The organism is Pseudoxanthomonas sp. z9 (assembly GCF_006542425.1).
Classification (GTDB): Bacteria; Pseudomonadota; Gammaproteobacteria; order Xanthomonadales; family Xanthomonadaceae; genus Pseudoxanthomonas_A.
Genome location: NZ_VFID01000016.1, coordinates 168,139 through 277,926, shown reverse-complemented (window position 1 = coordinate 277,926; position 109,788 = coordinate 168,139). Strand labels below are relative to the sequence as shown.

Below are 109,788 nucleotides of genomic sequence, written 5' to 3'. Positions count from 1 at the left end.
CGGCGAACCGCCGGCCTGGGTCACCCGTCCGTCGCACCGCCACCGTTCCCCGGCCTCGCGCCGCAACGGACAGCTCCAATGAACGTCGTGCCAGCGATAGCCCAGATCGTCCGCGCGCAGGCCGCGTGCCCGCAGGGACAGCTCGCCGGTGTCGGCGGCCGCCGGCCAGGCCAGGCGCACGTGCACGTCCTCCAGCACCGCCACGGGCGTGCTCACCCGTGCGATATGCGCACTCGCCACACGGGCCTGCGCCGGAACCAGCGGCGTCAACCCGATCAGCATCAGCAGCGTTAACATGCGAACGCACATGGAGGCAGCATAACGATGTCCGGGGACGAAGGAATGAAGCCACGCCTGTTGCTGGTCGAGGACGACCCGATCAGCCACGCCTTCATGCTGGCCGCGCTGCAGGCGCTGCCCGCCCAGGTCGACAGCGCCGATTCGGTCGCCGATGCGCTGCGGCGGGAAGACCAGCACGACCTCTGGCTCATCGACGCGAACCTGCCCGACGGCAGCGGCGCGCAACTGCTTGGTGGCCTGCGTCGCCTGCGCACGCGCACGGCGGCATTGGCCCACACTGCCGACCCTTCGTCAGAGCGGCGCGAATCCCTGCTTGCGGCCGGCTTCGCGGCGGTGCTGGTCAAGCCGCTGTCCGCGGCGGAACTGCAAGCGGCCGTGCGCCGGCACCTGCCTCCGGGCGTGGCGGCCACGCACGACTGGGACGAATCGGCCGCGCTGAAGGCGCTCAATGGCAACCGGGAACACGTGGCGACCTTGCGTCGACTGTTCCTGGACGAGTTGCCTGCCAGCGTCGGCGTGGTCGAACAGTCCTTTCGCGACGGCGACCAGGAAGCGCTGCGCGCCGTCCTGCACAAGCTGCGCGCCAGCTGCGGGTTCGTCGGCGCCAGCCGGCTGGCGACGGCCGCGCAGCGACTGCATCACGCACCCGGTTCGCTGGAAGCGCTGATGGACTTCCGCGCCGCGGCCGATGCGCTTCGCGATTGATGCAGGCGCTTCGCGCCTCAGGCGCGCGGCTTCAACCGGCCCAGTTCACTGATCAGTTCCCAGGACTTGAGCCCGCGCGGCCCCAGGTGGTGCGCCAGGACCCCGCGCAGGGCCAGGCGCAGGCTGACCAGATCCTCGGCCGGGGGCGCCTGGCTGGCCGCCAGCGCCAGCAGCGCGCGTCCGGTGGCGGCGGCGCTGCGATCGCTGTGGCCACGATCGCTGAGCAGGCGACGCGGTCCCTGTTCCGGATCCAGTTGGTAGCGCGCCGCCGGATCGATCGCGCGGCCATCGCTGTCGTGTTCCAGGGAGAAGCCGAACCCCAGTGCCTCCAGCAGATCCCGTTCGAACCGCCGCAACGTCCACGCCAGCGGCTGGCCATCGCGAATCCGTTCGCGCGCGGCGGCATAGGCATGGAAGAGATCCGGCAGCGGATCGTGGCGGGGCGCCAGCCGCAGCACCAGTTCATTGAGATAGAAGCCCGCCAGCATCGCGTCGCCGCCCAGCCGCGGTGCGGTGTCCAGCGCCTCGGCGGCCACCAGCCGGGCCAGTTCGCCACGCAATTCGGCATCCAGGCGGATGTACTGCAACGGTTGCAACGCGGCGCGCAGCGCCTGCTTCTTCGGCCCGGTCACGCCGCGCGCCACCAATCCCAGCCGGCCGCGATCCTCGCTCAGCACTTCCACCAGCAGGCTGGTCTCGCGCCAGGGTCGCGCATGCAGGACGAACGCGTGTTCGCCGGTGAGCTGCATTTCAGCGGGAATCGGGAATGGGGAATCGGGAATCGAAAGCCGTGTCGCATCGTCTGCCGACATCTGCGGCATCCGAGGTAACAGCGAGAAGGGAAACCGGATGGAGCCGGACGATTCCCGACTCCCCATTCCCCATTCCCGGCTTACTCATAACCGAACGCCTTGAGGGCGGTTTCGTCGTCGGACCAGCCTTCGCGCACGCGCACCCAGGTTTCCAGGAAGACCTTGCGGCCGAACAGGTGTTCCATCTGCATGCGCGCCTTGCTGCCGATTTCCTTCAGCCGCGCGCCGCCCTTGCCGATGACGATCGCCTTCTGGCTTTCGCGTTCCACCCACACCACCGCGCCGATGCGCAGCAGTTCGCCCTGCTTGGGCGAGGTTTCCTCGGTGAAGCGTTCGATTTCCACGGTGGTGGCGTACGGCAGTTCCGCGCCGAGCTGGCGCATCAACTGCTCGCGGATCAGTTCGCCGGCCAGGAAGCGTTCGCTGCGATCGGTGATCTCGTCCTCGCCGAACATCGGCGGGGCCTCGGGCAGCAACGCCAGCACGTCCTTCACCAGTGCTTCCAGGCCATTGCGCTTGAGCGCGGAGATCGGATGCACGGCGGCGAACTTGCGCCCCTCGGAAACCTGCGCCAGGAAAGGCAGCAGCGCGCTCTTCTCGCGCAGCCGATCCACCTTGTTGATCACCAGCACCACCGGGATGCCGGCGTCGCTGAGCACGTTGTAGGCCAGGGTGTCCTCGTCTTCCCAGCGGCCGGCCTCGATCACCAGCAGGCCCGCGTCCACGCCTTCCAGCGCGCCACGCGCCGCGCGGTTCATCACCCGGCTCATCGCCGACGCGGAGAACTTGCCCTGCTGCTTGTGCAAACCGGGCGTGTCGACCAGCACGATCTGGCCGGCCGGGAACGTCGCGATGCCCAGCAGGCGATGGCGGGTGGTCTGTGGCCGGCTGGACACGATGCTGACCTTGGCGCCCACCAGCGCGTTGGTCAGGGTGGACTTGCCCACGTTGGGGCGGCCAATCACGGCAACGCTGCCGCTGTGCGTTTGGGGGGTGTCGCTCATTCGACGGTGTTCCGTTTGGTCTCTGCCAGTTGATCCAGCAGGGCCGCGGCGGCGGCCTGCTCGGCGATGCGCCGTGAGGTGCCCTCGCCCTCGGCCGACAGCGGTGGTTCCTGGATGCTGCAACGGGCCACGAACTGCTTGGCGTGATCGTCGCCGCTCTCGGACACCAGCTCGTACAGCGGCAACGGCCGCTGGCGCGCCTGCAGCCATTCCTGCAGGCGGGTCTTGGCGTCCTTTTCGGGCTTGCCGACCGGCAGCGCGGCCAGCGAGTCCTCGAACCACGGCAACACCACCGCCCGGCACGCCTCGAAGCCGGCGTCCAGATAGATGGCGGCCACCAGCGCTTCCAGCGCGTCGGCGAGGATCGAGTCGCGACGATGTCCGCCGGACTTCATTTCTCCCGGCCCCATCGTCAGCCGCGCGCCCAGTTCCATGCGCCGGGCGATGGTGGCCAGCGACGCCTCGCGCACCAGTTCGGCGCGCGCGCGGGTCAACGCGCCTTCGTCGGCCTTGGGCCAGCGCTGGAACAGCGCCTCGGCGACCAGCAGGTTGACGATGCCGTCGCCGAGGAATTCCAGCCGTTCGTTGTGCGGCGCCCCGGCGCTGCGATGGGTCAGGGCCTGCCCCAGCAAACCCTGATTGACGAACTCATGCGTGAGCCGGAGTACGCTCAAACCTTATTCCGAACCGCCGCGGCGGGTCAGTTCCTCGGTGGTGTCGAACTTGCCGACCACGTCGAGGTTGCCGACCATCGAGCGGCGCACTTCGTAATTGACCTTCATCAGCCAACCACCGTCGGTGCGTTCGAAGTTGACGTTGGCCGGCTTGACGTTCTCGGTGTAGTCGATCGCCAGGTGGCGGAAGAACTTGTCCTGGATGCGCTGCGGATCCATGTCGGCGATGCCCGGCTCAGCCGCCAGGCCACGCATCGCGGTGCGGACCGAGTAGTACTCCTGGTACATCGGGAACAGTTTCATGGCGATGAACGCGGCGAACCCCACCACCGCGAGCACGACCAGGAAGCCAATCAAGGTGATGCCACTCTGATGCTTGTGATTCATTGCCAGTCCCCCGTTGAACACGCCCTGGATGATGTTGCCGTCACTGGATGCGGTTGCCGATCCGGGACGGTTCGAAGCTCCCCTTGCAGAACCAGTCCTCGCAGTTCAGCCAGATCAGGAAGGCCTTGCCGCGCAGGTTCTCTTCCGGCAGGAAGTGGGTCTGGGTCCACAGCCGGCCGTCCTCGCTATTATCACGATTGTCGCCCATCACGAAATAGTGGCCCGGCGGCACGATCCACTCGCCCTCGCCGGTGGCCCGCTCCAGCACTTCCAGCACCTTGTGCGGACGGCCCGGGAGCTGTTCCTCCAGCAGGGTCGCGCTCTCCGCGCCCATCGGCAGGCCACGGCCGGCGTAGGTGCCCAGGGTCTGGTAGGCCAGCGGCTGGCCGTTGATGGAAACCGTATTGCCCTGGAAGCCGATGCGGTCGCCCGGCAGGCCGATCACGCGCTTGATCCAGTTGTTCTCCGGGTCGTGCGGCGGCTTGAACACCACCACGTCGCCACGCTTGGGTTCGCCGATGGCGACGAACTTGCGGTTGTTGATCGGCAGGCGCAGGCCGTAGGCGAACTTGTTGACCAGGATGAAGTCGCCGATCAGCAGGTTCGGCATCATCGAGCTGGACGGGATCTTGTACGGCTCGGCGACGAAGCTGCGCAGCACCAGCACGATTGCCAGCACCGGGAAAAACGCCCGCGAGTAGTCCACCAGCACCGGTTCCTCGTCCAGCAACCCGCCGCGCGCGGAACGGCGCTTGGCGAAGAACAGCTTGTCGAGCAGCCAGATAACGCCGGTGAGCAGCGTCAACACGACCAGGATAGTTTCGAACCAGACCATACGTTTTCCTAAAACCGGGAATGGAGAATCGGGAGTCGAGAATGGAGTTTCCGGCCAACGGCCAAGCGCTTCGCAGTCGCCTTGCCGATTCCCGATTCCCGATTCCCCATTCCCACCATCATTTGTTGTCGACCTGCAGCACTGCCAGGAAAGCTTCCTGCGGGATTTCCACCCGGCCGACCTGCTTCATCCGCTTCTTGCCTTCCTTCTGCTTCTCCAGCAGCTTCTTCTTGCGGGTGATGTCGCCACCATAGCATTTGGCCAGCACGTTCTTGCGCATGGCCTTGACCGTGCTGCGGGCGATGATCTGCGAGCCGACCGCGGCCTGGATGGCCACGTCGAACATCTGCCGCGGAATCAGCTCGCGCATCTTCTCGGTCAGCTCGCGACCGCGGCGATCGGCTTGGCCGCGGTGGACGATCAGCGACAGCGCATCGACCTTGTCGCCATTGATCAGGGTGTCCACCCGCACGAACGGGCCGGCCTGGAAGCGCAGGAAGTGGTAGTCCAGCGAAGCGTAACCGCGACTCACCGACTTGAGCTTGTCGAAGAAATCCAGCACGACTTCGGCCATGGGCAGCTCATAGCTGATCTGCACCTGGCTACCCATGTAGGTGATGCCGATCTGGCTGCCGCGCTTCTCCTCGCACAGCGTGATCACGCTGCCCACGTAGTCCGGCGGGGTCAGGATGTTGGCGCGGATGATCGGCTCGCGAATTTCCTCGATCTGGTTCACCGGCGGCAGCTTGGCCGGGTTGTCCAGCGGCATCACCGTGTCATCGGTCTTCAGGATTTCATACACCACCGTCGGCGCGGTGCTGATCAGGTTCAGGTCGTACTCGCGCTCCAGGCGCTCCTGCACGATTTCCATGTGCAGCATGCCCAGGAAGCCGCAACGGAAACCGAAGCCCATCGCCTCGGAGCTTTCCGGCTCGAAGCGCAGCGCCGCGTCGTTCAGGCGCAGCTTCTCCAGCGCCTCGCGCAGCGACGGGTAGTCCTCGGCATCCACCGGGAACAGGCCGGCGAACACGCGCGGCTGCATTTCCTGGAAGCCGGGCAGCGGCTTGGGTGCCGGGTCGCCGGCCAGGGTCAGGGTGTCGCCGACCGGCGCGCCGTGCACGTCCTTGATGGACGCGGTGATCCAGCCCACCTCGCCCGCGCCCAGCTTCGACAGCACCTTGCGCTTGGGGGTGAACACGCCGACGCTGTCGACCTGGTGGGTACGGCCGGTCGACATCACCAGGATCTTGCTGCCCGGAACGATGTCGCCCTGCATGACCCGCACCAGCGAGACCACGCCCAGGTAGTTGTCGAACCAGGAATCAATGATTAGCGCCTGCAGCTTGTCGGTGTCGCGCGGCTGCGGCGGCGGGATGCGCTGGACGATGGCTTCCAGCACCAGATCCACGTTCAGGCCGGTCTTGGCGCTGACCGGTACCGCGTCCTCGGCGTCGATGCCGATGACCGCCTCGATCTCGCTCTTGGCACGCTCGATGTCGGCGGTGGGCAGGTCAATCTTGTTCAGCACCGGCACCACTTCCAGCCCCTGCTCCACCGCGGTGTAGCAATTGGCGACCGACTGCGCTTCCACGCCCTGGGCGGCATCGACCACCAGCAGCGCGCCCTCGCAGGCCGCCAGCGAACGCGAGACTTCATAGCTGAAGTCGACATGGCCGGGAGTGTCGATGAAGTTCAGGAAATAGGTCTGCCCGTCCTTGGCCTTGTACGGCAGGGATACGGATTGTGCCTTGATGGTGATGCCGCGCTCGCGCTCAATCGGATTGGAGTCGAGCACCTGCGCTTCCATTTCGCGGGCCTGGAGGCCGCCGCAAAGCTGGATGATGCGATCGGCCAGGGTCGACTTGCCGTGGTCGACGTGCGCGATGATGGAGAAATTGCGGATGTTCCGCATGGAATCAGAGGACATGTGGGGGCGGCGGCCACGGCCGTCGTCAGGATAACGGGGCATTATCGCATGGCCGGGGCCCGGGACCGAGGCATCCTGCGCCATGACTAACTTTGAAGCTCCAGCCGTTGACTTCCTCCCAGCCGGTCTGTAATTGGACTTACTCGGGCAAATGATGCCCGTATACAGCATCGTTCACACACTGGCAATCAGGGGAAATCATGAAGAAAATCAGCTGGATTCTGCTCGTTCTAGTCGTGGCCGGGGTTGCGCCTGTCAATCTCTCGGCCAGGGAGGTCAGCTGTATATCCCTCGGTAACGGCGGATATCTCTGCTGTTCCCTCTGGGAAAATGGCGAGGTCACATGCGCTATGTCGCTATATGCATGAAAGCAAGGAGGCTGCCTCAGAGGCAGCCTCCTTATTTCTCCGCCCCAAATTCTGCAGTTGGCTATTGAGAAGTACCCTTGTCCGCTGTCACGGCAAAGAAACTGGTGGCGCCTCCCCGGCGGGCCAGGAACATGACCGTCTGGCCAGGCTTCACGCCCTTAAGCTGCTCATTTAGCGAGGAAACGGAACCCACAGGCGTGCGCCCCACTTGCAAGATCACCATGCCAGGAGCCAATCCGGCTTCACGCGCAGCAACACCGGTAATGCGTGAGATCAAAACCCCCTCACCCGTCTTCAACCCCATCTGCTTGCGGGTATTTGCGTCCAGATCCTGAGCGACAATGCCCAATGAATTGGTGACTGCCGCCTGTGCGGATTTGCCAGGCACGGCGGGCAAGCCACCGGCGGAGGCCACGTTCTCGTTGAGCTCGGTCAGGGTGACCCCCAGGTCACGCGGCTTGCCTTCCCGCAGGACCGTGATGGTGGCCTTGGTACCCGGCGTCAGCGCGCCCACCAGCGGTGGAAGGTCACTGGACTCATTGATGGGCGCGCCGTTGAACGCCTTGATGATATCGCCCGGGGCGAGCCCTGCCCTGGCGGCCGGGCTGTCTTCCAGCACTTCGGTGACCAACGCGCCACGGGTGTCGGGTGCGCCAAGGCCGCGAGCCTTGTCGGTATCCAAGGGTTGCACCACCACGCCCAACTGGCCACGGCTGACCTTGCCGGTCGCCTTCAGCTGGTCCACCGCGCCCATCGCCAGATCGATCGGAATCGCGAAGCTGATGCCCATATAGCCGCCGGAGGCGGAGAAGATCTGCGAGTTGATGCCGACCACTTCACCGCGGGTGTTGAGCAGCGGGCCACCGGAGTTGCCCTGGTTGATCGCCACGTCGGTCTGGATGAAGGGCACGTAGCGTTGTTCCTGGCCGCCGGTGCTGCGACCGACCGCGCTGACCACGCCGGCGGTGACCGAATGGTCCAGGCCGAACGGCGAACCGATCGCCACCACCCACTGGCCCGGCTTGAGCGTCCTGGAGTCACCCAGGCGCACCACCGGCAGGCCCTTGGCCTCGATCTTCAGCAATGCCACGTCGTACTGCTGGTCGCTGCCGATCACCTTGGCGGTGAACTCGCGGCGATCCGGCAACTTCACCTTCACCTCGTCGGCGCCGTCGATCACGTGGTGGTTGGTCAGCACGTAGCCGTCGGCGGAAATGATGAAGCCCGAACCGGCGGAGACGCCGCGCGGGCCACGGCCACGATCCCCCGGGCCCGGCATCTGGAAGCCGGGCGGCAGCATGCGGCGGAAGAATTCGGGAATCTCGTCCTCGCCCATCGCTTCGCCGGCATCGGCGGTCCGGCGGCTGCCGATCTGGGCTTCGATATTGACCACGCCGGGACCGACCTGTTCGACCAGGTTGGTGAAATCCGGCAGGCCGCTCACCAGTTGCGGCGCGGACGACTGCGCCACCGCGGGAACGGACGCGGCGACCGAGGTCGCCGGCGCGGGATCGGCCGGGCGCGCGCAGGCGGCCAGCGGCACGGTGAGGATCAGCAGGGACAACACGTTGGAACGGGCACTCAGACTCATCGAATGCGGGCCTCGATTACGGATGGCGGTTCTTGGGGTGGGAAACCCGGCGCGGTCCCGCGCCGGGGAATGACGATGCGGCCGCGCTCAGCGCTGCGGCACGCGGGCCGGTTCGACCGGCGGTACCGATGGGGCCTCGGTGGAGGGCTCGAACGGGTAGAACGTACGGGCACCCGCATCACTGGAGAAGCCGGCGTTGAAGGCGCCGCTGGCCGGGTACTGCGACAGCGTCGAGCGCGGCCACGGCCGGGCCTGCGGGGCGGCCGGCGCCGGCGAGAACGGATTGCCGTTGCGGGCGATCGCACTCGCCGGGGATACGGACGCCGGCAGGATGGGAGCGTTGTTGGCGACAGCGGGCACCGCGACCGGCGGCGTGGCGCGGGCCACGGCCCGGACCGGCTCGCGCATCACCCGGCCCGCGGCGCTGCGGGCCGCCTGCTGGGTGCGGGTGGCGCTGCGACGGGAAGCGGCATCGGCACGGCGCGGCACGCTGGCCACGGCCACTGCGGCGGTGGCCGCCGAGGCCAGGGCCTGTTCGGCCGCTCCGGCGCCATCGGCCAGCGTGCCGGTATCGGCGGCGGTGGCGGGAATACCCGCGCCGTCAGCCGGTGCGGTCGGCACCGCAGCCACCGATGGGGCGGCGGAAGCGGCGTCATCCTGCGGGGCCTGCTGGCGAACCATGAACAAGGCGACCAGGGCGACCGAGGCGGCCAATGCACCGCCGCCCCAGCGGGCCAGGCGGCCACGCGGCGCGCCGGTCGTTTCCTGGTTGGCGGCCGGCTGGCGGGCCTCGGCGGCCACGGCCAGCGCCACCCGCGCGGCAAAGCCTTCCGGCGCGGGCGCCTGGGCCTGGCCACGCAGCACGTCGCCGCACAGCTGCCAGCGTTCCCAGCAGGCGTTCAGTTCGCCGTCGTGCTGCAGGCGGCGCAGCAGGAAACGGGCTTCATCGGGCGACAACTCGCCGTCCATCAACGCCGAAAGCTGCTGGCGGTTGTGGATGTCCAGTTTGTCGAGTTCTACGGTCATGGGCGGCTACGCTCCCGGGTGGCACTTTCTGTATCGAGCAAGGGTCGCAACTCGGCATCGATGGCTTCACGCGCACGGAAAATGCGGGAACGCACGGTGCCGATGGGGCAATCCATCTTCTGCGCGATTTCCTCATAGCTCAGACCTTCCACCTCGCGCAGGGTGATGGCGGTCCTCAATTCCTCGGGCAGCGCGTCCACGGCCTTCATCACCGTGCGCTCCAGTTCCTGGCGCATCAATTCGCGTTCGGGGGTATCCGTGTCGCGAAGACGGCTGCCGGCGTCGTACTGCTCGGCGTCGGCGGCGTCGACGTCATCCGTCGGCGGCCTGCGGTTGTGCGCTACGAGGTGGTTCTTGGCGGTATTCACTGCAATCCGATGAAGCCACGTATAGAACTGGGCATCGCCGCGGAAGTTCCCCAGCGCGCGATAAGCGCGCAGGAAGGTTTCCTGGGCCACGTCCTGGCATTCGCTCCAGTCATGGATGTAGCGCCCGATCAGGGCCACCACCCGATGCTGGTACTTGCGCACCAGCAGATCGAAGGCCGCGCTGTCGCCGCGCTGCACCCGCTTGACCAGTTCGAGGTCCAACTCCTGTGTTGAATCGGTTCCGGCCATGCCGGGCTGCACTCCTGTGAGCTCGGCCATCAGCCGGGCAATGTGACCGCATCCGCGGAAAAAAGTTCACGGGTGGGTCTCGGGCCCGACCGGCCCCGTTTCCCATCCCGCCGGCGCTCCGGGCCTGGCCATCGCGCGGCTACGGGCAACGACGCCCGGAACCTGCGTGCCAGCCGGAAAAAACCGGCGGTATATCAAGAATTTAACCGCCGGCACGGGATCATTTCCCCGGCCGTCGATCAACCCCTCTCCCGGATATGCGGATTTGACGCGGGTTAAACAACCTCGGGATGATAGCGGTCTTGTCCATACGTAAACGGATGGTCCGATCATGGCCGCAAACTTCGATGGGCTTCGATTCAGTCACTGGCAGACCGAACTGCGCAGCGACGGCATCGTCGTCCTCAGCTTCGACCGCCAGGGTGCCAGCGTCAACGCGTTCTCCCAGGACGCGCTGATCGAGCTGTCCGACCTGCTCGAACGCCTCGCCATCGACCCACCCAAGGGATTGGTACTGCGCTCGGCCAAGAGCTCCGGTTTCATCGCCGGCGCGGACCTGAAGGAGTTCCAGGAATTCGATCGCCGCGGCACCGTCAGCGACGCCATCCGTCGCGGCCAGAGCGTGTTCCAGAAGCTGGCCGAACTGCCCTGCCCGACCGTCTCGGCCATCCACGGCTTCTGCATGGGCGGCGGCACCGAGATTTCGCTGGCCTGCCGCTACCGCGTGGCCTCCAGCGACGCGTCCACCCGCATCGGCCTGCCCGAGGTGAAGCTAGGCATCTTCCCGGGCTGGGGTGGCAGCGCGCGCCTGCCGCGGCTGATCGGCTCGCCCAAGGCGATGGACATGATGCTCACCGGCCGCACGCTGTCGGCCAGCGCCGCGCGCGCGATGGGGCTGGTCGACAAGGTGGTGGAACCGGCGATATTGCTGGACACCGCCATCGGCCTGCTCCAGAACGGCGTGCAGCGTCCGTTCCAGCAGCGCTTCCTGGGCTGGATCAGCAACACCTGGATCGCGCGCCGGATCCTGGCGCCGCAGATGACCAAGCAGGTCGCGCGCAAGGCGCCGCGCGCGCACTACCCCGCGCCCTACGCGCTCATCAACACCTGGCAGCAATCCGGCGGCAAGGGCATCCAGGGCCGTCTGGACGCCGAGCGCAAGGCGGTGGTCAAGCTGGCGTCCACCCCGACCGCGCGCAACCTGGTGCGGATCTTCTTCCTGACCGAGCGGCTCAAGGGCCTGGGCGGCAAGGATCACGGCATCCAGCGCGTGCACGTGGTCGGCGCCGGCGTGATGGGCGGCGACATCGCCGCCTGGTCGGCCTACAAGGGTTTCGAAGTCACCCTGCAGGATCGCGAGCAGCGTTTCATCGACGGCGCGATGAGCCGCGCGCAGGAACTGTTCGCCAAGCGGGTGAAGGACGAGGCCAAGCGTCCGGCCGTTGCCGCGCGGCTGAAGAGCGATCTGGCCGGCGACGGCGTGCCGGAAGCGGATCTGGTGATCGAGGCGATCATCGAGAACCCGGAAGCCAAGCGCGATCTGTACCAGTCGGTCGAGCCGCGCCTGAAGCCCGACGCGCTGCTGACCACCAACACCTCGTCCATTCCGCTGACCGAACTGCGTGAACACATCCAGCGCCCGGCGCAGTTCGCCGGCCTGCACTACTTCAATCCGGTCGCGCTGATGCCGCTGGTGGAAATCATCCGCCACGACGCGATGGCGCCGGAGACCGAAAAGCGCCTGGCCGCGTTCTGCAAGGCCATCGACAAGCTGCCGGTGCCGGTCGCCGGCACGCCCGGCTTCCTGGTCAACCGCGTGCTGTTCCCGTACATGCTGGAAGCGGCCAACGCGTATGCCGAAGGCATTCCCGGCCCGGTCATCGACAAGGCGGCGGTGAAGTTCGGCATGCCGATGGGGCCGATCGAGCTGATCGACACCGTCGGCCTGGACGTGGCCGCCGGTGTGGGCATGGAACTGGCCCCATTCCTCGGCCTCACGGTTCCCGCCGCGCTCGGCAACGTGGAAGCGGGCAAGCGCGGCAAGAAGGACGGCCAGGGCCTGTACAAGTGGGAGAACGGCAAGCCGGTCAAGCCGGAGGTGCCGCAGGACTACAAAGCACCGGAAGATCTGGAAGACCGCCTGATCCTGCCGCTGCTCAATGAAGCGGTGGCCTGCCTGTACGACGGCGTGGTGTCCGACGGCGATCTGCTGGATGCCGGCGTGATCTTCGGCACCGGTTTCGCCCCGTTTCGCGGCGGCCCCATCCAGTACATCCGCAGCACCGGCGCCGACACGCTGCTGGCCAGGCTCAAGGCCCTGCAAGCGCGCCACGGCGACCGCTTCGCCCCGCGTCCCGGCTGGGATTCGGAAGCGCTGCGGCAACCGGCTGCATGAGTCAAAAGAAAAGGCCGCGATGCGGCCTTTTCTTTTGAGCCTCCTCTTGTGGGAGCGACGTCAGTCGCGATTCGCGATACCGAACGCGTCCTGACGAACGTCGATCCGGATTCACAGGTTCGCGACTGACGTCGCTCCCACAAGGATGCCGGCCCAGGATCCGATAATGTCGACGAGGTTGGCTATGATCCGCCCGCATGAACCCACCCTCCTTCAATTGGCAGCCCCTGCTCGAACAATGGCAGCTCACCGTGGATGGCGACGCCTTCGCCACGCCCGGCAGCCAATTGCTGCCGGTGCGCTGGCAGGACCGCCCCGCCATGCTCAAGCGCGCACTGACTCCGGAGGAAGAGTCCGGGGGTGTATTGATGTGCTGGTGGAACGGCGATGGCGCCGCGCATGTGTATGCGCATGAAGCCGACACCCTGCTGATGGAACGCGCCACCGGCACGCGCGATCTGCTCGCGATGGCGCTCAACGGCCAGGACGACGAGGCCAGCCGCATCCTCTGCGCCACCCTCGCCCGCCTGCATGCGCCACGCGCCACTCCGCCGCCTGCGCACCTGGTGCCGCTGCGTCCGTGGTTTCGTTCGCTGGAAGCGGCGTCGGGAGAAAACGCGCGCTTCGCCCGCTCCTGGGCTGCCGCCCGGGCACTGCTGGAACACCCGCAGGATCCGGTGGTCCTGCATGGCGACATGCACCATCGCAACGTGCTGGACTTCGGCGAACGCGGCTGGCTCGCCATCGATCCGAAATGCGTCACTGGCGAACGCGGCTTCGACTACGCCAACCTGCTGACCAATCCGGACCTGCCCACCGTCGCCCGGCCCGATCGTTTCCACCGCCAGTTCGACGTGATTGCCGGGGTCGCGCAGTTGGAGCCGCAACGCCTGCTGCGCTGGGTGGTCGCCTTCGCCGGCCTGTCGGCGGCGTGGTTCCTGGAGGATGAGGACGAACAGGGCATCGCTTCGGATTTCGCTGTCGCCGATCTTGCGCAGGCGATGCTGGACGGTTGAAAGGCATCTGTCTGCTGATTTCGCGGGACGGGTGAAGTATCCGCGGCCTGCCGGGTCATGTCAGTCCGTGCTCGGCTTTCACAGGGTGGCGAGCGAGCCAGGACGGCATGGCGAAGGAGCGCCCCCATCCGCCCTTCGGGCACCTTCCCCCGCAGCGCGGGGGAAGGGACTTTGACGGGCATCAGTGGCCTGCGCATCAGACCACTATCAACAGAAAAAACGCATGCAGAAAACGGAGGCCAGCCCCCGCCCGGCGCTCCGATTCGGGTACGCTTGCGCCGGTCGTTCCCGTCCCCGCTTCCGGGAGTTCGCATGTTCGATACCATCAGGCACCGTCGCATCGCCGCTGTCGTCGCTTTGATCTACGTCGCGGTGCAGTCGTTCCAGTGGTACGTGTTCGCGCAACTGCCCGAGGCGGGAGAGCCGGTCCAGCAGCTGTTGCAGGGTCCGCATCCGCTCAATGTAGCGAGGGCGACCAGCATGCTGCTGTCCTTCTTCGGACTGGCCTATCTGTTCCTGGTTTCTTGCGGTATCGCCTGGCGGCGCAATCCGACACTGGCGATGCTGGCCTTCCTCGGCTTCTTCGTGTTCTGCCTGCTGGAGGTCCAGTTGCGCGCGGTGGAGCTGTTCCATGTCTACCTGGCCCTGCCAGCCCAGTACCAGGCCACCGCCAACCCGGTCGAACATGCGCGCATCCTGGCCGCGCAAGGCAGCTTCCAATCGGTGCAATACGCGCTGTATTTCCCGCTGGGCCTGTCGTGGCTGCTGGGCAGCGTGCTGATATGCCTCGCGCTGGGCCGCGACCGCATGCACTGGCTGGCGCTGTGGGCCTTCGGCCTCAATGCCGTGCGACTGTTCCTGCGGATGATCGACAGCTACCTCATCGGACCGAAGTTCGACGCGCTCTATGGCACGCTCTACCTACCGCTGGTCTACCTGAGCTTCGTGCCGCTGGCGATCTGGCTGTGGCGCCAGAAGACCCCGCCGTCCTCATAGGGTGGGTCAAAGCGCACCCAGGTCATGCCTGCGCGATTGTCAGCCACATCCGGAAGAACAGAAACAACGACAGTGGGGGACCCAGCGCCGCCGCACAGGTCATCGCCCATCGGCGTACACCGCGCACCGCGTGCGCCCTACCCAGTTTCCAGGCTACGACAAGATTGATGCCCCAGGCCAGGAGGATGGAGAATCCGGGTTCATGCCCATTTCTTTCCAGGACCACCGCGATTGCGCCCGCAGTGGCGAACGCAATCAGAAACCACCTTCCTGCATCCCAGAAGTGGTGTGGTGACTCAATCCGCATTCTTCCTCCTTGTTCGCTTCATAATCGTGGTTTGCCTGAGGTCATTGACGCTTGTTCCAACATGCCATTCCACAGTAAGCCAGTCCTCCGCAAATGACTCCCAGCACCGGCGCGACAAAAATGCCTATCCACATGGCGACGTAGGCAGGCCCATCGCAGGGTGATTGGCAATCGCCGTCCGGGATGAGCAGGCGCATCAACACAGCCAAGGATCCCAAAGCCCCCAGGACGAAGCCCACGACACCGGCGAGCAGCGCCAAGCCTTCTCTCAGGAATCGCATCGAACACCTCCTTGCCATGGACCGGTCCCAGTCCGCCAATTCTTTGCCCGTCGAAGGTGGGCGTCTGTTCTCCGGTCACCTCTCCGCTTCCGGTCCAAAGATGATGGTGGGGCGGGCTCACACTCCTACGCGTGTTCGTGAAATGGTGGAACAAGTCCGTGTTCACCCAGCACTGTCTTGTAGTGATCCAGATAGGCCAGCAAGGTATCGCGCAAGTCGGTGAGTTCATCCTGTGCTTCCGATGGAAGCACGCCGCGCGCAGCCTCACAGGCCGCGTCGGCACACTGGAACATCATGAACAATGCATCGCCCTGCACCAGCACGCCCGGATGCTTGCGGCCGTGATGGCGCAACACGACTGCGTTGGTGCGGTCAGAATAGATTTCCACGCGTTCTTCGTACATTCCCCCTCCCAAGGTCCTGTCGTTCCGGACGCCCGTGTTGCGCCATTCAACATCCCATCGGCACCGCGAACACCAGCCGCGTCACCGGTTTCCAACGACCGTCCACACGCGCTTCCACCTGGATGCGGATTTCGCTGATGGTGGAATACATCGGCGAGTCGGCCGGTGACTGGATGTCCTTGATGAGGCCCAGCCAATGCTCCGTGGTCTCCTGCGTGTCGCTCCAACCGGCCAATGCCTTGCGGGCGGCGACGCGGATTTCATCGGGAGTGGCCCGGGGAACGCATCCGGATTCCTCGTCGGTCGGTGTTGGCACGGTGAAACGGCGCCCGTCGGCGCTGCTGGCGATATGCCATTCCGATACGCAATGGCGGAAGTCGATCAGGTCCACATGCGGACCTTCTCCGCTGATGCCCAGGCTGGTTTCAAACTGCACACGCACGCGGTACTCGCCACCCGGTCCGCCCCCGGGCGTCAGATTCAGGGTACCGCCGTAGATTTCATCGCCCGGATCCAGGCTTTCTTCGATGCGAGCGCCGGGTGCGTCCCAGGTATAGGCGCCGGCGGACAACTCGGGCGCGTTGAGGGTGATGCGGTCCAGCGACTGCGCCGAAGCCGTGCCGCACAGGCCGGCCAGCAACCAGGCCACTCCCATGATCCGTTGGTCCAACTTCCCTGTCATCGCCCGTCCCCCGCCGGTCGCGGCACTTTAGCCGAGCTGGAACGGGCGGACAATCCGCAGCGGTGGCGAACTTTTCCGGGTGAACCGCCTTGGCCGGCGATGCTTCAACGCCAGCTGTTCTTCCGGCTCGGCGGCGGCGGCTGGCTTTCGTCCAGGACGGGCACCAGCTTGCCCAGACCGACGCGGCTGAAATCCCCGTTGCCGTGGAAGTCGAGCTGGCCGAAGCTCTTCGCGTTCAATGCATCGCTCCCCAGGAAGACTTCCTCGCCAACGACCAGCGGCCGGATCGTGCTGCACACCGCCTGCGGAATCCGCAGCACGCTGATACCGGCCTGCTTCCATGCCACGTCGGGGAGAATCCGGCGGACCACGGAACTGTCCACCCACACATCCACCGTATCGTCCGTGATCGAACGGCACTTCCCGATTCCAATATCGAACGCCATGCAACCTCCTACTGGGCCGTACTTCTGAGAGTAAACAAATAGCCGCGCGCCATGAGCAGTTCCCGCATTCGGGTTTCCGCGCCATGCCGGTCGAACGCCTCGCCCACCCAGAGTCCGTAGCTCGGGCGTCCCGGATGATCGCCGCCGCGCGCCTGCCGCGTCACGTTGATGTCCAGCGAGCCGCAGGCTGTCGCCCACATGACCCGCAACTCGTCCGGACCCACGGACTGCGCGGCGCCCACATGCAGGACAAACACCTGACGACGACCTCGGGACACGATGCATCCTTGGCCAGCAGGCCATGAGTGTGTGCCGAAAGGAAGTGTGGTCGCCTTGGATGGATGGCGAGAATGAGCTGCCGCTCAGCAAGTCCTACACATATACGCCCTTGGGGCGGCTCCTGCAAGAATCGGGGATTCGAACTCACTCCTCCTTAACAAACAGCATCCTAGTTTTCAGGCATGGGGCCACGAGGTATACGCATGCTCAGACTCAGCCAACCCAAGACGCTGGAGGACGAATCCCGGCAGTTGCCGCTGCTGATCAAGAGCGTCACGGACTACGCCATCTACATGCTCGATCCCGAAGGCTACATCTGCTCCTGGAACCCCGGCGGCCAACGCATCAAGGGCTATTCCGCGCAGGAAATCATCGGCGAACATTTCTCCCGCTTCTACACGCCCGAGGATGTCGCCGCCGGGATTCCCCGCAACAATCTCCGTGCCGCCGCCGAACACGGCGGCCTCTCCGCCGAAGGCTGGCGCGTGCGCAAGGACGGCAGCCGGTTCCTGGCCAGCATCGTCATCGAGCCCATCTGGGAAGAAGGCGACCTGATCGGATTCGCCAAGGTCACCCGCGACATCACCGAGCGGTACGCAGCGCAGCAACGGCTGGAGGAAGCGCGCGAAGCCCTGCTCCAGGCGCAGAAGATGGAGGCCATCGGCAAACTGACCCTGGGGCTGGCGCACGATTTCAACAATCTGCTCACGGTCATCCTCAACAGCCTGGACGTGATTGCCGCCAGGACGGCGGGCAACGACAACATCGCCTCGCCGCTGAAAGCCGCCATCCGCGCCTGCGATCGCGGAGCCCTGCTCACCCGCCAGTTGCTGACCTTCGGTCGCGGACAGGACCTGCTTTCACAACCTACCCACCTGAGCGAACTCATTCGCAAGTCGGCCGACCTGTTCGAACGCGCCTGCGCGGATCAGGTCAACCTGCGCTTCGAGCTGTCCGACAATCTGCCGTTCGTGCTGGTGGACCGGGCCCAGTTGGAAGCGGCCATCCTCAATCTCGTCTGCAACAGCCGGGATGCCTTGTCCGGAAGCGGCCAAATCATCGTGCGGACGTCCGCCGGCCTGATGAACAATCCCTTGCGGCCCGACAGCGAGCCCTCGCTCCATGCCTGCGCCGAGGTCAGCGATGACGGGCCCGGCATCCCCGCTGAACTGCAGGCCAAGGTATTCGACCCGTTCTTCACGACCAAGGAAGTAGGAAAGGGAAGCGGCCTCGGACTCAGCCAGGTGTTCGGCCTGGCCACCCAGTCCGGTGGGTTTGTCCAACTCGTTAGCAGTCCCGGTCAAGGCGCCACGTTCCGCATCTGGTTGCCGGCAGGCATGGAGAAAGACGATGGAGAAGGTTCGCAGGATACTGTTCGTTGAAGACGAACCCGACATCGCGGAAGTCGTGGCGGACGCCCTTTCTTCTGAAGGGTTCGAGGTCTGCGTGGCCGCCAACGGCCGTGACGCACTGGAATTGCTTCACACCGGCATTCCATTCGATTCGGTCATCACCGATGTGAGCATGCCGGACGGCGTCTCAGGCATCGACGTGGCCCACGAGGCCGCGCGGCTCAATCCCGCGGCGAAAATCATCGTCGCCTCCGGCCATCAGCTGGGGCATCTGCCGCAGCTGCCGGAACGCTTCGAGTTCATTCCCAAGCCGTATCGGTTGCTGGGATTGTTGAATGCGATCAGCTGACGATATGTAGCGTCGGCGTCTCAGGGCGGGGTCGGCGCTCGTGGCGACTGGATGGCCGGCGCGTGCCGCGCCATCAGTTCCACCACCCAGTCGATGAACACGCGCAGCTTGCGGCTGACGTGCCGGCTGGGCGGGAACGCCAGATACAACGGCATCGCGTCGAGTTGCCAGTCTTCGAACAGCCGCACCAGTTCGCCGCGCGCCACCGGTCCGTTTGCCATGTACTGCGGTAGCCATATCACCCCCAGGCCGGCCACGCCCGCGGCGAGATAGGCATTGCCGTCATCCACCGACAACACATGACGCCCCTGCACGTGCACTTCTTCTCCCTCCTGGCGCAGCGGGGACATCAGGGCGCTGCGGATGCGGGAGCCGCGGTAACCGACGATGCGGTGCCCGCCGTCTTCCAGCGCCTGCGGATGCGCCGGCGTGCCGTTGCGCGCGAGGTAGGCCGGGGCAGCATAGACACCGAGGGGCAGATCGGCGACATGGCGGGCGCGCAGGGACGGATCGGCAAGTTCGCCGCCGCGCACCACGCAGTCCACGTTCTCGTCGATCAAATCCACCTTGCGATCGCTTGCACCCACATCGAGCTGGATATCCGGATAGCGCGCGTGGAAATCGGGAAGCGCGGGCACCAGCACCAGGCTGGCCAGCGGTGCTGGCACGTCCACGCGCAGCCGTCCGCGCGGCGACGTGGAGCCGGCCGACAGGCTGGTCTCGGCGTCGTCCAGATCGCCCAGCAGGCGCACCACCCGTTCGTAGTACGCGGCGCCATCCGCGGTGACGTTGACCTTGCGCGTGGTGCGGTTCAGCAGTTTCACCCGCAGATGCGTTTCCAGTTGCTGAACCAGTTGGGTGACGCGGGTCTTGCTGGACTGCAGGGTTTCGGCCGCGCGGGTGAAGCTGCCGGTTTCCACCACGCGGACGAAGGCCTGCATCGCATCGAGACGGTCCATGGGGGTTCCGGACATTGGGATTGTTTGAATTCTACAAACAGTGATCCCGCGTTCGGCGTGTTTATCGCCCCGGCGCGGCTGCCTAGAGTGTCCGGCAGATTCCGGGGCCGTCCGTCCCGAGAGGAAAATCCCATGAATACCCGTGATGTCGTTTTTCCCCCGGGCCGCCGCGCCCTGTACGAGCGCAACCGCTATTCCCCGGCCGCGCGCTGCAATGGTTTCCTGTTCGTGTCCGGGCAGGTCGGCAGCCGCGAGGACGGCTCGCCGGAGCCGGATTTCGAGGCGCAAGTCCGGCTGGCGTTCGCCAATCTCGAAGCAACCCTGAAAGCCGGCGGATGCGGGCTGGACGACATCGTCGACGTGATCACCTTCCATACCGATCCGGAGCACCAGTTCGACACCATCATGCAGATCAAGGACGAAGTCTTTCCGGAAACGCCCTATCCCAACTGGACCGCGGTCGGCGTCAACTGGTTGGCGGGCTTCGACTTCGAGATCAAGGTGATTGCGCGGATTCCTGGCTGAGTTCGGCTGTCCCCTGATGGTAGACCATGCGCCACTGATTCTGGTCGAGGCGCCAGATTGAGCAGCGCCGGGATACAGCGACCGAGTCGCTCGTAGTACGCGTTACCGAGTAAGTGACTAGACCGACCGTGGGCGCGATCAGGCACACCGTGAGATTTTCTGCGCGGAACAAAATGCCCGTCTCCGAAGGAAGCCGAGCGAGCACCTCGTCTTTTCCAAACGACCTGCCGCTCGCTGCCACTTCAATGAAGTCGTCCGCGATGAGCCTGTCCAGAAGAACGGCATCGGAACGGCCTGCGGGATCGAGCAGAGCCAATTCCAGTTGTTTCAACAGCTTGGATTCATCTGTCATGACTATTGACTACCTGGTTGCGCATACCCGGAATCGGGTTATTCGTACATCTACGGAACACCTGATGGGATGCCGGTCCCGGCCCATCCGATATAGCCGCTCAGCCAAGCGAGCAAATAGACGCAAAAGTGGCACTTCCGATTTCCTCGCGGCTTCCGCCTGTGTGTTCCCGGACAGATCAGCTGCCCGCAAAAAACCAACTGGTTACTTTGGCAGACTGGACCGGATCAGGGCCGCCGTTTCGGCCAGTTGCCCAGCGGAAACCCGCACCCTGGCCAGACGTTGCGCATCTCCGCTGGGGTCGTGGCTTGTCCCCCTTTGGCGTCCGGCGCCATCGAAGGTCGCGAGCTGTGGCGGGCCGATGCCCCAATCGCTGCCCTTCTGCCGGGGCACGACATGGAAATGGAAGTGCGGCGTTTCCTGCCCGCTGTAGACCCCGTTGTTCTGGAACGTCAGTATTCCGAGAGGCTGGTAGGCGTTGACGAGCGCCTCGGCGACCCGCTTGGCCGAGCCCATGATCTCCTCGCATTCCCGGGGCGAAAGATCGAGCAGCGTGGCGACATGCCGACGCGTGACCACGCAGCACTGGCCGATCTCGAACTGCCAGGGATTGATCAGGGTGAGCGTGTGTTCGCTTTCATCGATGACCGCCCACCGGTCTTCGCGGCCCGCCGTCTCGCAAATGTCGCAGGGATCTCTTATGGGAAGTTCGATCAATTGTTCTCTCCTGTTCGGTCGGCAGGTCGGCACACAGGCGCTGGGCGTGCACCGGGTTCAAGAGCTGGAGCAGTTCGGCAGTCACGGCCTTGGCCCCCAACTTGCCGGCCATCGGATTCTTGGCCCGGGCACTCGAATGGTCGGCAGCCATCCGGAGGATGGGGCATCCCGTTGGGACGCTGGATCCTAGGCGTGCCGGGTCCGGCCAACAAGCCGGTGTGCCCGCGATAGCGGTCTGCCCTGGCCTGCCCGATGCCTGCATTCCGTTGACAGGACGAGTCCGGGGCCCCTGTCCGGACAGTCCCCGCCGCCCCCGATGAACCTGTTCGAACGCGAATCGCAGCTCGATGCCCTGGCGGACTTGCTCCAGAAAGCGCAGGGCGGCGCCGGCAGCGTCGTGCTCATCGGCGGCGAGGCGGGCATTGGCAAGACCAGCCTGGTGACCGCCCTGCGCCAGCGGCGGGACGCCATGAACCTCTGGTGGGGCGCCTGCGATGCACTGCAAACGCCGCATCCGCTCGCCCCCCTGCACGACATCATCCGCAACAACCCGGTCTCTTTCGGCGCCCGTGTCGACCAGTTGGAGCGCATGCAGCTCTTCAGCGTCGTCCTGTCCGAGCTCCGGGCGGCGCCCACGCTTTTCGTGGTCGAGGATGCGCACTGGGCGGACGAGGCGACACTGGATTTGCTCCGTTTCCTGGGCAGGCGCCTGGAGCAGGTGCCTTGCCTGCTGGTGGTGACCTACCGCGACGATGAAGTGTCGGCGCAGCATCCCTTGCGCCGGTTGATGGGCGATCTGCCCCGGGTATCCGTCACCCGCATGCAGGTGCCCCGCCTGACCGCGCCGGCCGTGGAAGCCATGGCCCGGGGTTCGTTGCATTCGCACGAGGGGCTGTACGAAGTCACCCAGGGCAATCCCTTCTTTGTCAGCGAAATGCTGCGCCGGGGCACCGAAACCGTGCCGCACGGCGTGGAGGACCTGGTGCTGGCGCGTTTCGCCCGGCTCGGCCCCGCCGCACAGGAACTGGCGCAACTGGCGGCGATCGTGCCGCGGCACATCCAGGGCTGGTTGCTGGAGGCGGTACTCGCGCCGGCGGTCGATACGATCGAGGAATGCCTGGATACCGGACTGCTGGTCGCCCATGGCGAAGCCTTCGCCTACCGGCATGAACTGGCACGCGTGGCGATTGAAAACTCGCTGTCCGGCCCACGTGCACAGCGGTTGCACGCACGCGTGCTGGCGGCGCTGGAGGGCGTGCCCGCGCACCGTGCGCCACTGGCGTGGCAGGTGCATCATGCCGCCCGCGCCCGCGACACGGAAGCGGTGCTGCGCCTGGCGCCGGCCGCCGCCGAAGAGGCACAGCGCAGCGGTGCCCATCGCGAAGCCGCCGCGCATTTCCGCACCGCATTGGCATTCGCCGACCTGCAGCCGGATGCGATCCGGGCCATCCTGCTGGAGCGGCTCTCCTACGAGTGCTACCTGACCGAACAGATTGGCGAAGCCCTGGCCACGCGCGGCGCGGCACGCGACCTCTGGCGCGACCTGGGTGAAACCCTCCGGCAGGGTGATGCCACCCGCTGGCTCTCACGCCTGAGCTGGTACAACGGCCAGACCGCGCCCGCGCAGGCCTATGCGGACGAAGCCATCCAACTGCTGGGCGACCCGCCGGCGGGTCGCGAACGGGCGATGGCCTACAGCAATCGCGCGCAGCTGCACATGTTGCAGGGCGAGAATGGCGACGCCATCCAGTGGGGCCAACGTGCGCTGCAATTGGCGCGCGAGCTCGGCGACAGGGAAATCGAGGCGCATGCGCTGAACAACATCGGCACGGCGCAGCTCGACGGCGACGATGATGCCGGTGCCATCACCCTGGAGCAGAGCCTGCGGACCTCGCTGGAGCACGGTTTCGAGGAACACGCCGCGCGCGCCTATGTGAACCTGGCGTACGACGCCGTCATGCGCAAGCGCCTGCCCGCCGCGCAGGACTGGCTCGATCACGGCCTGGCCTACTGCGAAGCACGCGATCTGGACGCATGGGCGGGCTATCTGGCGGCGATGCAGGCCAGCGCCCGGTTCGCCGCCGGCCAGTGGGAAACCGCCGCCAGCCAGGCGGCGCAGTTGCTGCGCGCGCCCAACCTCGCCCCCATCAGCCGCGTCATCGTGCTCACGGTGCTGGGGCACGTGCGTGTGCGCCGTGGCGATCCGGATGCCCTGCCGGTGCTGGAGGAAGCGCTGCAACTGGCGTTGCCCATGCAATCCTTCCTCCGCATCGCGCCGGTGGTGGCCGCGCGGGTCGAAGCGGCCTGGCTGCAGGGCGATGAGCCGGGCGCCACCGCCGCCATGGCCGCACTGGTGTCGACCCACGCCCGATCGCGCTACCACCATGGGCTGATGGACGAAATTTCGTACTACCGGAATCCAGGCGGCCATCCGGGCGAGACTTCCACGCATACGCCCGCCTTCACCCTGCAACGCACCGGCCAGTGGCGCGAGGCTGCCGAGGCGTGGCGGGACCTCGGCTGTCCTTACGAGCAGGCGCGCGCCCTGGCCGAGGGGGACGAAGCAGCCCGGCGCGCCGCGCTGGCCATTTTCGAAGAGCTTGGTGCAAGCCCCATGGTGGCGCGCCTGCGCCGCGTATTGCGCGAGGCCGGCGTGCGTGGCGTCCCGCGCGGACAGCGTGCTTCCACCCAGGCCAATCCCTGCGCCCTGACCTCGCGCGAAGTCGAAGTCCTGCAACTGCTGTGCGGCGGCCTGCGCAACGCCCAGATCGCACAGCGCCTGTCGCGTTCCGTACGCACGGTGGACCACCACGTCGCCGCCGCATTCGCCAAGCTGGGCGTCGGCACCCGCACCGAGGCCGTGGCGGCCGCGCTGGCGATGGGCATCCGCGCCAGAAAATAGGCAATCGCCCCGCGCAATCTGGGCAGCCTCGCCGACGCGGCGCGGAAAGCGGCTCCGTAACCTTTTCAGCACAGCAATCCGCTGTGTCCCTTACGGAATCCCGCCATGAAAACCTCCCTCAATCCCCTGCGCGCATTGGCCGTCACGGCCCTGTGCGCCCTGGCCCTGACCGGCTTCGCGGTGGCGAACGCCACCAGTGCCAAAAGCGGCGCGGCCAGCGCCAACCACCGCTACCTCATCCAGCGTTCCTTCCCCCAGGGCGCGCTCGACGGCCTGGATGCCGCCACCAAGGCCAAGGTCAACCAGACCAACGCCAAGTTCGGCGTGAAGTGGCTGATGTCCTTCGCCAATGGCGACAAGACCAAGACCTTCTGCATCTACGAAGGCCCGACCGAAGCCGCCATCCGCCAGGCGGCGCAGGCCAACCACCTGCCCGTCGACACCATCACCGAAGTGCCCGTCACCCTCGAAGCCCGCTGAATCCGTCGGGTGCGCGGCCGCATGGTCGCGCGCCCTTCGCCTTCCTCTTTCCGGAGAAACTCCCATGCCCCGTTATGTCATCGAACGCAACTTCCCCACCGGCCTCAACATTCCCATGACCGAGGCGGGCGCCAGCGCCTGCCTGGGCGTGGTCGCCACCAACGCCAAGGAAGGCGTGACCTGGGTGCACTCCTACGTGAGTGCCGACAAGAGCAAGACCTTCTGCATCTACGACGGTCCGGATCCCGAGGCCATCCGCCGGGCCGCGGGCGACAACCACCTGCCGCTGGAACGCATCACCCAGGTGAACGTCCTGGCCCCTTACTTCTACCGCTAGGAGGACGCCGACCATGTCCCGTTCACTGGCCGTGTTGTACGGCGGCGTCTGCTACGCGGCATTCCTGGTGACGTTCCTGTACGCCATCGCCTTTGTCGCCGGCATGGGCGTGCCGAAGCACATCGACAATGGGGTGGCCACGCCCCAGGTGGCCGCGCTGATGATCGATATTGCCCTGCTGGCCCTGTTCGCCGTCCAGCACAGCGGCATGGCACGGCCCGCGTTCAAGCGGTGGTGGACACGCTTCGTGCCGCAATCGATTGAACGCAGCACCTTCGTGCTGGTGAGCAGCGGGGTGCTGGCGCTGCTGTTCTGGCAGTGGCGTCCCCTGCCGCAGGTGATCTGGCAGGTGGACAACGGCCTGGCAAGCGGCCTGCTATGGGCCGTATCCCTGCTGGGCTGGCTGCTGGTGCTGACCAGTTCGTTCGCGATCAATCACTTCGAATTGTTCGGTCTGCGGCAGGTGTGGCTGCATGCGCGGCGGCGTTCGCCGAAGGACGAGCCCTTCGTCCTCCGTGCCATGTACCGGATCGTGCGCCATCCGCTGATGCTGGGGTTCCTGATCGCGTTCTGGGCCACCCCCGCCATGAGCCTGGGACACCTGCTGTTCGCGGTCGTGGTCACCGGCTACATCGTGGTGGCGGTCAGGTTCCTGGAGGAACGCGATCTGGTGGCCGTCCACGGCGATGCCTATCGCGACTACCAGCGCAGGGTTCCCATGTTGTTGCCCCTGCGCAAGCGTGTTTGAGCTTGCGGATACCAACGTTGTTCCGGCGTGGCGGGAATTTCCCGCCACGCCTCGTTCCGGACGCGACCGCCCACGACTTCGGCGATTCGGGTATCCACCCTCCACGTGCCCACCACATGACCACCGATGGCATACGTGACAATGAAGAGGTGTGTACTGTCGACAATGCCAGGCGCGAAAGGACGTTTGGCCGACCAGGTCCGCTCTTCCGTGTCATGCCACCATTGATCCGCCTCATCCATCTTCCTGACCTCGTCCGCCCGATGTTGCATGACAAGGCGAATCGCTTCTGCATGAGGCGATGCTTCCGCTCCCGCCATATCCGCCGCATGCAAATGGGGCACCACCAACATGCAGACAAGAAAGAACAAGGTTCGCGCAGCTCTCATGATCGCCCCCGCGACACGATTTCCATGAACAAATCACCGTCCATGCGCTCCAACAGCCGCTTCAGGGCGGCAAGCTCCGGCTCCAGCCGTTGAACGAACGAATCGGCGTCCATGAGTGAATCCACAAGGGAATGCCGGTCATTGTGCCATCAACCGCCTCGCGAAGCCGCAAGGCATCGCTTCGGCCCGGCCTCAATGCAGCAACAGCTTCACCACGTTCTCGAAGTCATAACCAAAGGTTCCATCCTCCTTGGCGATCAGGCGGGCCTTCGAGGCGGCATCGAGGAAACGATCGGTAATCTCGAAACCCCCGCCCGCCTGGACGACATCGAGGCTGGCCCTCTCATCCCTGACGGCGTGCTCCAGCAATTCGGTGAATGCAAGAACACGGAACATCAGCGATATCTGCTGCTCCTGCGAAAGCCCATGCCCCTCTATTTCCTTCTGGAGGGCCTGGATTCCCAATTGGGCAAGCTCACCGCCTGCCTCGACTTCATGTTCGGTCTGCAGGTCTCCGTTGAGCGCGGCCTGGTAGATGCCGATGCCGAAGTTCAACAGTTCCGGGGCGATGGGGGGAGTGTTCTCCTGGAGGATGTCCTGCGCATTCATTGAGACCACCTCGACAAGTCCTGCTTCACACGATCGATTCCGGCCCAGGGGTGCTTCCTGAGACGGGAGATGCGCGCCACCGCCGAGGCGATGTCGAACGCGGCGCTGCTTTTTATCTTGCCCAGTTCTTCCCAGCGCAACGGCATCGCCACCGGCGCACCTGGCCGGGCGCGCAGGGAAAAGGAGGCGACGCTGGTCGCACCCCGGCCGTTGCGGAGATAGTCCACGAAGATCTTGTTGTTGCGGAAGCGCTTGCTGGAGGTCGACACGTACTTCAGCGGATCGACCTTGGCCATGCCTTCGGCGAAGGCATGCGCGAACGGCTTCACCAGATCCCAGTCGCACCCGGGCTTGAGCGGCACCACCACGTGCAGGCCCTTGCCTCCCGAGGTCCGGACGAAGGATTCCAGGCCGACGCTTTCCAGCAACTTGCGCACATGCCGGGCGGCGGTCACCACGTCCGGCCAGGCCACGCCGGGGCCGGGATCCAGATCGAACACCACCCGGTTGGCCAGGTCCGGGTTGTCGGCTTGCGCGCCCCAGGGATGGAATTCCAGCGCATTGAACTGGACCAGTTCCATGACGCCCGCCGCGTCGTTCACCACCAGGTAGTCGGCGTTGTTCCCGGCCTCCTCCTTCAGCCGGACAAAGGACACCAGTTCCATCCCGGGGGTGTGGTGTTTCTGGAAAAAGCAGGGTTTTTCCGTGCCGCTGGGACAACGGATGATGGATAGCGGACGCCCCGCGATTTCGGGAAGCAGGAAGTCCATCACCCGCTGGTAGTAATCGGCCACGTCCTGTTTGGTGGCGTGGATGTCCGGATAGAGCACCTTGGTCGGGCTGCTCAATTCCGGCGCTTCCCGCGCCTTTTTCGCAGAACGGGCAGTGCCGGCGCCCTTGCGCCTGGCCGGCGACGGTGTCGTCGTACCGCGATCGCTGTCGGACAGGTCCGCCACATCCTTGTCCGGTCTCACCGCCTTGAGCGAGGCTTGCCGCAGCAGGCTGCTGCCGCCGGTGCCGCGATAGAAAACCTCCACCACGAAGCGCGGCTTGAACCACCGGGCCTTGCGCAGATCAGTGTCGTTCTCGGGAACGAAGACCGTGGGCCTGGCGCCTCCGGCCTCGCCGATGCCCTTGGCTACTTCCCGCAGCATTTCGTCGCTGAAGCCGGTCCCTACCCGTCCGGCGTAGCGCCAGCCATGCTCGGCGTCCGGCCTGGCCAACAGCAGCGAGCCGAAACCGCTCCGGGCGCCCTTGGGCGGGGTCCAGCCCACCACGGCGAATTCGTCCGACGCCAGTTGCTTGGTCTTGCGCCAATCATCGCTTCGTCCCGGGTGGTAACCGCGATCTCCGCGCTTGGAGATGATGCCCTCGAAATGCTGCTGGCCCGCCATGGCGTAAGCGTCCTCGCCGTTGCCCTCCACGTGGGAACTGTAGGCCAGGTGCGTGGGCGGGTTGCCCAGCACGTCCTCCAGCAGCGCCTTGCGCGCCTTGAGCGGCGCTTCGGAAATATCCACGCCATCGATGTGCAGCAGATCGAACAGGACCAGCGACAGCGCGCCCTGTTTCTCGCCGGACAAGGTGGCCTGCAGGAGATTGAAATCCTGCTTGGTGCCGCCGCCGGCAATCAGTTCGCCGTCGAGCGCGGCCGACGTCAGGCCCAGTTCGCCCAGGGCATCGGCCACCTCCGGCACCTTGCCGGTCCATTCCAGCGCGTTGCGCGACCACAGGCGGACCTCGCCGTCGGCGATGGTCACCAGGATTCGATAACCGTCCCATTTGATTTCGTGCAGCCACTGCTCACCCTGCGGCGGCGCGTCGCCCAGGCGCGCCAGCTGCGCCTGGAACGGTCCATCCGGGACTTTGCCTTTCCGGGCCCCGGGCAGCTTGCCGGCCCGCTTTGCCCAATCCCGCGCACGGCGCTTGCGGGGAGCCTTGACCGCGGTCTTGCCCTGCTTGGCCCGTTTGCCGGTTCCGGCCCGCCTGGCGTCGGCCGGCGGCGGCGGGGTGACATCGCCCAACAGATCGTCGGCCTCCAACTTGCCGGCGTATTCGTCATCGTCCTTGAACAACAGCCACTGCGGCTGTTTTGCGGGCTTGCCGGATCGGACCAGGTGCCAGCCACCACGCAACTTCCTGCCGAACAGTTCGAAGCGCAGATGCCCTTTGGCGAGTTGGGCCTCCGGGTCGCCCTCGCTGGCCCACACGCCGTGGTCGAACTGCGCCACGTGGCCGCCGCCATATTCGCCCCTGGGGATTTCGCCCTCGAACGTGGCGTAGTCCACCGGGTGATCCTCCACCTCGACCGCCATGCGCTTGACCTTGGGGTCGTAGCTGGGCCCCTTGGGCACGGCCCAGCTCTTCAGCGCATCGCCCACCTGCAGCCGGAAGTCGTAGTGCCGGCGACTGGCGTGGTGCAACTGGACGACGAAGATCGACCGCCTGCCCCGCGGCAGGGCCTTGCCCGGCTCGGGTTCGCGGGTCTTGTCGAAGCTGCGCTTGCGACGGTATTCGGTCAGGGACATGCCGGTGAACTACGTATTGCCCTTCAGCCATTCACCGACATCGTCGGCCGAATTGCCCACCGACTTGACCGCCTCGCGCAGTCGTCCCTCCGACACACCGAAGCGTTCGGTCCAGTAGCGGATCTCGTGATCCTCGTTCAATGCGATGCGGCTGCGGTCGGGCTCGCCGCGTTGGGTGAGGTCGTCGGACATGGCGCTGCTCCTGTGAGGGTGGTCCTTTCAGATAGCCCCGTGCATGTCGAAGGGGCGTCAATGCGGAGTTGGCACGCGCTCGCTACCCGGTCTTCATCCGGCCCGCCGGGAAGTGGGCGAATGCCGGTTACCCGTCGACAGCCCGCCACCTGGATGCCGATGAACATCCTCTTCATCACGAACGTTCGAACGTCAGATGCTCATGCAACAGGAGTGGGCAGATGACCGATTCCCCGCGTCCACGCGATCCCCTGGAAAAAACCCGCGCGCCTGCCGAACCGGGGCGTCGTGGCGAACAGCCCGGAAAACGCACCAACGAAGAGCGCAATGACCCGGTATCGGAACCCGGGGCGCGCGAAGGAAATCCGGCGCGGAAGAAGCGCGTCAATCCCGATTGATCCGCCTCCACGCGCGGGCGGAGTCAACATCAACCGGGCGTCAGCACGACCTTGCGGCAATCCTCCCGCTTCTGGTCGAACACCTCGTAACCGCGCGCGGCGTCGCCCAGCGGCAGCCGGTGGGTGATGATGGCTTCCGGGGCGAGCCGTCCCTCCTGGATCATCTGCAACAACTCCGGCATGAAGCGCTGCACGTGGGTCTGGCCCATGCGGAAGGTCAGCCCCTTGTCGAAGGCGTCTCCAATCAGGAATGCGTGGATGAAGCCGGCATAGACGCCGGGAATGCTCACCACCCCGCCGCGGCGCGTGGCCGCGATGCACTGGCGCAGGGCGTGGCCGCTGCTGCCTTCCAGCTTCATCGTCGTCAGCACGGTCTCGGTCGTGGAGCCCTTGGCCTCGAAACCGACCGCCTCGATGCTGGCATCGACGCCGCGTCCGCCGGTGGCCTGGACAATCTGCTCGGCGGGATCGTCCTGTTCGTCGAAGTCGATGGGGTGCACGCCATAGGTCGTGCGGGCAAACTCGAGCCGATACGGATGATGATCCACCATGAAGATGCGGTCGGCCCCCAGCATGCGGCAACACGCCGCACTCATCTGTCCCACCGGCCCCGCGCCGAATATCGCCACCGTGCTGCCGGGCTTGATGTTCGCGTTGACCGCCGCCTGGTAGCCGGTGGGCAGGATGTCCGACAGGAACAGCACCTGCTCGTCCGCCAGTCCTTCCGGTATCACCAGCGGCCCGACGTTGGCCTTGGGCACGCGCACATACTCGGCCTGGCCGCCCGCCACGCCGCCATACAGGGCGCTGTAGCCGAACAGCGCGGCCGGCGGCGTCAGCTGCTTGCGGTTGAGCGCGGCGCCGCCGCCCGGATTGGTGTTCTGGCACGACGCATATTCCGACAACAGGCAGAAGAAGCAGGTGCCGCAGGCGATCACGAACGGCACCACCACCCGATCTCCCCGGGCGATGCGCACCACGTCCGGCCCGGCGTCCTCGACCACGCCCATGAATTCGTGGCCCAGGATGTCGCCGTCCTCCATGCCCGGCATCTTGCCGCGATACAGGTGCAGATCCGAACCGCAGATGGCCGTGGCCGTCACCCGCAGGATGATGTCGTCGCTGTCCTGCACCACCGGATCCGGCACGGTTTCGACGCGGACATCCCGGGTTCCGTGGTAAGTGAGCGCGCGCATGGATCCTCCTCTCATTCGATGACCGGATGCGGGGACTGCTCATTAGGCGACACGCCGCATCGGGCGTCGCCGCCGTGCTTCAGGTCAACCATCCCGGACCGTCCAGCCGAAGCACGGGTTCGATCAGCAGCCAAAGGACGACGAGCACGATTGCCACGCCAATGGCGATCGTCAGGGCAATCCAGCCACCACCCGATGTCAGCTTCACCGAAGCGCCTCCATGGGTTCGAGCCTGCGCGCGGGACGGTGAAAGGAGAATGATTTTGGAAACCGGGCCGTGCGGCCACCCGACCCTGCCGTGGCGTGCTTTCAAGACCGCATCGCGGGCTTGTCCGACCCACGCAACAACATGATCTGTGAGCCGGCACGACCGTCGAGCCGGTCAACATCCACGGCCGTGTCGATGCGGCCATGGATGGCCAGGACGTCTTTCACCACCCGATCCACATCGTCCCGGTTGGAGACATCCGCCGTCATCGCATGCGCCCGACCGCCATCGGCCGCGATGGCATGGACAATCTCGTTGAGGGTGTCGGAACTCCTCGATACCAGCACCACCTCGGCCCCACGCTCGGCCGCCAGCAGTGCCGTGCACAGGCCGATGCCACTGGACGCGCCGGTTATCACGACGACCTGCTCGTTGATGGGTTTGTGCTTCATGTTGTTCTCCTGGGCGAGGCCTCAAGCAAGACCCCGGCCGATAGGTGGGGATGAGACGCGCACCGGCTTCATTCGCGCGGGTTCATTTGCGCTTCGTGTCGGGCCGGACCACATGCCATTGCCCCCACTTGTCCTTGACGCCGTCTCCCGAGGTGCGGCCCGGCCCCTGATCGCCCGCATAGCGATAGATGGCATAGCCGCCATAGGTGACATGTTGCCCGCCCTTCGCGCGCGGAGCGGAAGAGACCAGCGCGCCGTCTATGCCGGTTCCCGCCTGCGCCTTGCCGTTGCTCGCCACGACCGGTGGCCAGGCACGCTCGCAGGTTTCATCGCATTGGCTGCCGTCGTAGTTGCCTTCCATGAAATAGACGGCCGCGCCGCTGGCATCCGTCAGATAGCCCGCCGGACCGCCCGCCAGCGACAATCGGGGTGCCTGCTCGTCCGGTCCGGCACTTTCCACAGCCGTTCCCTCGGTGGGATCCGGCTGGCCGGGCGCGGTTGCCGATGCGGGTGCTGATGCAGGCGCCGCGGGGGGTGCCGGCGTGTCGGCGACGTTTTTCCGCGCTTCTTCTGGCGGGGGCTGGCACGCCGCCAAGAGCACGACGAGTCCCGCAATCAGGATTCTCATGTCGATTCTCCTTCCGGTTTTCTCGTCCCCAGTCTCGGTCCTGCGTTGTGAAGAAGATGATGAGCAGAATGCGCAAGCGACCTCTGCAAGACCGCCGGAACATTCACCCTCTCTTGTCCTTTCCGGGCGGATAAGTCGCGCATCCACCCCACCGGGAGCAGACCATGAAACGCGCGCTTGTCAGCATCTCCGCCATCGCACTCATCAGCGTCCTGGCTGGCTGCAAGGAACCCGACGCGCCCGCCAGCGAGACCGCCTCGACGCAGCCGGAGCCGGCGGCGGCCACCCCGTCCGCAGATACGGCGTCCGCGCCCCCGGCGCCGGATACGGCCACCACGGCGGATGCCGCCATGCCCGCCGACGCCGGCAACGTCGCCGCCACGCCAGATGAGCGCGGTGCGCTGGGCGTGCTGAATGCCATCAACGAGCACGAGATTGCCGTCGGCAACCAGGCCATCGAAAAAGGCGTGACCGGCGACGTCGCGGACTACGCCAAACTGATGATCCAGGCGCACACCGAGAACCGCGACCAGACCGCTGCGTTTGGTCCCGATGCGCAGAACAAGGACGCGATGGCCCAGAAGGACAAGGGCTCGGCGGAACTGGCATCGCTGGACAAGCTGACGGGCGACACCTACGCCAAGGCCTATGTCGACGCGATGGTCAAAGGGCATACCGAGGCGCTGGCCGCGCTGGACGACAAGCTCATCCCCAAGGCGACCACGCAAGCCATCAAGGACCACCTGGCGACGACCCGCGAGCATGTCGCCAACCATCTTGAGCGCGCGAAGGCGCTCAAGAAGTAAACCGGCTGGCACGGGATGGCGACGGGCCGCCTTGAATGACGCATGCGCACGCAGGCGATACGGCACCGGCATATCCAGCTTGAAGGCCACGACCTCTTCCTTCGCGAGGCCGGGCCGCCCGGCGCGCCGGTGCTGCTCCTGCCCCATGGCTATCCCTGCTCGTCCTTCCAGTTCCGGCGGCTGATGCCGGCGCTGGCCGACCGCTGGCGGACGGTGGCGTTCGACTGGCCAGGCTTCGGTTACAGCGATACGCCGGATCCGGGGGAGTTCGGTTACGACTTCGACGCCTACGAATCCGTGCTGACGGCGGTGGCCGACCATCTGGGTCTGCAGCGCTACGCCTTGTGGCTGCACGACTATGGTTCGCAGATCGGGTTGCGCCATGCCATCGCCCATCCGGATCGCATCGCGGCCCTGATCATCCAGAACGGGGACATCTACGAGGACGTGCTCGGTCCCAAGTACGAAACCATCCAGGCGTACTGGCGGAACAAGACGACCGAGGCGCATCGACCGCTGGAGGAAGCCGTCAGCGAGGAAGGCTTCCGGCACGAGTTCGTCGGCGAAGTGAACGGGACCGTCGCCCAGCGCGTGCCGCCGGACCTATGGAAACTGCATTGGCCGCTAATGGACACACCGGTGCGCCGGCAGGTCGCCGTCGGCCTGATGGAAAAGCTGGAGGTCAATCTGGCGTGGTTCCCCCGCTACCAGGCCTACCTGCGCGAGCAACAGCCCCCTGCCCTGATCGTCTGGGGCCCGGAGGATGGCTACATGCCGGCCGAATCCGCGCGGGCCTATCTACGCGACCTGCCGCGGGCCGAACTGCATCTCATCGAAGACGCCGGCCATTGGCTGCTGGAAACCCATTTTGACGAAGCGCTGCCGCTGGTGCGGGATTTTCTGACGCGTTGTCATGCATGATCCGGAACATCCGGCGCTGGGGCTGAGCCGCGTCGCGACGGATCCATCTGCCATGCCCATGCGATATACCCGTCAGCCCTGTCCCGGATAACGCTTTGTCAGCTCGTTGAGAATCCGCTTGCGCAGGGCTTCCGGGAGCGGCTCGCCAAAGGCGGGCAAGAGCATGAAGCGGGGATTCACCGGATTGCAGACCACGACATCCTCCCGCCCTCCCCGTCCTTCCACGAACCAGCCCGGCAGCGACAGCACGGGCACGACCTTCACCGGTTCCCCCAGCGCGTCCGTCAATGCCTTCTGCAGCCATCTCGCCTGACCCTTGGCCTGGTCCAGGGGCTTGGTCTCCACGTGTTCCGGGAACCGCAGGGTCTTGCCGTCGTAGCGCACCCTGGCGTTCTCCTTTCCGCCCTGTTCCGGCTTCATCCGTGACTTGGATTCCACCGCAAACACCGCGTGAGGCGAGATGACCACGTGATCGATGTTGAACTTGTCGGCCGGAATGTCGTGCAGGACGTAGCAGCCCTCGCCGATCAGCGGGGTCAGGCACTGTGCGGTGGCCAGCTCGGCTTCGAGTCCTTGCCGCAGCCTGCGGACCGTTTGCCCGTTGACGATCACCTTGCGGATGATCCACGCCAGCATCGCCACGGCCGCCAGCGCCAGGATGGCGTCGCCCCCGCCGAAGCGGATTTTCGACCAATCGAGCTTGTCCAGCCTTGCCAGCATCCAGCCGGACAGGAAGAGGGGTCCAAGCGCAACCGCCATGCCCATGGCTTCGTAGAAATCATCCGTGGCCTTGTCCAGTGACCGGCGCAATTGCTCTCCGGCCTGATGATGCAGGGAGATGGTGAGCGGAGAGCGACGGTTGTCGCGCGCCAGCACACGACGCCACAACAGGACCGTGCCCAGTACCAGAAACACCGGCAACGCCACCGCAATCAGCAATAACCATATGTGCATCCTTTCCCCCTTGTGTTACTTCCCGACGCCGATGGTGGCGAACTTGTTCCGTGGTTGCAACCGAACCAAATCCAGAATCATTGATGCAACCGATGCCATGTTTCGTTTTTTTCGCCGCACAGGACGTTACTTGTAATAGACATTGATCTCGGCGCCGGTGTTGAATGGACCGAGGACGGGCTTGTCGGTCAGCCATTTGAGTTGGGCGTTGAATTTTCTCTCCACCACCTTGTCCCTGCTGTGGGGAACCAGTGAAAATTCCTTGTTGAAAGGAACCACAGCTCCGTCTTCCGCGCTCAGCAGGGTGATGCCCACTGACTGATTGTCCTTGGGCACCAGCACGTGATTGTCCTGAACGGTGCCGTTGGTGGGCGTCATCACGGCGCCCAGCGCGTATGCGTTGTCGCAGTCTTTTTTGGCGGTGATGCTGAAAGGCAGCTCCTTGATGACCTTGTTCCGCCCGGCCTGCAACGAACTGATGCTGCCGAAGCGGACGGTATCAGGCTGGATGCTCAGTGTGGACGCGCAGGCGACGTAACGCAGCTGGTTGAGGCCGCGCAGCGTCATGCGGAAGTTGTTTCTCTGGACGGTGTTGTTGATACCGCCCTTACCATCCAGCTGAAAGATGACATAGCTTTCCACGCCTGCGATGCTCCCTTCCTTCGCCACGCTGGACGCCGGGGACAACTTCGAGATGAAGAAATTGTAGGAGATCTTGAAAGTCCGGGCCTCTTTTTCGCAATGCCCCAGAGGCGCGCTTCGCGGGCATGCTTCGATCCAGAAGTCCTCGAGCACGACCCCGCAACCATGTTGCAGCTTGCTGCTGGAACAGCGGTAGTCCGTGCCATTCACGTTTACGCCGACCTCCAGTTCGCCGCTCAACCCGGTCAGACCCGGGTCAAGAGGGCTCAGCCAGAAATGAACCTGTTCGCGATCCGTGGGCGTGCGGTCCGCCCAGCACGTGATGGTCGCTTCCTGCTGCGGCGAACGCCAGAGCACGCTGTCCTTGGCCAATTGCGCCGGCACTGCGATCGTTTCGCTGATCGTGATATCGCCATCGATCTCCCCTCTGGCACCGACGAAGCCGGGCTTGTCCTTGTGACAGGCCAAGGCAAGGCTTTCCTGCGCCAGCACGAGCAGCAGCATCCCCAAGAGGGTTCGGACAACGGTGTTCATGGTGTTTCAACAACCTCGCAATAAGGGAGTGCATCCGCGCTCGAATGACGATGGTGGTGCACGAAACATGACCGACCATCGCCGTGGTGACGGCCCCCCTCCCCTCGCATGGAGGGAAAGGTTCCGGTCTGTCAGGGACGATTCGTACACGCGGGCGGCAGCGCCGGGAACCGGCAAGCCCAGGTGAGGCGAGGCGAGATTCTCAGGGACGTCGACCCGTCGTTGCCGTAGGAATCTTCCTAAAAGCACTGGGGATTGATCGGCCCATGCATTCGCGCGGCCGGTTCAAGACGGTGGGGTCGTCGTTGACGCCCCCGCGTTGGGGGAACCAGAATCCAGCCGGCATGTCGTATGCCGGTGCATCGAACTCAGCCTGCACGCAAGGGTTTCGCCTCTGGCGCCCCGCCCCCTGGAGAATGGAAGATGTCGCGAAAACTCACCGTCTTCCGCTTCGCCTGGGCGCTCCTGCTGGCAGCGGTCGCACCGGCATGGGCTCAAGCACCGCAAGGCGCGTCCACGGCCGCCAAGGCGACGCCCCGTGCGACCGATGAAAGCACCTGGGCCCCCGGCCCCTGGCAACCGCCGGAAGGGTTGAAGCAAATCCCGGTATGGCCCGGCGCCGCGCCCGACATGAAGCCGGGCGTCCCCGCGCCGGAGCGCATCGAGATTGCCCGGACACCCGACGCGCTCCACGGCACTACCTCCGAAGCGGCATGGGATGTCTCCCGCCCCACCCTCACCGTTTTTCCGCCCAAGGGAAAGAACACCGGCGTTGGCGTCATCGTGTTTCCCGGCGGCGGCTTCCGGGCGGTGGTCGTCACCAAGCAGGGCACCGAGATCTGCGACTGGCTGACCTCGCAGGGCATCGCCTGCTTCCTGCTGAAGTACCGCGTGCCCGCCCGCGACAACCATCACTGGCCAGCAGAGTGCCCCTGCTTCCGCTCCAGGATGCGCAACGCGCGATCCGGCTGGTGCGCGCCCAGGCGGAGGACCTGCATCTCGACCCGGCCAAAATCGGCGTCATGGGATTCTCCGCCGGTGGATTCCTGGTGGCCCAGACCAGCAACATCGTCGCTCCCGCCTACAAACCCATCGACGCGACGGACACGCTGAGCAGTCGCCCGGACTTCGCCATCGCCTTCTATCCCGGCCACCTGTGCCGGCAAGGCGACACCCTGGAAGCCAGCATCAACGTCACGAAGGACACGCCGCCGACGTTCCTGCTACAGGCCTGGGACGACGACGTCGACCCGGTCTGCAACAGCACCCTGTACGCCCGTGCCCTGAATGCCGCAGGCGTTCCCGCCGAAGTGCATCTGTTCGCCCGGGGCGGCCACGCGTTTGGCTTGCGGCGCATGGACCATCCCGTGGTCGGGATGTGGCCCGGCCTGCTCAAGGCATGGCTGGTGGAGATGGGTGTTCTGGCGCCCGTGGTGGCGGGAGCGGCGACGGACAGCGGATCGTAGCGGCCGCAAGCCTCGGGGATGCCGGCCTAGCGCACCTGTCGCCTGAGCCCGCTCCCCCGAAACAGGTCCCGTCAGAATGAATCGCCGGATCGCTTACTGGTCCGCACTCAAATAAGCAAATCTAGATACCAGCGCCCGAGAACGGTGCCGCGAATATCAAGAACAGATGCGCCGCGATTAATAGCAGGCCGCCCGCCTGAGTCCATGAGCGCACATGCGGATACCGGAAAAAGGCAAACAGGCAGGCTGGAAGGATGACCACTTCCGCGAATAGCGTGGAGCCCCAAAGGACGCCGAGCAGCGGGGTGAGAACGGCATTCCTGGAGAACGTAATCAAGCCATAAAGCGCGAGCATGGATAGTGGCGGCAAAGCGAATAGCACCACCGATGGAAGACTCGCTGCGCGTTCTGTGGTCATCAGCGTACCTGACCATGGTGGCTCGGCTGGTCAGCGTACATGCTGCGCTGCTCGGGGTCGATAGCGGGCATTTGAGCCAAGAAATCTGCTCCCAGCAAGGAACGGCCCCTGTTCCCCCCTCCTGGCGCCTGAATCAAGCCGGGTCCGGAAGCTGCCTCAGCTCGAATGAAGACTCAGCCGGCAAGCTCCGTGGAGAACGTAAGCCGGTTGCCATCCGGGTCGACAATCTGGAGTTCGCGCGTCTTCCAGGCGGTGTTGTGGGGCGGGTTGGCTTTGACACGCCCCGTCGCCTGAAACGCCCGATAGCACTCGTCCACCGCTGGCACCATGAAGTAAACGGCGCCACCAACCTGGCAGTCACCCGCGTGTTCCGTCAGGAAGATCGACTGCCCGTCCCGCGTGAGTTGCGCAAAGACGGGGAAGCCCGGCTCGTGCCGATACTCCCAGTCGACGGTGAAGCCGAGGCCTTCGGTATAGAACGGGAAGCTGATGGCCGCGTTGGTCACGCGAAGAACCGGAACAACGGTCTGGGTCATGACATCCCTCTCTGCGAGCCCATGGCGCGCGCCCCAAAGTGGGGGTGCACGGGGGATTCTGGGCACGCGCTCGTCGGCCCGTCAATCACGTGCTTCCTGTCAGGATCCGGGACCTGGCTATTCGCCAACGGCACCAAACCGGAGATGCCGATGTTGGGATAACAGGGAGCAGCGGCCAGTCTCAGCCTGCTCTGCTTTGCCTCGTATTGCTGGCTTGAGCAGGCTCTGCCCCAGACGGCATTCGGCTATCGCTTTCGCCCGCAGTCTTTCGCAGGGACTTTCCTGGTTTGGCCTCTTTTTCCAATGACTTCAGCATGTCAATGGCGGGCTGATGGCCCAACTCCGCGGATCGGCGCAGATAGCGCGTGGCGCGCTCCGGATCTTTTTTTGGCGAAAGGCCATTCGCATCCATCAGGTAAAGCATGAACAAAGCGTGCTTGTGGTCCTGGTCGGCGGCTTCCAGATACCAGTGGTAGGCGCGTTCCGGCTTGGCCGGGCCTCCCTTTCCCAGTAAGAACAACTCCGCCAGCAATGTTTGGGAACTGGCTCCTCCCCTGACCGCCCCCTGCGCACACCAGTTGTGGGCTTCGGCATAGTCCAAGGGCGCTTTATCTCCATAGATGTAGCGATAGCAAAGCGCGTGGATGGCCCCAAGGTCTCCCTTGATTGCGTACGGCCTTACTTTCTCCACCGGCAGCTTGTTGTAGTCCTCGCGTTCGCCCGAGTCATCCGCTGCGTACGCCGTCCCACAAACCAGCATCCATAGTCCGAGCGCTATGCGAATCCCTGCCACCATCGTTGTTCTCCTGTTTCCACATTCATTGAAAAAGTGCAGCACGCCACGCCATCAAATCTTCGGGTCCGAGGCGCTTCCCCGGGATCCGCCCAGCACTTCCCTTCCCCCGGTTGCCGGTGGCGGCACTCTAGCCGAGACGCACGGGCCGGACAAACCAGTAAGGGTTCAATGAAGGGCATCGACGGGCCTATAAACCTTTGACGCCACCACGGCATCCAACACCTGTCTTCTTTACCTTGCCGCGCCCATGCCCGCTTCCGTCACTGGTCTTGCACCTCGCGCTCTGACAGGTCTGGCGGTTGCCCTGCTCACCCTGCTCCTGCCCGGCCAGGTGCGTGCCGAATGTGGAAAGTGCAAGGAAATCGCGGAGAAATTCGCTCGCGAGGAAGGTTTCAATGGCACCGTGCTGGTCACGCGGAATGGCCGGGAGATTTATAGCGGCGCCTTTGGCACAGCGGACGCGGAAGCCGGGACGCCGATGACGCCGCGGACGCGCTTCGAGGCCGGTTCGATTTCCAAGTGGGTGGCGGCCATCGTGACGATGCGGCTGGTGGAACAGGGCCGGCTGGCGCTGGACGCGCCGATTACCACCTATCTGCAGGACTACCGGGCCGATACCGGCCACAAGCTCACGCTGCGCTGGCTGATGAGCCATTCCAGCGGCGTGCCCAACCAGTGGGACGCCGCGGCCAAGGCCGACCCGACGCCCAAGCAGCAGTCGCTGGACAACGCCACGGCGGTACGCACCTACGCCAGCGGCGATCTGGCGTTTGAACCCGGGACCGACTGGGACTACTCGCATTCGAACTGGCTGATCGTCAAGGCGATTGTCGAACGCGTCAGCGGACAACCTTATGCCGCGCTGGTGCGCACCGTGCTGACCTTCCCGTTGGGACTGCGCGACAGCGGCATCTTCGTCGGCGACTCGGTCCACGTCACCGGCATGGCCGCGGGCTATGCCGCGTTGCAACCGGTCGTGACACCCCGGCAAAACCCGGTGCCCGACTTCATGATGCTGGCCGGCGGTTATTACACCAGCGTGGGTGACCTGCAGCGGCTGATGGACGGGGTCTTCAACCATCGCGTCCTGTCGCCCGCCAGCGTCGCCACGTTGATGGACGTGGTTCGCCCCGCGCAAAACTACGCACTGGGTGGCCGGGTCAAGACGTTGCCGGTGGCGGGAAAGCCGCGCCCGGTGGCGTGGGAGTACGGCTCCAACGGCGCGTTCCGTGTCCTCGCCTGGCGGGTGCTGGAAGACGGTCACAGCGTGATCCTGGCCAACAACACCAGCTTCGACCATATGCGCATCGGGGATTTGGCGACTGCGTTGCTGGATGCCAGTTATGGGGAACCGGCGTCGCCGTGAGGGCAGGTTCGACCCCGCGTTAGCACTGCCAAGCCGGAACGCTCAGGGGCAGTATCGCGCCTGTCGTGCCATCTCTTGCGCCAGTCGCTCGCGGCCACTGGCGCTACCGTCCGTCTTCAATTCATCGATATTGCGGCGGATCCGAGGACAGGGATCGGTGGTGTAGCCCGGCGGCCAGAAGCCGAGTATCTGGGAAGCGCCTTCAATGACGTCCTTGCCGGTGAGGGGTTTGCGCATGGGGATGCGCTCAGTGGGAGCGGCGAAGCGGTCGAGACGGGTGTCCCCCTTTAGAACCTGTCTGGAGAAGTCAGGGGAATGGAGATCAGTCAGGTCCAGATTGAGCGGCCGTGCGCCACCATGGCCTGCCGCTCCGAGACCGTCCCATTTCGGAGTCGGCACGCGAGAATAAATCCTCGCTTGGACAGATTGAGTCCGTTTGGAAGTCGGAGCCACCACCGACTCAGCGCCGAGCTCAGGAGTCGAAGGCCTCCCAGGCACTTCACGTTCGATGAACATCAAACGGGTCACCGGTACGTCAACCTCAAATTTCTCGTTTTTCAGGCTGACCGAAACGAGAGCCCTGAAAATAATCAAGTTAACAAGTACAGCTGCGATAGCGCCAAGCCACCAATCATGTCTGGCGCTCATCGCCGTTCCATCTGCCAAACTTCATATCGAGCATCAGCCTAGGATCAGACAGAATTGCCTTGGCAAATTCATTGAGTTTCTCACCGGAAAGCGGCCCGAATACCGGACGCCCACGAAATCCTCTTTGAATGTACTGCCACTGGTGAATTCGGCCTCGCATCAATACTTCCAATTGTGAAAATACCTTTACGGTTGTTCCGTACTCATCCAGCAGGCCATGCAGTACATGACGCGAATCCGTTTCACTCACTATCCCGTCACAGGGTCGGATCAATTCCCCAATCCGGATACGGAATCCGTCAAGCCTATCTGAAACTTCCGAAACCATCGGAAGGACGGCGGATCTAGTTCTCGACGAAAGACCACCAACTCCGAGCGCCACATTGAATGGCCGCCCCAGAAATGGAACCAGAAAGGTGTCATCCACGCTGCGAAATACATCTGGCATTATGATGACCACCGCGCCAGATCTCAGCGCCTTGAAAGCTCTTGCGATCCCGGAGCGCGTGTTATGCAGGATGCTCACGCCAGACTCAGGGCCTCCGAATACCCTTTTGTAGACGTCATCGAACGTCTTGTTCCCACTCAGGTTCTCGGGCGATTCATAGAATATGTAGACCTCGCGCGCCCCTCTCGCTCTGCCTGCAATGGCGAGAATGGAGAGAACGAAAAGACCGCAATGAGGGATGGCGACAATCAGCCCTGTCTTTTCCTTAAAAACCTCATCAACTTCTTGATAGACCGTACCATCCATCTTCTCGATAAGGCGTATCAGACCTGCCCCTCCCACGCGGTCGATCACCAAGAAATACGCCATTTGCATCAACTTCCAGGCGTAAAAATCCCCTATCTTTGAGCCACTCTCAGTACACGCCATACGAATAGCTGACACTTCATTCGTGGTCATTCGCCCACAAATTATCCTTTCGATCCACACTGACCTTCTTTCAAAACGGCGCAAGCATGCCGCCGCCTTTCTGGCGAACGACAAAAACGCAGAAACAGCAATCATGCCAACCTCCTGCGATGCTCCGTCAGTTGCTCCAAGACAGACTCAAGCAATTCATTACTCCCCGCATCCAGTCGGGAAAGAAGGAGAACTGATTGATAGAGCCGAGTCATTTGTTTGGCTTGCTCACGCCTGAACTTGATACTCCTGCGCTCTTGAACGGACGCCATGATCCAGTCCTCAGCCTTAGAACAGGCGGCGTAGTAGGCATCAAGAGCGTCCCGAATCTCTTGCCGCTTTCCACTTCGATGGCGAACCGACTCAAATCCATGCCCGCTCCAATAGCGAACAGAAAAGTGATACTTGACGGTTAGAGCCAGCTCCAGGGCTGGGTAGAAAGAAGCTTCCTCACCACTCCCCATCAGCAGGCAAGCATGACTTGCCTCAACAAGTTGATCCGTAAACACCCCAATTCGGAATTTTCCAGATCCGCCAAACCCAGACATCCGAGACAGAATTTCCGACGGCTCGATGAGCATCGAATAGTCAAGACCAAACTCTTTGCAAACTTCCTTATCCCCAACGAACCACCAACCACCAAGAGCGCCCAACTCCCATGCGACATCCAAGAATTTAAATGTGGAGGGCAGAAGTAGAAGCTCCATTTGCCCACAAGACTCCATCATCCCCATGATGGACTTCGCTTCGGCATCGCTCATGCGCAGCACATGACGTCGTCGGTCCAGGGAGCCCTGCCCCCTGGACCGCGCGACGTCTACCAGGTGCACTTGCTCACTTGGCAGCTAATCGGTGGATTCTCCGGCTCAGGATGCACCTGAAGGAGTTGATTGATCTGCTCGATCGCAGACGAACCGGCCCTCATCGTCATTTCCAATACATCAAGACCTACATTCATCAGATCCATGAATTACTCCAACTAGTTTGTGATAGCACCCCTAATAGCGCAGGCGCGCCTCGATAGTGCAGAGCGAACTCGACGTGTTCAATAACCACACATCCAAAATTAGGCACGTCACATGTACGTGATTTCATTTGGATTGAATGACCCCGTGTTGGCGCGGTCAGTCCACGGGCTGTGTCAGCTGCTTGCAGTCGACGAAGACGCGGTGGGTGGCGCTGAGGATTTCGTGCAGTAGTACGGATGAACCGAGAAAGCGAGTGAGTGCCCGGCATCAGAGGCGATAGCCGCGGAATCGCCGAAGGCCGCATAAGGCAACGTGCCATGCACTTCCTGACCGGGTTCCAGGCGCACCTCACCGCATCCGCCGGGGCAGTACGCGCTACCGGTGGGCAGCAAGGCTTTCTCTCCGCTGGACGTAGTCAGCACGGCACCGTCAAATCCAGACGGCAGGCCGTCCTCGTCCGGCCAGGCTTCCTTCGATAAGCAAAGTGCCGCCACCGCCCGGGACGTCCAGGTAATGTCGAAACGACGTTGTGCCGCGTTATCGACAATGGTCAGATCGTAGTCGGATGGTGAAGCCCAACGAATGGGAACCGTAGTCGCGCAAGCCGTGATGACCGCCAACACCAGCACGGCAAGATGCCGATTCACTGTGCATGATCCTTCAAATGGTCCGGGTTCATCAGGCGCTGCTGACCAAGCGACGTCTTGGCGCTTTGCCACCTTCGGCACCTTACCCAATCTTCCGGACTGACCGGCCCACGCGTTGGCGCGGCCAGTCCGGGGGTGCGTTAGCGCTGTTTGCCGTCCAGGAAGATGTGGTGGGCGGTGTTGAGGATGCGTCGCAGGTGGCGGGCGTGGTCGTAGAGGAGTTCGGTGACCGGGAGGACGTGGACGGGGATGCGGATGGTGTCGTCCTGGGCGCTGCGGGGGGCGATGAGGACGGCGGCCAGTTGGAATTGCTCGGCCATGCGCCGGAGCTGGCGTTGGCTGTCCTCGGTGATCAGGTAGCCGCGATCGGGCCTGGGGGTGGCGGGCTTCTTTCCGTTCATGCAAACACTCCTTCTGCTCTCCACGCACGGGATGTGCGTGGTTGTCGGGAGGTTCAAAGCCGCTTAGAGACGGTGGGCGTATTTCCCTGACGGGTGTTGTATTAGCCACCCTCCCGACGCAGAGCTTGCGTCGGTCCGTATTGTGACACGCAATACGGAAAAGCCACCGCGTTTCGGTGGTGGCTTCCGCTCTAAGAGGAGCTTTGAAACTCCGGAGATGGAGTCTGCTACAGGGTGGGGTTGGAGTCGACTAACATTGAATGAAGCCAAGTGTCATGATTCACTGAAACTTATTTCTCTGCTGCGGCGCAACCCCTCCCTTTCGCAAAATTCCTGCATTAACTCGAAAAATATCAGGAATATTGAATTTTCCGTTAGTCCGCTGCTCCAACACTCCCACCTCACTCAGCAAGATAGCGAGCATCGAGTAGACTTCATGCTTATGAAGACCCTCAGTTACTACGAGCTCAATAGGTGCGCTAGCGCCACTATATCTGCTCTTAATAACGTCCACCGTATCGTCGTGCTTCCATTTTCCATACACCTCTGCCGGCTCACAGGGAACTAGCAATCCTCGCAACGGTTTTAAGGCGGTGGAAATCCATGGATAGTCTTCCTCCAGCTCCCGTAGCCGATCCCCGGACGCCTCGCGAACCCCCTGAATTATCCCCAGATGGTTCATTGCGGTTCTTGGGTTATCCAGATCGTTTTCCGATGCAGCAGTCCGCATAACCTTCAAAAATGTTCTTGGTGATATTTCGCCTTTTGCGTCTGAGAGGTGAGTTGGAATCCAAGTATAGGGCCTTCCCCTCTTAGCTCCCCCTCCCATCATTGCACCAGCGATTAGATCGAAGAGTTTTCCCTGACTATTTGGATTAGAAACAAGACCAGTTGGTATTCCCAGTCTCGAGTGTACGTCCACAGGATTTACACCAACTCTCTTACAATATCTACTTAAAGCCGCTTTACCTTCCTGCCTGCGGAAAACCTCGAAGAAGAAGAGACCGTATAGATCAGAGACCTTCCAAGCTAATCTTTTGGCACTACCCGAAATTTTTGACGCGTCTGGAAAGCGGAAAAGTCCTCTGTTCTCAGCCTGGTCAGGCCGCATAAAAATTTTAAGTCGAATTGACTTATAGCTTCGCATTGCGAGAGCTGTTTTTAGCAAGCCCTGGGTAAGCTCCTGGATTCTGGTCCATTCTGTTGCCAGTTGATCTAGCTGATCAAAAATGAACAGAATTCTCTTTCCATTCTTAGACAATTCAAGATCTGCAGAGCGAAACACAGAAACCTGATTATCCGGATTAGATCTCAACCATTCGACCAGCTTAGAAAATTCTTGCGGCACTTTAATTTTGCCAATTTCAGCGAGATCTTTTACAAGAACCGCTCTCCAGATGATGTCTGTTGGGACGCGCTTTGCTATTTTTTCCAAATGCGCCCTGGATATAGTTCCCTTGGAACCTTCAGCATCAGAGAATCCAAATTTGACGATTACGTCGCTCAGTCCCCATGCCTTACCGACGCTGTAGCGAGCGGAAATTGCGGCCCTCGTATCGTCATTAGCTAGTGCTAATGACCAAAAAGTCTTACCCATCCCTCTATTGCCAATAACGAGAGCAACATCAGGATCAAGCGCCTCCATATGGGATTCAGGAAAGTACATCTCTTCCAGCGTTGGCTCCGCACCACTGGACGAAGCGGCCAACGCAGGTAGCTCTAGGACGACATCCCTAATTACTGAAGCTGTTTTCACTAGTTATTCCTTTCAAGCTCTAGGAGTTGCCAAGCTCTGGAGAGGAAGTCCCCAAATGGTCCCCGATAAACTTCTTCATCGAGATGAGTGGAATCTCCTACTGGATCAAAAGCTTCATAGTCCGGGTTGTTAAGCACATACCAGGCATCGTGGGGCGTATGAATCCCTTCTTCACTAGGAGATGGATTGAAATCACTAACAATCACGTCTCCATTGTCATCAAAAGCTTCGTTCTCATATAAATAGTCAGAACAAAGCTCATAGACGCTGTCTCGAAAAGCCTCTCGCTTGGAATTTGCGGATGGGGCCTTCGCTTGAACGAAATGGACTCGCTCACGCCACTCTGCAAAATCAGACGGTGAACGCGAATTAATGCTCTTTGCGATATGCGAGAGCATGAAAGAGTAACCCCTATATGTTTGAGGTTGGGCCACTCCAAAAAGAAGCAACTCTGCTCCCAGTGATAGCAGTGGTCCTGCAGTGATCTCCGCCAACCCTGCGCGGGCATCTATCAAGACTGCGTCATATCTTGCATATGACGTGAATCTATTAATCATCTCGTCAATTTGCATTGCTACTGATGATGTTGCTCCACTTCCTGTGGAATCCTCCAGCAAGGCTCTCGACAACTTAGAAATCATCATCTCGGGATGATCGTCTGTCGTGCGCCCAACTGCTGGCACCACATCAACCGAACCGGTTCCAAAACGACTTACGCCGACGAAATCATAAAGTTCCTCTTCACGGATTCCGTCCAATGAGTTCTCTACCAAGTAGTCGACCACGCCAAAATTAGGACGCCTGTCATTCTCCACGTCCTTAGATGCTGGCAAAAACATGTACCCTATCCCCGGTGCCTCTACATCCAAGTCAATTGCAAGCACCCGCTTCCCATTTACTGCAAGATCTGCAGCCAAGACTGCCAGCGCAGTAGAACGACCTACGCCGCCTTTCAACGATCCAAAGACTAGTCGCTTCGGATTCTTCCTCTCCTTTTGCGGTGCACTCAGCCAATCAGCGCCCACAATTCGCCTATCGATATAAGAGAAAAAAATCCTCTTGCCATCTACATCTTTCTCGATGCGGGCAATAGATGATTCCTTCATTAGTGCCGAAAGTATCGAATTTGCTATGACGGGCGATTCTGGCGCATAAGCGCCTAACACGTCTTTCATTTTTGAAGCGATTTCATCTCCCTTCTTTATTCTTTTGTCGCCAACCATCAGACGCCCTTTGACGTCCCTGACGATAAGCGTTGAGAGCTCAGGCGTTAAGCCGGACTCAATCAATATACTCAGCAAGGATCTCAAGCTTTCATGGTATTTCATACGACGATCCTTAATTAGAAAACTAAATTCTGCACTAGATACTCGGCATCATTGCGCCATTCCAGTACTTGCTCTTCCCTTAGGGGACAATGCCTCTCGTCTGCATACCTGATGTTGATATCCCAGCCAGCAAACCGCGTTTGCAACGAAGCATCCAACAACACGGCAGCGATCGGAGAAGACATTCGACCGCGAGCATGTGTGGAAATGAGAATTTCAGCACTTTTAATCAATTGCTTAATGCTAGGGAGATGCGCCCTTAGGGGATTGTTTCTATTTAATGCCACCAGCTGACGTGAGAGACCTGCTTGAGTAAGTGCAAACTTGATGGCGGTCTCACCAGAAATTCCATAGTGATAACCAGCGTCATCTAGCTTGGTCTCATCCAGCAAAGTGGTCGCAGTCTCAAGATGGCGCTTAGCGGCGACGTCGTACTTTTCTGCCATCCCTGCACTCCATATCCTTATTTCCAATCACTACATTGTATGCGTCGGCTTATCCGCGTTCAGCGTGCCGGCCAGGATGGTCTCGATGCGGTTCTTGATGGCTTCGCCATCGCTGTTGTCGGGGAATTGCACGCCGATGCCGGCGGTGCGGGCGCCCTGGGCGCCGGCGGGGGTCACCCACACCACCTTGCCGGCGACGGGCAGGCGTTCGGTGGATTCGGGGAGGGTGAGCAGGAGGAAGACTTCGTCGCCCAGGAAGTAGCGCTTGGGGGTGGGGACGAAGATGCCGCCACCCTTCATGAAGGGCATGTAGGCGTTGTAGAGGGCGGCCTTGTCCTTGACGGCGAGCGACAGGATGCCCTGGCGACCGGTGGCGGCGGGTGTGTTCATCGGTGTCCCCTTGCTCCTTGTGACGTCAGCCGCGTGCGGCGCGGGTGGGGCGCGGTTCGCCCATCTGTCGCGTCCACAGCAGCAGCAGTTCGGCCACCGCCAGATCCCCCCGGACGGTGGTACGCAGCAAATCCCTTGTCCGGTTGGCGGCGTCGAACCACGCGGCCAGCTTGGTCAATCGGGCGGTGTCGGTCAAGCCGGCGTCGCTGGCGCGGGCCAGGGCCAGATCGGCGGCGTGGCGCAGGCGGGCGTCGGCCAGTTCGTCGTTGGCCCACTTCTGCGCGGTTTCCACCACGCCCAGCTGGCCGCGGGCGAGCTTGTCCAGGTCGCTGGCGACCTGCTTGCGCAGGGCCAGGCCGTCCTCGCGCAGCCACTGGTCGGCCAGGCCGGGATGGCCGCGGGCGGCGTCCAGGGCTTCCTGCGCGGCGGCGGCGGTGTGGCCCTGCCCTTGCAGCCACTCCAGTGCCTCGGCGCGTGGCGGCAGGCGGAATTCCAGCCGCTGGCAGCGGCTGCGGATGGTGGCCGGCAGGCGCGCGGGTTGGGCGCTGAGCAGCCACAGGTAGCGGCCGGGCGCGGGTTCTTCCAGGGTCTTGAGCAGGGCGTTGCAGGCCGAGCGGTTGATGGCGTCGGCCGGGTCGATGAGGGCGACCTGGGCGCTGCCGTATTGCGGGGTGAGCGCGAGCTTCTGCGAGAGGTCGCGAATCTGGTCGATGACAATCTCGGTGCGCAGCTTGGTGCCATCCTTGGTCAAGCCAAAGGACACCACCTGCAAATCCGGATGGGTGCCGGCGGCCATCAGCGCGGCGGCGCGTTGGGCCTGCGCGGCATTGCCACCGGACAACACATGCAAGGCCAGCCGTTCGGCGACGGCGCGCTTGCCCAGTCCGGCCGGTCCGCAGATGAGCAGGCCGTGGCCCATGCGGCCACCGTCCAGGGCGGCGACGGCGTGGTCGTAGGCGCGTTGCTGCCAGGGCGAGAACTCGGTCATTCCGGGGTCACTTCCACATCATTCCAGGGTTTCGAGGGTTTCCAGCCATTGCCAGAGGGCGTCGCGCACGGCGGCGCCGACCTGGGCCGGGGTCTGGCTGGCGTCGATCAGGCGGAAGCGCTGCGGTTCCTCGGCGGCGCGCTGGCGGAAGCCCTGGCGCACGCGTTCGAAGAAGTCGTCCTGTTCGCTTTCGATGCGATCGGGCCAGAGGTCGCGACCGGCGGCGCGGGCGCGGCCTTCGCGCACGTCCAGATCCAGCAGCAGGGTCAGGCCGGGCTTGATGCCGACGGCCTGGCGTTCCAGTTCGGCAATCCAGCGCGCGTCCAGGCCGCGGCCGGCGCCCTGGTAGGCGTAGCTGGAATCGGTGAAGCGATCGCTGACGACGAAGGCGCCGCGTTGCAGCGCCGGACGGATGACCTGGCGCACGTGCTGGGCGCGGGCGGCGAACACGAGCAACAGTTCGGTGTCGGCATGCAGCGGTTCGTCGCGCGGGTTGAGGACGAGCTCGCGGATGCGTTCGGCCAGCGGGGTGCCGCCGGGTTCGCGGGTGAGTACGACTTCGTGGCCGCGCGCCTGCAACAGATCGCGCAGGGCGGTGATGGCGCTGGTCTTGCCGGCGCCCTCGCCGCCTTCCAGGCTGATGAAGTGCGGATGGCTGAGGACGGATTGCGTCATGGTTGCGCCGCCTTGTCGAGGGTCTCCCGGCGGGTGACGAGGTAACGGGCGACGGCGGCGTTGTGCTGGTCCAGCGAAGCGGAGAACACGTGCTTGCCGCTGCCGTCGCCGACGGCGACGAAGTACAGCGCGTCGCCGGCTTCGGGTTTGACCGCCGCGCGCAGGGCGTCCACGCCGGGCATGGCGATGGGCGTGGGCGGCAGGCCGGTGCGGGTGTAGGTGTTGTAGGGCGTGTCGGCCAGCAGGTCGCGCTTGCGGATGTTGCCGTCATAGCCGCTGCCCAGGCCGTAGATGACGGTGGGATCGGTCTGCAGGCGCATGCCGATTTTCAGGCGACGGGCGAATACACCGGCGATGGCCGGGCGCTCGGAGGCGATGCCGGTTTCCTTTTCGACGATGGAGGCGAGGATGAGCGCTTCCTCCGGCGAGGCCAGCGGCGCCTGCGGGTCGCGTTCGGCCCAAGCGCTGGCGAGCGCCTTGTCCATGGCGTCGTAGGCGCGCTTGAGCACGTCGAGGTCGGTTTCGCGGCGGGTGTAGACGTAGGTCTCGGGCAGGAAGCGGCCTTCGGGATGCTGGCCGGCGTGGCCGAGCGCCTTCATCAGCGCGGCATCGTCGAGCTGGGCGGTTTCCTGCTTGAGCGGGGTGGCGGCTTTCAGCGCGTTGCGCAGTTGGCGGATGTTCCAGCCTTCGACGATGGTGAAACGGTATTGCACGGTCTTGCCGTCGCGCATGCGGGTGAGCAGGTCGCGCGGGGTGGTGCCGGGTTGCAGGGCGTATTCGCCGACCTTGAGCTTGCCGGCGGCGTCGAGTTCGCGGGCGAGCAGTTGCCATTCGATGTTCTGGCCGTCGGTCACGCCCTGGTCGCGCAGCTTGCGCAGGACGGTGCCGAAGGCGTCGCCGCTGGCGACTTCGATGACCTGATCGCCCTTGAGGCCGGTGAGCGGTTCATCGGCGAAGCCATGGTAGCGCTGGTACAGCCAGGCGCCGCCGGCGGCCGCGGCCAGCAGCAGCAGAATCAGGACGATGACGATGTTGCGGCAGCCGCTTTTGCAACCTGAAGCCACGTAGGTCTCGGAGTGGGACGGAAGCTGGGGAGGATAACCGCTCGGTGTTAAGGGGGCGATGGGTTGACAGGTGGGGTTGGGGGTGTGGGGAAAAGCGTGCCCCCATCCGCCCTTCGGGCACCTTCCCCCGCTTTGCGGGGGAAGGGACTTGCGTTGGGGTTTTGGTTGTTATTTCGGTGGGGGCTGGAATGCATTTGGGCGAGGTGCGCGGAGATGGGTCCGGGCGTTCGTCGGGATGACGAAAGGGGCTGTGGGTGAGTCGCGGAAAGGCTGCCCCCATCCGCCCTTCGGGCACCTTCCCCCGCGTTGCGGGGGAAGGGACTTTCGTTGGGGTTTTGGGTTGTTATTTCGGTGGGGGCCGGAATGCATTTGGGCGAGGTGCGCGGAGATGGGTCCGGGCGTTCGCCGGGATGACGAAAGGGGGCTGTGGGTGAGTCGCGGGAAGGCTGCCCCCATCCGCCCCGTTGGGGCACCTTCCCCCGCGTTGCGGGGGAAGGGCCGTTTTCTTTGCGGATATGCGGGGGCGGCATGCCTCGAAAATCGCGAGGCGAGTCCCTTCCCCCGCAGAGCGGGGGAAGGTGCCCGGAGGGCGGATGGGGGCACGCTCCGCGCCCACCCCACCTACCGGCTTGCGCCGTAATGACGGCCCAAAAATCCCTACGCAAATCTCTTCCCTGCAAACCGGGATAAGAGAGTCGGTCAGGCTTCCAGGGCTTTCAGGACGCCGCGGGCTTTGGCGCGGGTTTCGTCGAGTTCGCGGTCGGGGATGGAGTCGGCGACGATGCCAGCGCCGGTGCGGAAGCGGACTTCGGTGCCGCCGTCGCGCGGGAGGACTTCGGCGCTGCGGATGAGGATGTTGAGGTCCAGGTCGCCGTCGCGGTTGAGCCAGCCGAAGGCGCCGGTGTAGGCGCCGCGGGCGACCTGTTCCAGTTCGGCGATGATCTGCATGCAGCGCACCTTGGGGCAGCCGGTGATGGTGCCGCCGGGGAAGGTGGCGCGGATGACCTGGCCGGGCGTGGCGTCGGGTTTTAGGTGGCCGCGCACGTTGCTGACGATGTGGTGGACGTGGGCGTAGCTTTCGACGGTCATCAGTTCGTCGACCTGCACGCTGCCGGGCAGGCAGACGCGGCCCAGGTCGTTGCGTTCCAGATCGATGAGCATGACGTGCTCGGCGCGTTCCTTGGGATGGCCGACGAGTTCGCGGATGCGGGCGGCGTCATCGTCGCCGGGAAAGCGCGGGCGGGTACCGGCGATGGGGCGGGTTTCGACCACGTCGCCGCGCACGGAGACGAGGCGTTCGGGCGAGGAGCTGACCACGGCCCAGCCCTGCCCCGCGAACAGGCCGGCGAACGGTGCGGGATTGGCGGTGCGCAGGCGCGCGTACAGCGTTGAAGGTTCCAGGGTGCCGTCGAACCACGCCTTCCAGGCGCGCGAGAGGTTGACCTGGAAGACGTCGCCGGCGGCGAGGTAGTCGAGGATGCGGACGACGCCGTCGGTGAAGCGTTCGGGGGCGTCCTCGTCGATGCGCAGTGGCGGATGCCAGGCAGGCAACGCCGGTGCGGGTGCAGCGAGGTCGGCGGCGATGCGGTCGAGCAATGCGGCATGGCCCCGTTCGGCGATGGCCACGCAGTCGCCGGTGCCGCGGTCGCGCAGGATGGCGGCGGGACAGCGCAGGGCGACGGCGATGGGCATGCGCGCGTCGTCATCGCGCGGGGGCAGTTGCAGGACGGGTTCGACTTCGCCGGCCAGTTCGTAGGCCAGCAGCAAGGCCCAGCCGCCGCGAAACGGCCAGCGCGGTTCCTCGCGATCGATGCGCGCGGCGTGCCAGTGGGCGTCGAGGGTGTCGAGGAAGTTGGTGTCCTGTTGCATGCCGTGCAGATCGCGCACGCGGCCGTCGTGATGCAGGGTGAAGCCCTCGCCTTCGGCGGCCATCAGCAGCAGGTCCCAGCGTCCCTGCACGGTGCCGGAGGCGACCGATTCCAGCAGCACCGGATAGCGCGCTGGATCGCGCCGGTGCAGAGCCAGCAGATCGGTGTCGGGGGACAGCGCGCGGGTTTCGATCATGGTCTTGCGGGGGCGCGGGGAAGCAGGGTGCATTGTGCCGGATGTGGTGGGTGGAGACATCGCGGCGTGCCCCCATCCGCCCTTCGGGCACCTTCCCCCGCAACGCGGGGGAAGGGCGATGTATCAACCTTCCCGTGAACTGCAACGAAAGTCTCTTCCCCCGCCTGCGGGGGAAGGTGCCCGACAGGGCGGATGGGGGCGCTTTTCCCATGAGCAAACAAAAAACCCCTCGCCTTCCAGCGAGGGGTTTCGTATATCGCGCGATGTCGCCCGAGCCTCAGATCCGCTTGAACACCAGCGTGCCGTTCGTTCCGCCGAAGCCGAAACCATTGGACACCGCGATGTCGATCTTCTTTTCGCGCGCGGTGTGCGGGACGTAGTCCAGGTCGCAGCCTTCGCTCGGGTTGTCCAGGTTGATGGTCGGCGGAATGATGCCGTGGTGGATCGCCAGCACGGAGAAGATGGCTTCCGCGCCGCCGGCCGCGCCCAGCAGGTGGCCGGTCATCGACTTGGTGGAGCTGACCATGATCTTGTACGCGTGGTCGCCCAGCGCGCGCTTGATGGCCAGGGTTTCGGCGAGGTCGCCCTGCGGGGTGGAGGTGCCGTGCGCGTTGAGGTATTCGACCTGTTCGGCGGTGATGCCGGCGTCCTTCATGGCCGCGACCAGGCAGCGGGCCGGGCCTTCGCCGTTTTCGCTGGGGGCGGTCATGTGGTGGGCGTCGGAGCTGGCGCCGAAGCCGGCCAGTTCCGCATAGATGCGCGCGCCGCGCGCCTTGGCGTGTTCGTACTCTTCCAGGATCAGCACGCCCGCGCCGTCGCCCAGCACGAAGCCGTCGCGATCGCGATCCCACGGGCGCGAGGCGCGGGTGGGATCGTCGTTGCGGGTGGACATGGCCTTCATGGTGCAGAAGCCGGCCATGGAGGTCGGCGAGGAGCCGAGTTCGGCGCCGCCGGCGACCATCACGTCGGCATCGCCGTACTGGATGGCGCGCATGGCCACGCCGATGGAATGGTTGGAGGTGGCACAGGCCGAGACGACCGAGAAACTCGGGCCCTTGATGCCCTTCAGGATCGACAGCTGGCCGGGCAGCATGTTGATGATGGTGCTGGGCACGTAGAACGGCGAGACCTTGCGCGGGCCGCCTTCGTGCAGCTTGATGGTCTGTTCCTCGATGCCGTGGATGCCGCCGATGCCCGAGCCGATGATGGCGCCGATGCGCTCGCCATTGGCTTCGGTGATTTCCAGTCCGGAATCGTCCAGCGCCATGAAGGAGGCGGCGATGCCGTAGTGGATGAACGGATCCATCTTCTTCGCGTCCTTGGGGGAGACGAAGGTGGTGGGATCGAAGTTGCGGATTTCGCCCGCGATCTGGGTGGTGTAGGCCGACACATCGAACGAGGTGACCGGACCGATGCCGGAACGGCCGTTGACGATGCCATCCCAGCTGGTGGCCATGTCGTTGCCCAGCGGCGACACCAAACCCATTCCCGTAATGACGACGCGACGCCGGCTCATAACACGCTCCTCAAATGCATTTGTTTCGGTACGCCCGTTTTGCTTGCCGGGCGGTGCGACCCCGGACACGCGCGGGGCCGCATTCGCGGCCCCGACACGAAGACTTCAGAACGCCGGGCTTACGCCTTGACGTGGGCCTTGACGTAGTCGATGGCCTGCTGCACCGAAGTGATCTTTTCGGCTTCTTCGTCCGGAATTTCGCACTCGAACTCTTCTTCCAGCGCCATCACCAGTTCAACGGTGTCCAGCGAGTCGGCGCCCAGGTCATCGACGAACGATGCGCTGTTGGTGACTTCTTCTTCCTTCACGCCGAGTTGTTCGACGACGATTTTCTTGACGCGTTCTTCGATGCTGCTCATTGGATATCGCTCCAGACGGAGATTGGGTGACTAGTTGATATTGCCACGCTTGGCGATGGCAAACCGGGGGATAGTGTAGTGGAAACCGGCGGCGGCGGGCAGATGCCCGGATCCGTCACCAAATCAACCACTTACCGCTATTTTTTGTTACGGCATGTACATGCCGCCGTTGACGTGCAAGGTCTCGCCGGTGATGTAGCCGGCCAAGGGGCCGGCCAGGAACGCGACCGCGCGGGCGATGTCGGCCGGTTCGCCGAAGCGTCCGAGCGCGATCTGGCCGAGCATGGCGTTCTTGGCGTCTTCCGGCAGCGACTTGGTCATGTCGGTGTCGATGAAGCCGGGCGCGACCACATTGACGGTGACGCCGCGGCTGCCGATTTCCTTGGCCAGCGACTTGGAGAAGGCGATGATGCCGGCCTTGGCGGCGGCGTAGTTGGCCTGCCCCGCGTTGCCGGTGACGCCGATGACCGAGGCGATGTTGACGATGCGGCCCTTGCGCGCCTTCATCATGCCGCGCATCACCGCCTTGGAGGTGCGGTAGACGCTGGTGAGGTTGGTGTCGAGGATGGCCTGCCAGTCCTCGTCCTTCATGCGCATGAGCAGGTTGTCGCGGGTGATGCCGGCGTTGTTGACCAGGATCGAGACCGGACCGAACTGCTTGGCGATGTCCTCGATCAGCGCCTCGACGGCGGCCGCATCGGTGACGTTGAGTTCGCGGCCGTGGCCGCCGCGCTCGGCCAGGCGCTCGCCGATGGCCTGCGCGCCACCAGCGGTGGTGGCGGTGCCGATGACGGTCGCGCCCTGGGCGGCGAGCTCATCGGCGATGGCCGCGCCGATGCCGCGGCTGGCGCCGGTGACGAGAGCGATTTCGCCTTGCAGGGGTTTGCTCATTGCGGGGTCCTCGGAATCAGGGGCGCGCGCGATGCGCGCGCCGGAAGGATGGAGCGGCGGGGCTCAGGCGGCCCAGTCCGCCAGCGCGGCCTGGAAGTCGCCGACGCCGCCGATGGCGCGCGCGTCCAGCGCCTTGTCGATGCGCTTGACCAGACCGGTCAGCACCTTGCCGGGGCCGCATTCAGCCACCCGGACGACGCCCTGCCCGGCCAGCGCCTGCACGCATTCGGTCCAGCGCACCGGCAGGTACAGCTGGCGCACCAGCGCGTCGCGCAGGCCGTCCAGATCCGCATGCACCCGCGCGTCGACATTCTGCACCACCGGCAGCGCCGGGGTGTGCCAGCTCAGGCCGGCCATGACCTCGGCCAGGCGGTTGGCGGCTTCGCGCATCAGCGGGGTGTGCGAGGGCACGCTGACCGCCAGCTTGACCACCTTGCGCACGCCGCGCTCGCCCAGCAGGGCGATGGCGCGTTCCACGGCTTCGGTGTCGCCGCCGATCACGATCTGTCCGGGCGAGTTGTAGTTGGCCGGCACGACCACGCGCGCGTTGGAGGCCTGTTCGCAGACTTCGGCGACCACGGCGTCCTCGGCGCCGAGCACGGCGGCCATCGCGCCGACGCCTTCGGGCGCGGCTTCCTGCATCAACTGGCCGCGCAGGCGCACCAGGTGCGCGCCGTCGCGCAGCGTCAGCGCGCCGGCGGCGACCAGCGCGGTGTATTCACCCAGGCTGTGGCCGGCGAGCACGGCCGGTTGGGCGCCGCCCTGCTGCTGCCACGCGCGCCACACCGCCACGCCCGCGGCGAGCAGCGCCGGCTGGGTGTATTCGGTGCGGTTGAGCATTTCTTCCGGGCCGCCCTGCGAGAGCGCCCACAGATCCACGCCGGCGCCGTCGGAGGCCTCGGCGAACGCTTCGCGCACGATCGGATGCAGCTCCGACAGTTCGGCCAGCATGCCGAGCGACTGCGAGCCCTGGCCGGGGAAAACGAATGCGAGCGGGGTGGAAGTCACGCGGGGGGGTCCGGTGAAAAAAAACGAGCGGGGATGATACGTGCGAAAGCGCCGGATTGTCTGTACCCAGGCGTATTGCGCGCCCCGCCCCGCGCCTCCGGGACCGCCCCCACCCACACGCCTCCCTGTGGGAGCGACGTCAGTCGCGAGCTTCCTGCGCAAACCCACCACGCCTCGATGAGGCCCTCGATGTGGTCACCTCGCCTGCCTGTAACGATGGCGAATTCATCGATGCGCAACACGTGCGGCAGGATGCGCGATGACGCGGCCTTTTCGCGTATGGCGTGTTGCCTGTTTCCGAAAAACAAAAGGCGCTCCGAAGAGCGCCCCTTGCCATATCGCGGATGGAACCGTCGCCTGCGATCAGTAACGCAGCAGCGCCGAGCCCCAGGTGAAACCGCCGCCGAAGGCTTCCAGCAGCACCAGCTGGCCGCGCTGCACGCGACCGGAGCGAATCGCTTCGTCCAGCGCCAGCGGCACCGAACCGGAGGAGGTGTTGCCGTGCTTGTCGACGGTGACGATGACGTTGTCCATCGACATCTCCAGGCGGCGCGCGGTCGCCTCGATGATGCGCAGGTTGGCCTGGTGCGGAATCAGCCAGTCCAGATCGTGCTTGTCCAGGCCGTTGGCTTCCAGGGTTTCGTCCACGACCGAGTCCAGCGCCTTGACGGCGTACTTGAACACGTCGTTGCCCTTCATGTGGATGCGAATGCCGTTGTTCGGCGCTTCGTTGTCGAAGCCGGCGGACACGCCGACCGGGTTCCACAGCAGTTCCTTCTTGCTGCCGTCGGCATGCAGGTGGGTGCTGAGGATGCCGGTTTCGGTGTCGGCCTTGAGCACGGCCGCGCCGGCGCCATCGCCGAACAGCACGCAGGTGGTGCGCTCGGTCCAGTCGACGATGCGGCTGAGGGTTTCGGTGCCGATGACCAGGGCGGTCTTGACGTCACCGGAACGAATGAACTTGTCGGCCACGCTCAGGGCGTACAGGAAGCCCGAGCAGGCGGCATTGACGTCCATCGCGGCGCAGCCTTCGGCGCCCAGGCGGGCCTGGATGAGGCAGGCGGTGGACGGGAAAATCAGATCGGGGGTGGTGGTGCCCACCACGATCATGTCGATCTCGGAGGCATCGACGCCGGCGGCTTCCAGCGCGCGCAGGGCGGCCTGGTAGCCGAGATCGCCCGCGGTCTGGCCTTCCGCGGCGATGTGGCGCTCGCGGATGCCGGTGCGGCTCTGAATCCATTCGTCGCTGGTGTCGACCAGCTTGGCCAGGTCGTCGTTGGTCAGGACCTTCTCAGGCAGGTAGCTGCCGGTTCCGGCGATACGCGCGTAAATACGCCCGTTGGATTGCTGGCTCATGCCTGCTCCCGTTGCTGGCCCGCAACGGGGCCCTGGATACCACGACGATGATGGCGGGCGCGTCCGCGGTTGAGCGGACGCGCCGGGAGCGCATCAATCTTCTTCGACGACCGAGGTCTTGGTCGCGATGACCTTCTTGCCGCGGTAGTAGCCGTCGGCGGTCACGTGGTGACGCAGGTGGGTCTCACCGGAAGTCGGATCGGTGGACAGCTGCTTGGCGGTCAGGGCGTCGTGCGAACGGCGCTGACCACGGCGGGACGGGGTGACTCGGGATTTCTGCACAGCCATGGGATTGCTCCAGCTATAAACCTTGAAATGAATCTGCGATTCGTAGTGCCAGACCGCCGAAGCGGCTAGTTCTTTTTCAGCGAGGCCAGCGCCGCGAACGGGTTGGCCTTTGCCAATTCTTCTTCCTGCGCCGGCCAGTCACGTTCCACCGCGTCGGATTCCGGATTGACCGGAACCACCGGAACGGCGAGGACCAGTTCGTCCTCCACCAGATCCGCCGGGTGCAGCATGCCGTCCTCCGGCACCAGCAGCGCTTCGTAGTCCGGCGGCAACGCGGCCTCGTCGGCCTCGTCGCGCACCAGGCCCAGCCGCTGCACGAGACTGACCGGAAGCAGGAATCGTTGCAGGCTGCGCTGGCACACCAGCGGCAACTGCGCCTCGATCCTCAACTCCACGTACGGCACCCGCAGCGCGTCTTGATCGAATTCGATCGTGTAGCGTGCTTCGCCATCGGTATCGTTCAGCAGACCCTGCAGGCGCTTCATGGAAGACAGCGGCAGGCGACCTTCGAAACTGCGCCGTGCCGCGACCATGCGCCAAGCATCCAACATCTCGGGCGTATTCGCGGACATAAGCCGCTGAATGTTAAGGACTGCGCGCCGAGCTGTCAAACCTGTCCAACGGTCACAGGATAAGGGATTGCCGGACGCGGCCCCGCTCGGCAGACTGCCCGCCCCCGTCTCCCGGCCCGCCATGATGCCCCTGCTGCTCGCCTCGACCTCCCGCTACCGCCGCGAACTGCTGGAACGGCTGCGTTTGCCCTTCCATGTGGCCCGCCCGGACGTGGACGAGGCGACCGCGCCCGGCGAGGCTCCGGCCGCGCTGGCGGCCCGGCTGGCCAGTCTCAAGGCCGCTGCGATCGCCGCCCACCACCCCGAGGCCTGGGTGATCGGGGCCGACCAGGTGGCCGAGGTGGACGGCCAGGCCATCGGCAAGCCCGGCCACCGCGAGGCGGCCATCACCCAGCTGACCGCCATGTCCGGCCGGGCCATCCGTTTCCACACCGCGCTGTGCCTGTTGCGGGACCAGAGCCGGCATGAGGCCAGCGATGTGACCACGGTGCGGTTCCGCACGCTGTCGGCGGAGGAAATCGAACGCTATGTGGACGCCGAGCAGCCATTCGACTGCGCCGGCAGCTTCAAGAGCGAGGGCCTGGGCATCACCCTGTTCGAGGCCATCGACTCGCAGGATCCGACCGCCCTGATCGGCCTGCCGCTGATCGCGCTGTCGCGCCTGCTGCGCGAGGCGGGATTCCAGTTGCCCTGACCGGGTCCCCCTTGTAGCGCGGGCCTCGGCCCGCTCTCGCAATCCGCCCAGTCACGGCTCGATATCGATCGGCTGCTCTTCCCAGTCCTCGACGCTGCCGTCGTTGCCGTGCAGGCGCAGGCCCAGCCAGTGCCGTCCGGGCGGCAGGGCCGACGCATCCACGTCCGCGCGGAACCCGACCCGCGGGTGCTGCGGATCGTTGGAGATGCGCCAGAACGCGGCCACGCCCGGCTCGGGCCTGCCGTATTCGGCCTTGGCCACCGGTTTGCCGTCGATCAGCACCTCGACGCCCTTCAGGCCCACGCCTTCCTTGAACGCCCAGCCCTGCACGGGGAAGCGCGCGGACACGCCGGCGCGCGACACCGGCGCGTCGATCCAGGCCATCGCCGGGGCCACGCAGGCGCCCTTTGCTTTTTCCTTCGGCAAGGCGAACAGCAGGAAACGCTGGTGACCGTGGTCGATGTTGACCACGCGCGGCCGCGGCAGCGGCCCGACCTGCCCGCACAGCGTGTGGTAGTAGTCCAGCAGGTGCTTGTACTGCATGTCGCCATGGCCTATCACCAGCAACACCGGCGTGTCGCGGGTGCCGTCGTCCTGCAGTTTCCAGAGCTGCAATTGCGGCGCGCGGCCATGCTTGCGGTTGAGCGGATGATCGAGCACGCGGATGTCCGGATCGTCGAGCGCGAAGCCCAGTTCCGCGCCCACCTTGAAGCTGCCGGCCAGCAGCGTGGTGTCGGCCGGCAGGCGCGCGCGTTCCTCGCGTACGGCGCGGGCCAGGTGCGACCAGCCGGCGAAGTTGTAGGGGTAGTACTTCTCCGCCGCGAAGCGCTCGCGCCATGACGGCACCGAGGCCACCAGGTAATACCCCAGCATCGCCATCATGCCCACGCCGGCCAGTATCCACAGCGCGCGCCGCCAGAATCGCGGCCAGCCGGCGATCAGCGCGGGCACCGCCAGGATCAGCGCCAGGTAGCCGGGCAGCGGCCAGTGGAAACTCACCCGCTCGACGTCGGCAAAGAAACCCAGCGCGAAGAAGCCCAGCGTGGAGGCCATGCCGAGCAGGCCGAAGTAGCGCCATTGCGAGGGCACGCCGGCGGCCCCGCGGCTGGCACGGAAACCCGCGATCATCAATGCGGCGAACAGCAGTGGCGTGACCATCAACGCCTGGATGATCACGAACCAGGCGCCGGTGGGCTGGAACGACCACGGATGGCGATCGACCAACTGGAAGCGCAGACCGGCGTCGGCATATTCCAGGTTCCATGCCAGCAGCGGCGCCCACGCGGCGACGCCGACCGCCAGCGCGATCCAGATGCGCGGGTCGCGCAGGATGCGGCGTCCTTCCGGCAGGCACAGCAGGGCGATGAAGCCCACGCCGATCACCCCGAGGAAGCGGTAATGGCTGAGTGCGCCGATGGCCAGTCCGAGCGCGAGTTCGGCGGCGGACGTGGCATCGATCTCGCGCAGCAGGCGCGCGCCAGCATCTAGGCACAGCACCGCCGCCAGCGCCATCGGCACATCCGGCAGCGCCAGCAGGCCCAGCGTGCCCGACAGCGGCATCAGCACGGTCAGGGTGCCGGCCTGCCAGCCGGCGGCCTCGTCGAACCAGCGGCGCGTGATGTGCGCGATCAGCCAGGGAATCAGCGCGGCCATGATCAGGAACGGCGCGCGCAGGGCCAGGCGGTGCTGGCCGCCCAGTTCGGTGCCCAGCCGGGTCAGCCAGGCGGTGAGGCCGGGCAGATCCGAATAGGCGGCGGCCAGGTGGCGGCCTTCCTGCCAGTAGAACGCCTCGTCGACGAACAGCGGCAGGCGGGCCGCGATCACGACCTTGATCACGGATGCGATCAGCCAGACCGCCAGAAAGGTTTTCCTTGCGCTTGCCACGTCCTGCATGCCGCTACACTTCCTCTTCATCCCAACGGTCAGGTCCCGAGCACGCGATGCCCACCACGCCCACGCCGCCTATGCTATCCGATGCCCTGCGCGATGCCCTCAAGCGCGCGCAGGAACAAGTCAATGCACTGGTGCTGGGCAAGGCATACGAGGTGCGGCTGGCGTTCGTGGCGCTGCTGTCCGACGGTCACCTGTTGATCGAGGATCTGCCGGGCCTGGGCAAGACCACGCTGGCGCATGCGCTGGCGGCCACGCTCGGATTGGGCTTCCAGCGCGTGCAGTTCACTTCGGATCTGTTGCCGGCCGACGTGCTGGGCGTGTCGGTCTACGACGGCGCGGCGCGGCAGTTCCAGTTCCATCCCGGCCCGGTGTTCACCCAGGTGCTGCTGGCCGATGAAATCAACCGCGCGCCGCCGCGCACGCAGAGCGCGCTGCTGGAAGCGATGGCCGAGCATCAGGTGACGCTGGACGGCGTGACCCATGGATTGCCGGATCCGTTCTTCGTGATCGCCACCCAGAATCCGGTGGATCTGTCGGGCACCTATCCCCTGCCCGACTCGCAGCTGGATCGTTTCCTGCTGCGGCTGGCGCTGGGCTATCCCGGCGCGGATGCCGAGCGCGCGCTGCTGGCCGGCGAGGATCGGCGCGCGCTGATCGCGCAGACCCTGCCGGTGCTGAGTTCGGACGACGTGCTGGCGCTGCGCGCGGCGGTGAACCAGGTGCACGCCAGCGACGCGCTGATCGTCTACGTGCAGGCACTGCTGGCGCGCAGCCGCCATCATCCGGGCGTGCGCGTGGGCCTGTCGCCGCGCGCGGGCATCGCGCTGCTGCGCGCGGCGCGCGCGCATGCGCTGCTGCTCGGCCGCGCGCACGTGCTGCCGGAAGACATCCAGGCACTGTTCGGCGTGGTGGCCGCGCACCGGCTGGTCGCCGAGGCGGAAGCCGATTCGACCGCCGCGCTGGCCAAGGCGATCCTGCACGCGGTGGCGGTGGACTGAGTCGATGGCGGACACGCTGCGGCAACGGTTGCGCCGGCGCCTGTCGCGGTTCGCGCGGCCGCGCCAGTCCGAGCCCCTGCCGGCCCGGCTGGACCGTCGCCGGGTGTATGTGCTGCCCACGCGTTTCGGGCTGTTCTATGCGGTGCTGGTGACCGCCATGCTGGTCGGCGCGCTCAACTACAACAACAACCCGGCGTTGCTGCTGGCGCTGTTGCTGGCCTCGGCCGGGCTGGCCAGCCTGATCGCCGCGCACCTGCAACTGTCCGGCCTGCAGCTGGACGCGGTGTCCGCCGAACCGGTGCCGGCCGGGCAACCGCTGCGGGTGCAGGTCGCGCTGTCCACGCGCGATCAGCGCGAGCGCCGCGGACTGCGGCTCTCGTGCCTGGAGATCGCCGGCGGCGTGCCGGTGATCACCGGAGACGCGGTGGTGGCGGAACTGATCGTGCCCACGATCCGCCGCGGCTGGCTGGATCCGGATCGGCTGGAGATCTGGACCACGCAACCGCTTGGCCTGGCGCGCGCCTGGGCCTGGTTCTGGCCGCGCCAGTGGCTGCTGGTGTATCCGTCGCCGGAACCGAACGGTCCTCCCCTGCCCGACTCGGAGGGTGGCGGCAGCCGCGCCCGGCGCCAGGCCAGCGGCGACGACGTGCACCATCTGCGCGCCTACCGCGCCGGGGATCCGTTGCGCGCGATTGCCTGGAAGCCCTCCGCGCGGCGCGAGCACCTGCTGGTGCGCGAGTTCGAACAGCCGGTGGGCCTGGAAGTGGATCTGGCGTGGTCGGCGCTGGCCGCGCTGCCGGGCGAACAACGCATCCGCCGGCTCGCCCACTGGGTGGATCTGGCCGAGCGCGAGGGCCGCCGCTACCGGCTTCGCTTGCCCGGCGACGTCGCGCTGGGCCCCTCGCGCGGCCCCGCGCACCGGCATGCCTGCCTGCGCGCACTGGCATTGTTGCCGCATGGCTAAGGCCGCCACGCCCCGCGCCGGGACGCTGGACGCCGGCAGTCGCCTGTGGGCGCTGCTTGCGACCGGGCTGTGCCTGCTGGCGCTGTTGATCCAGTTGCCGGCCGGAGTGGCGACCGGCATCGGCGCGCTGGCGGTGGCGACGACCGCGCTGTCCTGGCGGCGCGCGCTGCCCGGCCCGCTGCGGCTGCTGCTGGCGCTGCTGATCATCGGCGCGGTGCTGGCGGTGATGGGCATGCGCTTCGGCCGCGATACCGGATGCGCGCTGCTGGCGGCGATGCTGGCGCTGAAGCCGGCGGAGACGGTGAGCCTGCGCGATGCGCGCAGCCTGCTGGGATTCGCGCTGTTCGCGCCGTTCTCGGCGTTCCTGCTGGACCAGGGACCGCTCACCCTGCTGCTGGCCGCGCTCGGCGTGGCCGCGGGCCTGCTGGCGCTGTCGCAACTGGCCGACGCGGAAGCCGATGCGCCGATGCCGCGCGTGTCCCTGCGCCAGCGCCTGTGGCGGGTGGGCCGGTTGCTGCTGATCGGATTGCCGCTGATGCTGGCGACGTTCTGGTTCTTCCCGCGCTTTCCTTCCCCGCTGTGGGGCGTACCCGAGCGCGCGCTGGCCCAGCCGGGATTGTCCGATCGGATGTCGCCGGGCGGCTGGCTGGACCTGATGGCCGACGACAACCCGGCCCTGCGCGTGCAGTTCTCCGGCGCGGTGCCGAAGCCGGAGGAGATGTACTGGCGCGGACTAGTGCTGTGGGACTACGACGGTCGCGAGTGGACGCGCTCGCCGTGGATCGCGACCTTGCCGGCGGCGCCGGCGGTGTCGGCACAGGCACCGCGCTGGGACTACGAGATGATGGTGGAACCGACCGAGCAGCGCTGGCTGGTGGCGCTGGATCTGCCGGTGTCCACGCCCGTCGATGCGCAACTGGATCGGGATCGGGCGCTGGTGGCCACGCAGCCCATGAACGGCGTCACCCGTTGGCGCGTGGCTTCGGCGCCGCCGTCGCGCTTCGACACCCGACTGCCTGCACCATTGCGCGAACGTGCCCTGGCATTGCCGGCCGGCCTGAATCCGCGGACCCATGCACTGGCGCAGCAGTGGCGGCGCGAAGCCGGCGGCGACGATCCGGCCATCGTGCGGCGCGCGCTGGAATGGATCCGGCGCGACTTCGGCTACACCCTGGATACGCCGCTGCCCGGACGCGATGCGGTCGACGAGTTCCTGTTCGACCAGCAGCGCGGGTACTGCGAACACTTCAGTTCGGCGTTCACCACGCTGATGCGCGCCTCGGGCATTCCGGCGCGGGTCGTGGTGGGTTACGCCGGCGGTTATCGCAACCGTTTCGGCGATTACTGGATCGTGCGCAAGATGGATGCGCATGCCTGGAGCGAGGTGTGGCTGCCGCAGCGCGGCTGGGTGCGTGTGGACCCCACCGCCGCGGTGGCGCCGGAGCGGATCTTCGACACGCTGGAAGATCGCCTGGGCGCGGACACCGGCGCGGTGTTCCAGCGCAATCCGCTGTTCGACGCCGGCGACTGGCTGCGGCGCGGCTGGAACGATCTGGTGCTGGGTTTCGACGCCCGCCGCCAGCAGCACATGCTCAGGGCGCTGGGTCTTCCCCCGCTGGACGCCAGCCGGCTGGGCGCGTTGTTCGCGCTGGCCGCGCTGCTTGCCGTGGGTGCGATGGCCTGGTTGCTGGCCCGCGGAGAACGCGAACGCGATCCCTTGCTGCGGGCCTGGCACGCGCTGGGCGCGCGTTATGCCCGGATCGGACTGGGTCGTCAGCCCCACGAGCCGGCGCTGGACTGGGCGCGGCGGGTCGCTGCCAGCCATGCGGCCGCCGGCACGACGCTGGTCCCGCTCAGCCAACGTTTCGCCGAGGCGCGCTACGCTGCCGCCGTTAGCGACATTCCCGCGCTGGTTCGCGACCTGCGCCGCCATCGGCCCTGAAGGAGATTTCCATGAAACTTCGTCACCTCATGCTAGCCGGCGCCGTCGCGGCTCTCGCCGCCTGCGCCACCGCCCCGCAACCGCTGCAGGGCACCTTCACCCCGGTCACCCCGCGCGACGCCGTCGCCGGCGCGCAAGTGGGCTCGCAGGTGCGCTGGGGCGGCCGCATCATCGAAACCAAGCCCGGCCAGGACAGCACCTGCTTCCAGCTGGTCTCGCGTCCGCTGAACGCCACCGGCCGGCCGATGGAATCGGCGCCGGATGCAACCGACGGCCGCTTCCTCGCCTGCCGCTCGGGCTTCTACGATCCGGCCGTGTTCGCGCCGGGCCGCGAAGTGACCTTCGTCGGGCGCATCAACAGCTACGAGAACACCCGCATCGGCGAGTACGACTACCGCCTGCCGAAGGTGGACGCCGACGTGGTCTACCTGTGGCCGGAAGTCCGCGAGGTCGAAGTGCGTCCGTCACCGTTCTATGACCCGTTCTGGGGACCCTACTGGGGACCGCGCTGGGGTTATTGGGGCTGGTGGTGATCGCCCTCGTGGCCTGAGGATTGGCCGGATGCAAAAACGCCGCTCATCGAGCGGCGTTTTTTCTGGATGGTTTCCGGCATCGCTGGAACACCCTTTCCTCGTCATTCCGGCGAACGCCGGAATCCACTTCATCGGGAGGGAGAACCACGCCGAGTGTCCGGGCATCGCGCCGACATGGATTCCAGCTTGCGCTGGAATGACGGGGTGCGGAGGGCGCGCCGTGGGAGATCAGCGACCCGGGACGCCGAAGTGGCCCAGCGGGGCGCCGGCCAGCAGGTGCAGATGCAGGTGGAACACGGTCTGCCCGGCGTGTTCGCGGCAGTTCATCACCACCCGGTAGCCGTCCTGGGCGAAGCCTTCGCGGCGCGCGTATTCGGCCGCCGCCAGCACCAGCTTGCCGACCAGCGCGGCCTGTTCCGGCAGCAGGTCGTCCATGGTGGGAATCAGCACCTGCTTCGGAATGAACAGCACGTGCACCGGCGCCTGCGGCGCGATGTCCTTGAAACCGAGCACCTCATCGTCTTCGTAGACGATGTTGGCGGGAATCTCGCGGCGGAGGATCTTGCCGAACAGGGTGTCGTTCTGGGTCATGGCGCGGTCCGGGATGGGGTGGGTGCAAAGCATAGTGCTTGGCGGGCGGCATCGATGCATTGTGGGAGCGTTGTGGGAGCGACGTGAGTCGCGATTGCTTTTCTGCTGTCGTTTCATCCGACACTACTATCGCGACTTACGTCGCTCCCACAAGACAGGGTGGGAAGTGCTTCAGGGCATCTCGCTGCGCGAGCCGAAGGCGTGCGAGAGGGTGCCGCGATCCACGTATTCGAGTTCGCCACCCAGCGGCACGCCGTGGGCCAGGCGGCTGGGTTTGACGTTGTGCTGGCGGGCCAGCTGCGCGAGGTAGTGCGCGGTGGCCTCGCCTTCCACGGTGGGATTGGTGGCGATGATCAGCTCGCTGATCTCGCCCTGCTTCAGGCGTTCGCCGAGCTGTTCCAGGCCCAGTTCGCGCGGGCCGATGCCGTCCAGCGGCGACAGCCGGCCCTGCAGGATGAAGTACACCCCGCGATAGCCGGTGGCCTGCTCGATGGCGAGTCGATCGGCGGGCGATTCCACCGCGCACAGCAGGTGCCGATCGCGGCTGCCGCTGGCGCAGATCGCGCAGATCTCGCCCTCGGTGAAATCGCGGCACTGGCTGCAGTGCCCGATCCGCTCCAGCGCCACGGACAGGGTCTCGGCCAGGTGCTTGCCGCCCTCGCGCTCGCGCTCCAGCAGGTGGTAGGCCATGCGCTGGGCGGTCTTCTGGCCCACGCCCGGCAGCACGCGCAGGGATTCGATCAGTTGTTCGAGCAGGGAGGTTGTCACGCGATGACTTCGTAGCGGGCCCGTTCGCAGAGCGGATATGCGGCCATGAAGGACGCGATGCGTTCGCGCATCGCGTCGATCGAATCGCCGTAAAGATACAGCGCCGTCTCGGTCGGCCCTTCCCAATAGCTCTGGATGCTGCCGATGCCGTCCATCAGCCGCTCGATTTCCGACCAGACATGATTGACGTCGGATTCGGCATAGACCTCGGGTTTCAGCTCCGTGCCGTTCAAGTAGATCGCCAGTCCCCGCTGCTTGCCGAAGGCGACCTCCCGCCGCTCGCCATCCTGTTCGAATTCCAGCCGGGACCCCCGCGGGGCGCCCATCCGTTCCAACAGGTCGCAAAGCGCGGGCACGGCCGTGTCCATGTCGTACACGTCCAGATCAATGCCGCAGTACTCGATTTCACCGGTCTGCCGCTGCATCGTTCCGCCTCCCGTCACCTCGGCCACTCCGGAGGCCTCCAAGGCTTCCTGCAGGGGATCCTCGTACAGTTCCAGGCGATCGAGCGGAAGAAGACGCGCATTCAAGCGCGCATAGACGAAGGTTGCCTGGGCGGACATCGGGACGGTCTGCGGATGATCCGTTGGCTCAGAACGGCAGCTTCATGCCCGGCGGCATCGGCATGCCGGCGGTCAGCGCGCCCATGCGCGACTTGGATTCGGCATCGATCTTGTTGGAGGCATCGTTGAAGGCCGCGGCCACCAGATCCTCCAGCATTTCCTGGTCACCGAGCAGCGACGGATCGATGCGGACCTTGCGGCACTCCTTGGCGCCGGTGAGGGTCACGCTGACCATGCCGCCGCCGGCGTTGCCGGTGATTTCCAGCTTGGCGATCTCTTCCTGGGCGCGTTGCAGGTTTTCCTGCATCTTCTGCGCCTGCTGCATGAGTTGGGCGATGTTTCCACGCATGTGTGCTTACTCTTCGAATGGACGGATGGAATCCGGTACGACCTTCGCGCCGTGTTGCTCGATCAGGCGCTGCACGTCCGGGTGGTTCATGAAATTCTGCTCGGCGGCGATCTGCTGTTCGCCGCGTTCGCGGTCGGTGCGCTGGCGCAGCGTTTCCGAGCCTGCCGGCGCGGCCTGGAACACGATCTTCGGCGCGGTGCCATAGCGCTGGGCGATGGCGTCGCCGAGATCGCGGACGGAACGCTCCGAGCGCAGGTAGTCGAAGCCCGGATCCAGCGACAGTTGCAGCACGCCGCTGTCGTAGCCGACAAACGCCGCGTTCTCGACCAACTGGCGGGTGGCGCCCTTCAGCTCGCTGTTGCTGGCGAAGTGCATCCACACATCGGCGTTGGTGATGCCGATGTCGGAGGAAAAGGCGAAGTCGCGATCGGCCGGATGAGCTTCCTGTTTCGGCGCCGACGCCGCGGCGACCGGCGCCGGCGCGGGCGGTGGCGGAGTCATCGCCTGGGAAGGCGCGATCGCGGCCGGCGCGGAAGACGCGGCGCGCGGTGGTTCGGCCGGCCACGGCGGCGGGTCGTCATCGACGGCGGACGCGGGCGTTGACGCGACCGCAGGCCGCGGTGTGGCGACAGGAGCGACCTGTTCGGCCACCGCGCGCACGGGCGCGGCTTCCGGGGGGGCGGAAGCCGCGCTCGCCATCGCGGCGGGCGTCGACGCCGCTGGCCGCGTGGTCGGCACGGCTTCGCCCTTGCCCTCGCCCGCCGCGGGGGCCGGGCGGAACGCCAGCATGCGCAGCACGCTCATTTCGAAACCGGCGCGGGCGCTGGGCGCCAGCGGCAGATCGCGACGTCCGCCGAGCGCCATCTGGTACCACAGCTGCACCACTTCCGGCCGCAGTTGCGATGCGAATCTATCCGCATCCACGCCCTCGCCGTCCTGGCCGGCGCCGGGCACCAATTGGCGCACCTGGATGCGATGCAGCGCTTCGGCGAGCGCTTCCAGCACGCCATCCCAGTCGGGCGAGAAATCGGCCAGCGCAGCGACCACCTGCAACAGGCGTTCGCCGTCGCCTTCGGCCAGCGCCTCCAGCATCGCGCCAACCTGGGTGCGATCGACCGTGCCGAGCATGGTGCGCACGCCCTCGTCGCGCAGCGCGCCGCCGGCATAGGCGATGGCCTGATCCAGCAGCGACAGGCCGTCGCGCAGGCTGCCGTCGGCGGCCTTGGCGATCTGGCGGATCGCGCCGTCGTCGGCCTCGATGCCTTCGGCGCCCAGGATCTTGGCGATCTGGCCGGCGATCTGCGGCTCTTCCAGCCGCTTGAGGTTGAACTGCAGGCAGCGCGACAGCACCGTCACCGGCAGCTTCTGCGGATCGGTGGTGGCGAGCAGGAACTTGACGTGTTCCGGCGGCTCTTCCAGCGTCTTCAGCAGCGCGTTGAACGCCGCCTTCGACAGCATGTGCACTTCGTCGATCAGGTAGACCTTGAACTTGCCACGCGAGGGCATGTACTGCGCGTTCTCGATCACCTCGCGGACGTCGTCCACGCCGGTGTTGGACGCGGCGTCGATTTCCAGCAGATCGATGTAGCGGCCCGCGTCGATGTCCAGGCAGGCCGCGCACTGGCCGCAGGGATCGGCACTGGTGCCCTTCTCGCAGTTCAGCGACTTGGCGAAGATGCGGGCGATGGTGGTCTTGCCGACGCCGCGGGTGCCGGTGAACAGGAAGGCATGATGGACGCGGCCGGTATCCAGCGCGTTGCTGAGCGCGCGGACCACGTGTTCCTGCCCCACCAGTTCGGCGAAGCGCTTCGGACGCCACTTGCGGGCGAGGACGAGATAGCTCATCGGAGGATTTTGCCACACCCGGTCGCGGTCAAGGCCGGAACCGGTGGGTACACTGCCGACCAGGACGGACGCCGGACGCGTCCATGACAGGGATCCGCATGTTCCATCGTTTTCGGGCCGTTCCGGCCACCTGCTGCCTGCTGTTCACCGCGTTTTCGGCCAGCGCCGCCGCGCCGGCGGTCCGCAGCGAGGTCAAGGGCCTGCATATCGCCGCCCGCGACGCGCTGCCCGCGCCACGCGAGCCACAGGTGCTGGAGGAAGGCCATTTCTGCCGGATGCAGGTCACCGAACCGAAGACCACGGCCGGCCGCGCCGTCGCCGCGCGCGGCTGGTACGTCACCAGCGAGGTCCAGGCCGGTGGGTATACCAGCGTGGGCGCCTTCAGCCGCGGGGGCGAAGGCACCAGCGGTACCTGCTTCATCGCCGACGGCAACGTGTTCGTGTTCCGCGGCCCGGCGCTGGCGGCCATCGTGTATGGCGACCCGCCCGAGGACGAGTACGTGGGCGGACTGATTGGTGGCGTTGCCGGTACGACGTTGCCGGATCGGGTCCGGATCACGGACCGGACGCCGCCCAACCTGGCCCAGGCCGACCTCCGCTTCAGCGCGGACGCCATTGAAGTAGCGGCGGTGGCTGAACGGGAAACATTCTGTAGCAACCTGGTGATTCCCAATCTCCGTGGCATGGACATCCCGGAAGCCCGGAAGATCCTGGCCAAGGCGGGCTGGCGCCCGGCTCCGCCAGCGGCGACGGACGAGGAAGACCGCTTCGACGCCGCCGCGGGCTATCGCGCCAAGGGGCTGACCGAATTCGAAACCTGCTCCGGTACCGGCTATGGCTTCTGCGCGGTGAACTATGAACGCGCCGACGGCGCGCAACTGCACGTGACCACGCTCGGCGACGAGCCGCCCACCGTCTCCGCCTACGACGTCCAGTGCAAGGCCCGGTGAACCCTCCGGATGTTTTTGCCCTGCCCGGGGAAATTCCGTAGAATGCGCGACTCCCCGCGGACCGGCCGGTCCCTGGGGACCCGGAGAGGTGTCCGAGTGGTTGAAGGAGCACGCCTGGAAAGTGTGTAAGCGTCTAAACCGCGCTTCGGGGGTTCGAATCCCCCTCTCTCCGCCAGATTGAATGACGTAGTGAAGGCTCCATGTCCGTGATGTTTCGCCGGGACTTGGAGAGGGGGTGAGAACCCCCGGGTTCGACAAACCGCGCAGCGGTTTGCACGGCGAAGCCGCCCGCAGGGCGAGGCGCGCAGCGCCGAGTGAATCCCCCTCTCTCCGCCAGATTTCAGAAACCCCTGAGCAATCAGGGGTTTTTTATTGGGCGCATGGAAGAAAGGAAATCCGGTGTGCGCCTGGTTTGTGCCATCGCGTTGAACGTTCTGATGTCTCGGAACAATCCTATTCCCCAGTCATCTTTCAAAGGACTAGGTTCCGCCCGTGGGTGTTCTATTGCGGCCGTTCAGGGCATTCAACCGAGTCACTCCTGCCACGCCTGCCAGATACCCATCCTCCGGCACGGGGGGCGTGCCGTTACGGGAGAAATGCCATGAGAGTATTGTCAGCGGAAGAGGTTGCTGTGGTCAGTGGTGGCCTGCGGCAGGTGTTTTGGGGGTTCATCTCCAATCTGATCTACGACGCAGCCAGAGGCATCGCCGACATGGACCATGATGCTTCGTCGTTCCAATCCGGCGAAGCCACGCTGGTGTCCAATACCTACGGCGCCTGATGACGTTCTGGAAAGCAAACAGCACCCGGCCAAGCCGGGTGCTGTTTCGTCCTGTTCCGTGGCGGTCGGCGGCATGATGGGTTGGCATCGGCGTATTGCATGCACGGATTGCGCATCTTTCAGCGTTCGCCAGCTATTGACGCTTCCTCCCCTGCTCGCCTTGCTCACGCTCACATTGGCGGCAGGAGCCGCGTTGGTGTTGCAGTATCTGGGCATTCCTCCAGTCGACACGTCATTGGCAAACAACAAACTCGCCGGTTGGGATTGGCCGGGAATCGTGCTGTTCTCGCCACTGCTGGAAACCCTGCTGCTCGGTGGTGCGTTCAAACTGATGGCATCTCGCCTCGACCGACGACTTGCCGCCCTGTTGGCGGCCCTGCTGCTTGCGGGCATGCACGAATGGTACGCGGGCGGCTGGGGATGGGTGGTCCTGGCGCCGCTCTGCGTGTTTACCGCCCCTTTTGCGCTGACCCGGCGTTTCCGCGATGCCGCGTTGCTGGGAGGGTTGACCCATGCCTTCCACAACTTCTATGCCTGCATCCTGATTTCCTGGTTTCCCGCCTAACGGGAATCCTTGCCTACGCGAGTGACGCATGGGACAATGCGCGACTTGCTGGTCCTCCCGCTCTTTTGGCGCAACCTTATGAATTGGTTGTGGTTTTGAGTCGAGCGAGCCGCTTTTGCGCAGCTCGATAGGATGGATTCGGCACGCCGCCGAAAGGCGCGCTGTCTATGGTGACCCCGTCGGTCCCTCGCGACGCTAGGTTGAAAACCCCGCCAGGGCCGGAAGGCAGCAACGGTATCGACTGATGCGGGCGCCGAGGTCAACCGGCGGGGTCATCGCCTTTTTGGGCAGGCGGAAAAAGCGCATCCCGGCCATTTGTTCCTTCCTCCCGTTGCGACGGCATCATTGCCATTAGCGGCGAGCTATCGCGGGGCGCGGCCCCGAGGTCAACCGGCGGGGTCATGCCTTTTTGGGCAGGCGGAAAAAGCGCATCCCGGCCATTTGTTCCCTCCTCCCGTTGCGACGACATCATTGCCATTGGCGGCGAGCTATCGCGGGGCGCGGCGCCGAGGTCAACCGGCGGGGTCATCGCCTTTTCCGACCCTGTAGCGCCGAGCTTGTCTCGACGGCGGAAGGTCACCGGCATTCGGACCGATCAAGCGGAGCAAGCTCCGCTCTACGGGAACAGGACCACCGCGCCGGGTTCGCGGCCGGTGACCCAGTAATCGATGACCTGCCATTTCTGGGTGTCCACCACGGCGATGCGATCACCGCCGCTGAGTGCGATGTAGGCGCGCGGTTTCACCGGATCGACGGTGATGCCGATCGGCAACGCGCCACGGCCCAGTGCGGTGTCGCGGATGTCCATGCCTTCGCGCGTCAGCGGCAGCCGGGCCAGCGCGAGCTTGGTGCGGGCGTCGAAGACCTGGAGTTCGGCGTTGCGGGCATTCACCACACAGGCATGGCGGCCATCCGGAGTGAACGCCACCCGCAGCGGGAAGCCACGGCTGGACATCCGCCGCCGCACCGCCAGTGTCTTGGGATCGTGGACGGTGACGGTGCCTTCGTCGCGATTGGCGACCCACAGCTCCAGGCCGTCGGGACGCAGGGCGATGCCTTCGGCGCCCTTGCCCGCCGGCCGCTCCAGCAGCAGCTTGCCGGTGACCAGATCGATGCGGCTGATCGTGCCGCGGCCCAGCTTGCTGACGTAGCCGACGCGGCGATCCGCGCTCACTACGAGCATGTGGCCGATGCCGTCGCCGATATCGATGGCGCGGGTCACCTTGCCTTCGTCCACGTCCACCAGCAGCAGGCTGGCGCTGCCCTCGGCGGTGACCGCCACGCGCCCGGCGTCCAGGAAACGGATGCCGTGGGGCGCGCCATGGGTGCCCAGGTCGATGGTGCGGGTCGGACGGCCTGCGTGCAGGTCCAGCACCGACAGCGTGCTGCCGGACACTTCGCTGCCGTAGTTGCTGACCACTGCGGTGCGGCCGTCCGGCGAGATGGCAATCTCATGCGGCGAATCGCCGGTGCGGTACTCCCCGCGCTTGCGACCATCCTGCGCGGACAGTCGCCAGACGCTGTCGGCGGCCTGGTTGCTGACCAGCAAATCCGCGCACCCTCCGGACAACGGCGCGCACAGCGCCAACCACAACAGCAAACGTCCCTGCTTCCTGTTCCGCGTATGCATCCTTTCCTCAATCCGTTGTCGGTGTCGGGTGCAGCCAGCCGGCGTCGCCGGCCACATAGCGTTCGTGCTTCCAGATCGGAACGCGTGATTTCACTTCATCGATGATCCAGCGGCAGGCCGCGAAGGCGGCATCGCGGTGACCGGCGCTCACCCCGACCCAGACCGCGAGGTCGCCGGTGGCCAGTTCGCCGATCCGGTGCACGCAGCGCGCGTCGTGGATGGCGAACCGCTCGCAGGCTTCGGCCAGGATCCGCTCGCCTTCCTTTTCCGCCAGTGCCACATAGGCTTCATAACGCAAACCGTTCACGGCGCGGCCATCGTTGTGGTTGCGCACCCAGCCCTCGAAGGCGGCGAACGCGCCGGCGCGTTCGTCCAGCAGCGCCGAGCGCAGCGGCGCCGGATCGAACGGGACATCGCTCAGGGCAAAACGCGGCATGGCTCAGCCTCCGCTCACCGGCGGGATGAACGCGACCTCGCTGCCTTCGCGCGGTGCGTCCTCCCAACGGGCGAAATCCCCGTCCACCGCCACGCGCAGGTGGGCGACGGGCAGACGGAAGCCGTGGCGCGCCTGCAACTCGGCGTAGACGCCGCGCAGATCCGGCGCGCCGGTGATCAGGGTTTCCTCGGCCACGCCGGCGGCATCGCGCAGGCTGGCGAAGTAACGCACGGTCAGTCGTCGGCTCATGCCAGCGTCCCCACGTCGCGCTTGCCGCCGCGCTTGCCGAGCAGGCGCGCCGGTCCCAGCACGATGGCATGCGACAACGCCTTGCACATGTCGTACACGGTCAGTGCGGCCACGGTCGCGCCGGTCAGCGCCTCCATCTCCACGCCGGTGCGATGGGTGGTACGCACCGTGCAGCGGATGTCCAGGCTGCGCTCGTCGTGCCAGTCGATGGCGATGCGACAGCCGTCGATGGGCAGCGGATGGCAGAACGGAATCAGTTCGTGCGTGCGCTTGACCGCCATGGTGCCGGCGATGATGGCGGTGTCGATGATGCCGCCCTTGGCGCTGCGCAGGCCATTGGCGCGCAGTTGCTGCGCGACGGCGGCCGGAAACTTCACCCGGCATTCCGCGCTCGCTTCGCGCGCGGTTGCCGGCTTGGCGGACACGTCCACCATCGCCGGGCGTCCGGCGGCGTCGAGGTGCGTCAGCGCAGGGGTCGGTTTCTTCATGGGTCGGCATGCGGTCCAGGCCGCACATGGTAGCGTCCGGCGCGGGCGGCGCACATCCGGGATCAGCCGCCGATCAGGTACATCTCGACCGGCCGGCCATGGCGGGCGCCGGCCTGGCCGCGCTGCTCGCTATAGCGGTCCTCGCGCGAGCGCCACAGCGAGGCCACATGCGCCGTCAGCGCGTGCTCGCCCTGCGCCAGCGCCGAACGCAGGTCGGCGCCGTCGCTGGCGAACAGGCAGGTATACAGGTGGCCGTCGGCCGACACCCGGGCCCGGTGGCAGTCGCCACAGAACGGCGCGCTGACCGAACTGACGAAACCGATTTCGCCCTGGCCATCGTCGAAGGCATGTCGCTCGGCCACCTCGCCCCGGTAGTTGGCCTGCACCGGATGCAGCGGCCAGCGCGCGGCGATGCGATCGCGCAGTTCCGCCGACGGCACCATCTGGTCGCGCCGCCAGCCGTTGCGGGTGCCCACGTCCATGTATTCGATGAAGCGCACCACGTGGCCACTGCCGCGGAAGTGTTCCAGCAGCGGCAGCACCTGCCGCTCGTTGAGGCCGCGCTGGACCACGCAGTTGATCTTGAGCCGCTCGAAACCCGCGGCCACCGCCGCGTCGATGCCGGCCAGCACGTCCTGCACGCGGCCACGGCCGCCGGACATGGCCGCGAACACGTCCGGATCCAGCGCATCCAGGCTGACGGTCAGGCGACGCAGGCCGGCCTGCTTCAAGGCCGCCGCCTGCGCACGCAGCAGCGTGCCATTGGTGGTCAGCGCCACGTCGTCCAGGCCCGGCAAACGTGTGAGGCGGGCGACCAGATCCGGCAGACCCTTGCGCAGCAGAGGCTCGCCGCCGGTCAGGCGCAGCTTGGTGACGCCCAGCGAAATGAAGGCACGCACCAGCGTTTCGATCTGGTCGAAGGACAGCCGCGAGGCGGCATCCAGTCCGTAGTCGTCCGGCACCCGATCGGCCGGCATGCAATAGCCGCAGCGGAAGTTGCACGCTTCGATCACCGACAGACGCAGGTCGCGCAACGGCCGGCCCAGGCGATCTTCCGGCGGTGGCGGGATCGCGTTCACGGTGTTTCCATCCCATCGCGCGGCGGCTTCAACGACAGCGCCTGCCCGGGTTCGGCGACCTGGTGGCCACGCGCGCGCATCGCCGCGCCGTCGGCGGTGCTGGCGTAGTGGTACAGCACGCAGCGCGCCAGCAACGTCGGTGGGTACTCACGTTCCAGATCCTCGATCCCGCTGTGCGAGGGATTGCCGTGCAGCGCGCAGTCGTGCGCGATCACTTCATCGGCATCGGCGAAGCGCGCCAGCATCTCCGGAATCGGTCGGGTGTCGCCGGTCCACACCAGGCTCCCGGGCAGGCGCAGGCCGAACGCGGTCTCCGGCCAGTGGTGGCGTACCGGGAATGCCTCCAGCCGCACGCCCTCGTGCCAGAACGCGCCGCCGACCGGAATCAGCTGGAATGCGTCCCAGAAATTGGCGCCGCCCTCGGCCAGCACGTTGGGATACTCGCCCACGCGCTGGTGCAGCAGCGGCACCACCGGCGCGGGCACGTACAGGCGCACGCGGCCCCGGCGCGAGGATTCGAAATAGTGGCCGACGAACAGGCGTTCGAAGCCCGCCACGTGATCCAGGTGCACATGGGTCACGAACAGCGCCTGCGGCCATTCGCCGTAGTGTTCCAGAAACGCGGTCAGGCCTTCGCCGCCGCAGTCGATGGTCAGCCAGGGGCGGCCATCGCGCTCGATCGTGGCCATCGCCGACCCCAGCGCCACCGCCGTCGCACTGCCCACGCCATGGAAGCGCAGCCGCCAGTCCATCTCAGAAACCCCGTGACCAGGCCTGATCATAGGCCCGGCGCAGGCGGGCGAAGTCCTGGCGCACGTCCTCGCCGGACCGCGATCCGCGCAGCTTCAGCAACGAGCGCAGCAGGCGCGCCAGGTTCTGTTCGCGCCAGCCGGTGGCCGGAATGCGCAGGCGGCCGCGATCGAAGTCGATCAGCCAGCCCTTGCCCTGCTCGTCGAACAGGATGTTGTGGGCGTTGAGGTCGGCATGCTGGAGCCCGGCCCGGTGGAAGCGGGCAATCAGCCGGCCGGCCTCTTCCCAGGGTGCGCGCAGTTCCTGCGCGAGGGTGGCCAGCGAGGTCACCCCGACCAGCCGTTCCATCAGCAGGGCGGCGCGATAGAACATGCCTTCGTGGACGTACTGGGCCGCGACCGGCTGCGGCACCGGCAGGCCGCGCGCCAGCAGTGCGCGCATCAGCCGGAACTCGGCGAAACTGCGGGTCTTGTCCGGGCCCCGCCACAGGTAGCGGTCCCGGCTGGCGCGCGCGGCCAGGCCGCCGCGCAGGTAGCGCCGCAGCACGCACTGGCTGGACGGCGCTTCGATGAACCAGGCCCCGCCGCGCCCGCCGTCGCCGACCGGTTGGGCGCGATCGCCCCACTTCTCCGGCACGAACCAGTCCGGATTGGCTTGCCGCAGGTGCTGGCGGTCGAACAGAATCGCACCGTATCCGCGGCCTTCGCGGAACGGCGTCAGGGATTCCGTGGCGTCGAAACTGACCATCCAGCGAGTCTAACAACTCTTGTCCGCCATCCCCCAATCGATCTGTCTGCTGCGCCTGTCGGCGCTAGGCGACGTGACCCACGTGGTGCCGCTGGTGCGCACCCTGCAGCGGCACTGGCCGCGGACTCGCCTGCACTGGGTCATCGACAAGGCCGGGCACAAGCTGCTGGACGGCCTGGAGGGCGTGACCTTTCACACCTACGACAAGCGCAGCGGCCTGGCCGGCATGCGCGCCCTGCGCCGGGAGCTGCCGGCCGGCGGCTTCGACGTGCTGCTGCAGATGCAGGTGGCCCTGCGCGCCAACGTGCTGTCGGCCTTCATCCCGGCCCGACGCCGCATCGGCTACGACCACGCGCGCTCCAAGGACCTGCATGGCCTCTTCATCAACGAACGCATCCCGGACCGGCCCGGCATCCACGTGCTGGACGCGATCGGCAGCTTCTGCGAACCGCTGGGCCTGAAGCAGGGCCCGGTGACCTGGGACCTGCCCTATCCGCAGGCCGCGCGCGACTGGGCCGCCGCACAGTGGCCGCAGGACGGCGCCCCGGTGCTGATGATTTCCCCGTGCTCCAGCCACGTGCGCCGCAACTGGCACGCGGACCGCTACGCAGCGCTCGCCGATCACGCCGCCGGCCATGGCTGGCGGGTGGTGCTGTGCGGTGGCCGCAGCGATCTGGAGCGCAGCACCACCGACGCGATCCTCGCCGCGATGCGCGCGCCGGCGCTGGATCTGGTCGGCAAGGACACGCTGAAGCAGTTGCCCGCGCTGCTGGAGCGCGCCGACCTGCTGGTCACGCCGGACTCCGGCCCGATGCATATCGCCAACGCGGTCGGCACCAAGGTGCTGGGCCTGCACGCGGCGAGCAATCCGCGCCGCAGCGGTCCGTACTCGGATGTCCGCTACTGCGTGGACCGCTATGACGCCGCCGCGCGCAAGTACCTGGGCAAGCCGGCCGACGCGCTGAAATGGGGCACCAAGATCGAATTCGACGAGGTGATGGATCTGGTCACCGTCGAGGATGCGATCGCGGCGTTCGAGCGTTATCGGGCCGACACGCAGGTGGATAAGTCTTGACCGGGCCGTCCCTCCCGCTCGACCAGGACATCGAGTGGCGCGTGGGACGCAACCTGCTGGTGTTCCAGCGGATCGAACTGAACCTGAAGTTCTATTTGGCCCAAAGCCAAGTTTCGGGATCGCTGGATGATTTTCCAGCGAAGGCCCGTATGCAGGCCGAGGACGCCATGAAGCAGACACTGGGGCAAGCTACGCACCAGCTTATCCAGCGAGAAGTGGAAGGGGACAGCAATGCATCCCTGCCGGAGAACAATTTCCGTTTCAGTACGCGCTGCACCTATTCCGATACCGAGGCAAGGCAACAGGCCCACGAAGCGTTCGACCGCATCGTGAAGATGCGCAACGAGCTTATCCATGAATTCCTCGTCAAGTTTCCCCTTGCCCAGCGCGATGCGGACATGGAGGTAACTGCCTACCTGGACGCCCAGTACAAGAGCGCCTGCGCCGTGCTTTCGGATACCCGGGTTCGTCTGCAAGAATTTTATGAACTCCGGAGATCGTTCGCGGAGTACCTCGCCTCTCCCGAACTCGCACGGATAATCGCCGTAGATGGCGCGCCCGGCGAGTAAGCTGTTTGAACGCCTTCTGCCAGTTCACCCGCCCATGTCGCTCGCCACCTTGCTTGGAACCGAACTGCCGCTGCTGCAAGCACCAATGGCCGGCGTGCAGGGCAGCCGGCTGGCCATTGCAGTGAGCCAGGCCGGTGGTCTCGGCGCCCTGCCCTGCGCGATGCTGTCAGCGGACGCCATCCGCGCGGAAGTCGCGGCCATCCGCGCGCAGACCGGCGCGCCATTCAATCTCAATTTCTTCTGCCATGCGCCGCCGCAACCGGATCCGGCGCGTGAAGCCGCCTGGCGGCTCAAGCTGACCGCCGACTACGCCCGCTTCGGCCTGGATCCGGAAGCCTTTCCGGCCGGCGCGGGACGGCGGCCTTTCGATGCCGATCTGCTGGCGCTGATGCGCGAACTGCGCCCGCCCGTGGTCAGCTTCCACTTCGGGCTGCCGGATGAAGCGCTGCTCGCGCCGCTGCGCGAATGGGGCTGCACGTTGCTGTCCTCGGCCACCACGGTGGAGGAAGCGCGCTGGCTGGAGGCGCGCGGCGTCGATGCAATCATCGCGCAGGGACTGGAAGCCGGCGGGCACCGCGGCCTGTTCCTCACCGACGACCTCACCACCCAGTCCGGCACCTTCACCCTGTTGCCGCAGATCGTCGCAGCGGTGCGTTGCCCGGTGATTGCCGCCGGCGGCATCGCCGACGCGGCCGGCGTGGCGGCGGCGATGGCGCTGGGCGCGGCGGGCGTGCAGGTCGGCACGGCTTTCCTGCTATGCCCCGAGTCCGATACCGGCCCCCTCCACCGCGCGGCCCTGCAAGGCCCGGGGGCGGCGCATACCGCGCTGACCAACGTGTTCACCGGCCGCCCCGCGCGCGGCATCGTCAACCATGCGATGCGCACGCTGGGGCCGATGACCTCTGACACGCCCGCGTTCCCGCTCGCCAGCGCGGCAATGGCACCGTTGCGGCAGGCCGCCGAAGCGCGTGGCAGCGACGACTACTCGCCGCTGTGGGCGGGCCAGAACGTCTCCGGTGCCCGTCCGGTATCGGCCGCGCAACAGGTCTGGGATCTGGCACGCGGATTCGGATCGCAGGAACCACCCTGCCTGGTCTGATGGGATTGTCGCCAACAGGCGACAGGCGCCGTGGAGATCGCTATCATCCCGTCTGCGTTGTCCATGTCGGGCCCCGCCGTAAGCGTTTACGTCAATCAACGCGCCATGGCCGCCGGATCCGTCCGGGGCTGTTCCCCGGTCCATCCCGGGTGGCGCCTGTGATCGACCGGCTTACGGAGATGTCATGAAACCCGACGCAACACCCCTCAAGCGCGGTATCCCGCGCAAACTCCCCGCCCGCTGCGCGCAATGGCTGATGCCGTTGCTGCTTTCCGTGCTGATGACTTGCGTGGTCTCGATGATCAGCACCCTGCGCAGCGCCGGCCTGCATCCGCACCTGGGATGGCTGTGGCTCAGTGCCTGGGGACTGTCCTGGCTGATCGCCTTCCCGACGCTGCTGGTGATGCTGCCGCTGGTGCGGCGCCTGACCGCGTGGATGGTCGAGAGTCCGCGTTCGTGAGCAAGGCCACCGGGACGCCCAGGCGTCCCGGTGCGCCGGCAGGAGCTTACGGCGCCGCGCCGGTCTTGTAGTCCTGGTAGGACTTCTCTTCCACGTAGCTGGAACCCAGTGCCAGGTTGATGTCCTTCTTGATGCGCGCGCGCTCGTCGTTCTCGAAGTAGACGCTGCGCGCCAGGCGGACGAATTCCTCGTCGAACGCCTGCGCCTTTTCCTTGACGCGGATGTCGTCCTCGATCACCCACAGGCGCTCGTTCACCGCCTTGAGCTGGGCGCGCAGCTCGCCGATGTTGTTGACCGCCGCCGGATGCGCCATCCAGGTTTTTTCCAGCGCGGACAGTTCATTGCGCACGTTGGCCAGCTTGGCCGGGTCGCTCATCCGCTCGGACTTGATCTGCAGGATGGCGATCTTGTCGAGCAGTTCGCCGAAGGAAACGGGGACGAGGATTTCGGACATGGTGCGGTACCGCGAAAACGGGATGGCCAGTGTACCGGATGGCGGATACACGCCCGCTCGCGCGGCGCTAACATGGTCGCTTTCCGCATCGGGATGTCCTCCATGAATTCATCGGCCCAACGGGTTGTCGTCACCGGCGCTTTCGGCGCGCTTGGCCGGGTGGTGGTGCGGTCGCTGGTCGCCTCGGGCGCGACCGTGGCGGCACTGGATCACGCGCCGGCTCCCGCCGAAGCCACCGCCGGCGTGCATGCCTTCGGCGGTATCGACCTGGCCGATGCCGAGGCGGCGGTGAGCGCGCTGGCGCAGGCCAACCAGGCGCTCGGTGGCATCGACGCGCTGGTGAACATCGCCGGCGGCTTCCGCTGGGAAACCCTGGCCGAGGGCAGCCTGGACACCTGGGACCGGCTTTACCGGCTGAACCTGCGTACCGCCGTGGCCGCCAGTCAGGCGACGCTGCCGTTCCTGCTGGCCGCCGGTGGCGGCCGCATCGTCAACATCGGCGCGGCCGGCGCGGTCAAGGCCGGCACCGGCATGGGCGCGTATGCGGCCTCCAAGGCCGGCGTGGCACGGTTGACCGAGGCGATGGCCGAGGAGTTCAAGGATCGCGGCATCACCGTCAACGCGCTGCTGCCCAGCATCATCGATACGCCCGCCAACCGCGCCGACATGCCGGACGCCGACACTTCGCGCTGGGTGACCCCGGAGCAACTGGCCGGCGTGGTCCGTTTCCTGCTGTCGGAGCCGGCCGCGGCCATCACCGGCGCATTGATTCCGGTGACCGGCAAAGTCTGAAGACTTCCGGAAACGCAAAAGCCCCCTTGCGGGGGCCTTGCAACGTGCGGAGAGGGGGGATTCACTCGGCACTGCGTGCCTCGCCCTGCGGGCGGCTTCGCCGTGCAGAACGGCTGCGCCGTTCTGTCGAACCCGTCGGGGTTCTCTCCAGATCCCCGCACTCCGCCAAATACGCAAAAGCCCCCTTGCGGGGGCCCTTGTAACGTGCGGAGAAGGGGGGATTCACTCGGCACTGCGTGCCTCGCCCTGCGGGCGGCTTCGCCGTGCAGAACGGCTGCGCCGTTCTGTCGAACCCGTCGGGGTTCTCTCCAGATCCCCGCATTCCACCAGATACGCAAAAGCCCCCTTGCGGGGGCCCTTGCGTATCTGGCGGAGAGGGGGGGATTCGAACCCCCGATACGCTATTAACGTATGCCTGATTTCGAGTCAGGTACATTCAACCACTCTGCCACCTCTCCGGTGGTCCCCGGCGCGCGGCCGGGGGCGTGAATGATACGGGTCGGGCCCTTCTCCGACAAGCCGAAACTGAAGATTCCGGCCGGATTCGTCGTTTCCCACTGAACGGAAACTCTCCCGGGCTCGCTTTTGCTTGCCCGCTGTCCGTTTCGCCCGGATCATTCCGTATCAACCAGCAGGGAACTTCCTCCCCCGCTCCCACCATCAGGACGTCAATGATCGAATTCGGGCACATCACCCACGTAGGCCTCAGAAGGGAGCTGAACGAGGACACCTACTACGGCGACAGCGAGCTGGGACTGTGGCTGGTGGCCGATGGCATGGGGGGGCACGCCTGCGGCGAGGTGGCCAGCGCGCTGGCGCGCGAGACCATCGTGCGCGAAATCCGCGACGGGACGCCGCTGCACCAGGCCATCCGCATCGCCGACGAGGAGATCATCCGCACCTCCCGGCGCCGCAACGACACCCTGCCGATGGGCACCACCGTGGTGGCCGCGCGGGTCCAGGGCAACCGTTTCGAGGTGGCCTGGGTCGGCGACAGCCGCGCCTATCTGTGGCGCGACGGCCAGTTGGCCCAGTTGAGCCAGGACCACAGCTACGTGCAGGAACTGATCGCCCAGGGCTCGCTGACCAGCGAACAGGCGCGCTCGCATCCGCATCGCAACGTCGTGACCCAGGCGCTGGGCGTGACCGATCCGACCCATCTCAACGTGGAGACCCTCACCGGCGAACTGCGCCCGGGCATGCAACTGTTGCTGTGCAGCGACGGGCTGACCGAGGAAGTGGACGATCGCAGCATCGCCGACACCCTGAGGCTGTCCGACTGCAGCGCGCAGGAATGCGTGGATTGCCTGATCGCCGCGGCCCTGGACGGTGGCGGTTCGGACAACGTCACCGCCATCCTGGTGCGTTGTCACTGACGTAGAGCGGAGCTTCTTGCTCCGCTTGCCCTCGGATCTCCCGCCCCGGTTCGCCGAGCAAGCTCGGCGCTGCAAGGTATGTTGCCTGCTCCGCCCCGAGATTCAGGCGACGGCGGTTTCGGTCATGGCCGGGGCGTCCAGTTCATCCCACAATGCCCTGCCGGCTTTCTTGCGCAGTTTTTCCAGGCGGGCCTCGTGCGCGGCCTGTTCGGCCTCGCCGATCTGCACGCGTGGGCGCGGACCACTGGCCATGCCGCTGAAGTCGGTCGCCGCCAACGCCGCGCCTGAACTCGGCTCGTCCAGACCGGCGAAGCCGATTTCCCGTTGACCGGCGGTCAACGCGAGGTAGACATCGCAGAGCAACTGGGCGTCGAGCAGCGCGCCGTGCAACTGGCGGTGGGTATTGTCCACGCCCAGCCGCTTGCACAGCGCATCCAGCGAATTGCGCTGCCCCGGGAAGCGCTGGCGCGCCAGCAGCAGTGAATCCTCCACGGTCACCCGGTCCAGCAGGCGCCCGTAGTTTTCGCCCAGCAACGACAGCTCATAGTCCAGGAAACCGACGTCGAACGCGGCGTTGTGGATGATTAGTTCGGCACCGTCGATGAAGGCAAGGAACTCGTCGGCGATCTGCGCGAAGAGCGGCTTGTCCGACAGGAAGTCCAGGCTCAGGCCGGTGACCTCCGCCGCGCCCTGCTCGAACTCGCGCTGCGGATGGATGTACTGGTGGTAGGTGCGGCCGGTGGGCCGGCGTTCGAGCAGTTCGACACAACCGATTTCCACGATGCGGTTGCCCTTCTTCCATTCCAGGCCGGTGGTTTCGGTGTCGAGGATGATCTGTCGCATGCGTCTGTCTTGCCTATTGCTTGTCTGATTGCCAGGCGAACAACTTCAGTTCGATGTCGTCCGCCGCGAGCCGGATCATTTCACGGTACCCGAAATCCAGGTCCCGCAGGGTCCGGATCGAGGCCGCGTTGTCCGGGTCCACCACCGCCAGCACGGTGGCGATGTCCTGTTCGCGCGCCGCCGCGAGCACCGCCCGCGCGGCCTCGGCCACGTAGCCGTTGCCGCGAAAACGCGGCAACAGGGCGTAGCCAAGATCGGGATGCGCCAGCGGGGGCCGCTTGATCAATCCGCACATGCCCACCGCCGCGCCGTCCTCGCGCCGTTCCACCCGATACAGGCCGAAACCGTTGAGCCGGTAGCTCGCCACCGGTCCGTCGCGCAGGTAGTCGGCGGCCTGCGCCAGCGAGTGCACCCCGCGGTCGCCGATGTAGCGGAGGAAATCCGGATCGTTGAGCAGTTCCAGCACGAAGGCGGTATCGCCGGGCGCGTGCTCCGACAGCTCGAACAGGCGCAGGCGCTCGGTTTCGAGCACGGGTGAAAGATTCATGCCGCTTACTTTACCGCGCCGCCGTCTCGGAACCTGAGCGCCTGCATGCGCGCCAGCTGATCAACGCGTTCGTTGTCCGGATCCCCGTTGTGGCCCTTCACCCAGTGCCATTCAATGCGATGGCGCCGGGTGGCCTCGTGCAGGCGCTCCCACAGATCGCGGTTCTTGACCGGCTCGCCGGCGGCGGTCTTCCAGTTGCGTCGCACCCAGTTGGGCATCCACTCGGTGATGCCCTGGCGCACATACTGCGAATCGATGTACAGCGCGATGTTGCAGCTTTCGGTCAGCGTCTCCAACGCGACGATGGCCGCCATCAGCTCCATCCTGTTGTTGGTGGTCTGGGCTTCGCCCCCGGAAAGTTCGCGCTCCTTCTTCTGGTAGCGCAGCAGGGCGGCCCAGCCCCCGGGCCCGGGATTGCCCAGGCAGGAGCCGTCGGTGTGGATGGAAATCTGCTTCATTGCTTCCTGTGCTTTTTGGGTTCAGGCGTGCGCCGCGCCGGTGTTCCAGCCGCGCCGGGCCGGCGCGGGCGGAATCAGGGCGGCGACGCGTTTTTCGGCTTCCAGCACGCAGACCGCGCGGAACCGGTTGGAGGAAAGATGCGGCGCCATCGCGGTGCCGCGTAGCAGCGGCCCCTGGTAGCCGGCGACGGCGGCGAGCGGGTGCAGGCCGGCCTGGCGAAGCGCGCCCTGCCAGCCGGCGGCATCGCGGACCCGCAGGGCGGTGCCGCGCCAGCGCCACCGGTACGGGCTGATGGGGTTGAGCGTGTACAGCCGCAGGCGTCCGCCGGGAGCGAGCACGCGCGCGCACTCGCCCAGCAGATCGGTCGCCGAACCGGCCTCCGGTACGTGCTGGACAACGATGCTGCCGAAGGCCTCGCTGGGCAGCGGCAGGGGCAGTTCGCAGCGCAGATCGCCGCTGAAGCCGTCCGGATGCCGCCACAGCCACAACTGCCGGCTGAAGCCGTGGAGCACGACCGGCGGGCGAGGCGCCTCGGGGGAGAGCCACAGCGCGGGCTGGGCCGGCCGCAGCGTCAGCCATTGGCCGGCGGCAACGGTCTCGGCCGCCAGCAGGGCCTGCCCGCGCCCGGCACCGAACCATGCCAGGGCATCGGGTTGACGGCTGAACTCGAAGGCAGGCATGTTCGGGATTGTAGTGGACGACCCTTCCAGCGTCCCTCCCCAAAACCATCGCCCATGCGCCTGACCGCCCTGCCCGCCTTCGACGACAACTACATCTGGGCGCTGGCCGACGACGACGGCGACGCGCTGATCGTGGACCCCGGGGACGCCGCACCGGTGCTGGCCGCCGCCGACCAGGGCCTGTGGCCCGCGGCGGTCCTGCTGACCCATCACCACAACGACCATATCGGCGGCGTGGCCGCGCTGCGCGCCCGCTGGCCGACCCTGCCGGTCTACGCACCGGAGGACGAGCGGATTCCCTTCGACTGCGTGCGGGTGGGCGATGGTGCCCGGGTGAGGCTGAAGAACTGGCGCCTGGAGGTGCTGGCGGTGCCGGGCCATACCCGCAGCCACATCGCCTATCTGGGCGGGGGCCAGGACCAGGACCACCTGTTCTGCGGTGATACCTTGTTCAGCCTGGGCTGTGGGCGGATGTTCGAAGGTACGCCGTCCCAGATGCTGGGCTCGCTGGACCGCCTGGCCGCCCTGCCCGGCTCGACCGCCGTCTGCTGCGGCCACGAGTACACCCTGGCCAACGCCGCGTTCGCCCGCACGGTGGATCCCGCCAACGAGGCGTTGCGTCGCAGAACCGAGGAAGTCCACGCCATGCGCCAAGCCGGCCGTCCGACCCTGCCGTCGACCCTGGCCCAGGAAACCGCGACCAACCCGTTCCTGCGGGTGGACAGCGAGGCCGTGCGCGCGGCCGTGGCGCACCGGCTGGGCCGCGTGCCCGCCGACCGGGTCGAGACCTTCGCCGAACTGCGGCGCTGGAAGGACCAGTTCCGCGCATGAGCCGGCGCGGCCCGCTTCCTGGCCCGTTTCCCGGCCTGCGAGCCGGCCTGCTCGCGCTGGCCTGCTGCACCAGTCTGGGCCTGGCACTGTCGCCGGCACGGGCAAGCCAGTCTTCGGCGCCCCCGATCGAACTGGTCACCGTGCCGCCCAGCCAGCAGGAAAGCGGGCTGGAGATCTACCAGCGTTTCCGCGCCGGACTCGCCGAACCGCAATGCGATGCCGCCGCCACCGGCCCGCGCTGGAAGAAACACTTCGCCCACGCGCCGAGCCAACTGGTCAAATCCGACGACGTGCTGCCGCTGTTCGGCTACGTCGTGGACGCGCTGCGCGAGGCGCATCTACCCACCGAGTTCGCGCTCATTCCCTTCGTGGAAAGCGGCTACAAGCCCGGCGCGCGCAATGCCAGCGGTCCCGCGGGCTTGTGGCAGTTCATCGGCGTGACCGCACGCAACCATGGCGTGCCGGTACGGGAAAGTTACGACGGCCGGCTTTCGCCGGTGGATTCGACCCAGGCCGCGGTACGCTACCTCAAGACCCTGTACGGCATGTTCGGCGGCGATTGGCGGCTGGCCGTGATGGCCTACAACGCCGGCGAATACCGCGTGCTGCAGTCGATGCGCCGCGCCGGCATGAACGCGCAGAACGCGCGGCCGGCCGAACTGCCCGGCCTGTCCAGCATCACCTACGCCTATGTGGAGAAACTGCACGCGTTGGCCTGCATCTTCGAACAGGCCGACGATCGTGGCGAGTGGCTGAAACGGCTGGACCGTCCGGTGCCTCGCCTGTCCGCGCACGCCCTGCCCCGCGATGCCGCCAGCCTGGAGCGCTGGGCGGACGCCAACGGTCACGACAGCGTGCTGCTCAAGCGGCTGAATCCGGCATTGGGCAAAGGCGTCCCGCGCCTGGACAAGCCGGTCAGGATTCTCGCTCCCGATTCCCGGGGCATCGCGACGTTGGCGTCCTCTCCCCAACTCGCCGATACGTCGTTCGAAACGGAGCCTGCGCCCGGTCCGTCCGCCACCGGCATCGGCGCCGCGGGCGCTTCGCCACCGTCGAGGGACACCACCGTCGCCAGCGCATCCCGGCGCTCGCACACCGTTCGCGCCGGCGAATCCGCCTGGACCATTGCGCGACGTTACGGCCTCAAGCCCCAGCAGTTGCTGTCGCGCAATGGCCTGAAATCCGATGCCATCCTGCGCCCGGGCATGGTGCTGGCGCTGGACGAAAACCGGCCCTGACACGACACGCCGGGCGCTTCCCGATCGCGAACGGCAGCCTGCGCGATCACTGGATTCTTCGCACGCCCGTCCCTGTCCGCAGAGGAAGGGATGCTCCCGTGCGAGGGCTGAGTCGAAGGCCAGGATGTCTTGCGGATGTTTCATTGGCATGCCGGCACCCGCCAACGTGATGCGGCAGCCGTTGCTCCATGAAAAAGCCCGGCATTTGCCGGGCTTTTTCTTTACTGCGTCGGTCGAACGCTTACAGGCGATCTTCCATCACGGTGACCTTGTACTGCTTGCGCATGGCGTCGATGAAACCCTGGGCGGCGGCACCTCCGCCCAACTGGATCAACTGCTGCTTCATGCCATCGCGCTGCTCGGCCGGCACCTGCGCGGCATCGCCGTCGGTGACCTTGGTGACCGCGAACACGGCGAACGCACCGCCGCCCAGCGCGACCTTGCCGGTCGACGCCTTGCCGGCCGCCGGACGCGGCACCGCGAAGATCGCCTCGTTGCCTTCCGCGGTCGGTACCGGCATGCCGCGCGGCATGCCCGGCATTTCGTTGAACTGGAGCTTGTCGGCAGTGGCGATCGCCTGCAGCGTCTCGCCCTTGGCGATGCGCGCCAGCACCGCGTCGGCGGCGGCGGCGGTGGCCTTCTCCTGGCGATCGGCGCGAATCGCGGCGATCACCGCGTCGCGGACCTGGGCCAGCGGCTGCGGCTGCTCCGGCGTGTGGCCGACCACGCGGATCACCACGCTGTGGCTGGGCGCGATCTCGATCGGATCGCTGACCGTGCCGTCCTGCACCAGCGTATCGGAGAACGCGCTGCGCAGCACCGCCGGGTTGGCGGCGATACCGCTGGCGTTGGCACGCGAGAACGGCCCGATCTTCTGCACCGGCAGGCCGACGGCCTTCGCGGCCGGCTCCAGCGCGGTGGGATTCTTCAGCACTTCGTTGACCAGCTTGCCGGCCAGCTCGTTGTACGCACGCTCGGCGTCGGCGGTGCCCTGCTCGCGGGCGAGTTCGTCGCGGACTTCCTCGAAGCTCTTGCCCTGGCCCGGCTTGATCTCGTTGAGCTTCAGCACGTGATAGCCGAAGTCGCTCTTGACCGGGCCCCGGATCTCGCCGGCCTGCATGGCGAACGCGGCGTCCTCGAACGGCTTGACCATCGATCCGTCGCGCGCGAACGCCGGCAGCAAGCCGCCGGTGTCCTTGGAACCCGGATCTTCCGAATTGGCCTTGGCCAGCGCGGCGAAGTCAGCACCCTGCCTGGCCTGCGCGGCCAGCGCGGCGGCCTTGTCCTCGGCCTTCTTCAAGGTCGCGGCGTCGGCACCGGCCGGCGCGCCGATCAGGATGTGCGACACCACGCGCTGTTCCGGCGCCACGAAGCGGTTCTTCTCGGTTTCATAGCGCTTGCGCAGGGTCGCCTCGTCCGGCGCCGCGGCGCCCGGCAGGGTCGCGCCGTTGACTTCGACATACTCCAGCGAGACCGTTTCCGGCTGGCGGTACTCGGCCTTGTGGCCGTCGTACCACTTCTGGATGTCGGCATCGGACACCGGCGTGGTATCCGGCGCGGCCGGCGGCACCAGCGCCAGGCCCACGTCGCGGGTCTGCGCCAGCAGCTTGAACAGCCGATCCAGCTCGCCCTTGGTGACGAAATCGGAGGTGCCGATGCCCTCGGGCATCACCATCATCTTCTGGCGCTCGCGTTCCTGCTCCTGGAATTTCAGTGGCGACAGCGCCGGCACCTGCGAAGCCAGCACCAGTTGGTAGCGTTCGGCATTGAATTTGCCGTCGACCTGGAAGGCCGGTTCCGCGGCGATGGCCTGGTTGACCGCTGCATCGCCGATCACGATGCCGGCACGCTCGGAGGCCAACGCCAGCACGCGCTGGTTGATCAATTGCTCCAGGATCTTGAGCTTGTTCTCCTTGCTCTCGAACTCGCGCGCGTCGAAGTTCTCGCCCAGCATCTGGCGCTGCTGCTGGCGCGCGGCCTCGAAGGTCGTGCGGAATTCGTCGACCGTGATTTCCTTGCGCTGCCACAGCCTGGACACCGGCCACCAGTTCGGCGCGGACTTCCACCAGGTGGGCGGCGCCTCGACGGTCGCGACATCATTGGCCGTGCCGCCGGTCATGTACTCGTTCACGCCGACAAAGGCGAACGGGATGATCAGCAGGCCCAGGATGAGGGTGGCGATCCACCCGGATGTCTTATCGCGGAGTTTTTGCAGCATCGATGCGTGGCTCGATTTCAGTAGCCGGGCAGTTTACCGCGCTTCGCGGTGGTTCGCCGCAAACCGGGCGTAACGCCCTGCCCCGTTCATCCACGACCATGGGCAGCGGTCCCCGGAAAAGCAGAAAGCCCGCTTTCGCGGGCTTTCCGGGATAACTGGCGGAGTGGACGGGACTCGAACCCGCGACCTCCGGCGTGACAGGCCAGCATTCTAACCGACTGAACTACCACTCCGCGCTGAGTCGACCATTGTACGGGGCTTCCGGGATTTGTGCCAGACCGGCCGGGCAGATTTTCAGGTTCGGTCCCGCATCGGCGTCGTGCCGAGGCTCGCCGCCTCTCCCTGCCCATGCTGTCAGGCGTCCACGGGGCGCCGTGGATCGCCTTCCGCCGCGCTTCCGGCGACCCGGGGGGATGCCCAGGAACGGCGATCGCGGGTCGCCAGCGTGCGTTCAACCTCATCCCTGCCACGCGCTCCCCCGCGAATGGATCCACCCGACCTTCTTCGTCCCGGGATTGGTCGTCATCGGTCCCCTGTCGTCCGTACCCGACCGTCGTGCGCACCTCCCCTCTCACCGGCACACCATGTTCGCGTGGGTCGCAGCGCGCCCACGCGAACGCCACCGGTCCGTCCCCAGAACCGGGAGTCCCACGGGGCGGTGGCGAGTGCTTCCCGGGGTTACAGCGGAACCGGAGCCGGTTCGCTCGCCTGCTTCCCGCCTGCGTGAGCAACAGGTTCCTCGACGCGACCGACAGCATCCATCAGCACTTGAGAACTAACAACGCAAAGAGGCCCCGGAATCATCCCGATAGAATCAAGCGCTGATCGCACTGCCATTGCTCCTGTCATGCCCTCCTCTCGCCGGCTTCGACTCCTCACCTGGCTATTCCTGCCCCTCTCGATGATGGCCTCCGGTCACTCCAGCGATGGCGCCGCCGAGACCGGACATCCGGTGAGCGCCGCAACGTTCCTCATCCCCTATCTGCATGCCGATGGCCGGTTCGGTTTTGTCGATGGCCATGGGCAGGCCCCGTTCCCAGGGACCTTTGAGGATGCACAGCCGTTTACCGAAGGCCGGGCCGCGGTGAAATCGGGCGGAAAATGGGGCTACATCGACCGGCGGGGTCGTTGGATCGTGCGTCCGCGTTTCACCGAAGCCAGGCCATTCAGGGACGGCGAGGCCTGGGCCGCCATCGTCAAACCGTCGACCCGAAGTGGATTCATCGATCTGAATCCGTTTCATTCCGCAGGAAGCCGGAAGTGTTATCTCATCTCTCCGGAAGGCCACACACGATCCTGTGGCGGCGACTATCCCGATCGCTATGACGTGGCATCCAGCCGTATCCGGGAGCCGTCCTCGGATTCCCTAAAACTTCGCGTGGTGCGGGCTCCGGACGGCAAGAGTGTCGGCGTGCTGGGTGCCGATGGCGGCCACATCGTCCCGTTCGGCATCTATGACGATCTGCGATATCAGTACGACCACCTTTTCGTGGTTCACCGCGCGCGGGGCTGGGGCATCCTGGATGCGGCGCGCAACGTGGAAGTCGTGACCGCGGATCGGCCAAGCTTCGAGTACCTGAAATATACCTCTCCCGATCTGCCGCTCCGCCTGCTGGTCGTACGACGCGACGACGACACCCGCTGCATCCTCGATCACGCGGGGGTTGAGCTCCATTGCGGCCTGAGCGAGGTTTCGCCTTGGGGAGAGACTCTTATCGCGGCCAGCAATGGGCAGAAGCAATGGGGAGCCCTCGATACGCGCGGACAACTGATCATCCCGTTCCGGTATGAGGGCGAGTTCAGGTTTCGCGACGGGCTCGCCCGCGTGCGCGCAGGAGGCCGTGAGTTCTACATCGATTTGCAGGGGCGCGAGTACCGCGCATCCACCCGGCCTGACTGACGAAGCCAAAAAGAGGCGCGGTCCCTGCGGGACGCCCAGCCGCCGCGCTCGCTCCCCGCCTGCATCGATCCGATGGCTGGAAACAAGGAACAGTCGCATCAACGCGTTTCCGCAATCGTCAGGCAACAAAAAACCCCTGATTTCTCAGGGGTTTTTCATGTTCGTGGCGGAGTGGACGGGACTCGAACCCGCGACCTCCGGCGTGACAGGCCAGCATTCTAACCGACTGAACTACCACTCCGCGGAAACTAAAACAGTTGGTCCGGTTTGGTGGGTGCTGAGGGTTTCGAACCCCCGACCCTCGCCTTGTAAGGGCGACGCTCTACCGCTGAGCTAAGCACCCGTTCAACCGACCGGACTCACTCGGCAGCAGCGAGCCAATTAGTTTACGGCATCCTTCAGGGCTTTGCCAGCCTTGAAAGCGGGATTCTTGGAAGCCTTGATCTTGATGGTGTCGCCGGTCTTCGGGTTGCGGCCGGTACGGGCGGCGCGCTTGCGCACCTGGAAGGTGCCGAAGCCCACGAGGGTCACGCTATCGCCCTTCTTCAGGGCCTTGGTGATGCTGGAAATCACGGCGTCGACGGCACGTCCAGCTTCAGCCTTGGACATTTCGGCTTCGTCGGCGACGGCATCAACCAATTCGGTTTTGTTCATGTAGAAACTCCTTTTGCGGAACAACCGCGGAATGTGTAACCGGAATGCGCGGGAATCTGATCGTCACGCGCTTCCGATCGTCTTCCACGAACACGACGAGAACGATGCTCATCATGTTTGCGGGTGACGCCGTTATACCAGCGGGTATACAGGCACGCAAGCCGAAAACCCAATAATGACGCGGGTTTTGCGGCTTTTTTACCTTCCGCGTGTGCCGCGATTCAGTGCTTGACGTCGGGCTGCACGGGCGCCTTGCGGCGGGCCGGCACGCGCCGCGGCTTGCCCCCCTCGGCCGGTGCCGCGGCGGGCGCCAGTGGCCGTTCCAGCGCGAGATCCAGCACCTCATCGATCCAGCGGACCGGCACGATCTTCAGGCCCTGGGTGACGTTGGCGGGAATGTCGGCGAGATCCTTGCGGTTCTCTTCCGGGATGATCACGGTGGTGATGCCGCCGCGCAGCGCCGCCAGCAGTTTCTCCTTCAGGCCACCGATGGCGGATACGCGTCCGCGCAAGGTGATCTCGCCGGTCATCGCCACGTCGGCCCGCACCGGCGTGCGGGTCAGCGTGGAGACCAGTGCGGTCACCATCGCGGCGCCCGCGCTCGGGCCATCCTTCGGCGTCGCGCCATCGGGCACGTGCAGGTGCACGTCGTGCTTCTGCAGGTACTCGGCATCGATGCCCAGCGCGGTGGCGCGCGCGCGCACCACCGACATCGCGGCGGCCGCGGATTCCTTCATCACGTCGCCCAACTGGCCGGTCAAGGTCAGCAGGCCCTTGCCCGGCACCAGCGCGACTTCGATCTGCAGCAGATCGCCGCCTACTTCGGTCCAGGCCAGCCCGGTGACCAGGCCAATCTCGTTCTGCTCCTCGGCGCGACCGAAATCGAAGCGGCGCACGCCGGAATACTTGTCCAGGTTCTTCGAACTGACCTGCACCAGCGCGCCCTTTTTCTTTTTCCTGGCCGGCTGCGGGCCGGCCAGCGCGATTTCCTTGACCACCTTGCGGCAGATCTTGGCGATTTCGCGTTCCAGGTTGCGCACGCCGGATTCGCGCGTGTAGTAACGCACCAGGTCGCGGATGGCGTCCTCGGCGATCGTGAGCTCTTCCGGCTTCAGGCCGTTGGCCTTGATCTGCTTGGGCAGCAGGTAGCGCAGGGCGATGTTGAGCTTCTCATCCTCGGTATAGCCCGGGATGCGGATGACTTCCATGCGATCCAGCAACGGGCCGGGGATGTTGAGCGAGTTGGAGGTCGCGACGAACATCACTTCGGACAGGTCCAGATCCACTTCCAGGTAGTGATCGTTGAAGGCGCTGTTCTGCTCCGGATCCAGCACTTCCAGCAGCGCCGACGAGGGATCGCCACGGAAGTCCATCGACATCTTGTCGATTTCATCCAGCACGAACAGCGGATTCTTGCTGCCGGTCTTGTTGAGGTTCTGCACGATGCGGCCCGGCATCGAACCCACGTAGGTGCGGCGGTGGCCCCGGATCTCGGCCTCGTCGCGCACGCCGCCCAGCGACATGCGCACGAACTTGCGGTTGGTCGCCTTGGCGATTGACTGGCCTAGCGAGGTCTTGCCCACGCCCGGCGGTCCGACCAGGCACAGGATCGGGCCGCGCATCTTCTGCACGCGCGACTGCACCGCGAGGTACTCGAGGATCCGTTCCTTGACCTTGTCCAGGCCGTAATGATCGGCGTCCAGGGTTTCCTGCGCGACCTTCAGATCCTTGCGAACCTTGCTGCGCTTCTTCCACGGCACGCCCAGCAGCCAGTCCAGGTAGTTGCGCACGACCGCCGCCTCGGCGGACATCGGCGACATCTGCTTGAGCTTGTTGAGTTCGTTCTTGGCCTTGGTTTCCACCGCCTTGGGCATGCCGGCTTCGGCGATCTTGCGGGCCAGTTCTTCCTGCTCGTTCGGCGCGTCGTCGAGCTCGCCCAGTTCCTTCTGGATCGCCTTCATCTGCTCGTTGAGGTAGTACTCGCGCTGGCTCTTCTCCATCTGCGACTTGACCCGGCCGCGGATGCGCTTTTCCAGTTGCTGCACGTCGATTTCGCCATCGACGAAGCCGACCAGCAGTTCCAGTCGTTCGCCGATGCCGATGGTTTCCAGCAGGCGCTGCTTGTCGCTCAGGCGCACGCCCAGGTGGGCGGCAATGGTGTCAGCCAGGCGACCGGGCTCATCGATGCCGGCCAGTGTCTGCAGCAGTTCCGGCGGCAGCTTGCGGTTGGTCTTGACGTACTGTTCGAACAGGCCCATCAGCGAACGCGCCACCGCTTCGATTTCGCGCGGCTCGCGGCCTTCGGTGGATTCGATTTCCTCGCCCTCGCCGTACAGCGAACCGTCGCGCTCGACGACGTTGGACACCTTCACGCGGGAAACGCCTTCGACCAGCACCTTGATGGTGCCGTCCGGGAGCTTCAGCAACTGCAGGACCTGGGCCAGGGTGCCGATGCTGTAGAGATCGGCGGCCACCGGATCGTCGGTCTCGGCTGACTTCTGGGCCAGCAGCAGGATGCGCTTGTCCGCTTCCATGGCCTGTTCCAGCGCGCGCATGGACTTGTCGCGGCCGACGAACAGGGGAATGACCATGTGCGGGAACACCACTACGTCGCGTAGCGGCAGGACCGGCAGGTCGAGAACTTCAGTGGGGGTACGGCGGGGCATGGGGGCTCCAGCGGATGCGGAATTACGGAGGCCAAAAAAGCCAATGGCCCCGTTATGGGGCCATTGTCGGGAGGATGCAAGTGCAACCTCAAAATGTTAATTGAATCAATCACTTGCGCCGAATGCTCGGCCTCGCTTCATTCCGCGGCGGCGACCTTCTGGGCCGGCGGATTCTGGTAGATCAGGTACGGCTCGGATTTATGCTCGATGACCGATTCGTCCACCACCACCTTGCTGACGTTTTCCAGCGACGGCAGGTCGTACATGGTGTCCAGCAGGACCGACTCGACGATGGTGCGCAGGCCACGCGCGCCGGTCTTGCGCTTGAGCGCCTTGCGGGCAATCGCCGACAGCGCGTCCGCACGGAACTCCAGTTCCACGCCTTCCATGTCGAACAGCTTCTTGAACTGCTTGGTGATGGCGTTCTTGGGTTCGGTGAGGATCTTGACCAGGGCCGGCTCGTCCAGCTCCTCCAGGGTCGCGACCACCGGCAGGCGGCCGACGAACTCGGGGATCAGGCCGAACTTGATCAGATCTTCCGGCTCGACCTCGGACAGCAGCTTGCCGGTCTCGGTCTTGCGCTCGGCGCTGCGGACCTTGGCGCCGAAGCCAATCCCGCTCGCCTCGGTGGAACGCTGCTGGATGATCTTGTCCAGGCCGGCGAACGCGCCGCCGCAGATGAACAATATGTTCTTGGTGTCCACCTGCAGGAATTCCTGCTGCGGGTGCTTGCGACCGCCCTGCGGCGGCACGCTGGCGACGGTGCCTTCGATCAGCTTCAACAGTGCCTGCTGCACGCCTTCGCCGGACACGTCGCGGGTGATCGACGGGTTTTCGCTCTTGCGCGAAATCTTGTCGATTTCATCGATGTAGACGATGCCCTGCTGCGCCTTCTCGACGTCGTAGTCGCACTTCTGCAGCAGCTTCTGGATGATGTTCTCCACGTCCTCGCCCACGTAACCGGCTTCGGTCAGCGTGGTGGCGTCGGCGATGGTGAACGGCACGTTGAGCAGGCGGGCCAAAGTCTCGGCCAGCAGGGTCTTGCCGGAACCGGTCGGGCCGGCCAGCAGGATGTTCGACTTGGCCAGTTCGACGTCGTCGTTCTTCTGCCGGCTCTCGATGCGCTTGTAGTGGTTGTAGACCGCCACCGCCAGGGTGCGCTTGGCGCGCTGCTGGCCGATCACGTACTGATCCAGGACTTCCAGGATCTCGCGCGGCTTGGGCAGGTGGCTGCGGGCGGACTGCGCCTTCTCCTCGAGTTCCTCGCGGATGATGTCGTTGCACAGCTCCACGCATTCATCACAGATGAACACGCTGGGACCCGCGATCAACTTGCGGACTTCATGCTGGCTCTTGCCGCAGAACGAGCAATACAGGATCTTGCTGCTGTCGCCGGTACGGCCCTGACGGTCTTCGCTCATGCTTCGATTACTCGGTCACCCTGCCCGCTAGGCGGACTCGGTCGGAGAATAGCACACGGCCCCGGCCTGTCAGCCGGGTCCGCGGAGGGGGTGGCAGGCGCGGAAAACGGGCCCGCGCCCGGGGTTCACGCCGGCTGGATGGTCTCTTCAGGACGGCGTTCCAGCACCTGGTCGACCAGGCCATAGGCCTGCGCGTCGGCGGCGCTCTTGAAATTGTCGCGCTCGGTGTCGCGCTCGATGGTTTCCAGGGCCTGGCCGGTGTGCTTGGCCAGGATCTGGTTCAGGCGCGAACGCAGGGTCAGGATTTCACGGGCATGGATGTCGATGTCCGTGGCCTGGCCCTGGAAGCCGCCCAGCGGCTGGTGGATCATCACCCGCGAATTGGGCAGCGCGTAGCGCTTGCCCTTGGCGCCGGCGGCCAGCAGCAGCGCGCCCATGCTGGCGGCCTGGCCGATGCAGACGGTGCTGACGTCCGGCTTGATGTACTGCATGGTGTCGTAGATCGCCATGCCGGCAGTGACCACGCCGCCGGGCGAATTGATGTACAGGCTGATGTCCTTCTCGGGATTCTCGGCCTCGAGGAACAGCATCTGCGCCACGATCACGTTCGCCACCTGGTCGTCCACACCGCCGACCAGGAAGATCATGCGCTCCTTGAGCAGGCGCGAATAGATGTCGTAGGCGCGCTCGCCGCGGCTGGTCTGTTCGACCACCATCGGCACCAGGTTCAAGGCTTTGGTTTCAATGCTCATCGGCTTATTCGCGCCCAAATTGTCGTGGAGGGGTCCGGCCTAGGATAGCCGGACCGGGACGGGCTGGGGCCTGTCGGCCCCGGCGAACCGCCGTTAGTTCCGGATGGCTTCCTGGAAGCTCAGCGACTGCTCCGTGTGCTGGGCGCGCTCGGCGATCCAGTCGATCACCTGCTCTTCCATCACCCGGGACTGCAGTCCTCCCATCAACTGGGGATCGTTGCGGTACAACTCAATGACCTGCTCCGGCTCCTCGTAGGTGGAGGCGATCAGGCGCAGGGTCTCGTTCAGGCGCTTGGGGTCCAGGCGCAGCTGGTTGCGGCGGGCCACCTCGCCCACCAGCAGGCCGACCAGGACGCGCTTGCGGGCCGCATCCATGAAGCCTTCGTGGGCGTTCGGCGGGATCTGCACCTGCTGGCCATTGCGGGCGGCCTGATCGGCGGTCTGCTGGACCATCGCGCGGGCCTCGTTCTCGACCAGGCGCGGCGGCATTTCCACGTGCGCCCAGGCGGCAATCAGCTGCTCGCCGACTTCCCGGCGCAGGCGACCCATCAGCGCGCCCTTGAGCTCGCGCTCCAGATTGCTGCGGATGTCGCGGCGGAACTGCTCGGCGTCACCGCTCTTCACACCGAAGCTGCGGATGAATTCCTTGTCGACCGCCGGCAGCACGGACTCGGCCACTTCGGTGACCTTCACGTACACGTCCACCTGGCGGCCGGCCAGCTGCGGCACGCGCCAGTCGGCGGGGAACTGCACCTGGATGGTCTTTTCCTCGCCGGCGGCCAGGCCGATCAGGCCCTTCTCGATGTCGGCGAACATCACGCCCGAGCCGATCAGGGTGGCCCCCTTTTCCGAGCCCCCGGCGGGCAGGCGCTCGTCACCGGCCTGCGACCAGGTTTCCAGTTCGACACGATCGCCTTCCTTCGCGCCGCGCTGCACCACTTCGAAGGTGCGGCGCTGCAGGCGCAGGTTCTCGACCATCTGGTCGATGTCGGCGTCGGCCACTTCGGCGGTGTGGCGGATGACGTTGAGCTTGGCGACGTCGATCTCGCCGAAATCCGGCACCACTTCGAAGGTGGCGATGAAATCCAGCTCGCCCTCGCCATTCTTCTCGATGCGGGGATTGCCGGCCAATTGCAGCTCGTTGTCGCGCACGGCATTGTTGAAGGTCTCGCGCAGCAGGCCGTCAAGGGCCTCGGCGCGGACCTGCTGGCCGAAGCGCTGCTCGATCACCTTGGTGGGCACCTTGCCGGGACGGAACCCCTTGATGCGGGCGGTGCGCGCGATTTCGCGCAGGCGGCCACCGATATGGGTATCCAGACGCTCAGCCGGCAGGCTGAAGGTCATGCGGCGTTCGAGGTTGCCGACCGATTCGACCGAAACTTGCATACTCACTGGCTCCTGCTGCCCGGGTCCCATGCCCGGGCATGATGTTGATGAATTCGGGTCGCCCGCGGACACGCGACGTGCCGACCGGCGGAACGGAATAGTTTCGCCTATTCCGGGCTTTCCTGCCAACCGCAGGCGCCGGGGGACGGGAATTTCGGGGCAATCCGGGAAATGGCCGGGGCCCGGGATTCCGGGCCGGTCCCGGAAACGTCCGGAAGGACGTGGTGCGAAAGGAGGGACTCGAACCCTCACGGGGGTTACCCGCTGGAACCTAAATCCAGTGCGTCTACCAATTCCGCCACTTTCGCAGGGGCGCCGGCATTCTACCCAGCCGGGAAGGCCGACGGAGCATCCCGGAAAAGAAAACGCCCGACCTCGCGGTCGGGCGTTCTGTTTGGTGGGCCGTCAAGGATTCGAACCTTGGACCTATTGATTAAGAGTCAACTGCTCTACCAACTGAGCTAACGGCCCCAAAAACTGGACGCGTAGTGTAACCGCATCTTCTTTTTCTTACAAACCCCCGCGTGCGCGAAGGCGTTGCTGGGTGGGGTGGCTGAGGGGACTCGAACCCCCGACATCTGGAATCACAATCCAGTACTCTAACCAACTGAGCTACAGCCACCACTGAAACTTTTTCTACCGCATTTGTCCGTCGCTTGCGCCGGATGGCGCGCCCGACAGGACTCGAACCTGTAACCGCCGGCTTAGAAGGCCGGTGCTCTATCCGGTTGAGCTACGGGCGCCCGGACCGGATTGTCGCATCCCTGTCGTCGGGACGAACCAGACTGGTCGGGGTAGAGGGATTCGAACCCCCGACCCTCTGCTCCCAAAGCAGATGCGCTACCAGACTGCGCTATACCCCGACGAGGGCCCCGGCATCGGCGCCAGGCAGCGTCGACAAGGCCGTCTATTGTCGGAATCTGCCGCCTTCCTGTCAAACGCCGCGTCCGGCCATGGGCATCGGCTATGCTCCGCGGCTGGGGACAGAAGTCCGAATCAACCATGAGGGAACCATGATACGCAGCGGCAATCCGGCTCTTAAGGAGTCCACCTTCCTCGACCTGGGCAGCGGCGCGGTGGTTTCGCGCGACGCCGGCGCGATGACCCTGAACGGCACGGTCAACCGGACCGGCATCCTGCTGTTGCTGTGCGTGCTGACCGCCACCTACACCTGGAATACCGCCCTCACCCCGACCGGCGAGCTGGCTCCGGGCGCCATGCTGTACATCCTGGGCGGTCTCATCGGCGGCTTCGTGCTGGCGATGGTCACCATCTTCAAGAAGACCTGGGCGCCAGTCACCGCGCCGCTGTACGCATTGGCCGAAGGCCTGTTCCTGGGCGCCATCTCGGCGATGTACGAAGTGAAGTTCAACGGCATCGTGCTGCAGGCGGTGCTGCTGACCTTCGGCACCCTGTTCGCGCTGCTGATGGCCTACCGCTCGGGCTGGATCAAGGCCACCGAGAACTTCAAGCTGGGCGTGGTCGCGGCCACCGGCGGCATCGCGCTGATCTACCTGGCCACGATCGTGCTGGGCTTCTTCAACATCAACATTCCCTACATCCACGACTCGGGTCTTATCGGCATCGCCTTCAGCCTGTTCGTGGTGGTGGTGGCGGCGTTGAACCTGGTGCTGGATTTCGATTTCATCGAGACCGGCGTGGAGCAGAACGCACCCAAGTACATGGAGTGGTATGCGGCGTTCGGCCTGATGGTCACCCTGATCTGGCTGTACATCGAGTTCCTGCGCCTGCTGTCCAAGCTGCAGTCGCGCAACTGAGCACCTCGCGCGAGCAAACGAAAAAAGGGGCGCCATGCGCCCCTTTTTTTGCTTTCCGGATGCCCGCTCAGTTTCCCGGCACGGCGGCGGTACGCCGCGCGGGCAGGATCATGAAGAAGATCGCGGCCAGCGCGAGCAACCAGCAATAGTGGACGCTGCCGGCCAGCGCCAGCGGTGAAACCGCGGCCAGCGAGGAGGCCAGCAGGATCTGCGCGCCATACGGCAGCACGCCCTGGATCACGCAGGCGAAAATATCGAGCACGCTGGCCGAACGGCGCGGCGTGATGCCGTGGCGTTCGGCGATGTCCTTGGCAAGACTGCCCGTGATGAGGATGGCCACGGTGTTGTTGGCGGTCAGGACGTCGGTCCCCGCGGAGAGCGCGGCGATACTGAACTCACCGGAGCGTCGCCCGGTATGGCCGCGGGCGAAACGGGCAATCGTCCGCGCCAGCCAGTCCAGGCCCCCGCTCGCCTTCATCAGCGCTCCCAGTCCTCCGATCAGGATCGAAAGCAGGGTCACTTCCACCATGCTCTCGAATCCCGCGTAAATGTCGCCGGCAAGATCGACCGGCGTGTAGTCGCCAGCGAAGATGAAGCCGAAAACGCCGGAAAGCGCCAAGCCGATCGCCAGCACCACCACCACGTCCAGGCCAATCAGGGCCAGTATCAGCACCAGGACGTAGGGCAACACCAGCCAGGGCGACGCCCCGCCCGGCGCCAGCACCGGTGCGCCATCGCCCTGGAATGCCAGCAGCGCGGCCGTGGCGATGGCCGCCGGCAGCGCGATCTTGAAGTTCTCGCGGAACTTGTCGCGCATCTCCGCGCCCTGGCTGCGGGTCGCCGCAATCGTGGTATCCGAGATCACCGACAGGTTGTCGCCGAACATCGCGCCGCCGATGACCGCGCCGACGACCAGGGCGCGATCCAGGCCGGCGGCATCGGCGACACCCAGCGCGATGGGCACCACGGCGGCGATCGTGCCCATCGAAGTACCGATGGCCAGCGACACGAAGGAAGCGACCAGGAACAATCCGGGCAGGATCAGCGACGGCGGCAACGCGCCCAGTCCCAACGCAACCACCGCATCCACCGCGCCGATGGCCTTGGACACAGTGGCGAACGCACCGGCCAGCAGGAAGATCAGGCACATCAGCATCACGTTGGCATCGCCCATGCCACCGAGCAGCGTCGGCGAGGCCGCCACGCCGCGCCGATGGGCCAGCCATGCCCCCAGCGCCAGCGCCGGCAGGATCGCCACCGGCGCACGCAACTGGTAGAAGCCCATGGCGTCGCCCTGGGACGTGTAGTACAGGCCGGCGCCGAAGAACAGGGCCAGGAACAGCAGCAACGGGGTCAGCGCGAGCGCGCTGGGGCGGACGGTCATCGTGGGCGGTGGGGGCAGGCGGGAAACCGGCGATTGTCCGGCTTGCCACGGCCCGGTCCAAGCCCCGCGGACAGGATGAACGCAAACAAAAACGGGACGCTGGGCGTCCCGTTTCCGTGTTTCAGGCCGGGAAAACCCGGCGCCGACGGGATCAGACCCGGCTGGCGATCGCCTTGGCGAAGGACATCGTGGTGCCCTCCCCGCCCAGATCCGGGGTCAGCGAATCCTTGGCCTCCAGGGTGTCGATGATTGCCGCGCGCAGGCGCTCGGCCTTGTCCGGCTGGCCAAGGTGATCGAGCATCTGCGCCGCGCCCAGCAGCAGCGCGCACGGGTTGGCGATGCCCTTGCCGGCGATGTCCGGGGCCGAGCCGTGGACGGCCTCGAAGATCGCCGCATCGACGCCGATGTTGGCGCCCGGGGCCAGGCCCAGGCCGCCGACCAGGCCGGCGCACAGGTCGGAGATGATGTCGCCGAACAGGTTGGTGGTGACGATGATGTCGAACTGCTCCGGACGCATCACCAGCTGCATGCAGGTGTTGTCCACGATCATCTCGTTGCACTGGATGTCGGGGTACTGCGCGGCCACTTCGCGGGCGACCTTCAGGAACAGGCCCGAGGTGGTCTTGAGGATGTTGGCCTTGTGCACCACGGTGACCTTCTTGCGGCCGGTCTTGCGGGCCAGGTCGAAGGCGTAGCGGACGATCCGCTCGGAACCCTTGCGGGTGATCTTCTGGGTCAGCAGCGCGGTTTCGCCGTCTTCCGAAATCGACTGGCCTTCACCAATGTAGGCGCCTTCGGTGTTCTCGCGGACCGTGATCAGATCCACGCCCGAGGGGAAGCGCGACTTGGTGTTGGGAAACGACTTGGCCGGACGGACGTTCGCGTACAGGTCGAAATGGCGGCGCAGGGCCACGTTGATCGAGCTGAAGCCCTCGCCCACCGGCGTGGTCAGCGGGCTCTTCAGGGCCACGCCGTTCTTGCGGATCGAGTCCAGGGTCGCCTGCGGCAGCAGGTCGCCGTGCTTTTCCAGCGCGACCATGCCGGCATCGGCTTCCTCGTAGCTCAGGCCCACTTTCAGGGCTTCGAGCACGTGCAGGGTCGCGTCCATGATCTCCGGGCCGATACCGTCGCCGCGGATGACCGTAATCGTCTGGGTCATTTGCTTGGGATTCCGAACAGGGGCGCCGTGCGGGCCGGGAACCGGGATGCAGGCGCGAAGGGGGTTTCAAGTCCGCCAATTATGCCTGAACCCCCCGTACGGTCCCAAATCGACCATGGTCTGGGGGCTGCGGGAGAGTCCGCCGGAGCGCCGCGACGGGCGCTCCGGCGTCCCGGAAGCGCCGGCCGGCCTCAGCCGTGGTCGTGCGCCTGCGGCGCCCCGGCCGCGCCGTTTTCCAGCTGATCCAGGAAATCGACCGCCCGGCGTAGATGCGGGATGACGATCGAGCCGCCCACCACCAGCCCGACCGAGAACGCCTCGAAGAATTCGTCGCGGTTGACTCCTGCTTCCTTGCACTGGGCCACGTGGTAGCTGATGCAGTCGTCGCAGCGCAGCACCATCGAGGCCACCAGCCCCAGCAATTCCTTGGTCTTCACGTCCAGCGCGCCGGGCTGGTAGGTCTGGGTGTCCAGGGCGAAGAAGCGGCGAACGACCTGGTTCGGTTCGGCCAGAATGCGTTCGTTCATGCGCTGGCGGAATTCGGTGAATTCGCGCAGGCGATCCTTCTCGCCGCCGCTCACGCGCCCTCTCCTGCCAGCAGCGGCTCCAGTTTGCCGGCGCGGTGCAGGGCGATCATGTCGTCGTAACCGCCGACGTGGGTCTCGCCGATGAAGATCTGCGGGACGCTGGTGCGGCGCGCGCGGGCGACCATGCGATCGCGTTCGCCCGGCTCCAGGTCGATGCGGACTTCCTTCCAGCTCTGGCCCTTGCTCTTGAGGAAATTCTTCGCGGCCACGCAGTAAGGGCAGATCGCGGTCGTGTAGAGGGTGATGGCGGGGCCGCCGGTGTCGGTATCGCTCAAGGAATCCTCCGGAATGGAACAACGCGTTCAAAGTCGGGTCTGAGGGGCAATATGGGCATCGGATCGCGTGCTTTCCAGCCGGATGCATGGAACAGTGCGGACCGGGGGTCCGGTTAACCGCATGTTCACTCGTTGCCGGCGGCAAAGCGTCATCCTGCCGCTCGCAAGCCTGCCGCCATTGTCCGACAACGGAGTTCCGTTTGCGCCTTCCGCTGCTTTCCACCGCCCTCACCGTGCTCCTGGCCGCGCCGCTGGCGCAAGGGCAGGACGTGCGCCTGCCGGACATCGGTTCCTCCGCCGGCGAGGTGCTGAGCCCGGCACGCCAGGCGGAGTACGGCGGCATGATGCTGCGCGAGCTGCGCAATTACGGCTACCTGCTGGAAGACCCGCTGCTGGACGACTGGCTGCAGAAGGTCGGTACCCGGCTGGGCGCGGAAAGCGACTCGCCGCGCCAGAGCTATACGTTCTTTCTGATGAAGGACCGGCAGATCAACGCCTTCGCCACCCTGGGCGGCTACATCGGCACCAACGCGGGGCTGATCCTGACCGCCGAGCGCGAGGACGAGGTCGCCGCGGTGCTGTCGCACGAAATCGCCCACGTCACCCAGCAGCACGTGCTGCGCGGGGTCGAACGGGCCCAGCGCGATCAGATTCCGATCCTGCTCGGCATGCTGGGCGCGATCGTGCTGGCGCAGAGCGCCGGCGGCAATTCCAGCGGCGACGCCTCGATGGCGGCGGTCGCCAGCGGCATGGGCCTGATGCAGCAGCGCCAGATCGACTACACCCGTTCCAACGAATCCGAGGCCGATCGCCTGGGCATCCGCACCCTGTCCCGCGCCGGCTACGACGTGGACGCCATGGCCGGCTTCTTCGCCCGCATGGCCCAGGCCACCCGCGCCAACCGCGGCACCGGCCGCGAGGCGTACCCGGACTACCTGATGACCCACCCGGTCACCACCACCCGCATCAGCGAGGCCAAGGAACGCGCCGAGCAGATGCGCAAGGACAACCTGACCCTGATCACCCGGGTTCCCGGTGGCGGCGAGCGGGTCGAGCGGTTCGATCCCAAGCGCGTGACCGTGCCGGAGAAGGACAGCGACAATCCGCTGCTGCCCCTGTCCGTGCGCCTGCCGGGTGATCTGTTCAGCCGCGGCCCGACCGGCGACTTCGACTGGGCCCGGGAACGCCTGCGGGTGCTCAGCGCGACCACCGCCGACGGCGCCGCACGCGACTACGAGACCATCCGCCGCGAGTCCGGCAAGGGCCTGACCGACGCCCAGCGCTATGGCGTGGCCCTGGCCCACCTGGGGTCGGGACGGCCGGACGTGGCACTGACCGAACTGGCGCCCCTGCTGGCCGAACATCCGGGCAACCTGTGGCTGGAACTGGCGACCGCCGAGGCCGAATCCCGCGCGGGCCGCACCGCGGCGGCCAACCAGCGGCTCGCCCGCCTGCTCCAGCAGATGCCGAACAACCGCCCCATCGCGCTGACTTTCGCCCGCGTCCTCAACGAACAGGGGGGCGCCGAGGCCGGCCGGCACGCCCAGGCGGTGCTGCGTCCGCTGCTGTCCCGGGCGGGCAACGACCCGGTGTTCCAGCAGGAATTCGGCCGGGCCAACGAGCTGGCGGGCGACCTGGTCCGCGCCGGCGAGGCCTTCGCCGAGGCGGCCTTCCTCAACGGAAGGCCCGAACAGGCGCTCATCCAGTTGCAGAATCTCAAGAAGCGCAGCGATCTGGACTATTACGCCCGCGCCCGCATCGACGCCCGCATCTCGGTCATCACCCCGCAGGTGCTCGAACTGCGGCGCCAGGGCGTGCGCGATCCGGACATCGAACGGCGCTAGGCCCGGCCGCCGGGCCCGCCGAAGGCGGCCAGCCGACACGGCTGTCATATGACGGCCGCGCGGCATGTCATGTTTCCGTCATAAAATTGTCGTCTACTGGTGCGGTACCCCACAGACGACGGTAATCGCGTGCAGAAGCACATCCTGATCGTTGACGACGAGCCGGCCATCCGCGACATGGTCGCCTTCGCCCTGCGCAAGGGCGATTACGAACCCGTGCATGCGGGCGACGCCCGCGAGGCCCAGAACGCCATCGCCGACCGGGTGCCCGACCTCATCCTGCTGGACTGGATGCTGCCCGGCACCAGCGGCCTGGAGCTGGCGCGCCGCTGGCGCAAGGACGCGATGACCCGCGACGTCCCCATCATCATGCTCACCGCCCGCGGCGAGGAGAATGATCGGGTCGGCGGCCTGGAGGCCGGCGTTGACGACTACGTGGTCAAGCCGTTCTCGGCACGCGAACTGCTGGCGCGCATCCGCGCGGTCATGCGCCGTTCCCGCGAGGACGACGAGGACGGCAGCGTCGGCATCGGCCCGCTGCGCATCGACGGCGCCGCCCACCGGGTGTTCGCCGGCGATACGCCGGTGCCGATCGGCCCGACCGAGTACCGCCTGCTGCATTTCTTCATGACCCACCCCGAGCGGGTCTATTCGCGCACGCAGTTGCTGGACCATGTCTGGGGCGGCAGCGTGTACGTGGAGGAGCGCACGGTGGACGTGCACATCCGCCGCCTGCGCAAGACCCTGGAACCGCACGGCCTGGAGAACATGGTGCAGACCGTGCGTGGTTCCGGCTACCGGTTCTCGGCGTCGGTCTAGGCGCGGGATTCGGCATTGGGGATTCAGGATTCGATGTTTCCCCCGCCTGCTCCCGCTGGCTGTCATAAATAACTGCCTACAATCGGTCCATGCCCCAATACATACGCTCCGCCTGGTTCAAGACGCTCGGTCAACTGGCGGGTGTGCTGGCCCTTGCGGTGGTCGTTGGATTGCTGATTGGCCATGTATGGCCGGTCGTCACCCTGGCCGCGCTGGGCGTGGTGGCCTGGCACTACTGGCGGTTGCGCAAGGTGCTGGTGCGGCTGACCGCGCGCCAGCGGCTGGAGCCCGCGCGCGGCAATGGCGTCTGGAACGAACTGGATCGGCTGCTGTTCCGCGGCCACGCGGAAATGCGCGCGCGCAAGCGCCGGCTGCTGGACATGCTGCGCGCCTACCGCGCCGCCGCCGCGGCGTTGCCGGACGCGGTGGTGGTGGTGGAGCGCAACAACCAGCGCGTGCAGTGGTTCAACAAGGCCGCCACCAGCCTGCTCGGGCTGCAGTATCCGACCGACATCGGCGCGCCGATCGGCGATCGGCTGCAACCGTTGCCGATGTCGCATTGGCTGGCCGCCGGCCGCAATGCCGAGCCGATGCTGGACGCCGCCTCTCCGGTGGACCCGCAATTGCGCCTCAACCTGCGCCTGATTCCCTATTCCGACCAGTACTGGCTGCTGGTCGCGCGCGACGTCAGCAAGATGCTGAGGCTGGAACAGATGCGCCGCGACTTCGTTGCCAACGTCTCGCATGAACTGCGCACGCCCCTGACCGTGGTCCACGGCTATCTCGACATGCTGGACCCGCAGGACTTCCCGGACTGGGCACCGATGCTGGCGGAAATGCAGAAGCAGTCCCAGCGCATGACCCAACTGGTCGAGGATCTGCTGACCCTCTCGCGGCTGGAGGCGCAGGACAGCCTTCCGGACGAAAGCGTGGCGATGGCGCCGATGCTGGCGACCCTGCGCCGCGAGGCCGAGGCGCTCAGCCACAAGCGCCATACCGTGGTGGTGGAAGACGAGGCCGGCGTGGATTTGTGGGGTTCCAACAAGGAACTGCACAGCGCGTTCTCCAATCTGGTCAGCAACGCGGTCCGCTACACGCCGGCTGGCGGCACCATTACCGTGCGCTTCGTGCGCGAGGGCGATGGGGCCATGCTGAGCGTGCGCGACACCGGCTACGGCATCCCGGCTGCGCACCTGCCGCGCATCACCGAACGTTTCTACCGCGTGTCCACCAGCCGATCGCGCGAAAGCGGCGGCACCGGCCTGGGCCTGTCGATCGTCAAGCACGTGCTGAACCTGCACCAGGCGCGGCTGGACATCCAGAGCGAGGTCGGCCACGGTAGCGTGTTCTCGGTGCACTTCGGCGGCGAGCGCGTGCATCCGCGCGCTCCCGCGCCCTCCCCTTCCCTGCCCCACGGCCAGATCGCATGAACGCCGCCATCGACACGACGCCAGACCATCTGAGCAACGAAGACGCCCTACGCGATCCCTCGCTCTACCTCAATCGCGAACTGTCGCAGCTGGATTTCAACTTCCGCGTGCTGGCGCAGGCGCAGGATCCGCAGGTTCCGCTGCTGGAGCGGCTGCGCTTCCTGTGCATCTCGTGCACCAACCTGGACGAGTTCTTCGAGATCCGCGCGGCCACCGTCCGCCATGCGCAGGACTTCGGCCTGCCGCCGGCCGCCGACGGGTTCAGTCCGACGGTCGTGCTCAACCGCATCCACGATCGCGCCGCGGAACTGGTGGATGCGCAGTACAAGTGCTGGAACGAGGTGCTGCGGCCGGCGCTGAACGAGGCCGGTGTGCGGGTGTTCGGACGCGGCGCGTGGAGCGCGCGGCAGACCCGCTGGCTGCGCGCCTATTTCCGCAACGAGATCATGCCGGTGCTGTCACCGCTGGGCCTGGACCCCGCGCACCCGTTCCCCAAGATCCTCAACAAGTCGCTCAACATCGTGGTGGTGCTGAAGGGCAAGGACGCGTTCGGCCGCGCCGGCCACCTGGCGATCGTGCGCGCGCCGCGCTCGTTGCCGCGCATCATCCACCTGCCCTCGCGCGTGTCCGGTGGCGAGAACGACTTCGTGCTGCTGTCCTCGGTGCTGTCGGCGTTCGTCGACGAGTTGTTCCCGGGCATGGAGGTCAAGGGTTCCTACCAGTTCCGCGTCACCCGCAACTCCGAAGTGGTGGTGGACGAGGAGGAAGTGGAGAACCTGGCACTGGCGCTGCGCGACGAACTGATCGGCCGCGGCTACCGGCCGGCGGTGCGGCTGGAAATCGCCCAGGACTGCCCGAAGCCGATCATCCGCACCCTGCTGCAGAACTTCGCCCTGCCCGACAACGCGGTCTACCTGATCGACGGACCGGTCAACCTCAACCGGGTCATCCAGGTGTACGACCTGGTGCAGCGCCCGGAACTCAAGTACCCCGTCTTCACCCCGCGCACCCTGCGCGACAGCGATGCCATCTTCGACAAGGTCGATGACGGCGACGTGCTGCTGCACCATCCCTTCGACGCGTTCACCCCGGTGCTGGAGCTGCTGAAGCAGGCGGCGGTGGATCCGAACGTACTGGCGATCAAGCAGACCCTGTACCGCACCGGCAAGGACTCGGCGATCGTCGATGCGCTGGTG

Annotated in this window: 116 protein-coding genes, 10 tRNA genes and 2 other RNA genes (2 of these 128 cut by a window edge); 41 read left to right on the top strand and 87 right to left on the bottom strand. The window is 65.7% G+C overall.

Annotation, left to right across the window (positions count from 1 at the left end):
* Positions 1-297, bottom strand: the 5' portion of a protein-coding gene (locus FG323_RS19410; protein ID WP_141456380.1) for a hypothetical protein. The gene continues 1,713 nt to the left of window position 1, outside the view; the window shows 297 of its 2,010 coding nt (coding positions 1-297); the start codon lies at positions 295-297; the stop codon falls past the left edge of the window.
* A 45-nt stretch (positions 298-342) separates the two neighbouring features.
* Here FG323_RS19410 and FG323_RS19405 point away from each other — a divergent pair, with 45 nt between their 5' ends.
* On the top strand, positions 343-1,005 hold the full coding sequence (locus FG323_RS19405; RefSeq protein WP_255470236.1) for a response regulator: 663 nt from the start codon (positions 343-345) through the stop codon (positions 1,003-1,005).
* A 17-nt stretch (positions 1,006-1,022) separates the two neighbouring features.
* Here FG323_RS19405 and recO read toward each other — a convergent pair whose 3' ends face one another.
* From recO to rpoE, 9 genes are all read right to left on the bottom strand, one after another.
* Positions 1,023-1,754 carry a DNA repair protein RecO gene (recO, locus tag FG323_RS19400; protein ID WP_141456412.1) on the bottom strand — a complete coding sequence of 244 codons (732 nt, stop codon included), beginning with the start codon at positions 1,752-1,754 and terminating at the stop codon, positions 1,023-1,025.
* A 143-nt stretch (positions 1,755-1,897) separates the two neighbouring features.
* Complete coding sequence (gene era / locus FG323_RS19395) at positions 1,898-2,821, bottom strand: GTPase Era (protein ID WP_141456378.1); 924 nt, start codon at positions 2,819-2,821, stop codon at positions 1,898-1,900.
* Positions 2,818-3,495: a ribonuclease III gene (gene rnc, locus FG323_RS19390; RefSeq protein ID WP_141456377.1), complete on the bottom strand. Its 678-nt coding sequence runs from the start codon at positions 3,493-3,495 to the stop codon at positions 2,818-2,820. The genes era and rnc overlap by 4 nt, the downstream gene beginning before the upstream one ends.
* A 3-nt stretch (positions 3,496-3,498) precedes the next feature.
* Positions 3,499-3,882, bottom strand: a complete 384-nt coding sequence (locus FG323_RS19385; RefSeq protein ID WP_141456376.1) for a DUF4845 domain-containing protein — start codon at positions 3,880-3,882, stop codon at positions 3,499-3,501.
* Positions 3,883-3,922: 40 nt separating this feature from the next.
* Positions 3,923-4,717 (bottom strand): signal peptidase I, encoded by a 795-nt coding sequence (gene lepB, locus FG323_RS19380; RefSeq protein WP_141456375.1) that lies wholly within the window; start codon positions 4,715-4,717, stop codon positions 3,923-3,925.
* A 118-nt stretch (positions 4,718-4,835) separates the two neighbouring features.
* Positions 4,836-6,644: a translation elongation factor 4 gene (gene lepA / locus FG323_RS19375; RefSeq protein WP_141456374.1), complete on the bottom strand. Its 1,809-nt coding sequence runs from the start codon at positions 6,642-6,644 to the stop codon at positions 4,836-4,838.
* Positions 6,645-7,073: 429 nt separating this feature from the next.
* Positions 7,074-8,603: a DegQ family serine endoprotease gene (locus FG323_RS19370; RefSeq protein WP_141456373.1), complete on the bottom strand. Its 1,530-nt coding sequence runs from the start codon at positions 8,601-8,603 to the stop codon at positions 7,074-7,076.
* A gap of 87 nt (positions 8,604-8,690) precedes the next feature.
* Positions 8,691-9,629: a sigma-E factor negative regulatory protein gene (locus FG323_RS19365; RefSeq protein ID WP_141456372.1), complete on the bottom strand. Its 939-nt coding sequence runs from the start codon at positions 9,627-9,629 to the stop codon at positions 8,691-8,693.
* On the bottom strand, positions 9,626-10,246 hold the full coding sequence (gene rpoE / locus FG323_RS19360) for an RNA polymerase sigma factor RpoE (protein WP_141456371.1): 621 nt from the start codon (positions 10,244-10,246) through the stop codon (positions 9,626-9,628). The genes FG323_RS19365 and rpoE overlap by 4 nt, the downstream gene beginning before the upstream one ends.
* A 331-nt stretch (positions 10,247-10,577) precedes the next feature.
* On the opposite strand from rpoE, the gene FG323_RS19355 reads away from it, so the two are divergent.
* The 3 genes from FG323_RS19355 to FG323_RS19345 all read left to right on the top strand — a co-directional run bounded on the left by FG323_RS19355 (position 10,578) and on the right by FG323_RS19345 (position 14,653).
* A complete protein-coding gene (locus FG323_RS19355; protein WP_141456370.1) occupies positions 10,578-12,641 on the top strand; it encodes a 3-hydroxyacyl-CoA dehydrogenase NAD-binding domain-containing protein in 2,064 nt (687 codons plus the stop codon).
* Between the two features lie 197 nt (positions 12,642-12,838).
* Entirely contained in the window at positions 12,839-13,657 is an 819-nt protein-coding gene (locus FG323_RS19350; RefSeq protein WP_141456369.1) for an aminoglycoside phosphotransferase family protein, read from the top strand.
* A 312-nt stretch (positions 13,658-13,969) separates the two neighbouring features.
* Positions 13,970-14,653 carry a hypothetical protein gene (locus tag FG323_RS19345; protein ID WP_141456368.1) on the top strand — a complete coding sequence of 228 codons (684 nt, stop codon included), beginning with the start codon at positions 13,970-13,972 and terminating at the stop codon, positions 14,651-14,653.
* A gap of 22 nt (positions 14,654-14,675) precedes the next feature.
* Here FG323_RS19345 and FG323_RS19340 read toward each other — a convergent pair whose 3' ends face one another.
* The 5 genes from FG323_RS19340 to FG323_RS19320 all read right to left on the bottom strand — a co-directional run bounded on the left by FG323_RS19340 (position 14,676) and on the right by FG323_RS19320 (position 17,051).
* Positions 14,676-14,960, bottom strand: coding sequence for a hypothetical protein (locus tag FG323_RS19340; RefSeq protein ID WP_141456367.1), 285 nt, complete (start codon positions 14,958-14,960; stop codon positions 14,676-14,678).
* A 406-nt stretch (positions 14,961-15,366) separates the two neighbouring features.
* The gene (locus tag FG323_RS19335; RefSeq protein WP_141456366.1) at positions 15,367-15,645 is read right to left on the bottom strand and encodes a hypothetical protein; all 279 of its coding nucleotides are present in this window, start codon (positions 15,643-15,645) and stop codon (positions 15,367-15,369) included.
* A gap of 46 nt (positions 15,646-15,691) precedes the next feature.
* Positions 15,692-16,294 carry a hypothetical protein gene (locus tag FG323_RS19330; protein ID WP_141456365.1) on the bottom strand — a complete coding sequence of 201 codons (603 nt, stop codon included), beginning with the start codon at positions 16,292-16,294 and terminating at the stop codon, positions 15,692-15,694.
* Positions 16,295-16,431: 137 nt separating this feature from the next.
* Positions 16,432-16,773 (bottom strand): hypothetical protein, encoded by a 342-nt coding sequence (locus FG323_RS19325; RefSeq protein ID WP_141456364.1) that lies wholly within the window; start codon positions 16,771-16,773, stop codon positions 16,432-16,434.
* 8 nt (positions 16,774-16,781) lie between these two features.
* Positions 16,782-17,051, bottom strand: coding sequence for a hypothetical protein (locus FG323_RS19320; RefSeq protein WP_141456363.1), 270 nt, complete (start codon positions 17,049-17,051; stop codon positions 16,782-16,784).
* 204 nt (positions 17,052-17,255) lie between these two features.
* On the opposite strand from FG323_RS19320, the gene FG323_RS19315 reads away from it, so the two are divergent.
* Together FG323_RS19315 and FG323_RS19310 are read left to right on the top strand one after the other, a co-directional pair.
* Entirely contained in the window at positions 17,256-18,434 is a 1,179-nt protein-coding gene (locus FG323_RS19315; protein WP_141456362.1) for a PAS domain-containing sensor histidine kinase, read from the top strand.
* Positions 18,403-18,753, top strand: coding sequence for a response regulator (locus FG323_RS19310; RefSeq protein WP_141456361.1), 351 nt, complete (start codon positions 18,403-18,405; stop codon positions 18,751-18,753). The genes FG323_RS19315 and FG323_RS19310 overlap by 32 nt, the downstream gene beginning before the upstream one ends.
* Positions 18,754-18,773: 20 nt before the next feature.
* On the opposite strand, the gene FG323_RS19305 is transcribed toward FG323_RS19310, so the two are convergent.
* Positions 18,774-19,712, bottom strand: coding sequence for a LysR family transcriptional regulator (locus FG323_RS19305; RefSeq protein WP_141456360.1), 939 nt, complete (start codon positions 19,710-19,712; stop codon positions 18,774-18,776).
* Positions 19,713-19,844: 132 nt separating this feature from the next.
* Here FG323_RS19305 and FG323_RS19300 point away from each other — a divergent pair, with 132 nt between their 5' ends.
* Entirely contained in the window at positions 19,845-20,237 is a 393-nt protein-coding gene (locus FG323_RS19300) for a RidA family protein (RefSeq protein WP_141456359.1), read from the top strand.
* Here the strand turns inward: FG323_RS19300 and FG323_RS19295 are convergent.
* Positions 20,209-20,589, bottom strand: coding sequence for a DUF4440 domain-containing protein (locus tag FG323_RS19295; RefSeq protein WP_141456358.1), 381 nt, complete (start codon positions 20,587-20,589; stop codon positions 20,209-20,211). The genes FG323_RS19300 and FG323_RS19295 overlap by 29 nt on opposite strands.
* Positions 20,590-20,793: 204 nt before the next feature.
* A complete protein-coding gene (locus tag FG323_RS19290) occupies positions 20,794-21,306 on the bottom strand; it encodes an HIT family protein (protein ID WP_181444310.1) in 513 nt (170 codons plus the stop codon).
* A gap of 316 nt (positions 21,307-21,622) precedes the next feature.
* Between FG323_RS19290 and FG323_RS19285 the strand changes: the two genes are divergently transcribed.
* The 4 genes from FG323_RS19285 (at position 21,623) to mddA (ending at position 25,773) form a co-directional block, all read left to right on the top strand.
* Positions 21,623-24,208 (top strand): LuxR family transcriptional regulator, encoded by a 2,586-nt coding sequence (locus tag FG323_RS19285; protein ID WP_141456356.1) that lies wholly within the window; start codon positions 21,623-21,625, stop codon positions 24,206-24,208.
* A 105-nt stretch (positions 24,209-24,313) separates the two neighbouring features.
* Complete coding sequence (locus FG323_RS19280; RefSeq protein ID WP_141456355.1) at positions 24,314-24,688, top strand: DUF4242 domain-containing protein; 375 nt, start codon at positions 24,314-24,316, stop codon at positions 24,686-24,688.
* Positions 24,689-24,752: 64 nt separating this feature from the next.
* Positions 24,753-25,025, top strand: coding sequence for a DUF4242 domain-containing protein (locus FG323_RS19275; RefSeq protein WP_141456353.1), 273 nt, complete (start codon positions 24,753-24,755; stop codon positions 25,023-25,025).
* A 13-nt stretch (positions 25,026-25,038) separates the two neighbouring features.
* Positions 25,039-25,773: a methanethiol S-methyltransferase gene (gene mddA, locus FG323_RS19270; protein WP_141456351.1), complete on the top strand. Its 735-nt coding sequence runs from the start codon at positions 25,039-25,041 to the stop codon at positions 25,771-25,773.
* 581 nt (positions 25,774-26,354) lie between these two features.
* On the opposite strand, the gene FG323_RS19265 is transcribed toward mddA, so the two are convergent.
* The 3 genes from FG323_RS19265 to FG323_RS19255 are packed head-to-tail and all read right to left on the bottom strand — an operon-like array spanning position 26,355 to position 29,488.
* Entirely contained in the window at positions 26,355-26,771 is a 417-nt protein-coding gene (locus FG323_RS19265) for a hypothetical protein (protein WP_141456349.1), read from the bottom strand.
* Entirely contained in the window at positions 26,768-29,296 is a 2,529-nt protein-coding gene (gene ligD / locus FG323_RS19260; protein ID WP_141456347.1) for a DNA ligase D, read from the bottom strand. The genes FG323_RS19265 and ligD overlap by 4 nt, the downstream gene beginning before the upstream one ends.
* Positions 29,297-29,305: 9 nt before the next feature.
* Complete coding sequence (locus FG323_RS19255; RefSeq protein ID WP_141456345.1) at positions 29,306-29,488, bottom strand: DUF3606 domain-containing protein; 183 nt, start codon at positions 29,486-29,488, stop codon at positions 29,306-29,308.
* A gap of 221 nt (positions 29,489-29,709) precedes the next feature.
* Between FG323_RS19255 and FG323_RS19775 the strand changes: the two genes are divergently transcribed.
* A complete protein-coding gene (locus FG323_RS19775) occupies positions 29,710-29,886 on the top strand; it encodes a hypothetical protein (RefSeq protein WP_181444309.1) in 177 nt (58 codons plus the stop codon).
* Between the two features lie 29 nt (positions 29,887-29,915).
* Here FG323_RS19775 and FG323_RS19250 read toward each other — a convergent pair whose 3' ends face one another.
* The 4 genes from FG323_RS19250 to FG323_RS19240 form a co-directional block, all read right to left on the bottom strand.
* On the bottom strand, positions 29,916-31,082 hold the full coding sequence (locus tag FG323_RS19250) for a zinc-dependent alcohol dehydrogenase (protein WP_141456343.1): 1,167 nt from the start codon (positions 31,080-31,082) through the stop codon (positions 29,916-29,918).
* 79 nt (positions 31,083-31,161) lie between these two features.
* Entirely contained in the window at positions 31,162-31,290 is a 129-nt protein-coding gene (locus FG323_RS19935) for a hypothetical protein (protein WP_255470235.1), read from the bottom strand.
* Positions 31,291-31,391: 101 nt separating this feature from the next.
* Positions 31,392-31,742, bottom strand: coding sequence for an SDR family NAD(P)-dependent oxidoreductase (locus FG323_RS19245; protein WP_141456341.1), 351 nt, complete (start codon positions 31,740-31,742; stop codon positions 31,392-31,394).
* 82 nt (positions 31,743-31,824) lie between these two features.
* Positions 31,825-32,370: a hypothetical protein gene (locus tag FG323_RS19240; RefSeq protein ID WP_141456339.1), complete on the bottom strand. Its 546-nt coding sequence runs from the start codon at positions 32,368-32,370 to the stop codon at positions 31,825-31,827.
* A gap of 164 nt (positions 32,371-32,534) precedes the next feature.
* Between FG323_RS19240 and FG323_RS19235 the strand changes: the two genes are divergently transcribed.
* Both FG323_RS19235 and FG323_RS19230 read left to right on the top strand, forming a co-directional pair.
* Positions 32,535-33,176 carry a DUF4142 domain-containing protein gene (locus FG323_RS19235; RefSeq protein ID WP_141456337.1) on the top strand — a complete coding sequence of 214 codons (642 nt, stop codon included), beginning with the start codon at positions 32,535-32,537 and terminating at the stop codon, positions 33,174-33,176.
* A gap of 42 nt (positions 33,177-33,218) precedes the next feature.
* Positions 33,219-34,097, top strand: coding sequence for an alpha/beta hydrolase (locus FG323_RS19230; RefSeq protein WP_141456335.1), 879 nt, complete (start codon positions 33,219-33,221; stop codon positions 34,095-34,097).
* Between the two features lie 72 nt (positions 34,098-34,169).
* On the opposite strand, the gene FG323_RS19225 is transcribed toward FG323_RS19230, so the two are convergent.
* Together FG323_RS19225 and FG323_RS19220 are read right to left on the bottom strand one after the other, a co-directional pair.
* Positions 34,170-35,036 (bottom strand): nuclease-related domain-containing protein, encoded by an 867-nt coding sequence (locus FG323_RS19225; protein ID WP_181444308.1) that lies wholly within the window; start codon positions 35,034-35,036, stop codon positions 34,170-34,172.
* 141 nt (positions 35,037-35,177) lie between these two features.
* Positions 35,178-36,227, bottom strand: coding sequence for a fimbrial protein (locus FG323_RS19220; protein ID WP_141456331.1), 1,050 nt, complete (start codon positions 36,225-36,227; stop codon positions 35,178-35,180).
* A 926-nt stretch (positions 36,228-37,153) separates the two neighbouring features.
* Between FG323_RS19220 and FG323_RS19930 the strand changes: the two genes are divergently transcribed.
* Positions 37,154-37,693 carry an alpha/beta hydrolase gene (locus FG323_RS19930; RefSeq protein ID WP_255470234.1) on the top strand — a complete coding sequence of 180 codons (540 nt, stop codon included), beginning with the start codon at positions 37,154-37,156 and terminating at the stop codon, positions 37,691-37,693.
* A gap of 121 nt (positions 37,694-37,814) precedes the next feature.
* On the opposite strand, the gene FG323_RS19210 is transcribed toward FG323_RS19930, so the two are convergent.
* The 3 genes from FG323_RS19210 to FG323_RS19200 all read right to left on the bottom strand — a co-directional run bounded on the left by FG323_RS19210 (position 37,815) and on the right by FG323_RS19200 (position 39,443).
* Positions 37,815-38,111: a hypothetical protein gene (locus FG323_RS19210; protein ID WP_141456330.1), complete on the bottom strand. Its 297-nt coding sequence runs from the start codon at positions 38,109-38,111 to the stop codon at positions 37,815-37,817.
* 173 nt (positions 38,112-38,284) lie between these two features.
* A complete protein-coding gene (locus FG323_RS19205; protein WP_141456328.1) occupies positions 38,285-38,647 on the bottom strand; it encodes a glyoxalase superfamily protein in 363 nt (120 codons plus the stop codon).
* Positions 38,648-38,828: 181 nt separating this feature from the next.
* The gene (locus FG323_RS19200; protein WP_141456326.1) at positions 38,829-39,443 is read right to left on the bottom strand and encodes a tetratricopeptide repeat protein; all 615 of its coding nucleotides are present in this window, start codon (positions 39,441-39,443) and stop codon (positions 38,829-38,831) included.
* A gap of 247 nt (positions 39,444-39,690) precedes the next feature.
* Between FG323_RS19200 and FG323_RS19195 the strand changes: the two genes are divergently transcribed.
* The gene (locus FG323_RS19195; RefSeq protein ID WP_141456324.1) at positions 39,691-40,809 is read left to right on the top strand and encodes a serine hydrolase domain-containing protein; all 1,119 of its coding nucleotides are present in this window, start codon (positions 39,691-39,693) and stop codon (positions 40,807-40,809) included.
* 42 nt (positions 40,810-40,851) lie between these two features.
* Here FG323_RS19195 and FG323_RS19190 read toward each other — a convergent pair whose 3' ends face one another.
* The 20 genes from FG323_RS19190 to FG323_RS19095 form a co-directional block, all read right to left on the bottom strand.
* Positions 40,852-41,457, bottom strand: a complete 606-nt coding sequence (locus FG323_RS19190; protein WP_141456323.1) for a hypothetical protein — start codon at positions 41,455-41,457, stop codon at positions 40,852-40,854.
* Positions 41,441-42,469 (bottom strand): hypothetical protein, encoded by a 1,029-nt coding sequence (locus FG323_RS19185; RefSeq protein WP_141456321.1) that lies wholly within the window; start codon positions 42,467-42,469, stop codon positions 41,441-41,443. Before FG323_RS19185 ends, FG323_RS19190 begins: the two co-directional genes overlap by 17 nt.
* Complete coding sequence (locus FG323_RS19180; RefSeq protein ID WP_141456319.1) at positions 42,466-43,125, bottom strand: hypothetical protein; 660 nt, start codon at positions 43,123-43,125, stop codon at positions 42,466-42,468. Before FG323_RS19180 ends, FG323_RS19185 begins: the two co-directional genes overlap by 4 nt.
* Before the next feature lie 380 nt (positions 43,126-43,505).
* Positions 43,506-43,979 (bottom strand): hypothetical protein, encoded by a 474-nt coding sequence (locus FG323_RS19175; RefSeq protein WP_141456318.1) that lies wholly within the window; start codon positions 43,977-43,979, stop codon positions 43,506-43,508.
* A gap of 140 nt (positions 43,980-44,119) precedes the next feature.
* Positions 44,120-44,380 carry a hypothetical protein gene (locus tag FG323_RS19170; RefSeq protein WP_141456316.1) on the bottom strand — a complete coding sequence of 87 codons (261 nt, stop codon included), beginning with the start codon at positions 44,378-44,380 and terminating at the stop codon, positions 44,120-44,122.
* Positions 44,381-44,660: 280 nt separating this feature from the next.
* Positions 44,661-46,136 carry a hypothetical protein gene (locus tag FG323_RS19165; protein ID WP_141456315.1) on the bottom strand — a complete coding sequence of 492 codons (1,476 nt, stop codon included), beginning with the start codon at positions 46,134-46,136 and terminating at the stop codon, positions 44,661-44,663.
* A complete protein-coding gene (locus FG323_RS19160; RefSeq protein WP_141456313.1) occupies positions 46,136-47,464 on the bottom strand; it encodes an AAA family ATPase in 1,329 nt (442 codons plus the stop codon). Before FG323_RS19160 ends, FG323_RS19165 begins: the two co-directional genes overlap by 1 nt.
* A gap of 14 nt (positions 47,465-47,478) precedes the next feature.
* Positions 47,479-47,910: a hypothetical protein gene (locus FG323_RS19155; protein WP_141456311.1), complete on the bottom strand. Its 432-nt coding sequence runs from the start codon at positions 47,908-47,910 to the stop codon at positions 47,479-47,481.
* Between the two features lie 30 nt (positions 47,911-47,940).
* Positions 47,941-48,300 (bottom strand): PilZ domain-containing protein, encoded by a 360-nt coding sequence (locus FG323_RS19150; RefSeq protein WP_141456310.1) that lies wholly within the window; start codon positions 48,298-48,300, stop codon positions 47,941-47,943.
* Positions 48,301-48,325: 25 nt separating this feature from the next.
* A complete protein-coding gene (locus FG323_RS19145; protein WP_141456309.1) occupies positions 48,326-49,288 on the bottom strand; it encodes a DNA polymerase III subunit delta' in 963 nt (320 codons plus the stop codon).
* Positions 49,289-49,306: 18 nt separating this feature from the next.
* Entirely contained in the window at positions 49,307-49,963 is a 657-nt protein-coding gene (gene tmk, locus FG323_RS19140) for a dTMP kinase (protein ID WP_141456307.1), read from the bottom strand.
* Positions 49,960-51,027: an endolytic transglycosylase MltG gene (mltG, locus tag FG323_RS19135; RefSeq protein WP_141456305.1), complete on the bottom strand. Its 1,068-nt coding sequence runs from the start codon at positions 51,025-51,027 to the stop codon at positions 49,960-49,962. The genes tmk and mltG overlap by 4 nt, the downstream gene beginning before the upstream one ends.
* A 699-nt stretch (positions 51,028-51,726) precedes the next feature.
* Positions 51,727-53,091 (bottom strand): aminodeoxychorismate synthase component I, encoded by a 1,365-nt coding sequence (locus FG323_RS19130; RefSeq protein ID WP_141456304.1) that lies wholly within the window; start codon positions 53,089-53,091, stop codon positions 51,727-51,729.
* A gap of 277 nt (positions 53,092-53,368) precedes the next feature.
* Positions 53,369-54,607, bottom strand: a complete 1,239-nt coding sequence (gene fabF / locus FG323_RS19125) for a beta-ketoacyl-ACP synthase II (protein ID WP_141456302.1) — start codon at positions 54,605-54,607, stop codon at positions 53,369-53,371.
* 119 nt (positions 54,608-54,726) lie between these two features.
* A complete protein-coding gene (acpP, locus tag FG323_RS19120) occupies positions 54,727-54,966 on the bottom strand; it encodes an acyl carrier protein (RefSeq protein WP_093297108.1) in 240 nt (79 codons plus the stop codon).
* A gap of 147 nt (positions 54,967-55,113) precedes the next feature.
* Positions 55,114-55,857 (bottom strand): 3-oxoacyl-ACP reductase FabG, encoded by a 744-nt coding sequence (gene fabG / locus FG323_RS19115; protein ID WP_141456301.1) that lies wholly within the window; start codon positions 55,855-55,857, stop codon positions 55,114-55,116.
* A gap of 63 nt (positions 55,858-55,920) precedes the next feature.
* Positions 55,921-56,865 carry an ACP S-malonyltransferase gene (fabD, locus tag FG323_RS19110; protein WP_141456300.1) on the bottom strand — a complete coding sequence of 315 codons (945 nt, stop codon included), beginning with the start codon at positions 56,863-56,865 and terminating at the stop codon, positions 55,921-55,923.
* A gap of 363 nt (positions 56,866-57,228) precedes the next feature.
* Complete coding sequence (locus FG323_RS19105; protein ID WP_141456299.1) at positions 57,229-58,221, bottom strand: beta-ketoacyl-ACP synthase III; 993 nt, start codon at positions 58,219-58,221, stop codon at positions 57,229-57,231.
* 93 nt (positions 58,222-58,314) lie between these two features.
* Positions 58,315-58,509 carry a 50S ribosomal protein L32 gene (rpmF, locus tag FG323_RS19100; RefSeq protein WP_141456298.1) on the bottom strand — a complete coding sequence of 65 codons (195 nt, stop codon included), beginning with the start codon at positions 58,507-58,509 and terminating at the stop codon, positions 58,315-58,317.
* A 65-nt stretch (positions 58,510-58,574) separates the two neighbouring features.
* A complete protein-coding gene (locus FG323_RS19095) occupies positions 58,575-59,081 on the bottom strand; it encodes a YceD family protein (protein WP_141456297.1) in 507 nt (168 codons plus the stop codon).
* A 121-nt stretch (positions 59,082-59,202) separates the two neighbouring features.
* On the opposite strand from FG323_RS19095, the gene FG323_RS19090 reads away from it, so the two are divergent.
* The gene (locus FG323_RS19090; RefSeq protein ID WP_141456296.1) at positions 59,203-59,775 is read left to right on the top strand and encodes a Maf family nucleotide pyrophosphatase; all 573 of its coding nucleotides are present in this window, start codon (positions 59,203-59,205) and stop codon (positions 59,773-59,775) included.
* Between the two features lie 51 nt (positions 59,776-59,826).
* Here the strand turns inward: FG323_RS19090 and FG323_RS19085 are convergent, their stop codons facing one another.
* Positions 59,827-61,668, bottom strand: a complete 1,842-nt coding sequence (locus FG323_RS19085) for a glycosyltransferase family 39 protein (RefSeq protein ID WP_141456295.1) — start codon at positions 61,666-61,668, stop codon at positions 59,827-59,829.
* Positions 61,669-61,715: 47 nt separating this feature from the next.
* On the opposite strand from FG323_RS19085, the gene FG323_RS19080 reads away from it, so the two are divergent.
* The 4 genes from FG323_RS19080 to FG323_RS19065 are packed head-to-tail and all read left to right on the top strand — an operon-like array spanning position 61,716 to position 66,105.
* Entirely contained in the window at positions 61,716-62,666 is a 951-nt protein-coding gene (locus FG323_RS19080) for an AAA family ATPase (protein ID WP_141456294.1), read from the top strand.
* 4 nt (positions 62,667-62,670) lie between these two features.
* The gene (locus FG323_RS19075) at positions 62,671-63,630 is read left to right on the top strand and encodes a DUF58 domain-containing protein (RefSeq protein ID WP_141456293.1); all 960 of its coding nucleotides are present in this window, start codon (positions 62,671-62,673) and stop codon (positions 63,628-63,630) included.
* Positions 63,623-65,572 carry a DUF3488 and transglutaminase-like domain-containing protein gene (locus FG323_RS19070; protein WP_141456292.1) on the top strand — a complete coding sequence of 650 codons (1,950 nt, stop codon included), beginning with the start codon at positions 63,623-63,625 and terminating at the stop codon, positions 65,570-65,572. Before FG323_RS19075 ends, FG323_RS19070 begins: the two co-directional genes overlap by 8 nt.
* Positions 65,573-65,583: 11 nt before the next feature.
* Positions 65,584-66,105: a Slp family lipoprotein gene (locus tag FG323_RS19065; RefSeq protein WP_141456291.1), complete on the top strand. Its 522-nt coding sequence runs from the start codon at positions 65,584-65,586 to the stop codon at positions 66,103-66,105.
* A gap of 228 nt (positions 66,106-66,333) precedes the next feature.
* On the opposite strand, the gene FG323_RS19060 is transcribed toward FG323_RS19065, so the two are convergent.
* The 5 genes from FG323_RS19060 to dnaX all read right to left on the bottom strand — a co-directional run bounded on the left by FG323_RS19060 (position 66,334) and on the right by dnaX (position 70,221).
* Positions 66,334-66,696, bottom strand: coding sequence for a histidine triad nucleotide-binding protein (locus FG323_RS19060; RefSeq protein ID WP_141456290.1), 363 nt, complete (start codon positions 66,694-66,696; stop codon positions 66,334-66,336).
* Between the two features lie 171 nt (positions 66,697-66,867).
* Entirely contained in the window at positions 66,868-67,464 is a 597-nt protein-coding gene (recR, locus tag FG323_RS19055; protein WP_141456289.1) for a recombination mediator RecR, read from the bottom strand.
* Positions 67,461-68,027 (bottom strand): hypothetical protein, encoded by a 567-nt coding sequence (locus FG323_RS19050; protein WP_141456288.1) that lies wholly within the window; start codon positions 68,025-68,027, stop codon positions 67,461-67,463. Before FG323_RS19050 ends, recR begins: the two co-directional genes overlap by 4 nt.
* 28 nt (positions 68,028-68,055) lie before the next feature.
* A complete protein-coding gene (locus FG323_RS19045) occupies positions 68,056-68,376 on the bottom strand; it encodes a YbaB/EbfC family nucleoid-associated protein (RefSeq protein ID WP_141456287.1) in 321 nt (106 codons plus the stop codon).
* Between the two features lie 6 nt (positions 68,377-68,382).
* Positions 68,383-70,221 (bottom strand): DNA polymerase III subunit gamma/tau, encoded by a 1,839-nt coding sequence (dnaX, locus tag FG323_RS19040; RefSeq protein ID WP_141456286.1) that lies wholly within the window; start codon positions 70,219-70,221, stop codon positions 68,383-68,385.
* 98 nt (positions 70,222-70,319) lie between these two features.
* Between dnaX and FG323_RS19035 the strand changes: the two genes are divergently transcribed.
* From FG323_RS19035 to ffs, 6 genes are all read left to right on the top strand, one after another.
* Complete coding sequence (locus FG323_RS19035; protein ID WP_141456285.1) at positions 70,320-71,171, top strand: PASTA domain-containing protein; 852 nt, start codon at positions 70,320-70,322, stop codon at positions 71,169-71,171.
* Positions 71,172-71,253: 82 nt separating this feature from the next.
* Positions 71,254-71,346, top strand: a tRNA-Ser gene (locus tag FG323_RS19030).
* A gap of 40 nt (positions 71,347-71,386) precedes the next feature.
* A non-coding RNA gene (locus FG323_RS19025) (RtT sRNA) lies at positions 71,387-71,507 on the top strand.
* A 265-nt stretch (positions 71,508-71,772) separates the two neighbouring features.
* Complete coding sequence (locus FG323_RS19020; protein WP_141456284.1) at positions 71,773-71,952, top strand: hypothetical protein; 180 nt, start codon at positions 71,773-71,775, stop codon at positions 71,950-71,952.
* Between the two features lie 196 nt (positions 71,953-72,148).
* Positions 72,149-72,517, top strand: a complete 369-nt coding sequence (locus tag FG323_RS19015) for a hypothetical protein (protein WP_141456283.1) — start codon at positions 72,149-72,151, stop codon at positions 72,515-72,517.
* Positions 72,518-72,693: 176 nt separating this feature from the next.
* Positions 72,694-72,790: signal recognition particle sRNA small type (gene ffs / locus FG323_RS19010), an RNA gene on the top strand.
* Positions 72,791-73,133: 343 nt separating this feature from the next.
* On the opposite strand, the gene FG323_RS19005 is transcribed toward ffs, so the two are convergent.
* The 7 genes from FG323_RS19005 to FG323_RS18975 all read right to left on the bottom strand — a co-directional run bounded on the left by FG323_RS19005 (position 73,134) and on the right by FG323_RS18975 (position 77,896).
* Entirely contained in the window at positions 73,134-74,147 is a 1,014-nt protein-coding gene (locus FG323_RS19005; protein WP_141456282.1) for a YncE family protein, read from the bottom strand.
* A gap of 7 nt (positions 74,148-74,154) precedes the next feature.
* Entirely contained in the window at positions 74,155-74,583 is a 429-nt protein-coding gene (locus tag FG323_RS19000) for a molybdenum cofactor biosynthesis protein MoaE (protein WP_141456281.1), read from the bottom strand.
* A gap of 3 nt (positions 74,584-74,586) precedes the next feature.
* Positions 74,587-74,832, bottom strand: a complete 246-nt coding sequence (locus FG323_RS18995) for a MoaD/ThiS family protein (protein WP_141456280.1) — start codon at positions 74,830-74,832, stop codon at positions 74,587-74,589.
* Positions 74,829-75,320 (bottom strand): cyclic pyranopterin monophosphate synthase MoaC, encoded by a 492-nt coding sequence (gene moaC, locus FG323_RS18990; protein ID WP_141456279.1) that lies wholly within the window; start codon positions 75,318-75,320, stop codon positions 74,829-74,831. Before moaC ends, FG323_RS18995 begins: the two co-directional genes overlap by 4 nt.
* A gap of 62 nt (positions 75,321-75,382) precedes the next feature.
* Positions 75,383-76,399 (bottom strand): GTP 3',8-cyclase MoaA, encoded by a 1,017-nt coding sequence (gene moaA / locus FG323_RS18985; protein ID WP_305001032.1) that lies wholly within the window; start codon positions 76,397-76,399, stop codon positions 75,383-75,385.
* Positions 76,396-77,151, bottom strand: coding sequence for an MBL fold metallo-hydrolase (locus tag FG323_RS18980; RefSeq protein WP_141456278.1), 756 nt, complete (start codon positions 77,149-77,151; stop codon positions 76,396-76,398). The genes moaA and FG323_RS18980 overlap by 4 nt, the downstream gene beginning before the upstream one ends.
* 1 nt (position 77,152) lies before the next feature.
* Positions 77,153-77,896, bottom strand: a complete 744-nt coding sequence (locus FG323_RS18975; RefSeq protein WP_141456277.1) for a 3-deoxy-D-manno-octulosonic acid kinase — start codon at positions 77,894-77,896, stop codon at positions 77,153-77,155.
* Positions 77,897-77,915: 19 nt separating this feature from the next.
* On the opposite strand from FG323_RS18975, the gene FG323_RS18970 reads away from it, so the two are divergent.
* From FG323_RS18970 to FG323_RS18955, 4 genes are all read left to right on the top strand, one after another.
* Complete coding sequence (locus FG323_RS18970) at positions 77,916-78,971, top strand: glycosyltransferase family 9 protein (RefSeq protein ID WP_141456276.1); 1,056 nt, start codon at positions 77,916-77,918, stop codon at positions 78,969-78,971.
* Entirely contained in the window at positions 78,968-79,540 is a 573-nt protein-coding gene (locus tag FG323_RS18965; RefSeq protein ID WP_141456275.1) for a hypothetical protein, read from the top strand. The genes FG323_RS18970 and FG323_RS18965 overlap by 4 nt, the downstream gene beginning before the upstream one ends.
* 34 nt (positions 79,541-79,574) lie before the next feature.
* On the top strand, positions 79,575-80,639 hold the full coding sequence (locus FG323_RS18960) for a nitronate monooxygenase (protein WP_141456274.1): 1,065 nt from the start codon (positions 79,575-79,577) through the stop codon (positions 80,637-80,639).
* 184 nt (positions 80,640-80,823) lie between these two features.
* A complete protein-coding gene (locus FG323_RS18955) occupies positions 80,824-81,099 on the top strand; it encodes a DUF2798 domain-containing protein (protein WP_141456273.1) in 276 nt (91 codons plus the stop codon).
* A 46-nt stretch (positions 81,100-81,145) separates the two neighbouring features.
* Here FG323_RS18955 and FG323_RS18950 read toward each other — a convergent pair whose 3' ends face one another.
* Entirely contained in the window at positions 81,146-81,553 is a 408-nt protein-coding gene (locus FG323_RS18950; protein ID WP_141456272.1) for a DUF6165 family protein, read from the bottom strand.
* A gap of 102 nt (positions 81,554-81,655) precedes the next feature.
* On the opposite strand from FG323_RS18950, the gene FG323_RS18945 reads away from it, so the two are divergent.
* Positions 81,656-82,345 (top strand): SDR family NAD(P)-dependent oxidoreductase, encoded by a 690-nt coding sequence (locus tag FG323_RS18945; protein ID WP_141456271.1) that lies wholly within the window; start codon positions 81,656-81,658, stop codon positions 82,343-82,345.
* Positions 82,346-82,712: 367 nt separating this feature from the next.
* Here FG323_RS18945 and FG323_RS18940 read toward each other — a convergent pair.
* Positions 82,713-82,803 (bottom strand) — tRNA-Ser (locus tag FG323_RS18940).
* A gap of 213 nt (positions 82,804-83,016) precedes the next feature.
* On the opposite strand from FG323_RS18940, the gene FG323_RS18935 reads away from it, so the two are divergent.
* Positions 83,017-83,721 carry a PP2C family serine/threonine-protein phosphatase gene (locus tag FG323_RS18935; RefSeq protein ID WP_141456270.1) on the top strand — a complete coding sequence of 235 codons (705 nt, stop codon included), beginning with the start codon at positions 83,017-83,019 and terminating at the stop codon, positions 83,719-83,721.
* 102 nt (positions 83,722-83,823) lie between these two features.
* Here FG323_RS18935 and dnaQ read toward each other — a convergent pair whose 3' ends face one another.
* From dnaQ to FG323_RS18915, 4 genes are read right to left on the bottom strand one after another with little or no spacing between them, the layout of a single operon-like run.
* Positions 83,824-84,564: a DNA polymerase III subunit epsilon gene (gene dnaQ, locus FG323_RS18930; protein WP_141456269.1), complete on the bottom strand. Its 741-nt coding sequence runs from the start codon at positions 84,562-84,564 to the stop codon at positions 83,824-83,826.
* A 13-nt stretch (positions 84,565-84,577) separates the two neighbouring features.
* Positions 84,578-85,111 (bottom strand): GNAT family N-acetyltransferase, encoded by a 534-nt coding sequence (locus tag FG323_RS18925; RefSeq protein ID WP_141456268.1) that lies wholly within the window; start codon positions 85,109-85,111, stop codon positions 84,578-84,580.
* A 5-nt stretch (positions 85,112-85,116) separates the two neighbouring features.
* A complete protein-coding gene (gene rnhA / locus FG323_RS18920) occupies positions 85,117-85,569 on the bottom strand; it encodes a ribonuclease HI (RefSeq protein ID WP_141456267.1) in 453 nt (150 codons plus the stop codon).
* Between the two features lie 21 nt (positions 85,570-85,590).
* Entirely contained in the window at positions 85,591-86,250 is a 660-nt protein-coding gene (locus tag FG323_RS18915; protein ID WP_255470233.1) for a class I SAM-dependent methyltransferase, read from the bottom strand.
* Positions 86,251-86,304: 54 nt separating this feature from the next.
* Here FG323_RS18915 and gloB point away from each other — a divergent pair, with 54 nt between their 5' ends.
* A complete protein-coding gene (gene gloB, locus FG323_RS18910) occupies positions 86,305-87,081 on the top strand; it encodes a hydroxyacylglutathione hydrolase (protein ID WP_141456266.1) in 777 nt (258 codons plus the stop codon).
* Complete coding sequence (locus FG323_RS18905; protein ID WP_141456265.1) at positions 87,078-88,319, top strand: lytic transglycosylase domain-containing protein; 1,242 nt, start codon at positions 87,078-87,080, stop codon at positions 88,317-88,319. The genes gloB and FG323_RS18905 overlap by 4 nt, the downstream gene beginning before the upstream one ends.
* Before the next feature lie 241 nt (positions 88,320-88,560).
* On the opposite strand, the gene FG323_RS18900 is transcribed toward FG323_RS18905, so the two are convergent.
* The gene (locus FG323_RS18900; protein ID WP_141456264.1) at positions 88,561-90,537 is read right to left on the bottom strand and encodes a peptidyl-prolyl cis-trans isomerase; all 1,977 of its coding nucleotides are present in this window, start codon (positions 90,535-90,537) and stop codon (positions 88,561-88,563) included.
* A 156-nt stretch (positions 90,538-90,693) separates the two neighbouring features.
* Positions 90,694-90,770: transfer RNA gene (locus tag FG323_RS18895), tRNA-Asp, on the bottom strand.
* Between the two features lie 614 nt (positions 90,771-91,384).
* Here FG323_RS18895 and FG323_RS18890 point away from each other — a divergent pair.
* The gene (locus FG323_RS18890) at positions 91,385-92,437 is read left to right on the top strand and encodes a WG repeat-containing protein (RefSeq protein WP_141456263.1); all 1,053 of its coding nucleotides are present in this window, start codon (positions 91,385-91,387) and stop codon (positions 92,435-92,437) included.
* Positions 92,438-92,601: 164 nt separating this feature from the next.
* Here FG323_RS18890 and FG323_RS18885 read toward each other — a convergent pair.
* From FG323_RS18885 to FG323_RS18830, 12 genes are all read right to left on the bottom strand, one after another.
* A tRNA-Asp gene (locus FG323_RS18885) sits at positions 92,602-92,678 on the bottom strand.
* A 27-nt stretch (positions 92,679-92,705) separates the two neighbouring features.
* Positions 92,706-92,780 (bottom strand) — tRNA-Val (locus FG323_RS18880).
* A 38-nt stretch (positions 92,781-92,818) separates the two neighbouring features.
* Positions 92,819-93,091, bottom strand: coding sequence for an HU family DNA-binding protein (locus tag FG323_RS18875; RefSeq protein ID WP_141456262.1), 273 nt, complete (start codon positions 93,089-93,091; stop codon positions 92,819-92,821).
* Positions 93,092-93,312: 221 nt separating this feature from the next.
* Positions 93,313-95,757 carry an endopeptidase La gene (lon, locus tag FG323_RS18870; RefSeq protein WP_141456261.1) on the bottom strand — a complete coding sequence of 815 codons (2,445 nt, stop codon included), beginning with the start codon at positions 95,755-95,757 and terminating at the stop codon, positions 93,313-93,315.
* 137 nt (positions 95,758-95,894) lie between these two features.
* Positions 95,895-97,178, bottom strand: coding sequence for an ATP-dependent Clp protease ATP-binding subunit ClpX (clpX, locus tag FG323_RS18865; protein WP_141456260.1), 1,284 nt, complete (start codon positions 97,176-97,178; stop codon positions 95,895-95,897).
* 125 nt (positions 97,179-97,303) lie between these two features.
* Positions 97,304-97,930, bottom strand: coding sequence for an ATP-dependent Clp endopeptidase proteolytic subunit ClpP (clpP, locus tag FG323_RS18860; protein WP_141456259.1), 627 nt, complete (start codon positions 97,928-97,930; stop codon positions 97,304-97,306).
* 93 nt (positions 97,931-98,023) lie between these two features.
* The gene (gene tig / locus FG323_RS18855) at positions 98,024-99,316 is read right to left on the bottom strand and encodes a trigger factor (protein WP_141456258.1); all 1,293 of its coding nucleotides are present in this window, start codon (positions 99,314-99,316) and stop codon (positions 98,024-98,026) included.
* A gap of 222 nt (positions 99,317-99,538) precedes the next feature.
* A tRNA-Leu gene (locus tag FG323_RS18850) sits at positions 99,539-99,624 on the bottom strand.
* An 87-nt stretch (positions 99,625-99,711) separates the two neighbouring features.
* A tRNA-Lys gene (locus FG323_RS18845) sits at positions 99,712-99,787 on the bottom strand.
* Between the two features lie 74 nt (positions 99,788-99,861).
* A tRNA-His gene (locus tag FG323_RS18840) sits at positions 99,862-99,938 on the bottom strand.
* A gap of 44 nt (positions 99,939-99,982) precedes the next feature.
* Positions 99,983-100,059, bottom strand: a tRNA-Arg gene (locus FG323_RS18835).
* 43 nt (positions 100,060-100,102) lie between these two features.
* Positions 100,103-100,179 (bottom strand) — tRNA-Pro (locus tag FG323_RS18830).
* Between the two features lie 150 nt (positions 100,180-100,329).
* Here FG323_RS18830 and FG323_RS18825 point away from each other — a divergent pair.
* Positions 100,330-101,094, top strand: a complete 765-nt coding sequence (locus FG323_RS18825; RefSeq protein WP_181444306.1) for a Bax inhibitor-1/YccA family protein — start codon at positions 100,330-100,332, stop codon at positions 101,092-101,094.
* A 67-nt stretch (positions 101,095-101,161) separates the two neighbouring features.
* On the opposite strand, the gene FG323_RS18820 is transcribed toward FG323_RS18825, so the two are convergent.
* The 4 genes from FG323_RS18820 to grxC all read right to left on the bottom strand — a co-directional run bounded on the left by FG323_RS18820 (position 101,162) and on the right by grxC (position 104,499).
* Entirely contained in the window at positions 101,162-102,478 is a 1,317-nt protein-coding gene (locus FG323_RS18820) for a Na+/H+ antiporter NhaC family protein (protein ID WP_141456256.1), read from the bottom strand.
* 151 nt (positions 102,479-102,629) lie between these two features.
* On the bottom strand, positions 102,630-103,637 hold the full coding sequence (locus tag FG323_RS18815) for an isocitrate dehydrogenase (RefSeq protein WP_141456255.1): 1,008 nt from the start codon (positions 103,635-103,637) through the stop codon (positions 102,630-102,632).
* A 191-nt stretch (positions 103,638-103,828) separates the two neighbouring features.
* Complete coding sequence (locus FG323_RS18810) at positions 103,829-104,164, bottom strand: carboxymuconolactone decarboxylase family protein (protein ID WP_255470238.1); 336 nt, start codon at positions 104,162-104,164, stop codon at positions 103,829-103,831.
* A 50-nt stretch (positions 104,165-104,214) separates the two neighbouring features.
* A complete protein-coding gene (gene grxC / locus FG323_RS18805; RefSeq protein ID WP_249888269.1) occupies positions 104,215-104,499 on the bottom strand; it encodes a glutaredoxin 3 in 285 nt (94 codons plus the stop codon).
* A 200-nt stretch (positions 104,500-104,699) separates the two neighbouring features.
* Here grxC and FG323_RS18800 point away from each other — a divergent pair, with 200 nt between their 5' ends.
* The 4 genes from FG323_RS18800 to ppk1 form a co-directional block, all read left to right on the top strand.
* Positions 104,700-106,343 (top strand): M48 family metalloprotease, encoded by a 1,644-nt coding sequence (locus FG323_RS18800; RefSeq protein WP_141456252.1) that lies wholly within the window; start codon positions 104,700-104,702, stop codon positions 106,341-106,343.
* A 129-nt stretch (positions 106,344-106,472) separates the two neighbouring features.
* Positions 106,473-107,162 (top strand): phosphate regulon transcriptional regulator PhoB, encoded by a 690-nt coding sequence (phoB, locus tag FG323_RS18795; protein WP_141456251.1) that lies wholly within the window; start codon positions 106,473-106,475, stop codon positions 107,160-107,162.
* A gap of 89 nt (positions 107,163-107,251) precedes the next feature.
* The gene (gene phoR, locus FG323_RS18790; protein ID WP_141456250.1) at positions 107,252-108,592 is read left to right on the top strand and encodes a phosphate regulon sensor histidine kinase PhoR; all 1,341 of its coding nucleotides are present in this window, start codon (positions 107,252-107,254) and stop codon (positions 108,590-108,592) included.
* On the top strand, positions 108,589-109,788 hold the 5' portion of the coding sequence (gene ppk1, locus FG323_RS18785; protein WP_141456249.1) for a polyphosphate kinase 1. 891 nt of this gene lie beyond the right edge of the window; the window shows 1,200 of its 2,091 coding nt (coding positions 1-1,200); its start codon is at positions 108,589-108,591; the stop codon falls past the right edge of the window. The genes phoR and ppk1 overlap by 4 nt, the downstream gene beginning before the upstream one ends.

Bases quoted from the DNA above. Each gene is read 5' to 3' on its own strand.
- FG323_RS19405 (WP_255470236.1), top strand. From the start codon at position 343: ATGAAGCCACGCCTGTTGCTGGTCGAGGACGACCCGATCAGCCACGCC.
- recO (WP_141456412.1), bottom strand. From the start codon at position 1,754: ATGCAGCTCACCGGCGAACACGCGTTCGTCCTGCATGCGCGACCCTGG.
- era (WP_141456378.1), bottom strand. From the start codon at position 2,821: ATGAGCGACACCCCCCAAACGCACAGCGGCAGCGTTGCCGTGATTGGC.
- FG323_RS19385 (WP_141456376.1), bottom strand. From the start codon at position 3,882: ATGAATCACAAGCATCAGAGTGGCATCACCTTGATTGGCTTCCTGGTC.
- lepB (WP_141456375.1), bottom strand. From the start codon at position 4,717: ATGGTCTGGTTCGAAACTATCCTGGTCGTGTTGACGCTGCTCACCGGC.
- lepA (WP_141456374.1), bottom strand. From the start codon at position 6,644: ATGTCCTCTGATTCCATGCGGAACATCCGCAATTTCTCCATCATCGCG.
- FG323_RS19370 (WP_141456373.1), bottom strand. From the start codon at position 8,603: ATGAGTCTGAGTGCCCGTTCCAACGTGTTGTCCCTGCTGATCCTCACC.
- FG323_RS19365 (WP_141456372.1), bottom strand. From the start codon at position 9,629: ATGACCGTAGAACTCGACAAACTGGACATCCACAACCGCCAGCAGCTT.
- rpoE (WP_141456371.1), bottom strand. From the start codon at position 10,246: ATGGCCGGAACCGATTCAACACAGGAGTTGGACCTCGAACTGGTCAAG.
- FG323_RS19355 (WP_141456370.1), top strand. From the start codon at position 10,578: ATGGCCGCAAACTTCGATGGGCTTCGATTCAGTCACTGGCAGACCGAA.
- FG323_RS19350 (WP_141456369.1), top strand. From the start codon at position 12,839: ATGAACCCACCCTCCTTCAATTGGCAGCCCCTGCTCGAACAATGGCAG.
- FG323_RS19345 (WP_141456368.1), top strand. From the start codon at position 13,970: ATGTTCGATACCATCAGGCACCGTCGCATCGCCGCTGTCGTCGCTTTG.
- FG323_RS19340 (WP_141456367.1), bottom strand. From the start codon at position 14,960: ATGCGGATTGAGTCACCACACCACTTCTGGGATGCAGGAAGGTGGTTT.
- FG323_RS19335 (WP_141456366.1), bottom strand. From the start codon at position 15,645: ATGTACGAAGAACGCGTGGAAATCTATTCTGACCGCACCAACGCAGTC.
- FG323_RS19325 (WP_141456364.1), bottom strand. From the start codon at position 16,773: ATGGCGTTCGATATTGGAATCGGGAAGTGCCGTTCGATCACGGACGAT.
- FG323_RS19315 (WP_141456362.1), top strand. From the start codon at position 17,256: ATGCTCAGACTCAGCCAACCCAAGACGCTGGAGGACGAATCCCGGCAG.
- FG323_RS19310 (WP_141456361.1), top strand. From the start codon at position 18,403: ATGGAGAAGGTTCGCAGGATACTGTTCGTTGAAGACGAACCCGACATC.
- FG323_RS19305 (WP_141456360.1), bottom strand. From the start codon at position 19,712: ATGGACCGTCTCGATGCGATGCAGGCCTTCGTCCGCGTGGTGGAAACC.
- FG323_RS19300 (WP_141456359.1), top strand. From the start codon at position 19,845: ATGAATACCCGTGATGTCGTTTTTCCCCCGGGCCGCCGCGCCCTGTAC.
- FG323_RS19295 (WP_141456358.1), bottom strand. From the start codon at position 20,589: ATGACAGATGAATCCAAGCTGTTGAAACAACTGGAATTGGCTCTGCTC.
- FG323_RS19285 (WP_141456356.1), top strand. From the start codon at position 21,623: ATGAACCTGTTCGAACGCGAATCGCAGCTCGATGCCCTGGCGGACTTG.
- FG323_RS19280 (WP_141456355.1), top strand. From the start codon at position 24,314: ATGAAAACCTCCCTCAATCCCCTGCGCGCATTGGCCGTCACGGCCCTG.
- FG323_RS19275 (WP_141456353.1), top strand. From the start codon at position 24,753: ATGCCCCGTTATGTCATCGAACGCAACTTCCCCACCGGCCTCAACATT.
- mddA (WP_141456351.1), top strand. From the start codon at position 25,039: ATGTCCCGTTCACTGGCCGTGTTGTACGGCGGCGTCTGCTACGCGGCA.
- FG323_RS19265 (WP_141456349.1), bottom strand. From the start codon at position 26,771: ATGAATGCGCAGGACATCCTCCAGGAGAACACTCCCCCCATCGCCCCG.
- ligD (WP_141456347.1), bottom strand. From the start codon at position 29,296: ATGTCCCTGACCGAATACCGTCGCAAGCGCAGCTTCGACAAGACCCGC.
- FG323_RS19255 (WP_141456345.1), bottom strand. From the start codon at position 29,488: ATGTCCGACGACCTCACCCAACGCGGCGAGCCCGACCGCAGCCGCATC.
- FG323_RS19775 (WP_181444309.1), top strand. From the start codon at position 29,710: ATGACCGATTCCCCGCGTCCACGCGATCCCCTGGAAAAAACCCGCGCG.
- FG323_RS19250 (WP_141456343.1), bottom strand. From the start codon at position 31,082: ATGCGCGCGCTCACTTACCACGGAACCCGGGATGTCCGCGTCGAAACC.
- FG323_RS19245 (WP_141456341.1), bottom strand. From the start codon at position 31,742: ATGAAGCACAAACCCATCAACGAGCAGGTCGTCGTGATAACCGGCGCG.
- FG323_RS19240 (WP_141456339.1), bottom strand. From the start codon at position 32,370: ATGAGAATCCTGATTGCGGGACTCGTCGTGCTCTTGGCGGCGTGCCAG.
- FG323_RS19235 (WP_141456337.1), top strand. From the start codon at position 32,535: ATGAAACGCGCGCTTGTCAGCATCTCCGCCATCGCACTCATCAGCGTC.
- FG323_RS19230 (WP_141456335.1), top strand. From the start codon at position 33,219: ATGCGCACGCAGGCGATACGGCACCGGCATATCCAGCTTGAAGGCCAC.
- FG323_RS19220 (WP_141456331.1), bottom strand. From the start codon at position 36,227: ATGAACACCGTTGTCCGAACCCTCTTGGGGATGCTGCTGCTCGTGCTG.
- FG323_RS19210 (WP_141456330.1), bottom strand. From the start codon at position 38,111: ATGACCACAGAACGCGCAGCGAGTCTTCCATCGGTGGTGCTATTCGCT.
- FG323_RS19205 (WP_141456328.1), bottom strand. From the start codon at position 38,647: ATGACCCAGACCGTTGTTCCGGTTCTTCGCGTGACCAACGCGGCCATC.
- FG323_RS19200 (WP_141456326.1), bottom strand. From the start codon at position 39,443: ATGGTGGCAGGGATTCGCATAGCGCTCGGACTATGGATGCTGGTTTGT.
- FG323_RS19195 (WP_141456324.1), top strand. From the start codon at position 39,691: ATGCCCGCTTCCGTCACTGGTCTTGCACCTCGCGCTCTGACAGGTCTG.
- FG323_RS19190 (WP_141456323.1), bottom strand. From the start codon at position 41,457: ATGAGCGCCAGACATGATTGGTGGCTTGGCGCTATCGCAGCTGTACTT.
- FG323_RS19185 (WP_141456321.1), bottom strand. From the start codon at position 42,469: ATGATTGCTGTTTCTGCGTTTTTGTCGTTCGCCAGAAAGGCGGCGGCA.
- FG323_RS19180 (WP_141456319.1), bottom strand. From the start codon at position 43,125: ATGAGCGATGCCGAAGCGAAGTCCATCATGGGGATGATGGAGTCTTGT.
- FG323_RS19170 (WP_141456316.1), bottom strand. From the start codon at position 44,380: ATGAACGGAAAGAAGCCCGCCACCCCCAGGCCCGATCGCGGCTACCTG.
- FG323_RS19160 (WP_141456313.1), bottom strand. From the start codon at position 47,464: ATGAAATACCATGAAAGCTTGAGATCCTTGCTGAGTATATTGATTGAG.
- FG323_RS19155 (WP_141456311.1), bottom strand. From the start codon at position 47,910: ATGGCAGAAAAGTACGACGTCGCCGCTAAGCGCCATCTTGAGACTGCG.
- FG323_RS19150 (WP_141456310.1), bottom strand. From the start codon at position 48,300: ATGAACACACCCGCCGCCACCGGTCGCCAGGGCATCCTGTCGCTCGCC.
- FG323_RS19145 (WP_141456309.1), bottom strand. From the start codon at position 49,288: ATGACCGAGTTCTCGCCCTGGCAGCAACGCGCCTACGACCACGCCGTC.
- tmk (WP_141456307.1), bottom strand. From the start codon at position 49,963: ATGACGCAATCCGTCCTCAGCCATCCGCACTTCATCAGCCTGGAAGGC.
- FG323_RS19130 (WP_141456304.1), bottom strand. From the start codon at position 53,091: ATGATCGAAACCCGCGCGCTGTCCCCCGACACCGATCTGCTGGCTCTG.
- fabF (WP_141456302.1), bottom strand. From the start codon at position 54,607: ATGAGCCGGCGTCGCGTCGTCATTACGGGAATGGGTTTGGTGTCGCCG.
- acpP (WP_093297108.1), bottom strand. From the start codon at position 54,966: ATGAGCAGCATCGAAGAACGCGTCAAGAAAATCGTCGTCGAACAACTC.
- fabG (WP_141456301.1), bottom strand. From the start codon at position 55,857: ATGAGCAAACCCCTGCAAGGCGAAATCGCTCTCGTCACCGGCGCCAGC.
- FG323_RS19105 (WP_141456299.1), bottom strand. From the start codon at position 58,221: ATGAGCCAGCAATCCAACGGGCGTATTTACGCGCGTATCGCCGGAACC.
- rpmF (WP_141456298.1), bottom strand. From the start codon at position 58,509: ATGGCTGTGCAGAAATCCCGAGTCACCCCGTCCCGCCGTGGTCAGCGC.
- FG323_RS19095 (WP_141456297.1), bottom strand. From the start codon at position 59,081: ATGTCCGCGAATACGCCCGAGATGTTGGATGCTTGGCGCATGGTCGCG.
- FG323_RS19090 (WP_141456296.1), top strand. From the start codon at position 59,203: ATGATGCCCCTGCTGCTCGCCTCGACCTCCCGCTACCGCCGCGAACTG.
- FG323_RS19085 (WP_141456295.1), bottom strand. From the start codon at position 61,668: ATGCAGGACGTGGCAAGCGCAAGGAAAACCTTTCTGGCGGTCTGGCTG.
- FG323_RS19080 (WP_141456294.1), top strand. From the start codon at position 61,716: ATGCCCACCACGCCCACGCCGCCTATGCTATCCGATGCCCTGCGCGAT.
- FG323_RS19075 (WP_141456293.1), top strand. From the start codon at position 62,671: ATGGCGGACACGCTGCGGCAACGGTTGCGCCGGCGCCTGTCGCGGTTC.
- FG323_RS19070 (WP_141456292.1), top strand. From the start codon at position 63,623: ATGGCTAAGGCCGCCACGCCCCGCGCCGGGACGCTGGACGCCGGCAGT.
- FG323_RS19065 (WP_141456291.1), top strand. From the start codon at position 65,584: ATGAAACTTCGTCACCTCATGCTAGCCGGCGCCGTCGCGGCTCTCGCC.
- FG323_RS19060 (WP_141456290.1), bottom strand. From the start codon at position 66,696: ATGACCCAGAACGACACCCTGTTCGGCAAGATCCTCCGCCGCGAGATT.
- FG323_RS19050 (WP_141456288.1), bottom strand. From the start codon at position 68,027: ATGTCCGCCCAGGCAACCTTCGTCTATGCGCGCTTGAATGCGCGTCTT.
- FG323_RS19045 (WP_141456287.1), bottom strand. From the start codon at position 68,376: ATGCGTGGAAACATCGCCCAACTCATGCAGCAGGCGCAGAAGATGCAG.
- dnaX (WP_141456286.1), bottom strand. From the start codon at position 70,221: ATGAGCTATCTCGTCCTCGCCCGCAAGTGGCGTCCGAAGCGCTTCGCC.
- FG323_RS19035 (WP_141456285.1), top strand. From the start codon at position 70,320: ATGTTCCATCGTTTTCGGGCCGTTCCGGCCACCTGCTGCCTGCTGTTC.
- FG323_RS19020 (WP_141456284.1), top strand. From the start codon at position 71,773: ATGAGAGTATTGTCAGCGGAAGAGGTTGCTGTGGTCAGTGGTGGCCTG.
- FG323_RS19005 (WP_141456282.1), bottom strand. From the start codon at position 74,147: ATGCATACGCGGAACAGGAAGCAGGGACGTTTGCTGTTGTGGTTGGCG.
- FG323_RS19000 (WP_141456281.1), bottom strand. From the start codon at position 74,583: ATGCCGCGTTTTGCCCTGAGCGATGTCCCGTTCGATCCGGCGCCGCTG.
- FG323_RS18995 (WP_141456280.1), bottom strand. From the start codon at position 74,832: ATGAGCCGACGACTGACCGTGCGTTACTTCGCCAGCCTGCGCGATGCC.
- moaC (WP_141456279.1), bottom strand. From the start codon at position 75,320: ATGAAGAAACCGACCCCTGCGCTGACGCACCTCGACGCCGCCGGACGC.
- FG323_RS18980 (WP_141456278.1), bottom strand. From the start codon at position 77,151: ATGGACTGGCGGCTGCGCTTCCATGGCGTGGGCAGTGCGACGGCGGTG.
- FG323_RS18975 (WP_141456277.1), bottom strand. From the start codon at position 77,896: ATGGTCAGTTTCGACGCCACGGAATCCCTGACGCCGTTCCGCGAAGGC.
- FG323_RS18960 (WP_141456274.1), top strand. From the start codon at position 79,575: ATGTCGCTCGCCACCTTGCTTGGAACCGAACTGCCGCTGCTGCAAGCA.
- FG323_RS18955 (WP_141456273.1), top strand. From the start codon at position 80,824: ATGAAACCCGACGCAACACCCCTCAAGCGCGGTATCCCGCGCAAACTC.
- FG323_RS18950 (WP_141456272.1), bottom strand. From the start codon at position 81,553: ATGTCCGAAATCCTCGTCCCCGTTTCCTTCGGCGAACTGCTCGACAAG.
- FG323_RS18945 (WP_141456271.1), top strand. From the start codon at position 81,656: ATGAATTCATCGGCCCAACGGGTTGTCGTCACCGGCGCTTTCGGCGCG.
- FG323_RS18935 (WP_141456270.1), top strand. From the start codon at position 83,017: ATGATCGAATTCGGGCACATCACCCACGTAGGCCTCAGAAGGGAGCTG.
- dnaQ (WP_141456269.1), bottom strand. From the start codon at position 84,564: ATGCGACAGATCATCCTCGACACCGAAACCACCGGCCTGGAATGGAAG.
- FG323_RS18925 (WP_141456268.1), bottom strand. From the start codon at position 85,111: ATGAATCTTTCACCCGTGCTCGAAACCGAGCGCCTGCGCCTGTTCGAG.
- rnhA (WP_141456267.1), bottom strand. From the start codon at position 85,569: ATGAAGCAGATTTCCATCCACACCGACGGCTCCTGCCTGGGCAATCCC.
- FG323_RS18915 (WP_255470233.1), bottom strand. From the start codon at position 86,250: ATGCCTGCCTTCGAGTTCAGCCGTCAACCCGATGCCCTGGCATGGTTC.
- gloB (WP_141456266.1), top strand. From the start codon at position 86,305: ATGCGCCTGACCGCCCTGCCCGCCTTCGACGACAACTACATCTGGGCG.
- FG323_RS18905 (WP_141456265.1), top strand. From the start codon at position 87,078: ATGAGCCGGCGCGGCCCGCTTCCTGGCCCGTTTCCCGGCCTGCGAGCC.
- FG323_RS18900 (WP_141456264.1), bottom strand. From the start codon at position 90,537: ATGCTGCAAAAACTCCGCGATAAGACATCCGGGTGGATCGCCACCCTC.
- FG323_RS18890 (WP_141456263.1), top strand. From the start codon at position 91,385: ATGCCCTCCTCTCGCCGGCTTCGACTCCTCACCTGGCTATTCCTGCCC.
- FG323_RS18875 (WP_141456262.1), bottom strand. From the start codon at position 93,091: ATGAACAAAACCGAATTGGTTGATGCCGTCGCCGACGAAGCCGAAATG.
- lon (WP_141456261.1), bottom strand. From the start codon at position 95,757: ATGCCCCGCCGTACCCCCACTGAAGTTCTCGACCTGCCGGTCCTGCCG.
- clpX (WP_141456260.1), bottom strand. From the start codon at position 97,178: ATGAGCGAAGACCGTCAGGGCCGTACCGGCGACAGCAGCAAGATCCTG.
- clpP (WP_141456259.1), bottom strand. From the start codon at position 97,930: ATGAGCATTGAAACCAAAGCCTTGAACCTGGTGCCGATGGTGGTCGAA.
- tig (WP_141456258.1), bottom strand. From the start codon at position 99,316: ATGCAAGTTTCGGTCGAATCGGTCGGCAACCTCGAACGCCGCATGACC.
- FG323_RS18825 (WP_181444306.1), top strand. From the start codon at position 100,330: ATGATACGCAGCGGCAATCCGGCTCTTAAGGAGTCCACCTTCCTCGAC.
- FG323_RS18820 (WP_141456256.1), bottom strand. From the start codon at position 102,478: ATGACCGTCCGCCCCAGCGCGCTCGCGCTGACCCCGTTGCTGCTGTTC.
- FG323_RS18815 (WP_141456255.1), bottom strand. From the start codon at position 103,637: ATGACCCAGACGATTACGGTCATCCGCGGCGACGGTATCGGCCCGGAG.
- FG323_RS18810 (WP_255470238.1), bottom strand. From the start codon at position 104,164: ATGAACGAACGCATTCTGGCCGAACCGAACCAGGTCGTTCGCCGCTTC.
- phoR (WP_141456250.1), top strand. From the start codon at position 107,252: ATGCCCCAATACATACGCTCCGCCTGGTTCAAGACGCTCGGTCAACTG.